This window comes from Agreia sp. VKM Ac-1783 (genome assembly GCF_900177765.1).
Classification (GTDB): Bacteria; Actinomycetota; Actinomycetes; order Actinomycetales; family Microbacteriaceae; genus Agreia.
This window is the reverse complement of the sequence record NZ_FXWI01000004.1, coordinates 169,757-282,245: the sequence shown is the minus strand read 5'-3', so window position 1 is coordinate 282,245 and position 112,489 is coordinate 169,757. Positions and strand designations below refer to the sequence as shown.

Below are 112,489 nucleotides of genomic sequence, written 5' to 3'. Positions count from 1 at the left end.
GACGGCGTGGTCGCCGAGGCTCTCGGAGCGGCGGTCGCGGCGCAGCTACTCGAAGACGGAGCCGCCGAGCTGGCTCCGCTCGGAGGGGCTGCATGATGACGCCCTGGAGCAATCGTCCGCTCGGCGGATGGCGCGTGCTGGTTCCGCGAGGCGGCCCATGGGGCCACGGCGTCGCATCCGACCTTCGCGCGGCAGGGGCAACACCCGTCGTCGCGCCCATGATCAACTTCGCCCCCGCTGCCGACGACACGGCCCTCAACGTGGCTCTTGCCTCGCTTGCCTCCGGGGCTTTCGACTGGCTCACGGTCACGAGTGCCACCACCGTCGACGTGCTTTCTGCGCACCAGGCCACTGTGCCGTCGTCGACGCACATCGCGGCCGTCGGAGAGACGACCGCCGCCGCCCTCACCGCGGCCGGCTACCAGGTCGACCTCGTTCCGCCGGAGGACAACTCGGCCAAGGGTCTGCTGCGTGAGCTCGCACAGTTCGAGCAGTACGGCGCCGAGCTTCGAATTCTCACGCTGCGCAGCGATATCGCCAAGCCCGTTCTCACCGAGGGGCTCACCGCCCGCGGTCACACCGTCGAATCGGTCGTCGCGTACAGGACCATCGGCGTTCCGGTCGACGAAGCGATCGTTCGCGACATCCAGGCCGGCGCGTTCAAGGCCATCTTCGTGACGTCAGGAAGTGTCGCCGAGCAGATTCAGCTGCAGTTCGGACCCCTGCCCGAGAACATGATCGTCGCAGCGATCGGGCCGCAGACCGCGCGCGATGCCGCGTCCTACGGCGTGCGCGTCGACCTCGTGGCGAAGGAGCGCAGTGCCGTATCGTTGATCGACGCGATCGTCGACGTGGCGAAGGCCGACAAGTCTGAGGACTGAATAGCGCGCTCCGAAGTCGCGTTCAACAGGTGATTGTCGATTTCACTCGGCGTGTCAAGCGCAAAACTACGGCGTGCCGCCCTTTCATCCTGTTGAACGGTAGTGGCCACACCGCTCTCCGGCTCCCGCCCAGCACACGCGGATAAGCTGGAACCCATGACTTCCGGCTTTCCCGTCGTGCGCGCGCGCCGTCTTCGCGCCACCCCCGCCCTTCGTCGACAGGTGGCCGAGACCCGGCTGCACCCCGCCGACCTCGTGCTGCCCCTCTTCGTGCGCGAAGGCTCGGAGCCGCGCCCACTGAACTCCATGCCCGGCGTCGTGCAGCACACCCTCGACTCGGTCAAAAGCGTCGTGGCCGAGGCTGCGGCCGCGGGCATCGGGGGAGTGATGCTCTTCGGCGTGCCCGAGCACCGTGACGCCACCGGCACCGGCGCGACCGACCCCGAGGGCATCCTGAACCAGGCGACCCGCGTGATCGCATCCGAGGTCGGCGACACGCTCGTCGTGCAGACCGACCTCTGCCTCGACGAGTTCACCGACCACGGCCACTGCGGGGTTCTGGATGCCGATGGCCGGGTCGACAACGACGCCACGCTCCTGAGATACCGCGACATGGCACTGGCGCAGGCCGACGCGGGATCGGCTCTGCTCGGCCTCTCCGGCATGATGGACGGCCAGGTCGCAGCCGTGCGCGATGCCCTCGACGGCGCCGGCCGCAGCGACGTGGCCGTGCTCGCCTACTCGGCCAAGTACGCCAGCGCCTACTACGGGCCGTTCCGCGAGGCCGTCGAGTCGACCCTCACCGGCAACCGCCGCAGCTATCAGCTCGACCCTGCCAACCGACGCGAGGGGCTGCGCGAGGCGCAGCTCGACGTCGAGGAGGGCGCCGACATCGTGATGGTGAAGCCCGCCGGCAGCTACCTCGACGTGCTCGCCGATGTCTCGGACTGGTCGCCCGTTCCGGTCTGGGCATACCAGGTGTCGGGGGAGTACGCCATGATCGAGGCCGCCGCCGCGAATGGCTGGATCGACCGCGACCGCGCCGTCCTCGAATCGGTTCTCAGCATCAAGCGGGCCGGCGCTGATGCCGTGCTCACCTACTGGGCGACCGAGCTCGCCAAAACCCTCTAACCCCCAAAAACCCCGCTTCCGCCTTCGCGGATGAGGAAATTCTCGCGACACCCCGTCCTCCGACGACGAACTGCCGGGGTGTCGCAGATTCTTCCTCATCCGCGAAAGGGAAGTCAGACATTGGAGTACCTCATGACTCGCAACGACGAACTCTTCGACCGGGCACGCCTCAGCATTCCGGGCGGCGTCAACTCGCCCGTGCGCGCATACCGCTCCGTGGGCGGAACCCCGCGCTTCCTCGTCGAGGCGAAGGGCCCGTACGTCACCGACTCCGACGGCACGCAGTACGTCGACCTCGTCTCGAGCTGGGGCCCTGCGATTCTCGGCCACGCGCATCCCGAGGTCGTCGCGGCCGTTCAGGATGCCGCCTCCCGCGGCCTCTCGTTCGGCGCCTCGACCCCGGGCGAGACCGAGCTCGCCGAACTCGTGCGCGCCCGCGTCACCAGCGGTGCACGCTCGCCGATCGAGAAGATCCGCCTCGTGTCGACCGGAACCGAAGCCACGATGACGGCCATCCGGCTCGCCCGCGGATTCACGGGTCGCGACGTGCTGATCAAGTTCGCCGGCCACTACCACGGCCACTCCGACTCGCTGCTGGCCGAGGCCGGCTCGGGTCTTGCCACGCTGGGACTGCCCGCATCCGCCGGCGTGCCCGCCGCAACCGCGGCACTCACTCTCGTGCTGCCGTACAACGACCTCGACGCGGTTCGCGAGGCCTTCGCCCTGCACCCGGGCCGTATCGCCGCGATCATCACCGAGGCCGCTGCCGCCAACATGGGCGTCGTTGCGCCGGATGCCGGATTCAACGCCGCCCTGTCGGCCATCGCCCACGAGAACGGTGCCCTGCTCATCGTCGACGAGGTCCTCACCGGTTTCCGAGTTCACCCCGCCGGGTACTGGGCGCTCGAGTCCGAGGCGCAGGCCGCCGAGGGGTCGGATGCGTACAGTCCCGACCTCGTGACCTACGGCAAGGTCATCGGCGGCGGCATGCCCCTGGCGGCACTCGGCGGCCGAGCCGACGTCATGGACTTCCTCGCGCCCCTCGGCCCGGTCTATCAGGCTGGAACTCTCTCGGGGAACCCCGTGGCCGTCGCCGCCGGAATCGCCACACTGACGCTGGCCGACGCATCCGTCTACGCGCGCCTCGACGCCACGGCAGACCTGCTGTCGTCTTCGGTGTCTGAGGCGCTCGCCGACGTCGGCGTAGCTCACTCGGTGCAGCGCGCCGGCAACCTGTTCAGTTTCGTCTTCGGTGACTACACGCCCGCGGCGGGCGGTGCGCCGCGCACGTACGCCGACGTGCAGCGACAGGATGCGTTCCGCTATCCCGCGTTCTTCCACTCGATGCTCGACTCGGGAGTATCCCTTCCGCCGTCGGTGTTCGAGGCGTGGTTCGTGTCGGCGGCTCACGACGATGAGGCGATCGGCCGCATCCTCGACGCGCTCCCGGCGGCGGCCCGCGCAGCGGCATCCGCGTCGTCGACCCTGGCCGTCTAGGCGATGAGACGCTTCGACATCACCCGAGACGAGCCGGCTGTCTCGATCAACGATTCCTTTCTGCTCGGCAACGGACGCCTCGGCGCGTCGGTGCGTGGCGGGGCCGGTCGCGAGCACGTGGATCTCAACCTCGACACCTTCTGGTCGGGTGGGCCGCTCGACGCCGACGACTCCGACGGCGAGCAGTCCCGGCGCTTCCTCGGCTCGCTCCGTGACGCCGTGCGCGAGGGCGAGTGGGCGCGCGCCGAAGAACTCGCGATGCGCATGCAGTCCGACGGATACACCCAGTCGTACGAGCCGCTCGGGTTCATCGACTGGGCATACGGCGATGCCGCCTCCGGCGGCTACTCCCGGTCGCTCGACCTGGCACGGGCTGCCGCGACGGTCGCCTACGACACCGCTGGCGGCCGCATCGAGGTCGAGACCTTCGTGAGCGCGACGGAGCAGGTCATGGTGATGGAGGTCTCGCAGCCGACACGCTCCGACTCCGCGCCAGCATTCCACTCGCCCCATTCCGTGCGACACGAGCGGGTGCCGTTGGGCGGTGGCGAGTACGTCGACATCGCGACGGGTCGCGCCCCGGCGCGCGTCCTCCCTCAGTACCTCGGCGACGTTCCGGATGCGGTCGTCTACGACGCGGGCGAGCCCGACGCCGATGGTCTTGTCGACGCCGGCATGGGGTTCGCCGTGGGAATCCTCGTGCAGACCAGGGAAACGCCTGGGGCGACGGGCTCCACCACACGCATCCTCGTGGCGGCCGCCGACGGGTTCCGCGGCCGGTCTGAGCGCCCGAGTGCCGACGGCGCCGCACTCTCCGAGCAGGTTCTCGCGACGCTCCGCGGTGTCGCGGCCACGACGACAGACGAGCTCCGCGCTCGTCATCGCGAGGCGCACTCGGAGCTATTCGATCGGAGCGATCTGCGACTGGTTGCCGCGCCGGGCGATGATTCGTCGAAGACCGAGACCGACGAGCTGTACCACCACCTCGGTCGATACCTGCTCATCTCGAGCTCCCGGCCCGGTACTCAGGCCGCCACGCTTCAGGGCATCTGGAACGACAGCGTGCGCCCGGGGTGGAGCTCGAACTACACCACGAACATCAACGTCGAGATGAACTACTGGCCTGCCGACCCCAGCGGGCTCGGCGAGCTCACCGAGCCCTTCAACGAGCTCGTCTTCGGACTCGAGGTCACCGGCTCGCGCACGGCGGCGAGCACCTACGGGGCCGAAGGGTGGTGCGTGCACCACAACACCGATATCTGGGGTTTCTCGAACCTCGTTCGTGGCCTCGAGCCGGGCGACGCGACCTGGTCGAACTGGCCGACCGGCGGGCTCTGGCTCACCCTGCAGCTCTGGGATCACCTCGACTTCGCCCCTGGCCACGACCCAGCCCTTCGCGCGCGGGCCTGGGAAGCGCTCGCAGGGTCGGCCCGCTTCGCCCTGTCTCTGCTGCAGCCGTATACAGACGGAACTCTCGTCGTATCGCCGTCGACCTCACCGGAACACAGCTTCAGGCCAGGCGGCGACGAGGCGGCTTTCGCCGTGAGCGCGGGGGTCACGATGGATCAGACGCTCGTGCTCGAGCTGTTCCAGCGGCTGCTTGTCGAGGCTGACGCGGTTGACGGCGATGAGGAGCTCGTCGCCGCCGTACGGGCGGCGCTGCCGCTCGTGCGCAGGCCGCGGATCGGCCAGGACGGGCTGCTCCAGGAGTGGGCCGAGGACTGGGAGCCGCGCGCGCGGGGCCACCGGCACACCTCGCACCTCTTGGGCCTCTTCCCCGGCTCCTCGTTCGACGAGTACGCGTCTCCCGAGATGTTCGAAGCCGCACGCAGAGCCCTCGAGGATCGCGTTTCCCATGGCAGCGGGTACACCGGGTGGAGTCAGGCTTGGATCCTGTGCCTGGCGGCCCGCGCACGAGATGCCGCTCTCGTCGAGCACTCGCTCGACGTGCTCACTGACGGCCTCAGCTCCTCGTCACTCCTCGACCTCCACCCCGTCGACGTCAAGACTCACCCCGACGGGCACCTGTTCCAGATCGACGGCAACCTCGGCGGAGCCGCCGGCATCGTCGAGGCCCTCGTGCAGAGCCAGAACGACTCGATCCGGTTGCTCAACGCGGTGCCGCCCCGCTGGTATGCCGGCGAGGCCCAGAACATCCGAGCCCGCGGCGGGGCGCGAGTCGCACTCGAATGGAACGGGCGCCGACTCGTTCGTGCCGAGATCGAAGCCTCGGTGGCACGAACGTTCACCATCACGGTGCCCGTCGGCGACTGGGTGGCGACCATCAGTGGGCGTGTCGACGTCGACTCGATTCACTTCGCGTCGGTCGGCGCCGAGAGTGACCGGATGGCGACGACATGGCAGGCCGCGGCGGGCGAGACGCTCGTCATCCGGCCTGCCTGAGCCTCTTCACGCATTCTTTCGGCGTAAGGACGCCGGTACCCTCTTGCGCTGCGGTCGCGCTTCGCTACGCTGAAGTTCGATAGTAGCAACGCGTATTCGATAATCGAACACCGTTGCCCTCGCCGTACAAGGGAGTACATATGAGTTCGGGTTCGTTGACGCCTACGGGGTCTTTCGCGGCGGTGGCCGATCGCCGCAGAGTGGTGTTCGCCACCATCATCGGCACGACCGTGGAGTGGTACGACTTCTTCATCTACGCCTCGGCGGCGGGGCTGGTCTTCGGGCAGCTCTTCTTTCAGCCCGCGGGTGAGCAAGCCGCCATCTTGCTCTCTTTCGCCACGGTCGGCGTCAGCTTCCTGTTCCGCCCGCTCGGTGCGTTCCTCGCCGGACACTTCGGCGACAAATACGGTCGACGGGTCGTGCTCGTGCTCACCCTCATTCTGATGGGGGCGGCGACGGCCCTCATCGGACTGTTGCCGACGTTCGCGCAGATAGGCATCGCGGCGCCGATCCTGCTCATCCTGCTGCGCATCATCCAGGGCATCTCGGCCGGCGGTGAGTGGGGCGGCGCCGTGCTGATGGCCGTCGAGCACGCACCCACCAAGAAGCGCGGGTTGTTCGGTGCGTCACCGCAGATGGGCGTGCCGCTCGGGCTCTTGCTCGCCTCGGGAATGATGGCGATCATGGCTGTGATCGCCCCGGGCGACGCCTTCCTCGAATGGGGATGGCGAGTGCCTTTCCTGCTCAGCATCGTGCTGATCGCCATCGGATACTGGGTTCGCCGCAGCGTCGAAGAGAGCCCGGTCTTCGCCGAGCTCGCGCAGCGCAAGGTCAAGGCCCGCATGCCGATCGCGCAGCTGTTCAAGAAGCACACGCTCCTCGTCGTCATCGCTGCCCTCGTCTTCGCTGGCAACAACGCCGTCGGTTACATGACCACCGGTGGCTACATCCAGAACTACGCGACGAACCCGGAAGGCCCGATCGGTCTGGAGCGAGGCCCGGTGCTCTGGGCGGTCGCGGGCAGCGCGGTCACCTGGCTGCTCTCGACCTTCGTCGCCGGATGGATCTCCGACAAGATCGGTCGCCGCACCACCTACCTGGTCGGCTGGGTGCTCCAACTCGTCGGTGTGTTCGCCCTCTTCCCGCTGGTCAACACGGGCTCGATCGGCGGGCTGTTCGCGGGCATCGCCATTCTGACCATCGGTCTCGGCCTCACCTACGGTCCTCAGGCCGCCCTGTATGCCGAACTGTTCCCCGCCTCGATCAGGTTCTCGGGTGTCTCGATCTCGTACGCGATCGGTGCCATTCTGGGCGGCGCGTTCGCCCCGACGATCGCGACCGCGCTGGTGCAGGCCACGGGCACGACGATGTCGGTCACCTGGTACCTCGCGGGCATGACGGCGCTGGGCCTCATCGCGACGCTTCTTCTGCGTGACAGAAGCGGCATTCCGCTCGGCCCCGACCACGAAGACGAGCAGGCGAAGTCACCGCTCTACGGCGCCAAGCGCGCCTGATCGAACTCCGCGCCGCCAGGTGACGTGACTCAGCCGGCGGCGCGGATGATCTCCTCCTGGTGCGGAGACAGCACGGCAGACGAGATGCGCAGGTCGAGCAGCAGAAATGGTCGCTCGTCGATCGGCGACGCAGCCCAATCGGCCAGCACGTCGAGTTGCTCGACCGTCTGGATGGCCACACCTCGGGCGCCCATCGCGGAGGCGAGGGCGGCGAAGTCGACCTCGGGGATGCGCATAGGCCCCTCGGCCAGCCCCTTCAGTCCATAGAGATTCACCTCGGCGCCATACGCCGCATCGTTCCAGACCACGGCGAGACCGTGGCCGCCGGCCACCCGCACGGCGGTCTCGAGATCGGCGAGGGCCATCAACCCGCCGCCGTCGCCCGTGGTCAGAACCACGGTCGATCCCGGCTTCGCACGAACCGCTCCCGGCACGCTCGCGAAGCCGAGACCGATCGACTGGAACGCCGTGCCGACCATGAGCATCCGGTCGGGAGTCGCCACCGGCCAGTATGCGTTGGCCCAGCCGATGAAGTGGCCGCCGTCGGAGACGACCACGCGATCGTCGGGCAGCAGCTCGCCGATGCGCTGCGCCGCCGAGCGGGGGTCGAGGCGGCCGTCAGGGGCCAGCCCGTCGCCTGGATGCCGCGCCTGGATGCCGTTCAGATCGACCGAGTCGCGCCATCCGGGTCTCGACGAAGCGGTCTCATCGACCGGCCACGCACCGAGCTCGTGGAGCAGCCGCTCGGCGACGATCCGAGCGTCGCCGCGGATGAAGGACCCGACGTGAGGGTGCGTCGCGGTTGCCGCGACATCGATCTGCACCACGCGCGTACCGGGGGAGAAGAGTCCGCCGAAGCGCATGGTGAACTGGTTGAGAGAGGCGCCGAAGACCATGGCGACATCGGCCTGACCGACGAGCTGCATCGCGGCTTCGGCGCCGAAGCCGCCGGTCACGCCCAGGTCGTAGCGGCTGTCGGGAAACACGCCGCGTCCGAGGGCCGTGGATGCGGTGAGTGCTCCGGTCGCCTCGGCGAGCGCGCCGAGTGCCGGCCCCGCGCCGGAGAGCCATGCGCCGCGCCCTGCGAGGAGGAAGGGGCGCTCGGCTGTCGCAAGCAGGGCGGCTGCCTCGAGCACGGCAGCCTCGACGAACGCCCCCGACGGGGTCAGAGGATCGGGCAGTCTCGGTTCCGGGGCGTCAGGAACGGGCCCCGCGTCGAGCGTCGCGACGTCGTACGGGATGGCGAGAACCGTGGGCACGCGATAGGTGAGAGCGTGCTCGACGGCGATCACCGTGGTGGCCGCGGCATCCGTTCGCCCGACCGTATAGGTGCGAGCACCGACGGCCGAGGCGAGGGCGATCTGGTCAACGTCCCACGAACGCGGGCCCGACGTCGGCTCGTCGCCCACCACGAGCACAAGCGGCACCTTGGCCTGCACGGCCTCGGCCAGCGCCGTCAACGTGTTCGTGAAGCCGGCGCCATAGGTGGCGGTGGCTGCGGCCAGCCCGCCGCCGGCCCGGTAGTAGGCGTCGGCAGCAACAACAGCCCCAGCCTCGTGCCGTGCCGCCGTGTAGAGCACGGCGGTATCGCGCTCGAGGGAGTCGAGGAAGTAGGCGTTGCCGTTGCCCATCACGCCGAACACGTGATCGACGAAACGAGAGAGAGTGAGCGCGACGTGCGCAGAGACAGAGGGCACAGGTGAGCCTTTCGAGACGCAACGGATGGATTCCGTATATGTCTCGCTCGGTGCGACATCGCGACCGACTTCGTGCCCCTTTTCCGGACACTGGCTCCCGTGCGGGTGCCTGACGCGTTCGATACTACGCGCCCGCACCCGCAGGGGGAACCACGGCCTCGGCGCTGGGCCTAGAGGACTCGCGCTTCGGCTTCGGCCTCGTCGTCATCGCTCGCGATGTGCACATCGACGATGTTCACGTTGACCTCGGTGACCTGCATGCCCACGAGGGTCTCGACCGCAGAGATGATGGATGCGCGGACGCCGTCGGCCACCTGCTGCAGCGGCGCGGGGTACTCGGCGACGATGGTCGCGTCGACGGCTACCTGGGTCTCGCCGACCTCGACGCTGATTCCCTGTGACAGGTCGGTGCTGTTCATCGCGCCCCGGATGGCGCCGAGCGCGCGGGCGGCTCCGCCTCCGAGAGCGAAGACTCCGGCGACCTCGCGGGCGGCGATTCCGGCCACCTTGGCGACGACGCCATCGTTGATCACCGTCTTGCCGAGGGCGGTCTGCACGTTGGTCGGGGTGCTGATGCTAGCGGGGGTAGCGGCGTTCGAGGTGCTCGTGCTGGCCATGGGTTTTCTCCTTGTGGGTGTGGAATAGTTCACTTGTAGGTCGCATTCAGTCGGCAGATCGTCACAGATCACGTAAAAGTTTTTTCGAAGACGTGGGAACGGGAGAGTTCGGTGAGCGCGGCTCCCTATCGGTTCTCTCTCGAGGACGCCGACGATCGCATCCTCGCAGGACGCGCAGCCGACGGAGACACTCGCGCGTTCGAGGTGCTGGCCCGGCGATACGGGCCGTTGCTGCGTGCCTACGCCCGCCGCATCCTGGGCTCGAACGACGAGGTCGACGATGTCGTGCAAGAGACCCTGATAACGGCGTGGCGCGACCTGCCCTCGCTCAACGACGGCTCGGTGGTCAAGAGCTGGCTGATGCGCATCGTCAGCCACAAGAGCATCGACCGCATCCGCGCACGAAAAGACCACCTCGACGTCGACGACGTCGATGCGGCCCAGCCCGACAGGCTCTCGCCCCACGCCGTCAGCGAGGCGACCTCGCTGCACGAGGCGGTGTCGCAGGCGCTGACCACCCTGCCGCTCGATCAGCAGCGCTGCTGGGTGCTGCGCGAGGTCGGCGAACACAGCTACGACGAGATCGCCGAGCAGATGGGCATTCCCGCCAGCACCGTGCGTGGGCTGCTCTCGCGCGCTCGACGCAATCTCATGACCGAAATGGAGGCCTGGCGATGACCGATCTCGACAACGACGCACATGATGCTCGCGATGAGAATGACGATCTCGACGGCCACACGATCGACGAGCTCAGCGACTATCTCGACCGCGGACGCACACCGCTCGATCCCTCGATCGAGGGATCTCCCGGATGTCGCATCGCCCTCAGCTCGCTGGAGCGACTGCGACAGATCTCGAAGTCGCTCGTCGAGGTGGATGCCGCGGCGGAGGCCCCGCGCAACGACGATTGGCTGGGAGGAATTCTCGAGAGCATCGGGCGCGAGGCACGAGCCGGGCGCGACATCCCGCTGTTGCCGCCCTCGCCGCGCGCGACCCTCTCGGTGACGGAGGGCGCTGTGCGTGGACTGATCCGGGCCGCGGGAGATCGCTCCGGTGGACTCATCATCGGCCGCTGCCGTCTCGATGGCGACGTCACGGCGCCGGGTACCCCGATCACCGTGTCGATCGACGCATCCGTCTTCTGGGGTGAGCGCATCGTCGAGACAGTCGACCGTGCTCGCGAGGCCATCTATTCAGCGTTGCTCAAGCACACCGAGCTCACGATCGCGAGCATCGACATCACCGTGCACGACGTGTACTTCGCGCAGGTGAGCGATCAGGAACCCGATGATGCCGGCGACGGTTCGGCTTCGAACGAGGGAGGCGCGCTGTGATCGACGAGACGAGCGCTTCGGCCGCGAGTATCGACGACGTCGTGCGGGCGGTTCCCGGAGTCACCAGCGTCTACCCGCAGCTGCCCGAGGTCCTCGGTCTGCCGACGGTCGTCGCGGGGCTGGCCCGGGATGTCGCGGCGCACCTCGTCGAGCCGACCGTGCGCATCCGAATCGGCATAGCCGACGCCGATGCGTCGCGTGCCGTCTGCGAGCGGGTGCATGCAGCCGTGCTCGAGTATCTGCTGCAGACGGCGCCCGTGGGCACGCCCGCAGATGAGATGCCCAAGATCGCGGTGAGCGTGGTCGCGATCGGTTGAAGCCGGGCGCGATCGCCGGTCGTAGTCAGATCGTGACGAGCATCGGCCGGTGAATTGCGCATATCGCCAGCTATCGCGGGCAGGATAGACGTATGGCTGTTCTGTTCGTGCACACCGATCGACTCGAGATCCGCCTGACCGGGGCAGAGAAGATTCTGTCGCTGCGCCGCACGAATATCGATATCCCGCTCGAGCTCATCCGCTCGGCCGTCATCACCGAAGACCCGTGGGTGTGGGTGCGTGGAATCCGGGCGCCGGGCTCGGCGGTTCCGCTGACCTTGGCCATCGGCACCTGGAAGGTCCACGACGGCAAGGACTTCCTGCTCATCAAGGGCACACGCACGTCGGTGGTCATCGACATCGACGGCGACGGCTCGGAGTTCATGCGCGTGATCATCACCACGACGCACGCACTCGAGCTCCTGCGGGCGCTCCGCCTGCCGCCGGCGAGCGAAGACCCGGCGAAAGAGATCGCCACCGACTGATCACGACGTCGCTGGTCGAGTAGGCCGCTCGCGGCCGTATCGAGACCCTCGAAGGTGGTCTCGATACGACGGCTCCTTCGTCGCGCGGCTACTCGACCAGCGTAGGAACTCCGCTACAGGGTCGGGTAGTCGGTGTAGCCCGCTGCTCCCGACGCGTAGAACGTCTTCGCGTCGGGCTCGTTCAGCTCGGTGTCTTCTCTCCAGCGGCGCACCAGGTCGGGGTTCGCCAGCAGCGCGCGGCCCACCACCACGGCATCGGCGAGCCCCTCGTTCACGAGGCTGCGCGCCTCCTCGCGGGTGGTCGGCGTGGTGAAGCCGTTGTTCAGAATGAGGGAACCGCCGAAGCGGTGGCGCAGATCCTGCACCAACGCGGAGCCCGGCTCGGGGTGCAGCACGCTGAGGTACGCCAGGCCGAGCGGTGCGATCGCGTCGACCAGCGTCTCGTAGGTGAGGCGCGTCTCGTCGGCGTCTTTCTCGAACACGTCTTGGATGTTGCGCTCGGGTGAGATGCGCACGCCGACTCGGTCGGCGCCGATCTCGCGGGCGACGGCGGTGATGACCTCAGCGCCGAAACGGGCGCGATTCTCGGGGGAGCCGCCGTAGGCATCCGATCTGGTGTTGCTCGTGGGCGACAGGAACTGGTGCAGCAGGTACCCGTTGGCCGAGTGCACCTCGACACCGTCGAATCCGGCCTCGACGGCGCGGCGGGCCGCAGCGACGTGCTCGTCGATGATGCGCGCGATGTCGTCCTCGGTGGCGGCCGTCGGAACGGGGTAGGGGAACGCGCCGTCGGGCGTGCGCACCTCTCCCTCGATGGCGGTCGCGCTGGGTGCGTAGATCGTGAGTCCGCTGTTGATGAGCGGATGCGTGACGCGCCCCGCGTGCATCAGCTGCATCACGATCAGGCCGTCTTCATCGTGCACGGCGGCGGCGACGCGGCCCCATCCTTCGGCCTGCTCGTCGGTCTCGATGCCGGGCTGGCCCGCGTAGGCCTGCGCGCCCGCCGAGGTGAACGTTCCCTCGGTGATCACGAGTCCCGCCGTGGCGCGCTGCGCGTAATGCAGAGCGATGAGTTCGCCCGGAACTCCGCCCTCTTCAGCCCTGAGGCGAGTGAGCGGCGCCATCACCACGCGGTTATCGAGGTTGAGGGAGCCGAGCGAGACGGGGGAGAAAAGCTGCACGACGATGCTTCTTTCGTTCGATGAGGTGTCTGTCGAGGCTAGAGCGACTCTCTGGCAAACGCGTCAGTGTGACGAAATCATTCCTCGCGCGAGACATCTCGCCGTTCGGATCGGGCGACGGGCCCGTCGATCAGAGACGGGGTCCGTCGCCCTCGATCGCTTCGGGGTCGTCGTCGTCGAGTTCGACGCGTTCGTCGGGGTCTATCGTTGTGGGCACGTCGAGCTCATCGACCTCGAGATCGACCTCGCGCTCGGCGTCGGGATCGGGCTCCAACAGGGGATCGGGCAGGCTGCTCATGAAGAACTCCTTTCGTCGTCCGTCCATCTTGCGCGTGCTCGGCGACGGTCGCAAGCCGCCCCGTCGAGTATGAAAAGGGTCAGGTGACGTCGCGACGCCAGCTCGTGAACCAGCCCAGAACGCTCACGAGCACGGTGATACCGAGCAGCACCAGGCCGCCCTGCCACCACTCCAGGCTCGGCCCTCCGGCACCTCCGGCGAGGGAGAAGAAGCTCGCCCCGACCAGCGCGTCGCTCGCCGCGCCAGGAAGGAACTGGCCGATCTGCGCGGTCCACTCAGCGAACGACGACGCGAGTCGCAGCAGGGGCTCGACGAACTGGGTGAACGCCAGCACGATCACGATCGCGGCCACCTGGCTCGGAACGAGAACTCCGAGACCGACGCCGATGGCCGACCACAGCGCCATGGCGAGAATGGAGCGGCCCACCAGCGCCCACGTTGCAGGATCGCCGAACTGCGGGTCGACGCCGAACGCGAGAAGCAGTCCTCCTCCAGCGCCCACCGCCGCGACCATGGCCAGCACGCCGTAGAGGGCGCCCGCGCCGGTGAGCGCGACCAGCTTCGCCACGAGCACCCGACCACGTCGCGGCGTGGCCAGGAACGTGGGGGTCAGCGTCTGGTGACGGAACTCGTTCGTGGTCGCCAGCGCCCCGAGGAGCACCGCGAAGACGTACCCGAGCGTCGGCCCGAAACTGTAGATCAGCGGGGCCAGGCGGTCACCCGGGATGGAGGGGCCGTTGGTCGACTCGCCGAGAGCGCCGAAGAGACCTGCTGCTCCGGCAGCGCACACGGCGACGTAGGCGATCATGATGATCGCGAGGATCCACCACATGCGGGTGGACGTGATCTTGGTGACCTCCGAACGGAGGGCTCCGCCGAAACGACTCACAGTGCCCCCTCCTCTCCGACGAGGTGCAAGAAGCTCTCTTCGAGACCCACTCGCTTCTGAGACAGTGCAGTCACGGCGATGCCCGCGGCGAAGGCGATGCGCCCGACGTCTGCAGCCTCGGCGTTCTCGACCAGCACGCCGCCGCGCAGGGCACTCACGGTGTAGCCGGCAGCCTCGAGCGCTGCGGCCAGACCCGCGCGATCCGTCGCATCCACGATGACCTGCTTCTGCTCCGACTGGTCGAGACTGGCCAGCGAACCGCGGTGGATGAGCTTGCCGTGCGACACGATGACGACCTCGTCGACGCTCTGCTGCACCTCGCTCAGCAGGTGCGACGAGATGAGCACGGTGCGCCCCTCGTCGGCGAGCTCGCGCAGCAACAACCTGATCCACTTGATGCCCTCGGGGTCGAGGCCGTTGATGGGCTCGTCGAGCACCAGCACGCGCGGGTCTCCGAGCAGCGCGTACGCGAGGCCGAGGCGCTGGCGCATGCCCAGCGAGTATCCGCCGACGCGTCGATCGCCGTAGGCGCCGAGGCCCACTCGATGCAGAACGAGCTGCACGCGCTCGCGGTCGAGCCCTGCGGCTTGGGTGTACGTGAGCAGATGGTTTGCCGCGCTGCGGCCCGGATGGAAGCTGGCCGCCTCGAGCGCGGAGCCCACGGTCGCGAGCGGCGTGGGCAGATCGCGATAGGCGGTTCCGCCGAAGGTCGCGGTGCCGGAGGTCGGCCGCACGAGCCCCAGCAGCATGCGCAGAGTCGTGGTCTTGCCCGCCCCATTGGGCCCGAGGAAACCGGTGACGCGCCCCGGCTCGACGGTGAATGAGAGATCGGACACCGCCTTCACCGCTCCGAAGGTCTTGGTGAGGCCCGAGAACTCGATCGTCACGCCCGCGGTCATGGTCGCACGTCGCGGCGGCTGGCAGGGCGGAGTAGTCGAGGCATCCACACCACCCTATTCGGGTGCGCGTGGGAAGTCACCAGTAATAGAGTGTGCATCCTGAGGCTGGTCGAACGTGAGGGTGCGTAATGGTAGAGGCGACGGGTTCCGTTGTGGTGATCGGCGACGCACTCATAGACGAGTTCCGCACTCCGGAGGGCTCTGAGGATTTCGTGGGTGGAGCCGCGCTCAATGTGGCCGTCGGGCTCACCCGCTTGGGCGTGCAGACCACCCTCGTGGCGATGGTGGGCGACGACTCAGACGGAGACAAGATCCGGGCGTTTCTCGCGGAGTACGGGGTCGAACTCATCGCGACGCCGAGCCCCCGTGGCACGGCTCGAGCGATCTCCGACAGAACAGACGGGGAACCCCGGTACAGCTTCAACGAGGCCTCGGTCGAGCGCTTCATCGAGTTCGACGATCGGGTGCGGCGGGCGATCGACGCGGCCCCCTTCGTCGTCGTCAGCTGCCTGCGCTTCGACTCGGCCGATCAGGTCGCGCTGCTCGAGGACACCGTGTCGGAGCCGCAGACCAGACTGCTGATCGACCCGAACCCGCGCGAGGGAATGCTGCATTCGGTGCACGACTTCGTGACCAACTTCGAGCGCGTCGCGGCCACGGCGCTGCTCGTGAAGGTCGGCGACGAAGACGCCGCGTTGCTCTACAACGCGTCGCTGCTCATGCTCACCGAAGGGCTCACGTCGACCGGCTCGCAGACCGTGCTGTCGACGGCGGGGCGTGACGGCGCATCCATCGCCACGGAGTCTGGCATTCTCGTGCACCAGCCGATCACCCTCATGTCGGAGCCCGTCGTCGACACGATGGGAGCGGGCGACGCCACGCTGGCGAGTGTCGCGGCGAGCCTTGTCGAGGCGCGCGCGACGGGGGAGTTGCCGCAGACCGGAGACGAGTGGCAGGCGGTTCTCGAGCGGGCGATGGCGGTGGCCGCCGCGACCTGCCGCACCCGCGGGGCACTGTTGCAACTCCCACCGGCGGCCGTTCCCGTCGCGGCTGCGTCGGTCTAGTCATGTCGACATCGCTCGGCGAACTCGAAGCCGACGAGCGCGACGCGCATCCGGATGCCGCGCGCCAGCGCCTCGGGATCGTGCGGCTTTTCGACCGGGCCTTCTTCGTGTTCGGCACCGTAGCCACGGCGTGGCTCGGTTACCTGCTCGTCACCGAATCGTTCACGCGCGGGTGGCAGAACCTCTGGTTCATTCTCATCTTCTGGGTGGTGCTGGCCTACCTTCTGTTGCCACGCATCCACACGCTGCTCACCGTGATCTATGTGCCCGACTACTTCATCGGTCGCGCCCGCACGCGCGAGGGGTTGCTCGGCGACCCGGTGAATCTGTCGCTGTTCGGCAGCGTAGAGCAGGTGCACGCCTCGATGGTGGCCGCGGGCTGGACCCGCGCCGACGAGGTGAGCCTCACCTCGGCAGGGCGCATCGTGATGTCGACGATCATGCGGCGCAGCTACTCCGATGCGCCCGTGAGTCCGCTCTATCTCTTCGGCAACATCCAGGACTTCACCTATCAGCAGGAGGTCGCCGGAAACCCGGCACAGAGGCATCACGTGCGTTTCTGGCGGGCGCCCGAGGGGTGGCTCCTTCCCGGCGGAATTCCGACCCAGTGGCTCGCGGCCGGAACCTACGACCGCAGTGTCGGGCTGTCGTTGTTCACCCTGCAGGTCACGCACAAGATCGATGCCGACACCGACGTGGAACGCGACCACATCGTGGCGACGGTCACGGCGGCCAATCCTGACGCGACCGTGTCCGTCATCCGGAACTTCTCGACCGGCTATCACGCCGTCAACGGCGGCGGCGATGCCATCGCGACGGATGGCGACCTTCCGCAGATCGATCTGAGGCAGGTGCCCGTGACGTCGGGCGCGGGGCCGGAGGTGGAGTCGTGAGGCGGCCCATCTCGATCTACCTCGGGGTGCTGCTGATTCTGCTGCGCACCGTGACGACGATCGTGACCGCGGTGAACATCGCCTTCGACTGGAAGGACGTCGACGTCTCGCTCGATCTGGGCACCAGTGCCGACGATCAGGCGTTGTCGAGCGCCGTGTTCGTCGTGATCATGGTCTTGTTGGGCATCGCCGTGATCATCGACCTGGCGGTGGCGCGGTTCATCTTCACGGGCAGCAACCGGGCGCGATTCGTGGCGATGATCCTCGCCACGGTTCTGGTGCTGGGCTCGGCCGCCGACTTCTTCGCCGACGGCACCTCGTTCACACTCGAGAACGGCGGGCTGCTCGGCCTCTCGCTCGACATCCTCGTGCTGGTCGCCCTCTCCGACTCGGATGCGCGCGACTTCACGACGAGCAACTCGAACGGGCGGCGCGACGCGCGTCGCAGCAGACGCCTTCTGCGCCGGGCCGGCCGAGCGGCATAAAGCGCTACCCGTTGTTCGCGGCGGCCGCTTCCCGTGCCAGTAGGGAGCGTTTCACGGGAATGCCCCAGGCGAATCCGGCGAGGCCGCCGGCCGTGTTGATCACGCGGTGGCACGGCACGAAGAGTGCGGGAGCGTTGCGGGCGCACGCGCTCGCTGCCGCGCGCACGGCGCGCGCATTGCCGCTTCGGGCGGCGAGTTCGGTGTATGTGATGGGTGATCCCGGGGCGATGCGCCGTAGCTCCGCCCACGAGACGGTCTGCAGGGGAGTGCCGAATTGGCGCACGGGCACGTCATCGATGGCGTAGACGTCGCCCGAATAGAACGCCTCGACCGCCCGGGTGTTGGCAGATCGCCCCGCCACCGCGTTCGGACGGTTGCGCGGAGCCAGGCGGGCGAGCACGGCCTCGTCTGATTCCGTCCAGCCCGACGAGAGCACCCGCCCCTCGTCGTCTTCGAGAATCGTGAACGGCCCGTCGGGCGTATCGATGGTGTGGAGGAGGGCTGTCGCGGTCATGGGTGTTCCTTCGGATGAGAAGCCGGGTGAGACGTCGGTGGGGGAGTTGAAGCGGGCGTCGGCGCAGCGGCCGCACGCCAGAGGTGCATAGAGAGGTAGCTGCGCCAGGGTGCGAAGGCGGTGGCCTCGGCGGCGAGTGCCGCGTCGCCGTCAGCGAAGCCGAGGGTGCGCGCGCCCGACCGGATCGCGACATCGCGACGCACGAACACGTCGGGGTGCCCGAGAGCGCGCATGACCACGTAGTCGGCCGTCCAAGGGCCGATGCCACGAATCGCAGTGAGACGGGCGGTCACATCGTCTCGCGTGTCTGAGATATCGATCGAGAGCGAACCGTCGGCGAGCGCCTCGGCAACGCGGCGCACCGTGTCGGTACGGGCGACGGGACCGCGGAGGATCTCGTGCGCGTGTTCCGCAATCGCAGCCGGGGTGGGAAAGAGGCGAGGGTGAACATGCGCGGCATCGTCGTCATGGATCGAGAGGGGCAGCTTGTCGCCGAGTGCGTCGACCAGTCGCGCCAACTGCGTGCGCGCGGCAGCCACGGTGACCTGCTGGCCGAGGAGCGCCCGGATGAGCATCTCGCCGGCATCGAGGGCACCGGGCACCCGGATGCCGGGCACGCGAGCGACCTCGGATGCGAGGCGCTCGTCGCGGGAGAGGACGGTATCGACGGCCTGTGGATCGGCATCGAGGTCGAGCAGCCGCCGCACGCGGCTGAGCAGCGCCGGAAGATCGGCGATGTTCTCGAAACGGGCCACGGCGTCGATACGGGGATGGCCTTTGGAGCGCTCGGGCGCGCTCAGCTCGACGTGGGCCGCGCCGTGCGGAAGTCGCACAGTGCGCGCATATCGGCGAGGCCCGGCCGTCTCCACCCCTGCGATCGCTCGCGGCGGGAACCAGGCGAAGAGTCCGTCGACGTCGAGTGGCTCGCGATAGGGCAGCGCGAGACGGATCGAGCCGGCGGCATCCGGTGCCCCCGAGGCCGGAGTCGCGCGCGATCGTGACCGCAGGACCGACGGAGTGAGATCGAACACCTCGGAGACGGTGTCGTTGAACTGGCGGATGCTGGTGAAACCGGCCGCGAAGGCCACGTCGGCCATCGGCATGGCCGTACCCGTGATCAGGGTTCGGGCGTTCTGCGCACGATGGGCCCGGGCGAGCGCGATCGGGCCGGCTCCGAGTTCTCCCACGAGGATGCGGTTCAGCTGCCGAGCCGAGTACCCGATTCGGCGAGACAGCCCGTCGACGCCGTCGCGCTCGACCACACCGTCCGCGATGAGTCGCATCGCCCGTGCGGCGACGTCCTCACGCAGGTTCCATTCGGGGCTGCCGGGCGTCGCCTCTGGCAGACAGCGCTTGCACGCGCGGTACCCGGCCAGATGGGCCGCCGCGCTCGTGGGGTAGAAGGTGACGTTCGTGGGCTTGGGCGTGCGGGCCGGGCAGCTCGGTCGGCAGTAGATGCCGGTCGAACTGACGGCGGTGACGAAGCGACCGTCGAACCGCGCGTCGCGCGACTCGATCACGCGGTACCGCTCGCCGAAATCCATGCCTCAACCCTGCCGCATCCACTGACGGGTGGCTAGCGGAAATCGGACACGGCCGTGGGGTGGAGCTCTTCGACACATTCGGCCTCGATGACGACCTGTCAATGTCTTCGACCGATCCTTCGGTCGCGCCTAGCGTGGGCCCATGACAGAACTCAGGGGAAAGCGCATTCTTGTGGTCGGGGCGACGGGTGGACTCGGATCGCGTATCGCGAGGCGACTCTCGGAGGCGGGTGCCGTGCTCGCACTCAGCGCCCGTGATGTCGATCGGCTCGACGCGCTCGACCTCGCCGCCGAGACGATCCCAGCCGATCTGCACCGCGAATCGGCGGCCGTCGTGGCCGAGGCCGAGCGTCGCCTCGGCGGACTCGACGCTGTGGTCATCGCGAGCGGCGTCGTGGCCTTCGGGCCGGCGTCGGAACTCGAACCAGAGACGGTCGCCGACTTGTTCGCCGTCAATGCGGCGTCGCCGATCGAGTTGATCACCGCCGCCCTCCCCGCGCTGTCTCGCAGCGCGGAGGAGGGGCGGGAGCCCGTGGTCGTCACGATAAGCGGAATAGTGGCAGAGGCTCCGACCGCTGGGCTCGCGGCCTACTCTGCGTCGAAGGCCGCGCTCGCGGCGTTCATGGTGGCTGCCGGTCGCGAGAACCGTCGGGCAGGCATCCGGCTGCTCGACGCTCGACCCGGCCACACAGAGACCGGGCTGGTGACGCGCGCGATCGCCGGAACCGCGCCTGCCTTTCCCGCGGGTCACGACGCCGATCACGTGGCCGGCGTGATCGTCGACGCCATCGCATCCGGCGCCCGAGACCTGCCGAGCAGCGCGTTCTGACCGTCGGTTAGTTGAGCGGCTGCGTGCCCTCGGGCAGGTGGCCGCCGGTCAGCAGCTCACGGGCGGATGCCTGCAGCGCGGTGAGTGCGACGCGCTGCGTCCAGGGTCCATACGAGATGCGCGCAACGCCCAGCTGCTCGAGCCTCGCCGGCGTGAGTGACCCCGGCACGTTGATCACGCTGACGCGGTGCTCGCCGATTCCTTCGACGAGGCGGATCATCGTCTGCTCGCTCAGCAGCCCCGGAACGAAGATACACGCGGCGCCGGCGTCGAGATAGGCGCGACCGCGCTCGATGGCGTCGGAGATCACGTCATCGAGCGGGCGGTCTCCGGCTCTGATGAACGCGTCGGTGCGGGCATTGAGAACGAAGCCCACCTCTTCTTTCTCCGCTGCTTTCGTCACCTCGGCGACGTTCTCGACCGACTCGATCAGCGGCCTCATCTGGTCTTCGAGGTTCGCGCCCACGATTCCCACCCCGATCGCCCGGCGCACGGTCTCACCCGGATCGCCGTATCCGGCTTCGAGGTCGGCCGACACGGGTAGGTCCGTGGCGGCCGCGATGCGCCCGCACATGTCGAGCATCAGCTCGAGCGGGATGTTCTCGCCATCGTCGTAGCCGAAGGTCGCGGCGATGCTGTGGCTGGCCGTCGCCAGGGCTGTGGTTCCCGGAAGATCGGCGACCACACGGGCGCTTGCGACGTCCCACACGTTGATGACCTGGAGGATCGCGCGCTGCTCGTGGAGATGAAGAAGCTGATGAGCCTTGTCTTTGGTGTTCATGAGCTGAGCCTAGGCCGATCGGACTGTGGATAACTCTGTGGAAACTATCCGGCTACGATGCTCTCGTGCTCGGAGCACGCGGGCGGCCGCGACTGGGCGCAGGCGTCGCAGATCACGAGCTGGGTGCGGCAGGACACCTCGGCGCAGTTCTGCATGCGCTTCGTGGATGCGCCGCAGCGATGGCACTCACCGATCACTGCCGCGTCGGGGCTGAAGTCGATGGAGACTCGGTTGTCGAAGACGTAGAGCGAGCCGTTCCACAGCCCGGAATCGCCGAAAGTCTCGCCGTAGCGCACGATCCCGCCGTCGAGTTGGTACACCTCGCCGAACCCTCTCGAGGTCATCAGGCTCGAGAGGACTTCGCAGCGAATACCGCCTGTGCAGTAGGTAACTACTGGCTTTCCCTTGAGATGGTCGTACGCGCCGGAGTCGAGAACGGCAGCAAACTCGCGTGTGTTCGACACATCCGGCACGATCGCGCCGTCGAATCTGCCGATCTCGGCCTCGAACGAGTTGCGACCATCGAAGAACACCACGTCGTCGCCCGTTTTCGCTTTCTCCTCGACGAGTTCGTGCAGCTCGGCGGGAGTCAGCTTCGTTCCTCCGCCGCGAACTCCGGTCTCATCGACGTGCAATTCTTCGGGAGCGCCGAAACTCACGATCTCATCGCGCACCTTCACGACCAGCTTCGGAAAGTCGAGACTCACACCGTGAGGAGCCTGTGGATAACTCTGTGAAGAATCGAGCCCCGATCCCTCGCTCCACTTGACGTCGAGATGCTTGAATGCCGGGTAGTCGCGGGTTTTGCGCAGGTACTTCTTGACCGCACCGAGCTCTCCGCCGACGGTTCCATTGATGCCGTCTTGTGAAATCAGGATGCGGCCGCGCAGTCCGAGCGACTCACAGAGATCGCGCTGCCATAGACGAATGGCGTCGGGGTCCGCTAGCGGAGTGAACGCGTAATAGAGGAGGACCTTCGAGACTGCCACTCACCGATTTTACGCGCGCGATCGTCTCCTCCTCCCCAGGGCACCGCTGCGGTAGGTTTTCCACAGGTCTAATCCCTGATCATTGGCCTGTTTGACTGCTCGGGCCAGTGTCGGTGGTCACTGATTGACTTCAGCTATGACATCCCCAGATATCAGCTTCGAGCAGTCGCCATACGTGGCGGCGCTCGAGCGAATAGCCGCCCGCGACAGGGAGATAGCCGAGCTGTCTGCGTTGCGGGCCACCGAGGTGTACGACGCCTGGCAATTGCTGTTGGCCGAAGCCCCGAGCGACCAGTCCACGGCGGGCCCGCGTTGGTCTCCTGACCGTGTCGCCGAGGTGGAGTTCTTCACCGAGATCGCGATGCTCACACACCGCACCGAATACCGCGCTCGCAGCCTTGCCGATACTGCGATCGCGCTCGTGTCGAAACTACCCGCGTCGTTCGCCGTGCTGGCTGCGGGCGACATATCCGAAGAGCACGCGGCCGTGATCGCGACATACTCCGATGGTCTGGAGGGTGGGGCGCTCGAGAAATACGACGCTCGCATGGCGCGGCTTGCCCCGGGTCTGACGTACAAGCAGCTCGAGTACCGGGCCCGCTCGCAGGCGCAAACGGCAAACCCGAAGACCGTTGTCGAGCAGGTCGAGAAGGCGGTGAAGACCCGAAGGGTGACGGTTGATCCAGCCAGAGACGGCATGGCCTACCTCACCCTGTACGCCCCGGCTCCCGAGATCTATTCGATCGCACACAGGGCAATGTCGCTGGCAAAGAGTCTCAAGGTCGGTGGTGATCCGCGCAGCGTCACCCAGCTGCGGGTCGACGTGCTCTCCGACCTCCTCCTGAACGGCGAAACGTCGATTCCTGGTGCAACAAAGGGAATCCGCGGCCGGGTGCACGTCATGGTTCCTGCGATGACGCTTCTCGGAGTGGGACATGAACCGGCGATACTCCGCGGCTACGGGCCCATCGATCCGGTCACCGCGGCACGACTCACAGCGGACGCGACGTCGTGGCGGCGCATCCTGACCGATCCCATAACTGGCCGCATCCTGCGATTGAGCCCAACCGACTACCGGCCCACTCAGGAGATGCGCGATCACGCCACACTCGTGCATCCGTACTGCGTCTTTGGCGGCTGCGCCGACGACTCGGTGCACGCCGACATCGACCACACACTCGACTTCGCCGCCGACGGACTGACCGAAGACGACAACCTCGCCCCTTTGGCGCCCAGCCATCACAGAGTCAAACATCACACGAGGTGGCAGATCGAGCAGGTTGAAGACAACACCCTCATCTGGACTTCGCCGGCCGGACTTCGGTACTTCTTCGAACCTCAGGGCACAATGCGAGCGGCCCCGAAAGGCCTCTTCGAAGCGGTCAGAAACGACAATCCAAAGCAGGTGAAAGCAGAAGAGCCCTGCCCCTTCTGACTCTGACATGGTGTTACGACAGTGCGCCACACTGGTTGCATGCCCGTTCACTTGGTTCCGATGAGTCCAGAACGCTTTCCCGCGTGGCTCGAGCGAAGCCGCGACGAGTACGAGAGAGATCTCATCGTCACGGGCGAGTCGCACGAGGAGGCGCGGCGGCACTCGGCCGAGTCGATGGATGGCGTCTTCGCCTCGGGAGCGCCGACGGCGCTGAACGCGGTCTTCGACCTCGTCGATGAGCTCGAGCGCTACGTCGGATACCTGTGGCTGGGACGCAGCGATTCGGGCGACGACACGTCGTGGTGGATCTGGGACGTTCTGGTCGACGAACACCACCGAGGCCGGGGCATCGGGCGCGAGGCGATGAACCTGGCCGAAGACTATGCGCGTTCGCACGGCGCGCAGACCTTGGGCCTGAGCGTCTTCGCCTTCAACGCCGCAGCCCGCACGCTCTACGACTCCGTGGGATACGAGCCGGTGAGCGTGAAGATGCGCAAGACGCTCTAGATCGACAGGCCGCTGCCAGCTCGAGCGGAGTCGTCAGTTGCTTCGCTGCGCAAAATCAGCCGGCAGATCGGCAGGCGCCACCGAGATGACCTGGTCGTCGTCCTCTCCCACGAATTCGAACAGAGTGATCTTGGCGAACTCGGGAACAGTGAAGATCGGATAGGTCGGACCCTCATCGCGGTATGCGCGCATCTGCTCGAGGTGATCGTTCTGAAAGAGAACGGTCTTGCTGCCGTCGAGTTCGACCCAGTGCGGAAAGAAGATCGTGCCGTGCAGCACACGTTCGTCCGGAACGATGTTGACGACCACGGAGGTTCCCGTGGGCTCGTTCCAAGAGACCTTGAAGACGCCCTCCGTGAGCATCACGAGGTCGATGGTCTGATCCTTCACCCAGCGACCCCCCACCATTCCGCTGTGGATCCGGTAGTCCATCGTGGTGGCATTCTTCACGTACATCTCGTACTGCCAGCCATTGGCGTAGGTGTAGATCAGTCGATGGCCGACGATACCCTTCAGATTCTGCGTGGGCTCGGGCTGCTCGATGGTGGTGGCTGGATTCGTCATGAGCTGATCTTGAGACAAAACGAGTTGTGTCACCAGCGCCTGTCGGCAAGATCACAGCCCCCAGCGGGCACAACCACAGCAACGACTTTCTGCCATAACCAGCACGAATTGCTGATAGTTGTCGTAACAATAGGTTCGCGCTCTTCCGGACTCCCTAGGCTGAGAGAGTTGTCCCCTTCTCGTCGTCGAGCTCGCATGAGTTCAGTTAAGGATTTGCCGCCATGTCCAGCATCTACAACGACATCACCGAGGTCTTCGGAAACACTCCGCTGGTTCGCCTGAACCGCGTGACCGAAGGCCTGGGCGCCACCGTTCTCGCGAAGCTCGAGTTCTACAACCCCTCGGCCAGCGTCAAAGACCGCCTGGGTGTCGCGATCGTGGATGCGGCAGAGGCGTCCGGCGAGCTGCCGCCGGGCGGAACCATCGTCGAGGGCACCTCGGGCAACACGGGTATCGCCCTCGCCATGGTCGGAGCGGCCCGAGGTTACAAGGTCATCCTCACGATGCCCGAGTCCATGTCGAAAGAGCGCCGCACGCTGCTTCGCGCCTACGGTGCCGAGCTCGTTCTGACCCCCGGCCCCGAGGGCATGCGGGGAGCCGTCGAGAAGGCGGAGGAGATCGTCGCCAACACCCCCGGAGCCGTGCTGGCCAAGCAGTTCGCCAACGCCGCGAACCCGGCCATCCACCGCGCGACCACGGGGCCCGAGATCTGGAACGCCACCGACGGCGCCGTCGACATCTTCGTCGCGGGCATCGGAACCGGTGGAACCATCACCGGCGCCGGCAACTACCTCAAGGAGCAGAAGCCCGGTCTGCAGGTCGTGGCCGTCGAGCCCGCCGAGTCGCCGATCCTCAACGGAGGAGCTCCCGGCCCGCACAAGATCCAGGGCATCGGTGCCAACTTCGTGCCCGAGGTGCTCGACCGCGAGGTCTACGACGAGGTCATCGACGTGAACATCACGCAGTCGGTCTCGATGGCTCGCCGCCTGGCCGCCGAAGAGGGAATCCTCGCCGGCATCTCGTCGGGCGCCACGGTGACCGCAGCTCTCGAGCTCGCGGGCCGCCCCGAGAACGCGGGCAAGACCATCGTCGTGGTCGTCGCGAGCTACGGCGAGCGCTACCTGTCGACGGTGCTGTACGAAGACCTTCAGGACTAACCGGATGCCGCTGGCCGCGTCCGGGGCATTCGCTCGCGTTCGCGAAGACATCAGCACGGCCAGACTCCGTGATCCCGCCTCCCGCTCGCGGCTCGAGGTGCTGCTCAGCTATTCGGGGTTGCACGCCGTGTGGGGGTATCGCGTCGCTCACAGGCTCTGGATGCGCCGGCTGCGTCTGCCCGCGCGGCTCGTCTCGCAGTACGTGCGTTTTCTGACCGGCGTCGAGATCCACCCCGGTGCGGTGATCGGGCGTCGCTTCTTCATCGACCACGGCATGGGAGTCGTGATCGGCGAGACGGCCGAGATCGGCGACGATGTGATGCTCTATCACGGGGTCACGCTCGGCGGTCGGAGCACGGCGCGCGAGAAGCGGCATCCGACTCTCGGAAACGACGTGACCGTGGGAGCCGGAGCCGTGCTGCTCGGCCCGCTGGTGATCGGCGCGCACTCCGTCGTGGGAGCCCAGGCCGTGGTGGTGCACGACGCGCCGCCCTACTCGGTGATCACGGGCATCCCCGCCGTGGCACGCCCGAGGGCACACTCGGCGGAGCCGACGGCAGAGGCCTTCTACACAGACCCCGCGATCTACATCTGACGGCCCTCGTTGGTCTCGATACGCCGACTCGTTCCTCGCGCGGCTACTCGACCGGCGCACCCCCCGCGCTGGTCGAGTAGGCCGCGAAGCTGCCGTATCGAGACCCGCTAGCTCTTGTTGCCGGTGAGGGCGAGCCCGCCGCCGAGCCCGATCATGAGGACTCCGCCGGTGGAGCCGAGCCTCGACAGACGACGAGGGTTTGTGGCGAACCACGCGCGAGCCTGCCCGGCGGTCAGCGCCCAGATGCTGTCGAACGCCACGGCGAAGAGCAGGAAGACGACACCGAGTTCGGCGAGCTGAAGCGGCACCGAGCCGCTGCCGCGCGACACGAACTGGGGCAGGATCGCCACGAAGAAGACGATCGACTTCGGGTTCGAGACGCCCACGATCACGGCCTCGCCATAGACCCGCCGCAGCGTGCGCGGAGTCGCGCGGGAGTCGGCATCCGTCACCCGGTTGCGATGCCGGATGGCCTGCACGCCGAGGTAGATCAGATAGGCGGCACCCACGAACTTGATGATCGTGAACGCCACGATGCTCGAGGCAACGAGTGCGCCGATTCCGGCGGCCACCGCGGCCACCTGCAGGGCCATGCCGCTGGCGTTGCCGACGACGCTGAGCAGCCCGGCGGCACGGCCGAGCGACAGGGAGCGGCCGATGATGAAGAGCACGCTCGGTCCGGGAAGCGCGGCGAGGGCAAGCGCGGCCAGCGCGAAGGCGGCGAGATTCTCGAGGGGCACCATGAGCCGATGCTAGCGGCGTCTCGACAGCCTCGACGAACGGATTCCCGTTCCCTGAGCCCGTCGAAGAGAAGCTACAGCAGGTGCTTCTTCAGGAACGCGATCGCCTGCGTCTCGTCTTCGATTCCGCCGCCCTCGTGGCCGTTGAACGCCCACTCGGTGATCTCCTTCTCTCCGGCGTACGCGTTGAACGCGGCGTAGACCGTGGAAGCCGGGCAGGTCGCATCCATCAACGCGACCGAGAAGTGCGCCGGAGCCGTGGCGCGACGCGCGTGGTTCACGGCATCGAAGCTGCCGAGCACGTCATAGACGGATGCCGCCTGGTCGCGATGGATTCGCAGGTAGTCGACGATCTCGTGGTACGGGTACGCATCGGTGATCAGGGTGGCTCGAGCGAAGTCGCAGAGAAAGGGAACGAACGCCACGACCGCGGCGAGGTCGTCACGCAGCCCAGCCACGGCGAGCGCGAGGCCGCCGCCCTGGCTGCCGCCGGCCACAGCGATGCGGCTGCCATCGACCTGCGGCAGCTGCTTCGCCGCGTCGACGGCGCGCACCGCATCGACGAACAGTCGCCGGTAGTAGTAGTCGTCGCGGTTCTGGATGCCCTTGGTCATCACCCCGGGAATCTGCGGGCCGCCGGGGCCGGCATCCGGTGTGTCGCCGACGCTCCACCCCGCTCCTTGGCCGCGCGTATCCATGTGCAGATGCGCGAAGCCTGCCGCGACCCAGGTGAGAGACTCCTCTGGCTTACCCCGCCCGCCACCGTAGCCGACATAGGTGACGACCGTGGGCAGGGCGGTCGTGGCGCCGGCGGGCACACGCAGCCACGCCTTCACATCGGTGCCGTCGGCACCGCGGAAGGTCACGTCGAACACGTCGATGAGGCTGAGCACGCTCTCGACCCGCTCGATACGCACGTCGAGTGGAACGTCGTTCGCGGCCGCCACCGTTTTGCGCCAAAAGGCGTCGAAGTCGGCGGGCTCTCGGCTCGCGATCTCGTGGCGGCGAACGGCGTCGAGGTCGGCTTCGATCAGCATGGGACTCCTTTGTGCGGGTGACGACTGCATCGAACCTTACCGAGCAACGGCCTCCCGCCACAGCGTATGAAGCTGCTCTGCGGCCTGACGGTTCGCCGCCGCGAGCACTCCGCCGCTCGACGGAAACAGCGTGTCATCGCCGTTCTCGTCGAGGACCACGCCTCCGGCCTCGCGCACGATCAGCACGGCGGCCAGATGGTCGACGGGCCCGAAGCGGCCGATCACGGCGCCGATTCCGTGCCCGAGGGCGATGCCGGCGACGGTCAGCGTGCCCGATCCCATGATGCGCATCGTGCAATAGCGCTGCGACAGAGCCTCGAGCATCGGCAGCATGCCCGACCACGCCGCGTGCGCCGCGAGCTCGGTGCTGACCATCGCGCCGCGCAGGGGATCGGGGCCCGGGCCGATCGCGGGCGCCGACACAGCCTCGGCATCCGCCTTGTCGAGGCACAGGCGGATGCCGTTGGACCAGGCGCCGCCGCCGGCCTCGGCTTCGACGATCACACCGCGCCAGGGATCGGCGACGACGCCGACGACCGGTGCGCCGTTGATGACCAGGGCGAGCGAGAAGCTCGTCCACGGCATGCCGTTGGCGAGGTTGGCTGTGCCGTCGACGGGGTCGAGGTACCAGCACGGCCTGTCCGCTTGTGCCTCGCCGCCGAACTCCTCGCCGACGAAGCAGTGATCGGCGAACTGGGCGCCGATGACTGCGCGCACGACGCGCTCGATGGCGAGGTCGATCTCGGTGACGTGGTCGGCGGGGTTGGCCTTGGTCGACACGGAAGTGACGTGGTGCTTGCGAACGTACTCGACGGCCCAGGCAGCCAACTCGCGGGCGATGAGCCGAGCGCGAGGAATCATCTGAACGGTCGCCGCCGCGTCGTTGTCGCGAAGGCACATGAGAAGGGCGAGCCGGTTGCTCGTGATCGAGTCCACTCCGATAGACAGGAGCCACGCCATCTGCTCGGCGTCGTCCACTGTCCAGCACGAGACCCGCACGCCGAGCGAATGGATGGCCGCGACGAGTTCGCGTCCGACGAAGACGTGGGGCAGGTTCACGACGGCGGGCCGCAGCTCGGCGACGTCGAGCGCGTTGGGCGCACTCGCCTCGGCCCACGGCATCCAGATCTCGGCTGCCGCGTCGCGGCGACGGATCATTCTCATCGCCTCGATGTGGCCGCACCAGGCGACTCTGACCGTCGATCCGGATGCCGCGACGACGCGGTGTGCGGCGGCCGCGGGTTCCGGGGAGTCCATGTCGATGAGCAGGAGGGGTGCCGCGTCGTGCATCAGGTGCAGCACGTCGCTCAGCAAGGGGATGCGCAGCTCGCCCCCGCCCAGCTTCTCGACCTCGGCCAGGGTGAGGTTGGCGAGATGCTCGTCGACGCCCCACAGGCGCTGCAAGGTGGCGTCGTGCAGCAGCACGACCTCGCCGTCGCCCGTGAGCCGCACGTCGATCTCGATCGTGTCGGCTCCGGCCGCGATCGCAGAGCGGATCGCTGCGAGGGTGTTCTCGCGGTGAACCGAGGAGTCGCCGCGGTGGGCGACGACCGCCGTCACGCCTTCGCCCCTGCCAGCACGCGCGCCGTGCGGCTGCGGCCGTCGACGAGAGTGCCGTCGACGTAGTGCCGCACGTTGTTCAGCGTCACCGTTCCGTGGTCGCCCACCGCGGGAGGTGCTCCGCCGACGATCGAGCGAACCTCGGCCCCGCCCGCGTTGAGAACGAGCTCTGAGAAGTGTCCGTGGGGAAGCACCCGACGCACCTCGACGGGCGTCGCGCCGGCGCGACGCACGCCTGAAGCGGGTTCGAAGAGCACGTCTTCGGGGCGTACCGCCCAGGCCTCCGCGGGCGGTACGTCGGCCGAGGTGCCCGTCGTCGAGGTGCCGGCCACGGCATCCGGAACCGTATTCGGCACGTGGCTCAGGCTCGCGCTCTCGAACAGGGTCGGAGCGGGCAGCACGTTCATGCTGCCGATGAACGACGCCACGAACAGGGTGCGCGGATTCGCGTAGAGCTCGGTCGGGGTCGACACCTGCTCGATGCGGCCCGCGTTCATCACCGCGACGCGGTCGGAGATGGCCATCGCCTCGTCTTGGTCGTGGGTGACCATCACCGTGGTGATGCCGAGGCGCTGCTGGATGTCGCGGATCTCCTCGCGCACCTTGACCCGGAGCTTCGCGTCGAGGTTCGACAGGGGCTCGTCGAGCAGCAGCAGATCGGGGCGCTGCACGATCGCCCGGGCGAGGGCAGCGCGCTGCTGCTCACCTCCGGAGATGTGCGCCGGGCGGGAGTGGGCGTGGTGGGCGAGGTTCACGGTCTCGAGGGCCGCCATCACGCGCTGGGTGATCTCGGCACGGGGCACGCGCTTGATGCTCAGGGGAAAGGCCACGTTCTTGAAGACCGTGAGGTGCGGCCAGAGCGCGTAGTTCTGGAAGACCATGGCGCTCGGCCTCTTGTCCGGGCCCTTGTCGGTGACATCGACCCCGCCGATGCTGACCGAGCCGGTGTCGGGCTGAAGGAAGCCGGCCATCATGCGCAGCGTCGTGGTCTTGCCGCATCCGGAGGGGCCGAGCAGCGCGACGAGCTCGCCCGCGGCCACATCGAGTTCGAAGTTCTCGACGATAGTGCGGTTGCTCAGCACCTTGGTCAGGGCGGTGACTCTGAGTCCCGACGTCGCGTCGGTCTTGGTGAGTGGTGTCATGGTCGTGCCTAACGAATCTGGAAGCCCTCGGCCAGACGTCCGCCCATGATGAAGCGGCGGGCGAAGAGCAGAAGGGCGACGGAGGGAACGGAGAGCAGGATCGCGAAGACCGCGGCGACCTGCTTGGGGTAGTTCAGAACGAGCGAGTACATCTCGGTGGGCATGGTCATGTAGACGGGCGCTCCCACGAGGTAGGTGCCCTGGGCCTCGTCGAAGGCCGCGAGAAACGACATGAGGATGGCGACGAGGATGCCCGGCAGGGCGAGCGGCAGGGTCACACGCACGAAGGTGCGGATGCGCCCGGCCCCGGCATCGCGGGCCGCCTCTTCGAGCGCGCGCGGCACCGAGCTGAAGGCCGCCGCCGGAATCCACGTCATGAACACCACGGTGCCCACGAGCTGCACGATGACGACGCCGGCGATGGTGTTCATGAGGTGCAGTCCGTAGAACAGCGACGCCATCGAGACGAAGAGCCCCATCTTCGGAAACGCGTTCGTGGCGAACAAGCCGACCAGGAAGATGCGGCGGCCCGGGAACTCGAAGCGCGAGAAGGCATACGCCGCCGGCAGGCACACCACCGCCGAGACGAGCACGGTCAGCGGCGCGAAGTACAGCGAGTTGCGCACGGCGGCACCGAGCTCGGCGTCGTTGAAGACCACCGACCACCAGTCCAGGGTGAGCCCGGCGGGAAGCAGGCTCGGGTAGTCCCACGAGGTGGCGAAGGCGTGCGCCGCGAGCCACAGCAGCGGACCCAGGATGAACACGGCCACGACGACGAACAGGGCGCCCGTGACGACGCCGCGAGAGAGCATGCGTGCGCGCATCAGACCCGACCTTCTTTCTTTGCCGATCGAAAGTTCGCCCACACGTAGAAGAACGCGATTCCGGATGCGAGGACGAAGACGACGACGGCCATCACGATCGCCTGCTGCGGGTGGTTGAACGCCTGGAAGTACTTGGAGATGTCGACGCCCAGCATGCTGGGCGCGTTCGGCCCGGTGAAGTACGGGACGGTGAACGAGCCGAGCACTCCGATGGCCGTGAAGGTCGCGGCGATCACGAGCGGGATCGCGCTCAGGGGAACGAGGATCCGGGTGACGATCGCGAACGACGAGGCACCGGCATCCTTCGCGGCCTCGATCATCGCGTCGGGAATGGACTGCACCCCCGAGATGGCCATGAGCGTGGCGAACGGCAGACTCGTCCACACCGAGCCGATGACCACGGCCACGGTCGTATAGCCCCAGGTCGGCCCGGTCAGGCCGACGAGGGCGAAGACGGTGCGCACGAATCCGTCGCCCGAGTAGAAGGTCAGGATGGCCCACGACGCGATCACCACGGGGATGAAGAGAGGCACCACGGCCAGGCCGGCGAAGACGCTCGCGAGCCGTCCGCCGCGCAGCCGCAGGTTGAGGGCGATGCCGAGGGCCAAGGCCAGCACGATGACGGTCGAGACCACGGTCACGCCGACGGTCACCCCGAGGTCGCGGGTGAAGCGAGGGTCGGTGAAGACGTCGACGTAGGCCTGTGCCGTTCCCCACCAGCTGGTCGCCTCACGGGTGTTCAGTCCGATCGAGGCGATCGTGCTGTTGAGCCCGCCGGTGTGGCCGAGGCTGAAGCCGATGGCGAGAACCACGGGAACGCCCACGAAGAGTGCGAGCAGTACCACGGGCGGCAGTGCCATGGCGAGGCCGATGCCCGAGCGGCGGGCCTCAGGGGAGACCCGCCGCCGGGCACCGACCGGGGCGCGACGCCCCGATCGGATGTCGGTCACTGTCCGGGAACCTTCGCGTCCCAGAGGTTGTTCATGTCAGACGCCATCTGGCTGTAGTAGGTGGGTCGCAGCGCCGACGGGTCGGCCGAGGCGAACTTGTCTTTCAGATCGGCAGGAACGTTGTCGAGGGAGATCACCGGATAGCCCGCGATGGTCGAGGCGATGAGCGCCTGACCCTCAGAAGAGAGCACGTAGTCGGCGAGCTTCTGCGCGACGTCCTTGTGTGCGGCCGTCTTGGGAATGCCGAGGTATGAGGCGCTTCCCGTGAACGACGGGTTCGAGATCTGCGCGTACTTGATGTTCGCGGGCAGGGTGCCGGTCTTCTGGGCCGTGATGACCTGGTCGCTCCAGACAGGCGCCATCTGGATCGCGCCTGTGCCGAGCAACTCGAGCACCTGGTTGTTGCCGTTGGGGTAGACGCCCTGCTGGTACATCGACGAGCCGAGGCTCTTGAGCTCGTCGAAGCCCTTGTCCCACTCGCCCTCGAGCGACTGGTCGTAGCCCGTGGTCATGGCGGTGCGTGACGCGTCGGAGACGTACTTGTCGAGCACGGTGGTCACGAAGGCCGCACCGGAGCCGCCGGTGGAGGGCGAGTTGTAGGTGAACTGGCCGGGGTTGGCCGTGATCCACTTCAGCAGCTCGTCGAGAGTGGTCGGCGGCGTCTTCACCTTGGTGGAGTCGTAGGCGAGCAGCACGGAGGAGGCACGGTACGGGATTCCGAATCCGGCGCCGGCCTTCACCGTGGTGTCGGGCACCGTGGCGAGGTTGGGGATGTTGTCGGCCGACACGTCTTCGAGCAGACCGGCCTTGCCGGCGGCCTGGATGAAGCCCGAGTCGATGAGGTCGAATCCGGGGTCTTCCTTGGCCTGCACCGAGCTGGTGAGCTTCGCCATGGTCTGCGCGTCGTGCTCGCCGTGCAGGTCGAGGGTCGTCGTGACGGATGCGCCGGGGTTCGCCTTCTCGAAGGCGGGAATGATGGCGTCGGTCCAGAGGCTCTGCACATTGGTGTCGCCGGAGATGAAGACGGTCGCGGTGCCCGAAGCGTCGGTCACGGCGTGGTTGGTGGCGGCCACATCTGTGCTGGCGGTCGGAGCGCAGCCGGCCAGCGCGAGCGCGACCGCTGCGGCGGCGGAGAGGGTAAGAAGACAACGACGGGGCATCACGGGTGTTGGGTCCTTCGGGTCGGGTGTCGATGCGAATCGCATCGTTTCGATAGTGGGCTGCGATGGTGAACGCAACGTTGCGATTGGGGGACATCGTGCCTAACTCGCCCTGGGAGGAAGCTGCGCGTAGCTATGGTGAAAGTCATGAGATCGAGTCCGGCGCGCACCTCTGTGACCCTTGCCGACGTCGCCGCGCTCGCGAAGGTCTCGACCTCCACCGCGTCGCTGGCGTACCGTCGCACCGGCTCGATCACCGAGCGCACGAGGGCGCGCATCCTGGCCGCCGCAGCCGAGATCGGCTACGCGGGACCGAACCCGACGGCCCGCTCGTTGAAGAGCGGTCGCTCGGGCATCGTGGGCATCATCGTGGCGGGAACCGTGCGCCGGGCCTTCCAGAATCCGGTGGCGATGGCCACGATGTCGGGGCTGAGCGAGGCGCTCGATGAGCTCGACGTGGGCCAGCTGCTGCTGTCGCACCGGTCGGAGTCGGGCGATCGCTCGGCGCGACTCCTCGACGGCATGCCCGTCGACGCCGTCGTGTTCCTCACCCGAGGCGAGGAGTTCGACGGCCTCCTGCCGAGCATGCGTGCCCGCCACATCCCCATGGTCGGGGTCGAGGGTCCGCACGAAGAGGGCGTCACGCTCGTCGACATCGACGATGCGAGTGGGATGGCCGTGTTGGCCCGCCACGTGCGAGATCTCGGCCACACGCGAATCGGGGTGGTGATGCGCTCGACGCGCATCGACGCCAATGGGCCTCCCGGCCCGATCGAGCCGATCGACGCGAATCTCGAGACGATCAGCAACCGCACGATTCGCGAACGGCTGCGCGCTGTGGCATCCGTGTTCCCCGACGCCGTGCGCGTCGAGGCCGGAGGCCGAGAGCTCGACTCGGGAGAGATCGCGGCGGGGCGCCTGCTCGATCAGGCGTCGCCTCCCACGGCGATCCTGGCGCAGAACGACATGCTCGCCGTGGGGACGCTGCGGGCGGCTGCCGTGCGAGGACTCGAGGTTCCGCGTGACCTCACGGTGACGGGATTCGACGGGGCACACATTCCCCTGCTGGGTCGTCGCCTTACGACGGTGGAGCAGCCGCTGCACGAACGTGGCCTGCAGGCGGGTCGCATGGTGGGAGAGCTGTTGGCCGGGGGAGCTCCTTCGGGCATCGTGCTTCCGGTCGTGTTCCGCGAGGGCGACACGTCGGGCCCGCCGCCGCGCGCTTAGCCGGTGCGCTGATCGAGTAGGTCGCCCAGCGACCATATCGAGATCACTGAAGTGCGGAAAATGGCCGCTTGGATTCGTTCCGATGCGGCCCTTCCCCGAACCTCAGTGCATGTGGGCCAGAGCACCTGAGATGACGTCGATCGGGTCAGGCAGGGCTCTGATCTCGTCGCGGAGCGCCTCGCTCGCCGCACGGTAGCCCGGCTCGCGCAGCACCCGACGCACGGCGTCGCGCACACGATCGGGTCGGGGAGATCCGGTGCGCAGGTTGATGCCGCAGCCCGCCCACTGAATACGCGCCGCCACCTCGGGCTTCTCTTCGGTCGATCCGGCCACGACGAGGGGAACCCCGACCGCGAGTGCCCGTTGCACGCCGCCGAATCCTCCATTGGTCACGAACACATCGCAGAGTGGCAGAAGCTCGTCATAGGGCACGAACTCCGCTATCCGGGCATTGGATGGGATGTCGCCTCCCATCGCTACCGCCACATCGGCGATCGGCCGCCCACCGGTTGTCGCCACGACGAGTACGTCGTCGTTCGCCAGCGCGCGAAGTGTCGGCACGATCAGACGCCCGAGGTCGACGTTGTCGATGGTGCCTTGCGACACGTGCACGACGGGCCGCCCGGCATCCAGATCGCCCCACCACGCAGGCAGATCGGATGCGTGTGGCAGACCAGGGCGCGGCCGCAGTGGCCCGACGAAACGCACCGTGCTGGGCAGCTCGCGCCGCGGGTACTCCATGCCCTCGACGCTGAGCTGGAATAGGAGGTCGAAGGACCGGTAGGCGAAGTCGAAGAAGCTGACGCCGGTCGGCGAGACGCCGACCTCGGCGAGTGCTCCGTTCACGGCGAGCTCCACGGGGCGGAACGGACCGCGGAGCAGGAAGGCATTCAGCGCCCTGTTCCGCGCACGAGCGAGGCCGGATGCCCCTGGTTGAAGCGCGGTGCCGAACGGTGCGGCGTCGACACTGCCGAGAATGACCGGCACGGCCGAGACGCCCACGACGGGTAGCCGGTCCTTCCGCGCCCTCGCGAGGTAGGGGGCGAGCCCGGTGAACGAGGCCTCGCCGACGATCGCGTCGAATGGCTGAGAGGCGAGCAGTGACTCCACCGCACGCCACTGCGCTGGGATGACGCGAGCAAACATGCCGATCATGCCGAAGCGTACCGCCGCCAAGCCGTGAAGCTTGTCGCGGCCGGGAAGCCAGGCATCCAGATCGTCGTCGTCGTAATCGACCTCGGCGGGCAGCGGGGCAAACGAGAGGCCCGACCGTATGACGAGATCTTCATACTTGCGGCCGGTGAGAACGGTGACGTCGGCGCCCCGCTCCCCGAGTCCTCGACCCACATCCACCAGGGGCGAAAGATGACCGTAGATCGGGGGACAGCACAGAAGGTAGGCAGGCACGAGCTGATGGTAGAGACGTAACACCGGCAACAAAGCTGGGAACGCTGCCAACTCTCAGCTATCTTGCACAGCGTCCTTTCGCCGGTCCCCCGACGAGGGGCTCGTAACTGAGGACATCCGTGATCGACGGCCTGAACTCACCCGGAAGGACGCGGGGCCCGGATGAGTGCTGAGACGATTGTCCTCAGTTACGGAGCCGCCTCGACCGCGCTGCGTGGCGAACTGACCTGACGGTTGCGGCGCACTGCCGTTCGGGGTTGTCCGTCTTACGGGCGATCGGAGATCTGATATGCCATCGCTGCGAACTCGGGACGCTCGGGATCCACGATTTCTTCGAACCCAGCTCGTCGGTAGGCCCTCACTGCCGGTTCGTTGTCTGCCACGACCGCCAGGCGGACTTCGCTCAGTTCGAGAACACGAGCCCTCTCTAATGCCGCCAGGGTGAGACTGAGTCCGAGGCCTCGTCCGCGGTATCGCGGATCGATAATCACTCTTCCCAGGCGGGCGGAACGGCCTTGCGTCGTCAGGTCGAAATGTCCCCAGGCGGCTTCGTGCTCGTCGTCGTCTACCATCCAGGCGCTCAGACCCGGCCGCACGGCGAGCTGCTCGAGTTGTGCGACTGTGGGCGGCCAAACGAGGCTCGGACCGGCGAATAGGTACAGAGCGGCGGCATCGGGCACCCATTCCACGACACGCGCGTAATCGTCGGCAATCGCAGGACGGGTCACAACCATGTGAAACACATTAGTTGTGCCTCTTGCCAGTGCGCGCTGAGGGTTGGCCCTCCGGGCATTCGCGCGGCCTAAAGTCGAACAATGACGACTGAGGTTTTTCGCGCTGCCCGTGACCAGCTCGTGGCTCTGCGCGACGACTACGACACCGCCCGCCGAGAGTTCGAATGGCCGGATGTCGGCCCCCGCTTCAATTGGGCGATCGACTGGTTCGATCAGATCGCCAGGGGCAACGACACCGAAGCCCTCGTGATCGTGGAGGAAGACGGGCGCCGCACCACGCGCACCTTCGACGAGCTCGCCACCCGCTCCGACCTCCTCGGTCACTGGCTCAGCGCTTGCGGCGTCGTGAAGGGCGACACCGTGATGCTGATGCTCGGCAACCAGGTGGAACTCTGGGAGGCGATGCTCGCCATCATGAAGCTGGGCGCGGTGATCCTGCCGACGACCACGGCCATGGGTCCGGCCGACCTCATCGACCGCGTCGAGCGCGGGCGGGTGCGTCACGTGATTGTGGATGCCGCCGACGCCGCGAAGTTCGACGCCGTGCCGGGCGGGTACACGCGCATCCGGGTGGGCGAAGCGGCGGCCGCGCCAGCGGCATCCGGTTGGCTGACCTTCGCCGACGCGTTCGCCAGCGACCCGACCGACGGGCCCGCCGCGCGTGGCCCCCTGCCGCACCCCGGCAACGCATCGAGCGACGCGCTGCTTCTCTACTTCACCTCGGGCACGACGAGCAGGCCGAAGCTCGTGGAGCACAGCCACGTGTCGTACCCGGTGGGGCACCTGTCGACGATGTACTGGCTCGGGCTGCGCCCCGGCGACGTGCACCTGGCGATCAGCTCGCCGGGGTGGGCGAAGCACGCGTGGAGCTGCTTCTTCGCGCCGTGGATCGCCGAGGCCACGATCTTCGTCTACAACTACGCGCGCTTCGATGCCGTGGCTCTTCTCGATCGCATCCGCGAAGAGAAGGTGACGTCGTTCTGCGCGCCGCCCACGGTGTGGCGCATGATCATTCAGACCGATCTGAGCGTCGGCGCCGGCGACCTGCGCGAGGCGATCTCGGCGGGCGAGCCGCTGAACCCCGAGGTGATCTCGCGCGTGCGAAAGCACTGGGGGCTCACCATTCGCGATGGCTACGGCCAGACCGAGATGACCGCGGTCGTGGCCAACACCCCAGGTGCCTCGATCAAGGACGGCTCGATGGGCCGGCCGCTTCCCGGCTGCCCGATCGTGCTGGTCGACCCGATGACGGGCCTCGAGGCGAACGAGGGCGAGATCTGCGTCGACGTGCGCTCGCGGCCCGTCAACCTCATGACCGGCTACGTGGGTGACCCTACGAGGAACGCCGAAAGCGAGCATGACGGCTACTTCCATACCGGAGACGTTGCCACGCGCGACGCAGCCGGGTATCTCACCTACGTGGGCCGGACCGACGACGTGTTCAAGGCATCCGATTACAAGATCAGCCCGTTCGAGCTCGAGAGCGTGCTCATCGAGCATCCGGCCGTGGTCGAGGCCGCCATCGTGCCGGCCCCGGATGCTGTGCGGCTGGCCGTTCCGAAGGCCTACGTCGTGCTTGCGGCCGGCTTCGAGCCGACGGATGCGACGGCGAAAGAGATTCTGCGATTCGCGCGTGAGCGGCTGGCCCCGTTTCAGCGGGTGCGCCGCATCGAGTTCTTCGAGTTGCCGAAGACGATCTCGGGCAAGATCCGCCGGGTCGAGCTGCGCGAACGCGAGGAGCGGGTCGCCGAGGGGATCATCGTCGCGGTGGAGTGGCGTGACGATCAGTTTCCCGAGCTGAAGGCCGTGGGCAACGCGGGAGGGGCGGCCTCGTGAGCGACGTTCTCTTCGAGGTTCGGGGCCGGCTCGCCCACATCACGTTGAACCGCCCGCGCGCCATCAACGCACTCACCCACGACATGGTCACGGCCATCGGCGAGAACCTCACAGCGTGGGCGCTCGACGACGCGATCGCGACCGTTCTGCTCACGGGAAACGGCACTCGTGGACTCTGCGCGGGTGGCGATGTGACCCAGCTGCACAGCCGCGTTGTGGCCGACGACGTAGCGAGCGCGGTCGCCTTTCTGCGCGACGAGTACCTGGTGAACGACCAGATTGCCCGCTACCCCAAGCCGTTCATCGCGGTCATGAACGGCTTCGTGCTGGGCGGTGGCATCGGCCTCTCGGGTCACGCCTCGCATCGCGTGGTCAGCGACGACTCCGCGCTCGGCATGCCCGAGGTCAGCATCGGCCTCACCCCGGATGTCGGCGGCAGCTGGCTGCTGAGCCGTGCGCCCAGAGAGCTGGGCACCTATCTGGCCCTCACCGCGCGCACCGCGTCGGCGGCCGACGCGATCGAGCTCGGACTCGCGGATACGTTCGTGCCGGCGGATCGACTGCCCACCCTCGTCGCGTCGCTGGAGGAGCTGCCCGCCGACGAGGCCGTGGCCGCCGTGTCTGCCGAGCCGCCGATCGGCGCTCGCGCATCCGATCGGCTGACGGCCGACGCGTCGTGGATCGAGCCGGCGTTCGCGCACGACTCTGTCGACGAGATTCTGGATGCCCTGGCGGCGTCGGGTGCCTCCGCGGCGGCCGAGACTGCCGCGCTCATCAGAACCAAGTCGCCCACGGCGGTGGCCGTCACCCTGGAATCGCTTCGCCGCGCTCGCGAGCTGCCCAGCCTCGAGGCCTGCTTCAACCAGGAGCTGCGGATCATGGCGCACGCCTTGGCGCACCACGACTTCCGCGAGGGAGTGCGCGCGCAGGTCATCGACAAAGACCGCACTCCTCACTGGGCGCCGGCGAGTCTCGACGAGGTGTCGCCCTCGACCGTCGCCTCGTTCCTCGAGGCGTCGGATGCCGCGAACGACCCGTTCCCGCAGGCCGCGGTTGCCGGGTGAACGGGTATGAGCGGCCCGCGCTGCCGTTGAAGGTGTACCTCGATGAGGCGGGGACGCCGATCCCGTATGGATCGCGATGGCGTGGCATGTCACCGCCCGAGGATGCCTACTCGCGCACAGAGAATCTCGATCGATTCGAGCCGCTTCATACAGTTGCGCGTGCTCTGATCGATTGGCTGATCGTGACGTTCGACGTCACCGTGGAACGAAACGAGAGCGTCGCCGCTGATTTTGGGCGGCAGCTCCACAGTCTGGAGACAGCTGTTCGGATTACACCCCGTGACCCCCTAGCGGCTCCGCTGACCTTCGCGTTCACGTCGTTCCCCGGTGTGGTTCTTCATATGGGTGCGCTCGTCGACTCGACATTTCCCATGTGCGGCTGTGACGCGTGCGACGACGACATCGTGTGGCTTGTCGACCAACTCGAGTGGACGGTCTGGGCCGTAGTGGCGGGGGGAGCCTCCGAGCGAATCGATGCCCGCCCGGATGGCTGGTTCGAATACCGGATCGAGAACGACACTGGAATGGAGTCCGCTCGCCGCAGGCTGGCTGAGGTGCCGGGCGAGCGGGTGGAGACCGGGCGCGGCATGCTGCCCGCATCCGGCCAGTGGAGCGCGTGGCCCATTCGCGAGGTCTAGTCAGCGTCGGGGGCGGTGTCTACACTTCGGGATATGAGAGCCGATACCTTCTTTCTTCTGTCAGATGCCGCTCTTCGCAGCGTCATCGATCGAGTGCAGCCGGGCGACTTCGACAAGCCGGTTCCCGCGACGTGGTCGTCTTTCGAGAACCCCACCGTGCGCCATCTCCTCATTTCTCACGCCTACGACGAGGCCTGGGTTCCCGGGGTGTTGGCCGGAAAGTCGATCGCCGATGGCGACGAGCTGCGAGACAAAGACCTGCTCGGCGATGACCCTATCGCCTCATATGACGCCCTGAACGACGCGGCTACGGCAGCCGTTGAGGCTGGCGTCGACTTCGGCTCGACGTTCCACTTTCAGTACGGCGACTACCCGGCCGACGAAGGGCTCTCCCACCTCGCCATGTATCGCGCTACCCAGGCGTGGATGATCGCGAAGCATCTCAACATCCCATTCCACCTCTCGCCCGAACTCATCGAGGGGCTGAACGAATGGGTCCTTCCGCATGCCGACGAGTGGCGCAGCTTCGGGGTCTTCCCTCCCGCAATCGAGCCGCCGGCCGATGCCGATGACGAGGCGCGGGTGCTCTGCGCGATGGGGTTCTGGGTTCCGTAGCGCTAGTCGGGTGCTCACACCCGGCTTTCGGAGGGATCCAACCTGGAGCCGATTTTGTCTGAGGCCCCGTCGACGTTGTCAATCAGTTTTGGTTGACAACAGCATCTTTCCCCTCCACACTCATACTTATGAAGCGCTTCACCGGCGCTTTCCGCTCAAAATATGAAGCGCTTCAGGCGCATGTTTCAAGGAGGAAACAATGATCACAGCACGCGGGCATCGCCGGCGAAACCTATCCATCGTTGCTGCCGTGGGCGTGGGTGTCATCGCCCTGACTGGCTGTGCGGGCGGTGGCGGCGGCGGATCGAGCACGAAGGAATTCACGTACCTGGGGCAGACCCAGAACACGGCTATCTCGGGCACCCTCGACGTCCTGGCCAAAGACAAGTGCGCCGCAGCGGAGAAGGCAGCGCCGCTGAAGGCCGACGCGATCGATGGCACGACGTGGGATCAGCAGCTTCAGTTGCTCGCCGGCCAGGACGCCCTCTCCGACATGAGCATGGCGGGCGGAACACCCTCCCTCATGCAGGAGTTCATCGACTCCGGAAAGGTGCTCAACCTCTCGGAAACTTTCAAGAAAGAAGGTCTCGAGGGCCGCGTACTCCCGGCTGCCGAGTCGACGATCAAGGCCCTCTACGGTGGTGGCGATCTGTACGCGCTGCCGACCGAGTTCAACATCGAGGGATTCTGGTACAACAAGCAGATCCTGGCTGACAACGGCATCGAGGCTCCAGCCACGTGGGACGAGCTCGTCGATGCGGCGGCCACTCTCCAGGCGAATGACGTGCAGCCTTTCATCGCTGCAGGAAAAGACGGATGGCCCATCACGCGTCTGGTCGGTGACTACATCGCGCGCGACCTCGGCCCAGACGCGCTCAAGAAAGTGGCCGACGGAGACGCGTCCCTCACCGATCCCGAGTACGTCGCGGCCGCGGATGCCGTAGCAGAGCTGGGAACCGCTGGGTACTTCGGGGCAGCCGCGGGATCGATCGACTACAACACGGCTCTCAACCAGTTCCTCACCGGTGGAGGAGCCTTCTTCTACATGGGCAGCTGGGCGCTCGCCGCGTTTAACGATCAAGAGCAGAACAAGATCGGAGTCGACAACATCGGCTTCACTCCCTTCCCGACTGTCGAAGGCGGCAAGGGCACCATCGACCAGGTGCCAGCGAACGTCGGAATCCCGGTCATGTTCACAGAGAAGGGCTACGACGACGATGTCGCCCAGTGGCTCGATTGCGTGACAGCCAATTACGGCGATGTCGCACTGAACGAGTTCGGTCAGGTCACGGGTTTCGTGGTGAACAACCCGCCAGCCGATCAGCCCGCCCTCACCCAGGAAGTGCAGAACATCATCGCTGAGGCCCCCAGCAGCGTTCTCTGGTTCGAGGCCGCTTTCAGCCCGGAGGCGACGGCGGTCAGTCAGAAGAACGGTGGTGGGCTCGCGGCCGGCACGCTCACGGGAGAAGCGTTCATGAAGCTCGTGCAGGACGCGAACAAGTAACCCTCTCTCATTCACCCGCTGCGAGGGCGGAGTCGTCTGTGGCTCCGCTCTTGCAGCGACGAAATAAAGGCACACCCATGGAAAGACTCCTCGGCAACCCACGTGCCGTTCTCGTGCTTCTCGGTCCCGCCCTGCTCGTGTACTCCCTTGTCATGCTCGTCCCGATCGTGTGGTCTCTTGTCTACACCGTCTACGAGGGCAATGCGGTCAGCGGGTTCGAGTTCGTCGGCATCGATAACTTCGTTCGCTTCTTCAACGACCCCACGGCCCTCGAGGCGGTCGGGTTCACTCTCCGCTACGCACTCATCCTCACCGTTCTGCAGGTGGTCGTCGGCTACGCCCTCGCCCTGTTGTACGTCTTCTTCCTGAAAAAGGCTTCGTCGCTCGTGCGAACGCTGGTCTTCTTCCCTGTGATCCTCCCCACGGTCGCTGTGGCGCTGCTGTTCCGTCGGTTCTTCGAAGCGGCTCCGACAGAGGGGCCGATCAACTCGATCATGGAATTCATCGGGCTCAACACGTTCGACTGGTTCGGGCAGCCGGATGCATCGTTCTGGGTGATCCTCATGATGGACCTCTGGCGGTCTATGGGCTTCTATGCAGTCCTTCTCTACGCCGGTGTTGTCGAGATCCCCGAAGACATCATCGAGTCCGCACGCATCGACGGGGCAGCCGGCTGGCGCCTCGTCCGGCACATCATTCTTCCGCTGTCATTGCCGGTTCTTCTGTCAGCGACGATCTTCAGCATCAACGGCACTCTCAAGGTCTTCGACTCAGTGGTAGCTCTGACGAACGGAGGCCCCGGCACCTCGACGACACCGCTGACCGTCTACATGTTCCAGACCTCGTTCAGCTTCGGCCAATACGGCTACGGCAGCACAGTGGCGCTGATGCTCACGGTGATGTGCCTGCTGGTGACGATCTTCATCTTTCGCGCGTCGCGCCGTGACCTCACGAGGAACGAAAAATGACCACTCTCGCCGTAACGCCGTTCCACCGTCGTGTCCGCACTTTCGTACGACGCCTGCCGGTCTTCATCGGCGTCGCCATTCTGCTCGCCATCGTCGCCTACCCGCTGATCTGGCTACTGCTCGGCTCGTTCAAACAGCAGGATGAATTCCTCAGCGAGCCGTTCTGGTCACTGCCTCGAAGTTGGAGCCTCGATAACTACGTCGAAGCCTTCGTGGGAGGTGGCCTCGGCAAGTACATCCTCAACAGCGTGATCGCGGTCTTCCCTTCGATGTTTCTCATCTTGTTGCTGGGAACAGCTGCGGGTTTCGCCCTCGAAGTCATGGTGTGGAAAGGCCGCGGAGCCGTTCTCCTCGTCTTCCTCGCTGGTGTCATGATCCCGTTGCAGATGATCCTGTTGCCTCTGTTCACGATCTACTTCAAGCTTCATCTCACAGGGACGCTCTGGCCGCTGATCATCACCTACACGGCCACGGGTCTGCCTCTCACCGTGTTCATGATGGCGACCTTCTTCCGAGCTGTTCCGCGAGAGATCTTCGAGGCTGCCACGCTGGACGGCGCGAACATCTATCGAATTTTCTGGTCGGTCGGTATGCCGCTCGTGCGCAATGCGCTTTTCACGGTCGCGCTCGTGCAGTTCTTTTTCATCTGGAACGACCTGTTGATCGCACTCACCTTCACGAACAGCCAGGATCTGCGCACGATTCAGGCGGGCCTCCTCAACTTCACGGGTCAGTACGGAGCCGTCGACTATGGTCCGATGTTCGCGGGAATTGCGGTCAATGTCGTCGGCACGCTCGTGCTCTACCTCTTCCTCAATCAGAAGGTCATGAAGGGCCTGACAGCTGGATCGGTGAAAGGATGAGCGCCCTGGTAACCCGACTGCGGGCGGAACACCGCCGAGAGGCCCACGGCCTGGGCACGTCGACACCTCGTCTGTCGTGGTGGGTGGATTCCCCTTCGGACAGCCAACTCCTCTGGACCGAGTTCGAGAAGACCACGCTCGACGGTCGCACTCAGATGGCGCGGGTAGAAGGAGCGGAGCAGGTTCTGGTCGACTGGCCATTCGACCCCCTCGCCTCGCGGGAGATCGTCGACGTTCGAGCACGGGTTGGTCTTGCTGACGGAACGACGGGTGACTGGGGTGAAGCACTCCGCCTCGAAACCGGACTGCTGCGGCGCGAGGACTGGGCTGTCCACCTCGTCGTACCGTCGGCATCGGCCCCGCACTCCGGCCCCCGGCCGGCATGGATGCTCCGTGCCGAATTCGAGGTCGAGGTCGCGCCGGTGCGCGCCCGGCTCTACATGACGGCGCAAGGAATCTATCGGTCCGAGATCAACGGTCTCCGCGTCGGGGATGATGAGCTCGCGCCCGGATGGACAAGCTACGACCACCGTCTGCGAGCCCAGGCCTACGATGTCACCCCGCTACTGATCACCGGAGCGAATGCCATCGGCATTGAGCTTGCAGACGGGTGGTTCCGCGGAAACATCGGCTTCGACGGAGGGGTCTGGGACCTATACGGCTCTCACATCGGCATCGTTGCACAGCTCGAACTGACCGGCGACGATGGCGTGCCGCAGCTCGTCGATCTAGCCGACGCCTGGCGCGCCTCCAGAGGCCCCACTACGTCGGCAGGGCTCTACGAGGGCGAGGAGTTCGACGCGAGGTTGCACGAAGCCGGTTGGGCGCGTGCTGAATATGACGACTCGCTGTGGGTGCGTCCGGAACTGCGGGAGCTGACCAGCGTCTCCGCGCGAATCGAACATGCCGTGGCAGAACCCGTGCGGCAGGTCGACACGCTATCTCCCGTCACTGTCGAATACAGGCCGAATGGACGCATCCGGCTTGATTTCGGTCAGAACATCTCCGGACGACTATCGTTCCGGGCGGCGGGCGACGCGGGCCATGTGCTTCGCCTGCACCACGCGGAGGTCCTCGAAAACGACGAACTCGCGGTACGCACGCTTCGTCGGGCCACCTCTATCGACCGTTACACCTTCCGAGGTGAGGGTGAAGAGGTGTGGCAGCCCCGCTTCACGATCCACGGTTTCCGCTACGCGGAGCTCGACGGCTGGCCTGCCGTCACTCTCGCGCCGGAATCTGTGAAGGCGGTAGTACTGCACACGGATATGGAGCGCACCGGTTGGTTCACGGTCGACGATCCGATGCTGCAGAAACTCCACGACAACACGGTCTGGAGCATGCGCGACAACTTCGTCGATCTCCCCACGGACTGTCCGCAACGGGACGAGCGCATGGGCTGGACCGGCGACATCCAGGTGTTCGCACCTGCCGCGTCATATCTCTATCGCAGCGCGGGGGTGCTCGACAGCTGGCTTCGTGACGTCGCCGACGAACAGCACGCGGGCGGCGCGGTGCCCAACTTCGTTCCGTGGGTTCCCTGCGGATTCCCTGAGGCCTCCTCGGCTGTCTGGGGCGACGCGTCTGCCATAGTGCCCTGGGTCATGTGGGAGCAGTTGGGCGACGCCGGGATACTGTCGCAGCAATACGCGAGCATGCGGGGCTGGGTCGAGCATCTCGCGGCACGTGCCGATGAGGACGGCGTGATTCGGTCGGGCTTCGCATTGGGCGACTGGCTCGATCCGATCGCTCCGCCAGAGGACCCGGGCGCTGCGCGCACGGATAAATATCTCGTGACCACGGCGTACCTTGTGCGATCGGCCCGCATCGTCGCCGATGTTGCAGGACTCCTGGGAGACAACGAGGCCAAGAGCGCCTACACAGACCTGGCCGACCGCACCCTCTCAGCCTTCCGCCGAGAATGGGTTCTGTCTTCGGGCCCCATGACGGGTGAGTCTCCCACCTCGCTCGCTCTCAGCCTTGCCTTCGATCTCTTCGAACGTGGTGATCAGCGAGCGGAAGCCGGAACGCGCCTGGCCGACCTTGTCGCCGAGGGTGGCCATCGCATCCAGACTGGCTTCGTCGGAACACCGATCATCTGCGGTGCTCTCGCTGAGACGGGCCATGTCGAGTCCGCCTACGCGCTGCTTCAGCAGACCGAGTGCCCGTCGTGGCTGTACCCGATCACCATGGGAGCGACGACCATCTGGGAGCGCTGGGACAGCATGCTGCCTGATGGTCGCGTCAATCCGGGCGACATGACGTCGTTCAACCACTATGCGTTGGGAGCGGTCGTCGATTTCATGCATCGCACGGTCGCCGGCTTGGCTCCGATCGGACCCGGCTATCGACGCGTGCGCATCGCCCCCAAGCCGGGAGGAACCGTGCGCGCCGCCGCCACTCGATTCGACAGCCCTTACGGGCGTATCGAAGTCTCCTGGCGACTCGATGACGACCGGTTTCACCTCACCGCGACGGTTCCCTTTGGCGTGACCGCCGAGGTGGTGCTGCCCGGTGAGGCCGACGGGCGGCAGCTCGGCGCAGGCACCCACGAGCTTTCTTCACGTATCCGAATCCCCGAACTCAGAAAGATCACATGAGCGAACAGCAGAACCTCATCTACCCCGGCCGCGTATGGAACGACACTGAGGGCAACCGTATTCAGGCGCACGGGGGCTCGATCATCGTCGTCGACGGCATCTTCTACTGGTACGGCGAGAACAAGGAACGATCGACGCCGGGTAGTGGAATCTGGCACTGGGGCGTGCGCTGCTACTCCTCGACCGACCTGGTCAACTGGACCGACCGTGGGCTGATCATTCCACCGGCGCCAGATGACGATGAATCGCCGCTCTACCCGGGGGCGGGCATGGATCGGCCGCACATCATCTACAACCCGCACACTCGCAAGTACGTGTGCTGGCTCAAAGTGATGAGCAAGGGGTCTGTGCAACGATCCACCGTGCTCGTGGCAGACGATGTACTCGGTCCCTACTCGACGGTCACCCAGTGGCTCCGGCCGCTCGGCATGAGTGCCGGCGACTTCGACCTGGTCGTCGATCCTCACGACGGCAAGGCTTACTACTACTTCGAGCGAGTGCACTCGGAGATGATCGTCGCAGATCTGACCGACGACTACACGAACGTGACCGGCTACTATTCCACGCACTTCCCGCAGCCGCAGCCTCCCTACGTTCGAGAGGCCCCCGCCTACTTCGCCCGCAATCGCAAGCACTATCTGATCACCTCAGGCACCACGGGGTACTACCCGAACCCCTCGGAATCGGCGGTCGCGGCCAGCTATCACGGGCCCTATACAACTCTGGGCGATCCGCATCCCACCGACGCCTCACGCACGTCGTTCCACTCGCAGATCTCATCGATCTTCAAACATCCGGGCAAGCGAGACCTGTACATCGCGCTCGGCGACCGGTGGCTTCCTGGATACCTCGACGACGGATCCAGAGCATTCCAGGAATTCGAAAAGCACTTTGCTCCGGGCCGAGACGGCGACGAGCCCATGGAGGAGTTCGCGCATGTCGACTCGTCGATCGCCGACTATGTGTGGCTTCCGATCCGATTCGACGGAGACATTCCCGTCATCGAGTGGCACGACTCATGGAGTCCTGACGATTACGAGGATGGTTAGGCGTCGACAGGGTGCGGGATCGGTGACTGCTCGTCTTCGCGGGCGGGGGTACGGCTGCGGCCGAGGGTGCTTTCGCGAGCCGTGAGTGTGGGGTCCAGAGTGACATGCTCATGCTCGTGCGCGTCACCGTCGGTCAGTTCTTCGAGAAGCAGGCGCATTCCGACTGACCCCATCTCGCGTCCCGGCAGATCGACGGTGGAGATGGGAACGATGCTGTCGTAGGCCGAGCGGTTGTCGTCACACGCGACCAGCGCGACATCGTCGGGGAAGCGATAGGGCGAAGACGACGTCAGGACTTGCACGATGCCCAGGGCGAGCAGATCGGCAGCGGCAACGATTCCGTCTGGCAGCGTATCGGCACCGCGCTCGATGAGCAGAGAGCCGACCTGGCGACCGCCTTCTATCTGAACTTCGTCGGTTGGAATGTGCTCGAGCGTTGCCCCGGCGACCTCGGCTACGGCGTCCTTCGCCCCTTGTAGGCGATCGGCCAGGGCTCGAGACCGGGTTATCGGCCCGCCCGCGAAGATCAATCGTCGCCGACCGAGACCGAGCAGATGCTCCGCAGCCATCCGTCCCGCCGCGACGTTGTTAGTGCTCACCGCGCAGTGAGCATGTTGCTGACGGGCAGCGTCGAGAATGACCACGGGGCGCCTTATGGCGAGGTGTCGATCCGTCGGAGGGATCACACCACCCAGGGGAGCAACGAGAATTCCCGACACCTGCTCTTCATCGAAGTAGTTCAGGTAGGAGCGCTGTTTCGACATGTCGATGTCGGAGTTGCCGACGACCACGAACTTGCCGGCCTTCGATGCCGCCCCCTCGGCGCCCCTGACCATGTCTGTGAAGTAGGAGTTGTCGAGATCGGCAAGGACCACGCCTACCGTGTTGCTGACGCCGGCTGCGAGCTTGCTGGCGGTGCGGTTGCGCACGAAGCCGAGCTCGTCGATGGAAGCGATGACGCGGTCTCGGATCGACGGTGTCACTCCGTCGGGGTGGTTGAGCACATTCGAAACGGTTCCGATTGCCACGCCGGCATGGTGGGCGACATCGAGCATCGTCACGGAGCCGTTCTTGCCGCTGGCCGTCGGGGCCGATGCTGCGTTCACCACTGTATTACTCCTGCCGGGCGGGGATCTTTCTCCACACTAGCGCCGGGGCCGCCGCATCGATCAGAGTGCGATGCGACGGCCCCGGAGTCAGGCGGATCTGCTAGCTCCGGCGCGTTTGTGAAGCGCGCGACAGCCGACGCTGAACTGCCAGGCCAGCGCCCAACATCAGGAGCAGACCGGCGAGCAAGCCCGAACTGGCTACCGTGCTGCTTCCCGTTGCGGCGAGCTTGTCCGAACCGGATGCTCCGAGCTGGTTGCCGGCCGGATCGGTGCCCGGTGCGCCGTCCCCCGGCGTTCCGTCGGGGCCCGTCGACGTCGGTGCGACAGAGACCGCAACCGACGAGGACAGTTGATCATCGGCAGCGGATCGCGCCGCAACCAGCGGAACGCTACCAGTCGGTGTCGCCCAACGATCGGCCGCGGTGTCCCAATATGACAGCACGCGGTTATCGAGTTTGACGGTGACGCGCTGAGATTCGCCCGGTTCCAGATCGACCTTCGCGAATCCGGCGAGCGCCCGATCGACCGTGTCGACAGCATCCGTCGGCAGTGCTCCAGCGTAGAACTGCACCACGTCGGACCCGGCACGCTCGCCCGTGTTGGTGATCGTCACAGATGCTGTTGCGGGAGTGGCCGCGATCGAAGCCGCCGTTGACGGGCCATCGACCGGTGACGCCGGAATCAGCATCGGCGTCGTCGTCAGGTCGGAGTAGGCAAAGTTGGTGTACGACTCGCCGTATCCGAACGGGAAGAGCGGCGTCTCGTCGTTCTGCTCGTACCACTTGTACCCGACGTAGATGCCTTCGTCGTAGCTCACCTCGCTGCTGTCGCGCACAAGAGCTGGGCCCTGCTCGCTCGAGGCCGGGAAGGTCATCGGGAGACGGCCCCCTGGATCCGCATCGCCGTAGAGCACATTCGCGATGCTCTCGCCGACTGCCGCTCCCTGGTACCAGGCCTGGGTGACCGCGGCCACATCGTCGAGCCATGGCATGAGCACGGGGCCCGGAGTGTGGAGGACAACAATCGTGTTCGGATTCACCGCCGCGACCGCCTCGATCAGTGCGTTCTGGTCGCCGGGCAAAGAGAGACCAACTCGATCGACTGCTTCGCCCGTGAACTCATTTGCGAACACGACCGCCACATCCGAGTTGCGCGCGGCTTCGACAGCCGCGGGGATGAGACTGTCGGGCTGCCAGCCGAGTGTCATGCGCGGTCCGAAGAAGCCACCGCCTGCGGTCGAGTACTCCACGACGATGTCTGCGGGCACGCCCGCCTCCAGTTCGACGACCCCACCCAGCGTGTACTCCTGGGGTGCGAAGAAGAAGTCCCAGATGAAACGGGTTCCGTCGAAGACTGTCTCGCCGTTCACCGTGACCTTCGCGCTTCCGGAAAGCAGAGACGACAGCCGGAGGAGCCCGGTGGATGTCGGGGTGATCGTGCCGGAGTAGCGAGCGGACCAGGTCGAGGGAAGCCCCTCGACCGGAGCCCCGGAGAAGTCGATGTTCGACGCGGTTCCGCTTGAAATCGCAGGGCCGGAGAGGTCGGCACTGCCGAAGTACTCGGCATTGAGTCCCGCTCCGAATGCCGATGCGGGTGCCGTGGGCAGCACCACATCGCCGACGGATCCCTGAGACACCGTGACGTCATCGGCTTTGGCGGAGATCGCCTCGGCAGGAGTGACGAAATCGCCAGGGTTTACGTATGAAGACCCTTCGATGCCGGTAATCGCATCCCCTCCAGCTGGGCCGATGACAGCCACTGACGGCTCATTGCTGAGCGGGAGGACTCCGGAGTTCTTCAGGAGCACGGTCGCTTCTTCGCCGGTCTTGACGGCAGTCCCGAGATGCTCGTCGTTGGTCACGACGGAGGCCGCCTCGGCGGGCAGTGGCGTATCGAACGCGCCGGAATCGAAGAGCGCCAAGAGGATGCGGTAGACAGCATCGTCGACACGCTCGGCTGAGATGCGCCCGTCTGTGAACGGCGTGCGATCTGTCTTCGCGAACAGTGACTGGGAGTCGACGCCCGCGTTGATTCCGGAAATCCAGTCGGACCGAGGATCGAAGTCCGTAGCGACATATCCGTCGAGACCAAGATCGGTCTTCAGCGCCGTCAACATGTCGGGGTTCTCGCACGCGTAGGTACCGTTGACGCGGGGATACGCGCACATCACCGAGTCCGCGCCTCCCTCGACCACAGTCGTCTCGAACGGCGGGTAGTAGAGCTCACGAAGTGCTCGCTCTGAGACCTCGACTCCCAGGGTCTCGCGCGGTCCACTTTCCTGGGCATAGGCGGCGAAGTGCTTGATCATCGTGCTCACCCCCTCGCTCTCGACACCCGCGGCGACGGCGGCCCCCATCTTGCCGTTGACGAGAGTGTCTTCGCCGTATCCTTCGGCTGCGCGGCCGGACAGTCCGTTTCGGTCGATGTCCACAGTCGGACCGAGCACGACGTTCCAGCGCTTACCGTGCGCCTCGGCGCCGATGACGGACCCGTACTCGCCTGCGAGCTCGGTATCGAACGTGGCGCCCAGGGCGTTCGGCGCTGGGAAGGCTGTGACGCCCGTGTCGCCTCGAAGGCCTCCCGACGCATCAACTCGTCTCATCTCGGGTATGCCGAGGTAGGCCAGCGGTGCGAAGTCGGCATCGTTCGTCGCGAGGATGAGTGTCACCTTCTGGTCGGATGTCATGGCCGACAGCAGCGCGCTCGCGCGCCACTCCGGCGTCTGCGACGTGTCCCGCCATGGCTGGTCTGGGGCGGCGGCCGCCCCGGTCAACGCCGATAAGGCAAGCAGGCCGGCCCCCGAGGCGGCCACGACTCGTGCGAATCTTCGTTTTGTCATCATTCAGTTCCTCCTTGAGCTGCAATGAAGCGCTTCATAATGCGCTTCACCACCAAACCACATAGAGAGGTGACCTGGCAAGGTCGTGTTCGCTGAGCTGTTGAAGCGCTACATTTCTGCCCGGCTTGACCGCGACAGCCTCGGCAGGCTCGATTCGGGCTACGGACAGCGTTTTGGCATCGTCATGTCGATTACGCGAAGCAGCGCCACACGATCGACGACAGTGGACGCCGGTATGAGTAGCCCTTCCGATCGGTCCGGAAAGCACGCCGGGACTGAACTCAGTCGGCACTCCGGCTTCCTGCGCGCAGTCGAGTCACTGTCAGGTGCGTTGTGTGCTCGCCCGCACCACGAGCGTGGGCTCAAGCACCGAATGCGCGTGCTCGTGGCCTTCGGGATCGCGGATCTCCTCGAGAAGCAGTGCCATTGCCACGGCGCCGATCTGCTCGCCGGGCTGGGCGATGGTGGTGATAGGAACGAGACTCTCCCACGCGGCGCGGTTGTTGTCGTACCCCGTGATCGCAATGTCCTCCGGTATGCGGATGGACGGGTCGGATCCCAAGATCTGCACCAGACCCAGCGCGAGCAGGTCAGCCGCGGCGATGATTCCATCGGGACGCTCTGATGTGGGACGGGATGCGATGTCGAACCCCAGAGTGCGCCCATTCTCGGCCTGTACCTCGGGTGTGCGGATGACCTCGAGGCTTGCGTCGACCACTTCGCGCACCGCACGTTCGACACCTCGAAGACGGTCGGCGATCGGCACGGCCTGAGCAGGGTCTCCGGCAAACAGGAGTCGCCGACGGCCGATGGCGAGCAGGTGGGTCGCAGCGAGGTAACCCCCATGCTCATTGTCGACGCTCACCGTGCAGGCGCCTTCGATGGCGGCGTCATTCAGGAAGACCAGAGGCGTTCCGTTTCGACCGGTCAGCAGTGAGCTATCTGCCCCCGGCAGGGGCGCGAGAAGAATGCCCGCCATGCGCTCCTGCCGGAACAGGTCGAGGTTCGATGCCTGTTTCGACCGGCGCATGTCGGTATTGGCGAGCACCACGTTGATCGACGATTCCGCCGCAACACTTTCAGCCCCGCGGGCCATGTCGACGAAGAATGAGTTGCTGAGGTCGGCGATGACGACGCCGATGGTATTGCTCGTGCCTGCCGCGAGGGCGCGGGCAGCACGGTTAGGAACGAAGCCGAGCTCAGATATCGCGCGTTGCACTTTCTCGATAGTGGAGCGCGAGACCTTTTGAGGTCGGTTGATGACATTCGAGACCGTGCCGAGAGCGACACCGGCCCTTTTGGCGACGTCCTCCATTCGCGCTGCGGACGGCGCTGGGGGAGTTCTCTCTGAAACAGACATGATGTCGAACCATTATGCGGGAGCAGCGATATCGCGAGTTGACGTTCTGACAAAGTCGTCGGTATATTGTGAAGCGCTTCAATTACATTCCAGGTTCAAGGAGGAACCCATGTTCCACAGCACATCTCGCGCTCGTCGCACCGTATTGACGGCGGCTGCGGCTGCCGTCGTCGCCATAGGCCTCGCGGCCTGTTCGTCGGGTGGATCGGGTGCAGGCAGCTCGGCGAAAGAGTTCACCTTTCTCGCCATCAACGAAAACAGCACCATCCCCACGGTCCTGACCTCGCTCAGCGAGAACGAGTGCGCCGCCGAGAACAAGGCGCTTCCGTTGAAGATCAACAAGCAGGCGCAGGCCTCGCTCGACCAGCAGCTTCAGCTGCTGGGTGGCCAGAATGCGCTTCCGTCGGCCTTCGTGTCGCCGAACTCGCCCGACCTGCTCAAAGAGCTCGACAGTGCCGGCAAGGTGACCGACTTCACGGGCACGGACGTCGAGAAGTCGATCGTGCCGGTGGCTCTGTCCGGAGTTCACACACTGTATGACGACAAGACTCTTGTGCTGCCCACCGAGTTGAATATCGAGGGCATCTGGTACAACAAGGCGCTGCTCGAAAAAGCCGGCGTCTCCGAGCCGACCTCCTGGGAATCTCTTAAGGACTCCTTCGCCACGTTGGATTCCGCCGGTGTTCAGCCCATCTCCGCCGCAGGCAAGGGCGGCGACGGATGGGGTGTCACTCGCTGGGTGGGCGCCTACATCTACCGCACCCTCGGCCCCGACGCGCTGAAGAAGATCTCTGACGGATCTGCCAAGCTGACCGACCCGGAGTACGCCGACGCCGCGAACGTCGTTGCTGAGCTCGGTTCATCCGGTTACTTCGGTCCTTCGCCGAGTTCCATCGACTACGCCACGGCGCTGAACCAGTTCCTCACCGGCCAGGCGGCCTATTACTACATGGGCTCATGGGCAGTCTCTGCATTCAATGACCCGGAGCAGAACAAGATCGGAGCCGACAACATCGGCTTCTTGCCTTTCCCCGCAGTCAGTGGCGGCAAGGGCTCGGCAGACCAGACCCCGGCCAACGTGGGTACCGACATCGCCTTCTCGAAGTCGGCTTACGACGGCGACGAGAAGGTCAAGTCGTGGGCAAGCTGTATCGCCGCGAACTACGGTGCTGCGGCACTTCGTGAGGGTCAGATCACTGGTTTCGCAGTCAACGGTGACGTCGAGGTGCCACCTCTGACTCAGCTGGTCCAGACCGAGATCGCCGATTCCGGTGAGACGGTCCAGTGGTTCGAGGCCCTCTTCGGTCCGGCTGCCACCACGGCAAGCCAGACCAACGGCGGCCCGCTGGGGTCCGGCCAGCTTTCGGGCTCCGACTTCATGAACACCGTTCAGTCGTCGATCACTAACTGATCTCCACCTTCATCCGATCGAGCCGTGGGCGGGTCGACCCCGCCCACGGCTTTTCACATTTCTCGAGGCTGACATGAAATCCGTACTCAGCGACAAGCGCGCAATCGGGGTCCTGCTCGGGCCGGCGCTGCTCGTCTACACCCTGGTCATGCTGCTGCCAATGCTGTGGTCGCTGGGCTACACCTTCTTCACGGGAAGCGTTCTCGGCGGATTCGAGTTCGCGGGGTTCGCGAACTTCGCACGGTTCTGGAACGACCCGAATTCCGGCCCAGCCGTGCTCTTCACCATCAAATATGCGCTGGTAGTGACCGTCGGCCAGATCGTCTTCGGCTATCTCTTGGCGTTGCTCTACACCTTCTTTCTCAAACGGGCGTCGAACGTCGTGCGCACCCTGGTGTTTTTCCCGGTGGTACTGCCCACCGTGGCTGTCTCGCTGCTCTTCCAGAAGATGTTCGAGTTCGCGCCCCAGACGGGACTCGTCAACTCAGTTCTGAACGGACTCGGCATGGAGTCCGTCGACTGGCTGGGCAATCCAGGAACCGCATTCGTGGTGATCGCGATCATGGACATCTGGCGCGCCATGGGCTTCTACGGCGTGCTCCTCTATACCGGGGTGATCGACATCCCCGACGACGTCATGGAGGCGGCACGGCTAGACGGCGCCGGCACCTTCAGCCTCATACGCCGCATAGTGATCCCGCTCTCTTGGCCCGTGATCATCGCGGCCGGCATCTTCAGTATCAACGGCACGCTCAAGGTCTTCGACTCCATCTACGCACTGACAGGTGGCGGCCCGGGCTCCGCTACGACACCGCTGACTCTCTACATGTACCGCACCGCGTTCGCCGGGGGTGACTACGGGTACGGCTCAACAATCGCCCTCATGCTCACGATCATGTGCCTGCTCGTCACGGTCGCCATCTTCCGCTCCACCGCGCGCAACTCTAAGGAGTTCTCATGACGAACACCGCAACCGCGTCCCCCCGGCCGTTGCAGACCGTGCGGCGTCGGCGCAGCACAAGGTCTGTGCTCGGCAAGATCCCAGGCTGGATCGTCGTGGCAGTTCTGCTGATCGTCTTCGTGTACCCGCTCGTCTGGCTGGTGCTTGGCTCGCTGAAAACGCAAGATGAATTCCTGAACAACCCGACATGGGCTTTGCCGGAGAACTGGTTCAACTTCTCCAATTACTCCATCGCGTGGGAGTCCACGGCGCACTATCTGCTCAATTCAGTGATCGCCGTCTTCCCCTCTCTTGCGATCTGCCTCCTCATCGGAACCGCCGCCGGATTCGCGCTCGAGATCATGGTCTTCAAAGGCCGCAACACCCTGCTGCTCGTGTTCCTCGTGGGCATCATGATCCCGGGTCAGATGATCCTGCTGCCACTGTTTTCCGTGTACTTCAACCTCGGCCTCAGCTCCACGCTCTGGCCGCTCATCATCACCTATACGGCCACGGCGCTGCCCTTGACCGTGTTCATGATGGCGACGTATTTCCGCAACATCCCGCGGGAGATCTTCGAGGCCTCGACGATCGACGGTGCGAGCACGCTGAAGTCGTTCTTCTTCATCGCTTTGCCGATGATGCGAAACGCGATCTTCACCATCGCGCTGGTGCAGTTCTTCTTTCTCTGGAACGACCTGCTGATCGCGCTCACGTTCACCACTGACGACAGTCTGCGGACCGTGCAGGTGGGCTTGCTCAACTTCACGGGACAGTTCGGGGTCGTCGATTACGGGCCGACTTTCGCGGCGATCTGTATCAACGTCTTCATCATTCTGGCTCTGTACCTCGTGCTCAACCAACGCGTCATGCGCGGGCTCGCAGCCGGTGCGGTGAAGGGATGAGCCCGGCCGATATCCTTGCCCCTCGCCCCGTCAGTGTCCGGTTTGAGCATCACGCCAACGGTCGACTCGGAATCGGCGAGCCTAGACCGCGCCTGTCGTGGAACTACGCCACAGCCCCCGAGGGATTTCGGCAGTCCGGCGCGGTGATCGAAGTCACAGTCGATATCCCCGGCCGCGATTCGGAATTAACCGCGTACACGATCGACGGCGACGGGCAGATCCTCGTCGATTGGCCTGGCCGCACTCTCTCGTCTCGCGAGCGAGTGCACGTACGGGTGGCCGGTATTTCCGAGTTCGGCACGAGCGAGTGGAGTGAACGCGCGACTGTCGAGTTGGGACTGCTCGACGACGACGACTGGTCTGGTCGCTTCGTGGGTCCCGGATGGCCAGAAGACCGCGAGACCGATCGCCGCCCGGGGCGGGTTCGTGCCGAATTCACCGCACCCGATGATGTCGTGCGAGCCCGTCTCTACTTGACCGCCCACGGACTTGCTCAGGCTGAGGTCAACGGGCGCCGAGTCGGCGACGAGGAACTCACGCCCGGCTGGACCAGCTATCAGCACCGTTTGCGCTACGCGACGTTCGATCTCGATCAGCACATCACGCCTGGGCTCAACGCCATCGGAATCTGGCTGTCAGACGGATGGTGGCGCGATCGCATCGGCTTCGAAGGTGGATCACGAAACGTCTACGGGGACGATCAGTCTGTGCTTGCCCAGATCGAGCTGACCCGGGCGGACGGGCGACGTACCGTCATCGCCAGTGATGGCACGTGGACAGCCGGTTTCGGCCCGATAGTGTTTTCGAGCATCTACGACGGGGAGCACGTCGATCTTCGCGATGACGATCAGAGTTGGTCTGCGCCAGGCTGGGCCGATCCGTCATGGAGCGACGTAGTCTTGCGCGACCGTGGCTCGGCCAGGCTGGTCGCGCCCACCGGTCCGCCCGTCCGCTGCACCAGCGAACTTGCGCCCGTGAGTATCGAGACCAAGGGTTCGGGGCGCTGGATCATCGACTTCGGGCAGAATCACTCGGGTCGTTTGCGTATCACCGGCCACTCTGCCAACGGCAGCACCATCGTGCTGCGGCATGCCGAGCTTCTCGAGGACGGAGAGCTCTATACGCGCACGCTGCGTCAGGCGAAGGCGACCGACACAGTCGAGCTTCCGCCGGGCGACTTCTCATGGGAACCGCGGTTTGCCATCCACGGTTATCGATATGCCGAGATCAGCGGATGGGAAGGTGAGCTCTCGGGTGACGGCGTAGTCTCCCGGGTTCTCCACACCGACATGGAGCGGGCAGGCTGGTTCGAGAGCTCGAACACCGAGGTCAACCGACTGCACGAGAACATCCTCTGGAGCATGCGGTCGAACTTCGTGGACATACCGATGGACTGCCCACAACGTGACGAGCGGCTCGGCTGGACGGGCGACATCCAGGTGTTCGCGCCCACGGCATCCTTTCTCTACTCGGTCACCGGAATGCTCTCATCGTGGCTGGAGGACGTCGCGGTCGAGCAGACCGATCGCGGTACTGTGCCGTTCTACGTGCCGTACCTTCCGCTGGGCAGCTGGCAGGACGCGCCCGTCGACCCGGTGGCCGTGTGGGGCGATGTCGCGGTACTCACTCCCGGCGTTCTGCATGAGCGCACCGCCGACACGGAGTTGCTCCGCCGGCAGTACCCGAGCGCTAAGGCGTGGGTCGACGAGGTGCACGCTCGCGCCGGTGACGACCTGATCTGCGCGGGCACGATGCAGCTCGGAGACTGGCTCGACCCGGCGGCCCCAGCGGACGAGCCGGAACTCGCCACGACGGACCCGTACCTGGTCGCGACGGCATATTTCGCTCAGTCCGCCCGGCGGTTGGCGCTGACCGCCGAGATCATCGGTGAGTCCGAGGATGCGCAGTTCTACGGCGACCTCGCCTCTGCGGTCGCTTCGGCTTACGCAGACCGTTTCCTCAGCGCCGACGGCAGGGTGCAGGGAGACTCTCAGGCTGCCTACGCACTCACAACGGCGTTCCACCTATGGCCGACCCAGGAGTTGCAACGAGTCGGCACCGCCCGCCTCGCAGCGCTGGTCAACGAGGCGGGGGGTCGGGTGGAGACCGGATTCGCGGGCACGCCCGTCATCTCTGACGCGCTCACGCTCGGAGGGCAAGACGAGGCGGCGTACCGGCTTCTGCTCTCTGACGAATGCCCGTCGTGGCTGTACATGGTCAGGATGGGCGCCACCACTATCTGGGAACGCTGGGACAGCATGCTTCCGGACGGCACCGTCAATCCGGGCGACATGACCTCGTTCAACCATTACGCCCTCGGCTCGGTCGGCGACTGGTTACACCGTGTCGTGGGAGGGCTGTCGCCCGAATCGTCCGGCTATCGCCGCATCCGATTCGCCCCGCGACCCGGCGGTGGGCTCACCTCGGCGAGCGCGCGGCATGTGACGCCGTATGGCGAGGCGTCGATCGAATGGCGCGTGGTGGGCACCCAGCTGCACGTCGCCTGTCTCGTACCGGTAGGCACGTCGGCGGTTCTGGATATCGTGGGCCACGACACGGTGGAGCTTGCCCACGGGCAGCACGCGATCGCGTTCGCCCTGCCGGATGTCGCCTGACGCGCCATCCGATGGCAGGGTGTCCGTCGGCCCTACGGCTGCATGGTTTCTGTCACTTCGAACGCTGGGCTCTGATGGCCAGAAGAGGTCGGGAGCCCCTCGATGGCCGTCATGACCTCCCCGACGGTCGGCAGTGAACTCAGCTGCCCTCCGATTGCCCGAGCGGCCGAGCGGTATCCCGGTGTCGACAGGATGTGCCGCGCGGTGGTTCGGATCTCAGTCGGCGTTGCGGTTTCCGCGATCAACACGGCCCCCGCCCCGGCGGCCTCGATGAAATCGCCGTTGGGCACCTGATCCGCGTCGAGCGGGAGAACGACCATCGGAACGCCGGCGTGCAGCGCCCCGACGACAGAGCCGGACCCGCCATGATTCACGACGAGGTCGGCATGCTGCATGAGTTCGGCCTGGGGAACGTACTGCTCGACACGTATCCTGCTCGGCCCATGCCGCTCGCCGGGTTCGATCGTGCCCGGGTCGACCCAGGGGCCCGTGGTGACCAGAATTCGAGCGGGCAGCTCGGCGACCGCCTGGAGAAGGCGACTGAACAGGTCGCCGGAACTCGTGTTGAACTCGGTGCCGAGGGTGACGTAGATGCGAAGGGTCTCGTCGCCGTCACGAAACCACTCGGCCGCGGGATGCGGTGTCGTGGTCTCGAGGGGCGTGGGTCGCAGTCGCATGACGGGGCCTTGGAAGTCGGTGTCGGGGCGCATCGAGGCGGTGGCAGGCACCACGGTCAGCGCTCCATCCAGCATGGCCAGATGCGGGTCGGGTGCGAGCCCCGCCGCGAAGCGAAGCTGCTGGATCGGTACTCGGATGGAGTCTTTCCACGAGTTGCTCGCGGTGGCGAAAGCAGTCACCACGACGCACGGCACCCCGGCCTCCTCTGCGGCCGTCATCGCTCCGAAGTCGAATTCGCTGCACACGAGGATGTCGGCGGCCCAGTCGGTCAGGAGCTGGTGCACGTCGATCAGAGCGCCGTACGCGGCCGTACCCAGAAACACCTCTTCCACTTTCTGCAGCACGCGCTTCGAATCGAACGACCGCATCGCGCCGGTGCCGTCGGTGCTCGATGGCAGCTGGATGTCTCGGGGGCAGAGTCGGGTGAACCCCGTCTGCTCGAGAACGGGTTCTCGAGCGCCGATCAGGGCGGTGCGATGTCCGGCCGCTTCGGCCTGTCGCGCGATCGGCAGCAGGGGAGCGAGGTGACCCCTGCCGCGGGGAAACGAGAAAACGATGTGCAGGGGCCGACCCGGGGATGTCGTCATCGCCTGCGCTCCAATCTGGCCGCGGATGTCGAAAGCGCGCGCATTCGATTTTCATCAGACGATCGTCTGTCTAATCGCCTAGCACCATCATGTCGTGTCCCGCGGAATCTGTCGATTCGACAGCTGACGACCTCACGGAGACACGGTGACGTGCTGGTTCCCTACTCCGAACGGCGAACGGCGCGGTTGAGAGCGCTCAGAAGATATGAGGCTCGAATGGCGATCGCGTACTTCTTCTCATCCGGGATAGATCGCGGGTCTGTGAGCGCCGCGGCCACGTCACGTGCGTCGAGGCCGGCAAGTGCGGCGATGTTCTGAGGCGTGAGTCGGAGTTCGATCGTGAGGGCCTCGAGAATCCCCGTGAGTCGATCGTCGTCGGGGATCGTCATCCCCTCGGTCAGTTGTGCCGCGAGAATCGACAGTCGCGCGCTCTCTTCGTCGGAGAACGCCAGCGGAGTCGTCGTGAGCCCGATCTCCGACTGGCCGACCGAGAGGAAAGCTCGAAGCGCATCCAGGGTCATTCCGGTGAGGGAGTGAAGAGAGCGGTCGGTAATGGCCCCTTCTGCGAGGAGTCGCCTCAACCCTGCTGGCGCATCAAAAGCCTCGGCTGCCATGGTGGTCCTCCCGGGTCGCTAGGAGTGTACGTCGCCAGATCGAGAAGTTATGCGAACGCGTTCACGCCCGTGAGCTCGGCCGACAACGCCCACAGCTTGGCAGCGGCGTCGGGATCGATCGCATGCGCATCCACCCCGGCGAAGCGGGCCGTCGGGCTGCCCGCGACGGTGGGCTCCGCGATATCGCAGTCCTCGCAGTACACGCCGCCCATTCCCACAAGCTGCGGTGACGTGGCCGCCCACGTCGAGGTGGCCGCGCCCTGCGCCGGCGTCTTGAAGCGCTCGTTCACGGTGCCGTCCTCCGTGATCCACCCCGAGGCGATCATCTCCTCGCGAGGCAGGTGGCGCTGCAGCTCAGTCATGATGCCGCCCGGGTGCGCCGCGAACGCTCGGACGCCGTGCGACTGACCCAGCGCATCCAGCTGAACGGCGAACAGGCTGTCGGCCGTCTTCGCTTGGCCGTAGGCCTGCCACTTGTCGTAGCCCGAGGTGAACTGCGGGTCGTCGAAACGCATGGAGCTGAGCTTGTGCCCGGTCGACGACAGGGCCACCACGCGGGCGCCTCCGTCAGCGACGAGCGCGGGCCACAGCAGGTTCGTGAGCACATAGTGGCCGAGGTGGTTGGTCGCGAACTGCGACTCCCAGCCGTCGCCGACGCGCGCCTCGGGCGACGCCATGATCGCCGCGTTGTTGATAAGGATGTCGAGGCTTCGCCCCGATGCCACGAAGCGCTCCGCGAAGGCGCGCACGCTCGCAAGATCCGAGAGATCGAGCGTGTCGACCTCGACCTCGGAGAGGCCGCGCGCATCCAGGGCCTGCCGCGCCACATCGGGGCGGCGAGCCGGCACGACGACGTGTGCACCGGCATCCGACAGCGCAGCGACCGTCTCGATGCCGAGCCCGGAGTACCCGCCCGTGACGATGGCCGTCTTGCCCGCCAGATCGATGCCCTCCAGCACGTCGCTCGCCGTGGAATGGTCGGTGAATCCGGAGGGAAGCGCGTGCTGGGGTGTGGTTGTCATTGATCAAGCGTACGTCTGGATCACATATGCGCGCCCTCAGAGGGCGGCCGCGGATCGAACATCGCGAGGGCGGCTCCGACCGAGTCGTGAGTGAAGCGGAACCCGCTCTTCATGAGCTGATCGGGGAGCATTCGTTGGCTGCTCAACAGCAGTTCGTCTGCTGCGTCGCGCAGGGGGAGACGCAGTAGCCACGTGGGCAAGGCGAAGAGATGTGGGCGGCGCAGCACGCGAGCGAGCCCACGGGTTATCTGCTCACTCGTGGCGGGTGTCGGGCCGACGAGGTTCACGGCGCCATGGACGTCTTCCGAAGCCAGATGCTGGATAGCGCGCACCTCGTCGACGAGCGAGATCCACGGCCACCACTGCTGGCCCGAGCCGAGTCTCGAGCCGAGGCCTGCGAGGGTGAGAGGAACGAGGGGTGCCGCGGCTCCGCCTCCCTTGGCGAGAACGATTCCCGTGCGCAGGAGCACAGTGCGAGTGAACGCGGCCGCTCGCTGGGCTTCGGCCTCCCATCGAGCCGTGACATCTGCGAGGAATCCCGTTCCTCGCACAGCGTTTTCACTGAGCGCGTCGTCGCCACGGTCACCGTAGAAGCCCGATGCGGAGGCGTTCAGGAAAGCCGACGGCGGTGTGGGTGAGGCCGTGATCGCGTCCACGAGCGTGGCTGTCGCATCCAGACGTGATTCGAGGATCCGAGTCCTCCTCCCTGCCGTCCAGGGCAGTTGAGAGATGCTGGAGCCTGCCAGGTTGATCACCACATCGATACCGTCGAGAGCGCCGGGAGCCAGCTGACGGCGCTCCGGCTGCCACTGCGTCTCCACCGGTGAGATCGGTTCGCGGCGAACGAGCCGGCGCACGTCGTGCCCGTCGGACGCGAGCGCCGCAGTGAGCGCCGTGCCGATGAAGCCCGAGGCTCCCGCGAGCAGAATGGTTCTCGATTCATTCATGACAGTTCTCGTCTCTCTAGTCCAATATTGGACTACTTGCCGATACGCTACTCTTTTGTTCAGGATTGGACAAGATGGGGAGAAATGACTGAGAACTGGCTGACCCCTGCTGAGGCCGGGCTGTGGCGCCAGTGGGTCGATGTGCAGTGGAAGCTCGAGCGGCGTCTTGGCGAGCAGTTGCGTCCGTTCGGGTTGACGCACGGTGAGTACGCCATCCTGAGCATTCTCGAGGCGAACGGACCAACCGGTTGCCGCATGACCCGGCTCGGCGAACTCACGCAGAATCCCAAGACGAGGCTCACGCAACAGGTGCGCAGACTCGAGCAAGCGCATCTGGTCTCGCGCGCAGCCGTCGAAGAGGACGCGCGGGGCGTTCGTGTCGTGCTCACAGATGAGGGCCGACGTGTGCTGGCCGCCGCAGCGCCGGGTCACTCTCACGTCGTGAGAGAACTCGTCGTCGGGCACATCGGTGAGGAGGATGCTCGTGTGTTTGCGCGTGTGCTGCGCGACATCGAAAATCGACTCGATGCACAAGGACAGGCGGCCGGTAGCTAGATTCGGGGGATGCACCTCTTCTTCCGAACGGTCTGGTACCAGTGGCGCGCCCGGTCGAGGCGTCGCGTGGGAACGTTCGACGTGGCATCCACGCCCTTCCGCGTACTGCCCTCCGACCTCGACGTCTTCAGGCACATGAACAACGGGGTCTACCTGTCGATCCTCGACCTCGGACGGCTCGACATGCTCGTGCGCAGCGGCATCTGGTCGATCGTCAACAAGCGTGGCTGGTACCCCGTCGTCGTCGCCGAGACGATCAGCTTTCGCAAGTCGCTCACTCTCTGGCAGCGCTTCGACGTGGAGTCTCGCGTGCTCGGCTTCGACGAGAAGGCCGTCTACGTCGAGCAGCGCTTCACGGTCGACGGCGAGATCTACGCGCACGCGTTCATCCGCGGGCGCTTTCTGAAGCGCAGTGGCGGCATCGTGCCGATGCCCGAGCTTCTGGATGCCGTGGGCCCGATTCCCGAGACCGTCACGGTTCCCGAGTGGCTGCATGAGTGGGGCCAGACCACGGCGCTGCCCGCGACGAAGGCTCCCGCGCCCTCCGAGTGGTGACGCTTGCACCAGCAGGTACCGCTGCGGACAAGAGGTAGTGGCACACCTGTACCGACTGTCCGCAAGGGGGACAGCCGCGAGGAAGCGTCTCGCCACTATTCTGGGTGGCACATCGCATGAGCTTCGCCAGGGAGAACGGGGAGAACTATGAGCACGATTCCAGGAATCGATCCGTTTGTGCCGCCGAGCGGCACCGGCTGCGTCGAGTGTCTCGAGACCGACGATCAGTGGTGGTTCCATCTGCGCCGCTGCGCCCAGTGCGGGCACGTCGGCTGCTGCGACAGCTCGCCGAACCAGCACGCGTCGAAGCACGGAGCCTCGACGGGGCATCCGATCATCCAGAGCTTCGAGCCCGGTGAGGACTGGGTGTGGAGCTTCGAGACCGAGCAGTACTACGACGGAGCGCCGCAGCTTGCAGCACCCGACAGCCACCCGGCCAATCAGCCCGTTCCTGGGCCCGCGGGGCGCGTGCCCGCCAACTGGCAGGAATTGTTGAACCAGTAGAACGGTTCATGATCTCGATACGGCCGCGGGCGGCCTACTCGATCAACGCGTAGGGGGGGCACATGCAGGACTCGGTTGTCGCGATCATCTGGATCGTGTCCTTCGTTGTCGTCACCGTCGCGGTCAGCGGGCTGACGAGGCGCATCGGCTGGTCGGCTCCCGTGTCGCTCGTGCTGGTCGGGGCGGTGGCCTCGTTCATCCCCGGCGTGCCGCATCTCGAGATCGAACCCGATCTGATCCTCTACGGACTGCTGCCCCCGCTGCTCTTCGCGGCGGCCATCCGCACGTCGTTCGTCGACGTGCGCGCCCGGCGCGACGGCATCCTGCTTCTGTCGGTCGGCCTCGTGGCCTTCACCGTGGTGGTCGTGGGCTTCGCCGCGTGGCTCGTCATTCCGGCGATCACGCTGGCCGCCGCATTCGCGTTCGGCGCGGTCGTCGCTCCGACGGATGCCGTGGCCGTGACGGCCGTGGCCGGTCGCCTCGGTCTGCCCCGACGACTCGTGACCGTGCTCGAGGGCGAGAGTCTGCTGAACGACGCCACCGCCCTGGTCGCCCTCAACGCGGCCATCCTCGCGATGGTCAGCATCATCAATCCGTGGATGGTCGCGGCCGATTTCGTGATCGCCGTGGTCGTCGGGGTTGCGGTGGGCCTGGGCGTCGGGTGGGTGCTCTCGAAGATCCGGCAGCAGCTGCGTGCCCCCGTGCTCGACACCAGCCTGTCGCTGGTCACGCCCTATCTCGCGTTCATTCCCGCGCAGCTGTTCCACGGCTCGGGCGTTCTGGCGGTCGTCGTCGCGGGCCTCTTCCTCGGGTACCGATCCCCGATCATCCAGACCGCCGAAGCCCGCATCGCCGAGTCGATCAACTGGCGCACGATCCAGTTCCTGCTCGAGAACGCCGTCTTCCTTCTTATGGGCCTCGCACTCGCCGAGATCTTCGACGGCGTCGTCGACTCGGGCCCGGGCCTCTGGACGACCGTCGGCATCTCAGCGGTTATTCTGCTCGCGCTCGTCGTCTCGCGGGTGGTCTGGATGCTCATCACCACGTCGGTCTATCGCTTCGGCCCCCAATGGTTGCGGGGCCGCGGATGGAGCTGGCGCACCGGGATCGCGGTCTCGTTCGCCGGCATCCGGGGAGTGGTGACGTTGGCGGCCGCGTTCCTGCTGCCCGAGGAGACGCCGAACAGGGAGTTCTTGCAGTTCTTGGCGTTCGTCGTGGTCGCGGGAACGCTGGTCGAGGGGCTGGCGCTGCCCTGGATTATTCGAAAGCTCCGTCTGCCCCCGCCCGATGTGGATCAGGAGCGCGGTGAGACGCAGCGGCTGATGGCCGAGGCGCAGACCGCGGGCCTCGATCTGCTCGAGCAGCAGGAACTCGACGGGGTCGAGCCCGGCGTGGTCGAGCGGCTGCGCACGAACGCTCGATTCCTCGCCGAAGCTCTCGAGAATCCTCCCGAGGCCGACCACGAGACCCGCCCCGCGTCGTACAACAGACTGCGCCGCATGATGGTGCAGGCCGAGCGGCAGGCTGTGCTCGACGCCCGATCCGAGGGCCGCTATCAGGAGCGCGCGGTCAAGACGACTCTCGCGTTCATCGACGCGGAGGAGTCCGCGCTCGACATGCACAAGCCGCCGAAGCCGGGCGAAAACCTCACCTGATGTCCGCTGGCTCAGCCGCGCAACAGCTCGGAGCGGGCGGCAGCGGCGCCGTGCACCTCGAGAGCCCAGTCTGGGCGCGCGAACTGTTCGCGGTCGAGGCGCAGCTTCTGCATCGTGTTGGGCTCGCCGGGCCGGGGTTCAACGACGGTCTGCCCGTCTTCTCTATAGCCCAGCCGACGCGAGACGCCGAGAGACGCTTCGTTCCAGGTGGCCGCGCTCGACTCGGCGACCTCGACGTCGAGATGCTCGAATGCGAAGAGCAGGATGGCAGCGCGCATCTCTTTGCCGAACCCCTGGCCCTGCGCCGGCCTGGTCAGCCACGACCCCGACGAGACGGTCTGCGTGCGCGCGAGGTTCTCAGCGCGCAGATCCTGCATTCCGATCACGCGGCCCTCGTGCAGAACCACGAAGTCGAGGGTCCAGGTGCCGGGCTGCACGGTGGTGCGCAGGTGCCAGTGGTACTTCGCGAAGTCGCGGGTGAGCTGCTCGGGCTCTGCGTCAGTCCACGGCGCATCGAACGGCATGCGCTCGGGCGGGTGGATGCCGGCGAGTACGGCCTCGATGGTCGCGGGCAGATCGTCGTCGCGCATCAGACGCAGCTCGAGCCGAGGCGACCTCAGGCGCAGCGCGAAGAGGGGCCACACATCGTCGAGGGTTTCCATGCTGCCCCAGAGTACCCGGGGATTCTCAGGCGTCGGCGCGGTGGCGGCGGACGCGCCGGATGACGAGCCAGGCGACGACTCCGGCGATTGCGGCGTAGACGGCGTAGTTGAGGTAGTCGCTGTACTTCTCGATGATCTCGTACTGGGTTCCGAGTGCCGCTCCGAGTCCGATCAGCAGCCCGTTCCAGATGGCGCTTCCCGCGATGGTGAAGATGCTGAAGGTCACGAGGTGCATGCGCTCTGCGCCCGCCGGCAGCGAGATGAGGCTACGGACGCCGGGAATGAACCTGCCGAAGAACACCGCTGACTTGCCGTGCCGCGAGAACCACGAGGCGGCTTTCTCGAAGTCGCGCTTGTCGACCAGGGGCAGCTTCGACAGCCACTCGATCGCCCGATCCATTCCGAGCTTGGCGCCGAGCCAGTAGAGGATGAGCGATCCCGCGTAGGCGCCGAGGGTGCTTGTGATGACCACGAGCACGAGGTTGAGCTCGCCTCGCTCCGACAGAAATCCCGCGAGCGGCAGGATGACCTCGCTCGGAATCGGGGGGAAGACCGTCTCGAGGAGGGTGAAAAGCCCCACTCCCCACTCGCCGATAGCCTCCATGAGGGTGAGTGCGAAGCCGGCGAGCCCGCCGAGCTCGGTGGGGTTGCCTGCTGTACGAATCATCTCTTCAAGGGTGGCATGCCGCCGAAAGTCCTTCCTCCCAAGGGCCTGGGAACCCTCGACACTGTCAGCTCGAGATCATCGCGATGCGCACGGTGACGTGCGCGGCCGACAGCCTGCCCTCGAGCACGTCGACGATGCGATCGTGGGCGGCACGCCCTGTCTCGTGCGCCGGGCCGCTCTCGTCCACACCGATCACGGCGACGACGCTGGTGCCTTCTTTCCCTGTCTCGACGGTGACGAGCGGCGCGACGGCGACAGGCAGCACGGCCGCACCGACCTCGCTCACGACGACCGAGCTGAGTGGCGCGCTCGCGTAGACCTCGGTGACGCCGTCGACGGCGCGGAGAGCCTTCTCAATCTCGTCTGCGATCGAACTCGCGGGGAAATCGGTCATGCGGATCCTCTGCAGCAGTCACGGGGCAGAAGCCCTCGGCCGTTCGGCATGCAGCTTTTTCTCAGCATTTCGGCACGATCGGGCGTGACGAATCACCATCGGCATGCGTCTTAGAGGTAAGAGTCCCACACGGGGATTTCTTCACCGAAGTCTTGACATCGGCGGACGGCCTCGTTTCGAGACCGCTCTCGATGATCGAGCGAAGACAGAAAGACAGGAACGAACAATGAGCGCAGCCGACAAGATCCAGAACGCCGCCGAAGACCTCAAGGGCAAGGCCAAAGAGGCGCTCGGAAACATCACCAACGACGACAACATGGTCGCCGAGGGCAAGGCCGAGCAGGTCAAGGCCGACGCCAAGAAGGCCGGCGAGAACGTGAAAGACGCGTTCAAGCACTAAGCGCCCTCTGTCGACCCCGGCCCACGAGACCGGGGTCGGCCCGCGTCGCGGCATCCGTCGCACTCGACACAACATGTGAAAGGCCACAGACACAGAACGTGAATACATCCATCCACTCGCAGGGTCAGCTCTGATGGGCAAGCTCATCTACGGCAACACGGGCGCAGAAATGGTGCTCGACGATCGACCGCTCAACCACGTTCGCGTGGTCGTGCTCGCGAAGCTCCGCCGCGGCGAGAGCTTCGCTCTCTCGTGGGAGAACGATCGAGGCCACCACATGATGTGGCTGCACCCCTCGATTCCCCTCTACTTCACTTTTTCCGGCAAGCGGCATCCCTCGCTCAACCGAGCGTGGATCGATGCGCTGATGCGCACCGCGAACTCGGCCAACGGGCTCGAGATCGTGGCAGAGCCCGCCGAATCCGAACGATGAGACACCGCCCGCGCAGCGTCTGGTTCGCCCTCGGCACGGGCGTGATCGTCACGGTCATCGTCGCGACTGTCGTGCTCGTACCCGTCATCGGGCTCGTTGCCTCCGCCGCGGCGGCAGCTCCGTTCGTCGACTTTCCGGTCGGCGGCATGATCGCGACCGTCGTCGGCGGCTACGCGCTGGCAGCCGGATTCCTGGCGCTGATTCTGCGCATCCGTCGTGGTGCGCTCGCCTGGATCTGCTCCGTCGCCGCTGTCATCGCGGCCCTGATCGTCTCGATCTATCCCTTGGGCGCCAGCGCCGTCGCCGCGGCAGACCAAGCTGGCGAGGCCATCCCGACCGTTGTCGAATGGGTCGGCCAGCTGCAGCAGTTGCTGCCCTGAGAACAGCCGCACGAAAAAAGTTTCACGATCCGCGTGACGAATCCCTCGCTAGCAACGACCTATCCATGAAGCACGACAAAAGCCCGGAAGATCCGGGCATCAGAACCCGAAGGAGATCATCATGGCCAGCACCACTCCCGCCACCCCCGCCTCTGTCGCTCCCGCTGGAGTCACGACCGAGTCGAGCACTCTCGGTAAGACGGTCATCAACGACTCCGTCATCGCCAAGGTCGCGGGCATCGCCGCTCGCGAGTCACGCGGTGTCTTCGCCCTCGGCGGTGGAGCGGCTCGCGCGTTCGGCGCCATCCGCGAGGCCGTTGCCGGTGAGGACAAGAGCCAGGGAATCAACGTCGAGGTCGGCGAGACCCAGGTCGCCGTCGATGTGACCATCGTGGCCGAGTACCCGGCGCCCCTGCAGGATGTGTCAGACGGTGTTCGCGCCAACGTCATTCAGGCCGTCGAGTCGATCGTGGGCATGGAGGTCACCGAGGTCAACGTGACCGTCAACGACGTGCACCTTCCTTCGGAGGACAACTCCGACGAGGCTGAGGCGCGAGTCCAGTGACCCCCTCGACAACCCGCACGGGTATTCTGATCGGCGCGGTCCTCGCGCTCACCGGCGTCGCCTTCGGCTTCTGGGCATTCCTCTTCGTCGCGGTGGCCATGGCCATCGGAGCACTCGTCGGCCGCGTCGTCGACGGCAAGCTCGACGTGTCGGGCCTGGTCGACGCCTTCCGCGGAAAGCGATCCTCGTCATGACCTCCGCCGCGACGACTCCGGCCGGCGCGGCACAGCGCGGTCGCACCCGCATCACGTCGAAAGCTCTGAATCGTGTCGTGTCCGCCGTCACAGCGGACGCGCTCGGAGTCGACGCGAATCGCGTCGGCGTCGACCTCGCCGACCGCGACGGTCTTCTCGCCCTCACAGTGACGACGCCCATCCGAGTTGTATCGCTCGACCGGATCCAGTCCGACAGCTCGGTCGTGAACCGCTCCGGCGGCTCGATCCTCGACCGCGCCGCACGCGCCCAGGGTGACATCCGAGAGCGGGTGACGACCCTCACCGGCTCGCAGATCGCGCAGGTGATCGTGAAGGTCTCCGGCGTCTGGATCCAGCCAGAAGAGAGAGTGAAATGAGTTCCAGCACCAAGGCTCTCTATGCCCGCATCGGGCGGCGCGAGACCCACTCCTCGCGTTCGATGCTCGCCATCGTTCTCGCGATCATCCTCATCGTGGTCTTCGCCTGGGTGGGAACCGAGGTCGTGATCGCGTTGCTCGGGCTGCCCGCGCTGCTCGTCGCGCCATCCGACATGTTCGCCTCGGCCGTCGGCCTTGCCGAACAGCCCGCGGCGCTCGTGGCCATCGCCGGAATCGTGACGGCCGTGATCGGGCTCGTCCTGATCGTCCTGTCGCTCTCGCCGGGGCGCCGCGCTCGCCACCTCATCGACACCGAGCGGGCGGTGACCGTCGTCGACAACGAGGTGATCGCATCCGCCCTGGCCCGCCACGCGTCGTACGCCGGCAACGTCGACCCCGACAACGCAACCGTGTCTGTCTCGCACCGACTGGGTGTCGTCGACCTCACCCCGACCTCCGGTATTCCCGCAGATCGCGACGCCGTCACTCGCGCGGTGAGCGATCAGCTCGACTCCTACGGGCTCCGGCCCACCGTACGTGCCCGCGTGCGCATCGCTGAGAAAGGCAAGGTCGGAGCATGACCAGCAGCAATCGTTTCGCTAACAGGCTCCTCGTCTTCGTATGCGGCCTCGTGCTGCTCGTCGTGGGCGGCGCGGCTGCTGCCGCTGTGCTCGTGCCGGGCATCCGGGATGGCTGGAAAGACGCCGGTACGCAGGTCACTGACCAGGTCGATTCGGCGCTGGAACAGACACGGCTCGTGGGCCTCGAGGTCAGCTGGATACTCATCGCCGTCGTCGCGCTGCTCGTCATCGCGATCGTCATCCTCATCGTGTTCATCGCCCGCCACGGGCACGGGCACACGTCGAGGGCCGTCACCGATTCGAGTGGCGAACACGGCACCACGGTCGTCGAGTCCTCGGTGGCCGAGCAGGCCCTGCAGGATGCGCTCGACGACCACTCCGAGTTCGTCGCGTCGCACGTCTCGACCTACGCGGTCCGCCGCACTCCCGTGCTGAAGGTGTCGGTCACCTGCCGCCGTGGAGTGTCCCCGAAAGACGCCGCAGCCATCGTCGAGTCGAAACTGCTCGCACTCGACGGGCTGCTGGGGCGCGAACTGCCCGCGCTGATCCAGGTCAGTGGCGGATTCCGAGCCCGGGTCGGCAAGACGACCCGCCTTCAGTAGAAACCTCTAGAAAGAAGAAGCACATGCCGAAACCCATCGTGTGGCTCGTCGTCATCGCCGTCGGAACGACCGCGTATGTCGTCGGAGCCAAAGCCGGACACGGACGCTACGCCGAGATCAGCGATACGGCGAAAGCCTTCTGGAACGATCCCGCCGTGAAGAAGGCCCGTGCACGCGCACAGAAGAAGACGCAGAAAGCGGCCAAGAAGGCCGTGAAGAAGATCGCCAACTAGAGGCCGCAGCGCGTCAGGCCTCGCCGTCGACGTAGACCCACTCGCCCGCCACTCGCGAGAAGCGGCTGACCTCGTGCTGCACGCCCGATGATCGGCCTTCCGGCGCATCCACCCGGTACTTCGCGCGGAACTCGACGACCCCCTCGCCGTCTCGCTCCGAGCCGCGCTCCGTGCGCACGATCTCGAGCCAGAGCCAACGCGTGTCGGGGTCGATCTCGATCGACGCGGGCCGGGTATCCGGATGCCACGACCGCAGCAGGTAGGCCGGGTCGCCCACCGCGAAGGCCGAGAAGCGCGACCGCATCAGTCGCTCGGCCGTCGGGGCGCTCGCGGCTCCGCTATGCAGAGGGCCGCAGCACTCGCCATAGCTCAGGCCGGAGCCGCAGGGGCAGCGCGTGACGGGATCCACGCATCCAGTATGAGTGAGGCCGAACGCGTCAGTGGAACTGCGGGATGATCAGGTACAGGCCGTACAGCACCGCAGCCACGCACACCGCGAGGCAGGCGAACGCGCCGACCGTCGCGCCGAGGGGTCGTGTGCCCCGGGCCGTCGACACGATCGAGCCGTCGGCTCCGGTGTCGTCGTCTGATCCGACCGCGAGCAGGCGCAGCCCGAGAGCGTAGAACGAGACGATCACGACGGCTGCGGCGAACGCCACGGCGAACACGATGCCGAAGGCGGCCCAGTCGACTCCGAGGAACTTGTCCGATGTCATGGGTCAGGCCTTTCCGGTCGTTACGGGTGCTGATTCGCGCGAGGCTGAGTAGTCTTCGTCGACGTCGTTCACGTTGTCGTGGGTCACGGGGTGGCGGCGGGCGAGGAACACGAACCCCAGGCCTCCGGCAAGTGCGAGGACCGCGACGATGATGAGGCCGACCGTGCTGGTGCTCGCGATCCAGGCGGCGAGGCCGCCGACGAGCGCCGCCGCCGGAAGGGTGAAGAGCCAGGCCATGGCGATGCGGCCGACGACTCCCCAGTGCACGGTGGCGAGCTTCTTGCCGAGCCCCGAGCCGACGACAGCGCCCGAGGTGACCTGCGTGGTCGAGAGGGCGAAGCCGAGGTGTGACGAGATGAGGATGGTCGCGGCCGAGCTGGTCTCCGCAGCGAAACCCTGGGCGGGCTGCACATCGGTGATGCGCTTGCCGACCGTGCGCATGATGCGCCATCCGCCGAGGTAGGTGCCCAGCGCGATGGCCAGGCCGCAGGATGCGACGACCCAGAACTGCGGGCCCGTTCCGGCCCCCTGGTAGCCGGCCGCGATGAGCGTGAGCGTGATGACGCCCATCGTCTTCTGCGCGTCATTCGTGCCGTGGGCGAGGGAGACGAGCGAGGCCGAGATGGTCTGGCCGTGGCGGAAGCCGGCATCCGCCCCGCGAGAGCGGGCCTGCTTCGTGATCATGTACGCCGCGTAGGTGGCGACCAGCGCGACGAGGCCCGCCACGAGCGGTGAGAAGAGGGCGGGCAGAACGACCTTCGACAGAACGACGCCGAAGTCGACCGAGCCGAAGCCGGCTCCGATGATCGCCGCGCCGATGAGGCCGCCGAAGAGCGCGTGGGTCGAACTGGAGGGCAGACCGAGATACCAGGTGCCGAGGTTCCACAGCACCGCGCCGACGAGTCCGGCGAAGATCATCGTGGGCGTGATCTGCACCCCGCCATCGCCCTCCTTGATGATGCCCTGAGAGATGGTCTTCGCGACCTCCGTCGAGAGGAAGGCGCCGACCAGGTTGAGCACCGCAGAGATGGTGACCGCGACCTTGGGCTTCAGAGCGCCCGTGGCCACGGAAGTCGCCATGGCGTTGGCCGTGTCGTGGAACCCGTTCGTGAAGTCGAACACGAGGGCGATGGTCACGACGAGCAGAACGGTGATGAGCGCATCCACGTTTTTCGTCCTTTCGGATCGGGTACTGCGCGGTGATGAGAAGTGGTTCGATGGGCGATCGCGGGCGACGGTACGCCGCGGCGGTTAAATCGGAGTGAACGGCCGGAGGCAGAAATCACACCCGCTGTTAACCTCTGCGGAGCACGCTTGCAGGCATGTCGATGTCAGAGCCATTCGAACCGCAGATCGAACGCCACCCCGCAGCCCGAGACGAGGATCTCGACCTGCACGACGGTCCGGTGGACGGCCCGGACACGTTGCCGGGAAACGGTGCCGTCGACGACGAGGGCACTCTCGAGGAACACGAGTCCACCGGGAGCATTCCGTTCCGGCGGCCGACGCCGGGCGACCACCTCACTGTCGAGCAGCTCGAAGACGAACTCGACGGCTGAATCGGCGTAAAACCGATCAGCGCAGCGCCACGGGCACCAGGTCGCGACGCTGCCAGCGGATGGAGATGCTGCGCCTGAAGTCGGAGCGACCGAAGCCCTGCTCGAGCTCGCTCACGACCGCCGCCATCGATGCGGCGAGCGTGCGCTCGTCGGGGGCCACCACGTTCACGGTCAGCGACCGACCCTCCTGCCGAACCAGCACGCGCCCCGCGTCGGGAATCGACACGATGAAGCCGTGGGCATCCACAGGCATGCGCCGATACCGAGCCAGCCGATCGGTGAAGACCGACAAGGCGTAGGGGGAGTGGAGGGCGGTGAGGGTCGCCGTCGACGTCTGCATGGCGTCACTGTCTCAGGCGCCGGTGACGCCGCAGTGAACGGCTTGTGACGAGCGGTGTTCACCTGTCGATGCGGCAAATGTCTGAGCCTCGGGTTAGCCTGCCGTCACCATGACTCTTGAAGCGGCGCCCGCGGCATCCGATGTCGTCGCCACCGTCTACACACCGGCGCACGAGGTCGACGTCGCGCGCACCATGGGCGTGCACAGCAGGGGAACGGGCGACCCGACCTGCCGCGCGACGCCCGAGGGGTTCTGGCGCACGGTGCGCACGCCCATCGGAGCCGCGACACTGCTGCTGCGTCAACGGCGACACGGCATCGAGGCATACGCATGGGGCGACGGCGCGCACTGGCTGATCGAGCGGGTTCCCATGCTTCTGGGCCACGACGACGACTGGTCAGAGCTGTCGCTGCACACGCATCCCGCGCTGGCTGAGGTGCGGCGACGCAACCCGGGTATGCGGCTCAGCCGATCGGGGCTCATGATGGAGGCCCTCGTACCCGCCATCATCGAGCAGAAGGTCACCACGCTCGAGGCGCACAGGGCCTGGTACAAGCTCATCCGCATCCACGGCGATGTCGCCCCGGGTCCCGCTCCCGCCGGCATGCACGTCACTCCACACGCCGACGTCTGGCGCGGGGTGCCCTCGTGGCAGTGGCATCGCGCCGGCGTCGATCCGCGTCGCAGCCGCACGGTGGTGTCGGCCTGCCAGATCGCTACCGCTCTCGAGCGGGCGGCGGGTGTGGATGCGGAGACGGCCGCGAAACGGCTGCAGACGCTGCCGGGCATCGGTCGGTGGACCGCAGCGGAGACCACGCAGCGCACACACGGCGACCCCGACGCGGTCAGTGTGGGCGACTACCATCTCGCGGCCCACGTCGGCTATGCGCTGACCGGCTCGCCCGTCGACGACGACGGCATGCTCGAGCTGCTCGAGCCGTGGCGCGGCCACCGACAGCGCGTCGTGCGCCTCATTCTGGCCAGCGGCTTCGCCAAGCCCAGGCACGGGGCCCGAATGACGATTCAAGACCACCGAGCGCACTGATTCGAGCGCACTGATTCGAGCAGGCCGAACGGTTCAGGCCAGCACGGCCTTCGAATGGTCGGCCGGATCTACCAGAACGTCGAACTCGCCGCCGGGCAGCCATTCCGACTGCGTCTTCTCGGGAACGAGCTGTCGTTGCCGCACGGGGTAGCGGCCGACCCCATCGAGCTCGATCTCGAGAGTCACGTCGAAGAACTCGTTGCGATCGACCCACTCGCCGGTGCGTTCGACGGTGACGATCGTCGCTGTCGCGGGAAGCCAGTGGCGCATCATCGCGGCATCGGCGTCGAACGGGTTCTCGATCTCTTCGTCGATGCCCTGCACGACTGCGGCGCGCAGGGGCTCTTCGCTGGGGCCGAACCACCTCTTCGCTCGAAAACCGAGATCCATGGACGCAATCTGCTCGAGCATCCGAATCGTGAACGCGCCACTACGCGGCGATCGGATGCGAAAGATTCATCGTAGCCATAGCGACTCACGTCGAGTCAAGACTCCTGAGAAATCGTCAGGCTTCGCAAGGGAGCGTCAGGCCAGCGACTCGAGTACCGCCATCGCCGCATTGTGGCCTCCCAGGCCACTCACCGCACCGCCCCGGCGAGCTCCCGAGCCGCAGACCAGGATGCGTTCGTGTGCGGTCGCGACGCCCCAGCGTTCGGCGGGGCTGTCGAGAGGGGTGTCGTCGTCGACGAACGGCCACGACAGCGGTCCATGGAAGATGTTGCCGCCCGGCATGCCGAGCGCGCGCTCGATGTCGAGCGTCGTCTTGGTTTCGATGCAGGGACGTCCTTGGTCGTCTCGCAGCAGGCATGCCTCGATCGGCTCGGCCAGCACACTGTTGAGCGAGTCGAGCACCGCCGCCTGCAGGCGCTCGCGCATGGCATCGTTGTTCTCCTCGGTGATCAGTCGTGCGGGCACATGAAGACCGAAGACGGTCAGGGTCTGGGCGCCGGATGCCTGCAGCTCGGGCGACAGGATCGACGGGTCGGTGAGCGAATGGCAATAGATCTCGGCGGGCAGCGGGGAGGGGATATCGCCCGACTCTGCGAGGTCGACGGCCCGATCGAGTTCGGCGTAGCCCTCGTGGATGTGGAAGGTACCTCCGAACGCGGCTTCGGGAGCGACGGTTTCGTCGAGCAGCCTAGGCAGACGCGACAGCAGCAGGTTGACCTTCACCTGAGCGCCCTCGGGCTTCGCGCGGGAGCTGTCGGCGCGGTCACCTCCGAGAAGACGCTCGAGAACGAAGGGCGCGACATTCGAGAGCACGCGCTGCGCTCGAACGACCTGCTCTCTGCCGCCGATCGTGAACCCGACGGTGCCGTCGGGGTCGACCGACGTGACCTCGGCGCCGGTCGCGATCGTGGCGCCGGCCTCCGTGGCCGCGTGCCACAGCGCACCGCTGACCGCGCCCATGCCGCCGACCGGAACGTCCCAGTCGCCGGTTCCGCCGCCGATCACGTGATACAGAAAGCAGCGGTTCTGCGCGAGATCGTCGTCGGATGCTCGGGCGAAGGTTCCGATGAGCGCGTCGGTGAGCAGAACGCCGCGCACCAGATCGTTGGCGACATCGGCCTCGATCGCTCCCGCGAGGGGATTCTCGATGAAGGCGTTCCAGCTCGCATCGTCGGCCACCAGCGCCTTCGCCTCCGAGCGGGTCATGAGCGGCTCGGTCAGGCTCGGCCAGAGCGTCTCGGCGAGCCTCGCCGTGCGTTGCTGGAAATCTGCGAAACCCCGCGCATCCGGTTCGGCGCCGATCGCGGCGAACGACGCTGCCGTCGCCTCGGCGTCGCCGTTGTCGATGAGCAGCCCGGTCGAGGTGCCGGGCGACGGAGTGTATGAGGAGTAGCGGCGGCGCAGGAGGGTGATGTCGAGGCCGAGGTCGTCGATGATGCGCTGCGGCAGAAGGCTGACGAGGTAGGAGTAGCGCGAGAGCCGCGCGTCATGGCCCGAGAAGGCCTGTGCCGACACGGCTGCTCCGCCCGTGTGGTCGAGTCGTTCGAGCAGCAGAACAGAGCGGCCGGCCTTCGCGAGGTATGCAGCGGCGACGAGGCCGTTGTGACCCCCGCCCACAATGACGACATCGACTTCGGAGGGCAGGGCCGCGGTGCTCATGCGTCGAGCATAGTTGCGGGCTGCGCTCCGCCTCCGGCTGTTGGAGGCACCCACGTCTTATCCTCGAAGAGTGACCTCTGCGAACCCGAACTCGCCCGACTTCGAGGCCGATCCGAGCCTCGCGCCCGCCGACCTCGCGCCGCAGGCCGTGTCGCTCGTGCGCCGCTGGCTCGACGAGTCGAAAGACGTAGCCCCCGACCCGTCGGCCGAGCGTCTGGCCGGGGTGCTCGAAGACCCCGACGGACTCGCCTTCACCGTGGGCTTCGTCGACGGTGTCGCTCGGCCCGAAGACACGGCGGTGGCCGCCAAGAATCTGCAGAACCTCGGTCGTCGGGTTCCCGCCTTTCTTCCCTGGTATCTGCGCGGAGCCGTGGCAGCGGGCGGGGTCTTCGGAGAGGTCGTCCCGGGCGTCGTGGTGCCCGTGGCGCGCAAGGTCCTGCGGCAGATGGTCGGTCACCTTGTGGTCGATGCGACCCCGTCGAAGCTCGGCTCCGCCATCGAGAAGCTGCGCGGTGACGGGTCGCGGCTCAACCTCAACCTGCTTGGCGAGGCCGTGCTGGGCTCGTCGGAGGCGCGACGCCGACTCGAGGGAACCGAGAAGCTGCTCGCCAGGCCCGACGTCGACTACGTGTCGGTCAAGGTGTCGGCTGTCGCCAGCGATCTCTCGATGTGGGCATTCGACGAGACGGTCGAGCGTGTCGCCGAGACCCTGATGCCGCTGTACCGCATCGCTCTTCCCGAGAACAAGTTCATCAACCTCGATATGGAGGAGTACCGCGACCTCGACCTGACTCTCGCGGTGTTCATGCGGATTCTCGATCGCGAGGAGCTGCTCGGCTACACCGGCGGCATCGTGCTGCAGGCTTATCTGCCGGATGCGCTGGGCGCGATGCAGCGCCTGCAGAGATGGGCGGCCGCGCGTCGCGAACGTGGGGGAGCGCCGATCAAGGTGCGCGTGGTGAAGGGCGCCAACCTCGCCATGGAACACGTCGATGCGGCCGTCCACGGCTGGCCGCTCGCCACCTACGACACCAAGCAGGAGACCGATTCCAACTACAAGCGCGTGCTCGAGTGGGCGCTCACTCCCGAGCGCACCGATGCCGTGCGTGTCGGAGTCGCCGGGCACAACCTGTTCGACATCGCGTTCGCGTGGCTGCTCGCGAAGAATCGCGGTGTGACCGAGAGCATCGACTTCGAGATGCTGCTCGGCATGGCGACGGCGCAGGCCGACGCGGTTCGCCGTGAGGTCGGTCAGCTCTTGCTCTACACGCCCGTCGTGCATCCCAAAGAGTTCGATGTGGCGATCAGCTACCTCGTGCGTCGGCTCGAAGAGAACGCGAGCGACGAGAACTTCATGTCGAGCGTGTTCGACATCGCGACCAGCGATGCGGCGTTCGAGCGCGAGAAGAACCGATTTTTGGCCTCGGTCGACGAGCTGGCTGCGGGCCCCGGCCCGCTGACGAGCTCAGGCGGCGTGCCGATGCGCAACCGCACCCAGGATCGCGGCGACCTCTCCGAGCTCGCCCGCGCCTCCGAGTTCGAGAACACGCCCGACACCGACCCCTCGCTGGCCGCGAATCGCAACTGGGGCCGACGCATCCTGAGTCTCGTCGGGCCGAGCAACCGCATCGGCGTCGACACCATCGACGCAGCCCGAGTGACCGAACCTGCAGTTCTGGAAGGCATCATCCACTCGGCGCGCGACGCGGGAACGCGCTGGGGCAGGGAGACGGGCGCCGAGCGCGCCGCGGTCCTGCGCCGCGCCGCGCTGGCGCTCGAGGCAAACCGAGACCGGCTCATCGAGGTCATGGCCACGGAGACGGGCAAGACCATCGCCGAGGGAGACCCCGAGGTGAGCGAAGCGATCGACTTCGCCAACTACTACGCCTCGCGCGCCGAGGAGCTCGACCGCGTCGATGGCGCCGTGTTCGTACCGTCGGCACTCACTGTCGTGACGCCCCCATGGAACTTCCCCGTCGCCATTCCGGCGGGCTCCGTGCTCTCCGCCCTTGCTGCGGGCAGCGGTGTGATCATCAAGCCCGCACCTCAGGCGCGACGCTCGGCCGCTGTGCTGCTCGAGGCCCTGTGGGAGTCCGGCATCCCTCGCGATCTTCTCGCGCTCGTCGACATCGAGGAGGGTGACCTGTCTCGGCAGCTCGTTGCTCACGAGAGCGTCGACCGCGTCATCCTCACCGGCGCATACGAGACGGCGAAGCTGTTCCGCTCGTGGCGGCGCGACCTGCCCCTTCTCGCCGAGACGAGCGGCAAGAACGCCATCGTCGTGACCCCCGCAGCAGACCTCGACCTCGCCGTGGCCGACATCGTGAAGAGCGCTTTCGGCCATGCAGGCCAGAAGTGCTCGGCGGCATCGCTCGTGATTCTCGTCGGTTCGGTCGCGCGGTCCGAGCGTTTTCATCGCCAGCTCGTGGATGCGGTGTCGTCACTGCGGGTCGGCTACGCATCCGACCCGCTCACCGAGATGGGCCCGCTGATCGAGCCCGCCCAGGGAAAGCTGCTCGACGCGCTGACCACACTTGGCCCGGGCGAGAAATGGCTGGTCGAGCCGCTGCGGCGCAGTTCAGACGGGCGACTCTGGACCCCGGGAGTGCGCGAGGGCGTGCTGCCGAGCTCGCCGTTCCACACCACCGAGTACTTCGGACCGGTTCTCGGCATCATGCACGCGTCGACGCTCGAGCAGGCCGTCGAGTTCCAGAACGGCACAGACTACGGGCTGACGGCGGGGCTGCACTCGCTCGACGCGGCCGAAATCGAGCAGTGGCTCGCCACCATCGAGGCGGGCAACCTCTACGTGAACCGCGGCATCACGGGTGCCATCGTGCAGCGCCAGCCGTTCGGAGGCTGGAAGCGGTCCGCCGTGGGTGCGGGCGCGAAGGCCGGAGGCCCGAACTACCTGGTGCATCTGGGTTCGTGGACGACGGAGCAGGGCGAGCCGAGTCAGGGCCTCAGTAACGCGGGACTCGACGGTCGTGTCGGGGCGCTTCTCGACTCGGCACAGGCCGGCCTCGACTGGAACCATTTCGACATCGCCCGACGCGGAGCCAAGAGCGACGCGGTCGCCTGGTCGGACTCGTTCGCGCCCGTCGACCGGTCGGGGCTCGGGGTCGAACGCAATGTGCTGCGCTACCGCCCGGTTCCCGTCACGGTACGGCTCTCCGAAGACGCAGAGCGGCACGAACTGCTCCGCGTGCTCTCGGCGGCGACGCTCGCCCGGTCGAAGGTCACGCTGTCGTCGGCGCACAAGCTCCCGCGCCCGATGCGTGCCCTGCTCAAGGAGTGGGCCGTGCGCGTGGTCATCGAGACCGATGAGGCGTGGCTCGCGCGCGTCGCCGCGGAAGGGGTCGAGACCCCGCGCATCCGGCTCATCGGTGGCTCGGCCACGCAGCTCGCCGACGCCCTGGGCGACGAACCGGATGTCGCGGTGTACGCGGGCGAGGTCACGCGCGCCGGCCGCATCGAACTGCTGCCGTTCCTGCGGGAGCAGGCGGTGTCGATCACGAACCACCGCTTCGGCAACCCGAGCGCGCTCACCGACGGACTGCTCTAGCTGCGCGCAGCGCGTCCGCGCCGGCCAGCGTCGGACTGAGGTGACGGTTCGGGTGCTCCGGCGCCGCTGAGGTGACGATTGCGTTCGCCCGAAGTGGCATCACGCTGCCGCGATACCCGGTGTTCACCTCGGTGCCCTAGCGTTCCAGGGTGACTTCATCTCGTCTCGAGCGCCGGCTCAGCCTCGGCGACGCTGTCTTCATCGGGCTCGGGTCGATGATCGGCGCCGGAGTCTTCGCTGCCTTCCAGCCCGCCGCCCACATCGCCGGCGCCGGCCTGCTCGTGGGTCTCGTCGTCGCGGCCATCGTCGCGTTCTGCAATGCGTCGTCGTCGGCGCAGCTGGCCGCGCAGTATCCGTCGGCCGGGGGTACCTATGTGTATGGCCGCGAGAAGCTCGGACCGCGGTGGGGCTTCGCCGCCGGCTGGAGCTTTCTCATCGGCAAGACCGCCAGCTCGGCGGCCATGGCGATGGTCTTCGCGGCTTACGCCGTGCCCTCGCAGTGGGCCCGCCCCGTGGCGATCGCCGTGGTGGTCGTTCTCGTCACGGTGAACCTGTTCGGCATCACCCGTACCGCGCTGCTCACGAAGGTGATCGTGATTCCGGTGCTGGCTCTGCTCGTGGTGGTCGTCGCATCCGGCCTGCTGAACGGGAGCTGGGCGGTTGTGCCCGAGTACCTCCGCTCGTGGTTCAGCGGGGGCGGGGAATGGAGGCTTTCGGGCACAGTCCCTGCGCAAGCCGAGGCAGGAAGCGGGCTCGGCGGGCCACTCGCCGTGTTGCAGTCGGCGGGTCTGCTGTTCTTCGCCTTCGCGGGGTACGCGCGCATCGCCACCCTCGGCGAAGAGGTGCGCGATCCGGCAAAGAACATCCCACGCGCCATCGGCATCGCCTTCGCGGTCGTGGTGGTGATCTATGCCGCGATCGGTGTGACCGCGCTCGGGGCGCTCGGCGCATCCGGTCTGGCGGCGACCGACAACCCGCTCGTCGATGTCGTGACGACCAATGGATGGGCATGGGCCGCGCCGTTGGTGCGTATCGGGGCCGCTCTCGCTTCGCTCGGCGCGATGCTGGCGCTGATCGCCGGCATCGGCCGAACAGCCTTCGCCATGGCGCGCGAGGGCGATCTGCCGCGCTGGTTCAGCGCAGTGCATCCGCGCTACAACACGCCCTACCGAGCGGAGCTCGTGGTGGGTGCGGTGGTCGTCGTGCTCGTGCTTGTCGCCGATCTTCGCGGAGTGATCGGGTTCTCGTCGTTCGGCGTGCTGCTGTACTACTTCGTCGCGAACCTGGCGGCGCTTCGGCAGGCCAGAGCATATCGGCGTTATCCGCGTGCGGTGAGCGTGCTGGGCGCCCTCGGCTGCGCGGTGCTCGTGGTCACACTGCCGCTCCCCGCCGTGGTGACGGGCGTCCTCGTGGTCGTGGCGGGGTTCGTGCTGCGCGAGGTGCGCTCACGCGGCGCGCGACTTGGCGCAGAATGACGCCCGCGAAGCAGGCGCTAGTGCGGGCGAACGAGCCTCGTGCCCTCGCGCCCCACTCGGTTCTCTGAGAGGGCGAGAGCGAGGCCGCGCTCGATCCAGGTGCGCGTCTGCTCGGTGAGCCTCGAGTAGCCCAGCACCGATGCTGTCTCACGCAGCAGCTCGTCTGAGTCGATTGAGAGCGACTCGGCGAGCAGCAGTTCGATCGCGTTCGCGATCTCCTGCGGGCTCACGTCGGTGACCGGCCGAACGGCACTAGATGAGGTGCGCCGCACCCCGCGCCAGCTCGACGCGTCGAGGCTCGCTGGCCACACGAAGTCGTCGGATGCCACCGTGAACGCCTCACGCACGATGTTCTGCAGCAGGGCCCGTTTGGCATCGCCGACCCGGCTGTAGTCGAAGCGGCGGGCGATCGTGCCGACCAGGCGGTCGAGAGGGATCGGCCCCTCGGCCTCGAGGATGTCCGCCGCCATCGACCGGATGACGGGCACGGACTCCAGGTTGTCGAGGGCGGACTGGGGGTGAGTCGCGCTGTCGTCTGCCGGCTCGAACACGGGCAGTTCGCGGGCGAGCGTCGAGGTCGAGACCGCGGTGGGGAACGCCTTCTCGGCCGCCGCGTCTGCAGCCGCCCGATCGGCCGCCTTGCCGGCGTCGCGCACGGCCTGTGCCGCATCCGCATCGGGCAGTCGCGCACTCGCCGGGTGATCGACCGCGACGACGATGCGGGCGATGAGGGCGCTGCGGTCCCTGATCCACGCGGGCAGCCAGGCGCGGATCACGGCCGGCCACGACATCACGTCGACGAGCAGATTCGGCGCGCCATCGCGGTCGCTGACCGTGGCCCGCGAGGCCCAGCCGGGTCCGTCGACCATCACCGCAACGGCCCACGATGCCTGGCCTGGTCGACGCACCGCGAGGTCGACGGTGAATGTCGAGAGGCCGAGCCCGGTCTCTACCTCGAGACCGCGGTCGCGCAGGGCAGCGGCGATCTCGTCGACGAACCGTCCACGATTGCCCGTGACCGCATCCTGCGCACCGCGGCGGCGACCGCCGGGAAGCGCGTTCACGCTGCGGGTCGCGGCGAAGTTCAGATACGCCTTGAGATCGGCGATGCCCTGAGCGCGCGAGCGGGTGAGCTGGATGTCTTCGGCGTCGAACGAGCTGAACAGCACGACCTGGCGCTTGGCGCGCGTGACGGCCACGTTGAGTCGGCGCTCGCCGCCCGGCAGATTGAGCGGCCCGAAGTTCAGTGGCAGCGTGCCCGTGTCGGGGTCTTTGGAGAAGGCCAACGAGAACAGGATCGTGTCGCGCTCGTCGCCCTGCACGTTCTCGAGGTTCTTCACGAAGAGCTCGGAGCCGGGGGCCGCGAGCAGAGCCTTCTGAATGACCGGATCGGTGCTGTCTTCGAGCTTGTCGAGGATCAGGTCGCGCTGCTGAACGTTGAAGCAGACCACTCCGATCGACTCGCGCATCGTGGCGGGAGCGCGCAGTCGCGACACGATCTCGTCGACGATGGCCTGCGCCTCGACCTCGTTCGTGCGAGTGCGTCCACGGTCGAAGGTGCCGTCGACACGGCGCCAGCTGAGGCCGGTGCTGGCCGAGCCGCTGCTCGAACCGGTCGCGGCGCCCGCTGCCGCGGCGCCCTTTCCAGCGCTGCTCGGCGACGGGAGGCTCACGAGTTTGTTGCCGTAGTAGGCGGCGTTCGAGAACGCGATAAGGCTCTCGTCTTGACTGCGATAGTGCCAGTTGAGCCAGAGCTGCGGCAGCCCGGACTCCACCGATTCGGTGAGGATCGACTCGAGGTCTTCGACGACGAGCGGCGCATCGCGGTCGGGCGCGGGCGTGTCGGGACCCGTCGCATCCACCTGCATGATGCTCGTGGGCGGCATCTGCTTCGAGTCGCCGACCACGATCACGGCCTTGCCCCGGCCCATCGCGCCGATGGCCTGCGGCACCCTGATCTGCGACGCCTCGTCGAAGATCACGAGGTCGAATTCGATGCTGTCGGGGTCGAGGAAGTGCGCTACCGATCCGGGGCTCATGAGGAACACGGGCACGATCGATGTGAGCGCTCGCGGGTAGCGTCGGGCCACCTCGCGGAAGGCGAGCCCACCGCGCTTGCGCTCGATCTGGCGAGCGAGTTCCGCCACTTCGCCGCGCAGCTCGTCAGCGTCGAAAGGGCGCGCGGCGAGCAGTTCGGAGGCGAGTTCGCTGCGCAGCTGCTCTCGCACCAGTGCACCCTGGTCTCGGTAGGCGGAGACGTGCCGGTCTTGAGCATCGCCGTCGAAGCTGTCGAGCTGTGTCGCCGCCAGTCGCTCGGCGAGCGACGCGGAGGCGAGTCCCCGCAAAAGGGCCTCGGATGCGTCGGCCGCTTCGATCTGGCCCGTCGCCAACTGCGTGCTGAAACCCGCGAGGCCCAGTTCGCGCAGATGCTCGAGCTGGCGCCGCGTCTCGGTGAAGCGCTGCAGCTGAAGCAGCCCTGTCGCGCGCACATCGATCAACCAGGCGACCTCGTCTGTCGCCCACGCAGAGACCCAATCGCGGCCGTGGGCCCACTGCCGAACCGTGAGTCCCGTGGCTCCGATAGCGGCGAGCCAGCGGTTCCAGCTGGCGTCGATGTCGCGCACGATGGCGCCGTCGCGCACCGCGGTGTCGGCCTCGCCGGCGTCGCGTGCGTTCGAGATCCAGCCCCAGGCGCGCGGGGTGCGCTTGGCCAGCCAGACCGATCCGAGTGAGGTGCGCACGGCCGTGTCGAGCACGTTCTTCGCGTCGGGTGCGTAGGGCTGCCAGCCGGCGGGAAGGACGAGACCCGCCAGAGCGGCGGCCTGACGCTGTAGCTCCTGCGCATCCGATCGCGCGGCCTGGAGCCCGACGAGCAGCGGCGTGACCGCCTTGCCGCTCGGCTCGAATCCGGCGCGAAGCAGCGGCCGCAGACCTGCGCGGATCGAGCGGCGACGCAGCTCGGGCATGAACCAGGCGGCGTCGAGGGCGGCCGATCGCTCGGCCCACTCGTCGAGCTTGGGGGTCTCGATCGCCGCCGGCGACGCGTTCGCGAGCACGGCGGCGTGACGCTCGAGGTAGTCGACGAGACCGGTCCGTAGGGCATCGGATGCCTCGCGCCAGCTCGATCGGTCGATGGTCGCGAGCGCATCGGTCGCGGGCAGAAGGCCGCGTGACCGGGCCTCGAGCAGGCGGGATGCGACGGGCAGCTCGGTCGCCGGACGCAGGTCGCCGAGGGCGAGGCGCGCCTCGGGCGAGAGCTCGTCGAGGCGGGGGCGCACGGCGGCGAGATCGCGCAGGGACTCGGTGACCGGTGCCACCTGCAACTGCGCCGGATCGGTGGCGCCGGCAATGAGCCACGGGTGGCCCGCGCGCAGCCCGAAGCGCTGCGCGGCATCGCGGAAGTCGCGGGTGAGAATCGTGGGGCTCTCGGCGGGGGTCGTCGTGAGCCAGCTGGCGGGAACGGCCGCGGTCGACCCCTCGCCGAGCGTCGCCAGCGCGTCGTAGGCAGACCAGACGGTGTAGCCCAGAGCGTTGGGCGAGTGCACCCGCGCCGGATGCCGGTCGAGCTCGGCGATCGCCGAACGCAATCGGGTGTCGGCCAGTGCCCAGGCGTGCGGATCTGTCGGCACACGCAGGCGCAATGACTCGCGCAGCTGCTCGCGGATGGTGTTCATCGACTGCTTCGCGCCGTGCAGTTCGAGGCTGAACGTGCCGAGGCCGATGGCGTCGAGCCGCCTCTTCACGACCTCGAGGGCGGCCTGCTTCTCGGCCACGAAGAGCACGGTCTTGCCCTCGGTGAGCGCGTGGGCGATGAGGTTCGTGATGGTCTGCGACTTGCCCGTGCCCGGAGGGCCTTCGAGAACGAAGGACTCGCCGCTCGTGGCGCGCACGACGGCGGCCATCTGCGAGCCGTCGGCCGCGATCGGCAGTCTCAGAGCGGCCTCGTCGATCTGTGGGCGGGCATTGCCGGCGGGCTCGACGAAGGTCTCTCCTGGCCGCTCGACCAGGTGCCTGACCACGGGGTTAGAGAGAAGAGAGCGCCAGTTGAGCTCGAGGTCCTTCCAGATTTGAAAGGTCGAGAAGCGCAGGATGGCCAGGCTCACCGACTCCTCGAGTCGGTAGGGCAGCTCGGCTTCGGCGAGCTGGCGGCGGATGCCGTCGAACACCGCCTCGATCGCGATCCCTGAGTCGTCGATCGCCGGCTCGCGCAGCTCGGAGAGGTCGAGCCCCTGCGTGGTCTCGAACCACTGCAGCAGACACAGGTTCGGCGTCGCCAGGTCGTCGCCTTCAGCGGCGAGGAAGTACGGGGTGAACGAGAGCCCGCCGGTGAGCCGCACCGGCATCAGGAACAGGGGAGCGCGGGCCTCGCGCCCATCCGGTCGTGTGTGAATCAGCGTGCCGAGCGTGAGGTACAGGTAATTGCTGCCTGTCTCCTGCTCGAGCGACTCGGCCTCGCGTTTCATGGCCCGCAACCGCTTGCGGTGCTTGTCGTCGTCGAGTTGCGAAAAGAGGGTGCGCGAGGTGCGGAAGACGGCGCTCAGTTCGTCGTGCGCGAGCGGCGTGTGCGAGTCGATTCCGTCGACCCGCTTGCGGCCGGATGCGTCGAGCCCGCTCGAGAGGCGCAGCTTGCGGCCCGCGTGCACGGCGTCGTCGATCGATGGAAGCAGGCCCGGCGGCACGACGAGGTCGAGCACCTTCTGCGAGTGCGGCATGTTGAGCAGCGGATTGCGCAGGGTGAGGTCGAGCAGGTCGCGCTTCCAGTTGCGCACCCGTGCGGGGGAGTCGTCGTTGCGCTCGAGGCGGCTGAGCACGACGGCGTCTTCGGGGTCGACGAGGTCGACGGGGGCGTCGGGGTCGACGGGGGCGTCGGGGTCGACGGGGGCGTCGGCTGGGGGAGTGTCTTGGGCTGGAGCGTCTTCGAGGGGGGCGTCTTCGATGGGGGCGTCGCGCACGGGTTCAGTGCCGTCGACGATCGGTGCCGCGTGTCTCGCGCGCCTGACTGGCTCGCCGGTGTTGTTGGTCATGGTGCCTATCTCCCCTTGTAACCAGTGTCGCTGCTGGTCTGCGTGGGGCGCATGTGCCGAGCCGTGCTCGGTCAAATCGAGCGGCGGCCTCGTGCGACCTCGGACTCGCTCATCGGCGTCGTCTACTCCTCCACAGGGCGCCCCATTTAGGGAGTTATCCACAGCGATATTCCCTGATCAAGTATCGAATGCCCTCCTGGACCCAGTGTCGGTGGCTGCTGTTTGACTTCAGGTATGACATCCTCGATCCCGCTCCTCGAGCCCGACCCATACGTGGTCGCGCTTGAAGAGGTCGCCGCCCTCGATCAGCAGATAGCCCGACTGTCAGCGGTCAGGGCCAGACGCGTCACCGACGCGAGAAACCACCTGCATCGGCAGGCGCCATCAGACACCTCGACTGGTGGTCCCGTGTGGTCGACCGCTCGGGTCGAGAGGGTCGAGTTGTTCACCGAACTCGCCCAGCTCACCCGTCGCACCGAGTACCGGGCCGCGACTCTGATCGACACCAGCACTGCTCTTGTGGATCGTCTTCCCGCCACGCTCGCTGCAGTGGCTGCCGGAGTCGTGTCGTGGGAGCATGCCGAGGTCATCGCGAAGCACGCCGACGGCCTCGACGGCGACGCCTTGGTGTTGTACGACACGAGGCTCTCAGCGCTGGCTACAGAGGTGAATCCAAAGCAACTCGATCGAAAGGCACGCCACGAGGTCGAACTCGCCCAACCCACCACCGCGGTCGAACGGGCAGAGAAGGCCGCGGGCACACGTCGTATCTACGTCGATCCCGCAGCGGATGGCATGGCGTACCTGACACTGTTCGCTCCGGCGCCCGAGATTCACGCGATCACAGACAGGGCGACTCGATTGGCGGCAGGTCTCAGGGCGGGAGGTGACCCGCGGAGTATGACGCATCTGAAACTCGATGTCCTCACCGACCTGATGCTCAACGGTGAAACCTCGATCCCGGGTGCGACCCGGGGCGTCCGGGGCAGGGTTCATGTGATGGTTCCCGCGATGACTCTCCTCGGTATCGGTGAGGAGGCGGCCATCCTCCGCGGCTACGGACCGATCGACCCGGCCACCGCCGCGCAGTTGACGGCGGAGGCGACCTCCTGGCGGCGGATCCTCACCGACCCGATCACCGGACGCATCCTGACCACAGACCCAAGGGACTATCGGCCCACGGCGCGCATGATCGACCACGCGAGACTCGTGCACCCGAGCTGTGTGTTCCCCGGCTGCACCGTCCCGTCGGAGCAGGCCGATGTCGACCACACCGAAGATCACGCCTACGGAGGAAACACGGTTCCGGAGAACCTGGCACCGCTGAGCCAGGCGCATCACAGGGTAAAACACCACACGAGGTGGCAGATCGTGCAGAACGGAGACGACACCCTCACCGCCACCTCACCCGCCGGCTACCGCTATGTGATCCAGCCAGAAGGCAAGATGCAACCCGCACCGAAACAACTCGAAGACGCCATCACTACCGCCGCCAGATCGACAGGACCGGAGGAGGGTCTCGCGGACTGCCCCTTTTAGAGGACAAACAACGATTACGGCTTCGAGGACAAACAGCGCTTACGGCGCGCTCGAACACGGCGCGCTCGAACACGGCGCGCTCGAACACGGCGCGCTTGAACATAATGCGCTCGAACACGAACCCACCGAACGACCCACGAACGCACCGAACGGCCCACGAATGCATCGAACGACCCAAGATCTTCGAGCCTGCCGCCTTCGAGCCTGCCGCGTTCGGGCCTGCCGCTGAAGAGCTGGGCGTCGGCTAGGCGATCATGAACTCGCTCGGGTCGAGTGCCCGTTCGACGACTCTGACGTCGCCGATACTGCCGACGAAGACCTGATCGAGCTTGCCTCCGTAGTTGTAGCCACCGAGCAGCCAGGGCTGGCCGACCACCGCCAGCCCCTTATTCGAAGTCGATGGATTGCGTGCCACGGGGCATCCATCGACGTACATCGTGGTGTGCTTGCCATCGTTGACGACCGCGACGTGCCACCACGTGGCGAGGGGCAGCTCATGGCCCCAGTTCGTGAGCGAGCCGTCCTGGCTGACGGGGTAGACACACCACTGCAGCTCGCGATCGCTGGAGAGACTCAAGGTGACCGAGGGCTCCTGCGGGTCGCCACTGCTCGAGTGCGCCTTGCCTGCTTCGCCCGCAGACGATGACTGAGAAAGAAGGGCGCTGAAGCCGTTCGCGCTGCCATCGAAGGTGGAGGGCAGAAACAGAAAAGCCTCGACCGTGTAGCCATGGAGGAACTGGTTGATGTTCATTGGCGCCTGATCGACGGTCTTGAGGTAGTCGCCGCCGGGGCGACCCCCGGTCAGCGCCAGGCTGCCCACGCTCGGTTGATCGGGGTGATGAGCATCCGACCAGAGAAGGGCGCCGGCAACTGCACCGGGTCGGCCGGCGACGACGAGATCGTTGCCGTTTCCGGTCTGATCGGCCACGCGAGTAGAGCCGCTGACGCTCGCGCCGTTCGGCTGACCCTCGAAGCGCCAATAGGCGGTCGTACCCGAGACGATCATGCTCTGCGCCGAGCGCGCCGGGCGAGTGGCCACGGGTGCGAATCCGGAGAACCGCTGGGCGAAGTCGATCTGCACGGTGAAGCGGTCGATGTCGCCGCTCAGCCGAGTCTCCTGCTCTGCCAGCTCGTTCGGTGTCTTCAGTCCGCCATCGATCAAGAACGGTGCGAGCGTCTCGACATCGATCACGTTTCGCTCGGTGTCGAAGTGGTAGAGCCGGATCATTGCTGCGCCGCCGTAGTAGCGGTTCTGGTAGTTCGTCAGGTGGAGATCGACGGTGTTCCCGGCCGAGTTGACGGCGGTCGTGCGGCCCGGCCCCCAGTAGTGACCGTTGAGGGTCAAGAAGATCTGGTCGTGGCCCGAGACGAACGAGTCCCACAGGCCCTGCCCATACTCATCGAAGGTCGCGGAGCCGTCCGCTCCGGAGTCGACGAGAGTGTGCGACGTCATGATGACGGGCGATTGTGGATGAGCGGCCAACACGGAGTGTGCCCAGGTGAGCCCTCCGGCGCTGGTTCGCCAGTCGAGCGCGAGAACCAGCCACTCCCTCCCCGCGGCCGTGAACTTGTGCGCCGTGTTGTAGCCGTCGGGTGACGCGTCGACGAAGCTGTCGGAGCCGCTGAATCGCGAAGGCCCGAACGTGTCGAGGTAGGCCGTCTTTCCTCGCTGGTCGTCGGTCGACGAGTCGACATCGTGATTGCCGGCCAGCACGCTGTAAGCCGCCCCGGCCTTGTCCAAGACAGCGAACTCCGCGCCGACGGCCGCCATCTCGGCATCAGCGCCATTCTGAGTCAGATCGCCGAGGTGTGCGAGAAAGACGATGTTCTGGTGCTTCTGCTCAGAGAGCAGATAGTGCAGAGAGGCGCGAAGCGGCTTGGGATCGATCGACGCGCCGTCGAACATGTACTGGGTATCCGGCATCACCGCGACGGTGAAGCGCGGCGACGGAAGGTCGGGTGCCCACTTCTTCGTGGGGATAGGGGGTGATGCGACAGACGGAGCCGACGCTGCCGCAGCGAGGATCGAGTCGGCAGCGGAGGGCGAGGCGGCAGCTGGTGTGGGGGATCCCATGCCTGCTGCGGCGAGGGCTCCTACGGCTCCGCCGGCGGCGAGGAACCCGCGGCGCGAGAGGCCGGGACGATTGTCATCTTCGATGTGTTCGGGCACGGCGTCGAGTTTTCTCCGCGTTTCGCCTGATCGATCGACGGCTCCATGAACGGGCGTTGAACAGCGAATGGCGACCGTGAAAAAGTCAGGATGACCAGAGCGAGTTCGAAGCTGGCTCTCAGCCGAGACCGGTGCGGGAGGGATGTGATCGTGCTGTGATGGAAATACGGGCGGTGGGATTCGATCTCGACGGCACCCTGTTCGACCATCGTGGTTCGGCGATCGTCGGGGTAGACAGCTTTCTCGAATCGCTGGGAATCGAGCCATCGGAGCATGCCCGCGCGCTGTGGTTCACAGCCGAGGAAGAGCAGATCGAACGCTGGCGTTCGCGTCGCATCGATTTTCAGGAGCAGCGTCGCGAACGGCTGCGAACGGTGCTCCCCGCCCTCGGGCTGACAGCCCCCGCTGATGCGGCGGAACTCGATGCTCTGTTCGAGCGCTATCTGTCGGGCTACCGGGCCGCATGGCGTGTCTTCTCGGACAGCGTCGAACTGGTGCGGCGAGTGAAGGCCAACGGGCGTCGAGTCGGACTGTTGACGAACGGCTCAGAGCAGCAGCAGCTCGACAAGCTGCGCGTCACTGGACTGCTCGAGGTCTTCGATCACATCTGCATCTCAGAGAGCATGGGCGTGCAGAAACCTAATCCGGAAGCTTTCCGCCTGCTTGCGACCGGCCTCGGTGTAGAGCCGGAGGAGTGCCTGTTCGTCGGAGACAACCCTCTGCACGACATCGAGGGAGCGCGCGCGGTGGGTATGGAGGCGCTGCTGGTGGATCGCTATGGCCCACACCGGGAGGGCATCGAAGACGCCGTTATGGCCTGGCTGACATGAGTGCGGGCAGCACCACCTCGTCGACGACGGAGACGAAGAAGTCGCGAGACGGGGACTCGGAGCCGGAACCGAGTCGATGGGTGCTCATGGCGGGGATCACCTCGGCGAGCACCCGGATGCGAGAGGCGCGGTCGGCGGCATCCTGCCCGTTAGCTGCGCGAGACAGAATGCGTCTGTAGATGTCGACGTATGGCTCGGTCACCTCTGCACGCACTGCCCGGGCGATTCGTTCGGAGTTGCGGGTCGCGAAGATCAGGGAGGCGAAGATCGAGGTTCGCCGGGAGGCGCCGCCGAGCCAGGGCGAGTCGATCACCGCGAGCAGGTCGGAACGCAGAGAACCGGTTTCGGGCAGAGCGTCGAGTTCGGGAGGGCGCCCGATGGCGCTGATGGCGGCCAGCACCAGATCTTCCTTCGTAGGCCACCTCCTGTAGAGGGTCGTCTTGGCCTTTCCTGTTCTCGCGGCGACTTCGTCGACGGTAAAGCGCTCGTAATCCCGCTCGGCGAGGAGCTCGAGAGCGCTCGACAGAACCAGAGCGTCGCTCGATCGGTCGATCGGGCGTCCCGTGCGTCGGGTGGGGGAGTCTGAGCGTGATGCGTTCACGAGTTCACATTAACCCACCGGGTCGACTTACGCTACTTAGTAGTAGCGTAAGTCGACGGCCCGAACGCGGGGCTGCGAACGAAGGAGAGCGATATGGACATCGACAATGCTGTGGTCATCGTCACCGGTGCCTCGTCGGGCATCGGCGCGGCGACGGCACGGGCAGCTTCTCAAGCGGGTGCTCGTGTGGTGCTCGCTGCCCGTCGCGAAGATCGAATCGCGAGTCTTGCCAGAGAACTTGAGGGATCGATCGCGGTGCCCTGCGACGTCACCGATCAGAGGCAGATCGACGCTCTGGTGCGCACTGCTCTCACAGAATTCGGTCGCATCGACGCGCTGGTCAACAACGCTGGTCAAGGATTCCAGGCGACTCTCGAGCAGATCGACCTCGACGACTTTCGTGCTGTGCTCGAGCTGAATCTCGTGGCTCCGCTCGCGCTGATGCAGGCGGTGTTGCCGACGATGCGACGTCAGCGCGCCGGACGTATCGTCAACGTCAGTTCGGGTACGACCTTCGGAGATGTGCCGGGCACGGGCGGCTACGTCGCGTCGAAGATCGCCCTCGAGCGCCTGGGGGCGATCGCTCGAAACGAGCTCGAGGGAACGGGAATCACCGTCTCGACGATGATTCCCTTTGCAACAGAGACCGAGTTCATGAGCTCCATCAAGGCGGGCCGCGCCGAGGCCGAGGAGATGACGGCCGGGGCCACGTTCGATACTCCTGAGCTGGTGGCGGATGCCATTGTGCGGCTCATCGGGACCGGTGAGCCGCGACTCGATCTCGTACCGAAGGAGTACGGCGGCAGTCGATGACGACACCACCTCCGTCGATGCGCCCGCTAGCGTAGGAACGTGCGCGAGCTGACCCCCGAAGACCACGAGCCGGTGGGCCGCACACCCGGCGAGCGCCAGAGCGGTCCCGTGCCCACCATCCACGATGTGGCTGCAGCCGCGGGCGTCTCGAAGTCGGTGGTCTCGAGGGCTCTGTCAGGAGCGCCCGGTGTGGCCGCGCGCACGGTGACCAAGGTCAAGGCGGCGGCCGACGCACTCGGTTATGTGGCCAACGCGAACGCGCGTGGCATGTCGGCTCATCGCACCCATACGCTGGGCGTCTTCGTTCGGGATGCCGCGACGCCGTTCTACGGTCACCTCCTCACGGCGTTTCAGGAACAGGCATCGGCCAGGGGATACCGCGCGGTCACCGCCACCGGATCTGGCACCTTTCCGATCGAGGAGGAGCGGCGGGCTCTCGAGACGCTCGTCTCGCTGCGTGTCGAGGGGCTCATCGTCTGCAGCGGCGCTCTGCCCGTCGAAGACATCATTCCCTTCGCTCGCCGGATTCCGACCGTGATCGCGGGTCGACCGGAGGCGGACCCCTCGGTGAGCAGCGTCTACTGCGACGAGGTCGGCGGCGGTCGAGGATTGGCGGAGCGCGTGGCGATGCTCGGTCACCGTCGCGTGGCCGTGATGACCCACACCGCGGAATCGTCGATCACTCAGTCGGCGCGCACGATGGCGATGGTGGAGCGCCTGCGTGAAGCGGAGGTCGAGGTTCTCGCCTTTCGTTGCGAGGACTTCGGCGGAGACGTCGAGCGTGCTGATTCGATCGTGCAGGCGATAGTGGCTGCCGGTGGCGTGACCGCGGTGATGGCTCCGAGCGATTCGTGGGCGATCTCGGTTCTCGAATCCCTGCGCCGCATGGGCCTCAGCGCCCCCACTGACATCTCGGTGACGGGGTACGACGGCGTGCGCCCCTTTACGACCAGCCTCCTCGGCATCACCTCGTGGCGGCAGCCGCTGAGTCATATAGGACGACTCTCCGTCGATGATGTCGTCGATCAGATCGAGGGTCTTGCCGAGGGTGCGCGTCATCGCTCGATCGCGGGCGAGTTGATCGAGGGGCGAACCGCGGCGGCGATCTAGCCCGCGTCATCGTTCGTTCACCCAGTGGACGCCTTCTCGTTGACTCGTGCCGAGCCGTTCGTGTCTCAGAATAGGGAACGTTCCCTATCCCGAACGATACCCACCAGAAAGCGAGATCGTGTGAACGACCACATCGCCCATAAACTGCCCCGCGACGACAGCGACCCCTACCGCTACGGAATCTACCTGCGCCCCGACGCGAAGACGTGCCGTGCCGTCACCGTCGTCACCGACCAGCTGCGCGCTCAATACGGCCTTCTCTCGGCGGGCGCGTTTCCCCCGCATGCGACCCTCGTCGGTAGCCAGCCCTTCGGCTTCAACGAGAACGAGGTGGTCGCGGCCGTGACCGCGCTGCTCGCGAATCGCGAGGCGTTCGAGGTGCACAATGCGGGCATCCGAGCCCCTGGAATCGGTTATGTCTACGACGTGAGCCAGAACGCCGACGGCACCGAGAACGAGGCGCTGGTGAGCCTCGCTCGTGACATCGAGGCCGCGGTGGAGCCGTTCCGGCGCCCCATGAACAACCCGTTGCCCAATGACTTCGTGCCCGAGCTGTTTCGTGGGCACCTGTCGCTGGCCTCGCATGACCTCTACGAGAGGCCCGACTTGCGCGACGAGGTCGGCGAGTTCATCAGAGAACTCGAGGTGCCGGTGCCGAGCGGATTCGCCGGGCGCTCGGTTGTGATGTACCGCACGGCGAGCCCTGATTGGTCGGGCCGTTGGTGGAAGACGATGACGTGGGAGCACGTGCACAGCTGGGAGCTGACCAGCGCGTGACCGTGTGACCGCCTGACCCAGGGGCCGGATGCCGTGGGCCGGGCCGCTCTGGCGGCGGCCCGCGGCATCCGGTCTCGTGTTAGGCGGCCGGAAACCAGCGCGCCGACAGCTCGCGCACCCGCGCGATGAGCGCGCTGTGGTCACCGCCGGCCCCCATCGCAACGTAGTCGAGGCTCTCTTGCGGTCGGTCGACGGCCACGCCTTCGCGGAAGCCGGCGTAGCTGCCGCCCGTCCGGCGCAAGATATGGGCGCCGGCCGCGACGTCCCAGGGGCTCGTGTCGAAGCCCATCGTCGCGTCTGACCAGCCGGCCGCGACGTGCACGAGGTTCAGCGCACCGCTGCCGGTGCTGTGGTGGTGCTGATAGTCGGCGGTGATCTGGGCGAGCAGCTCGAATGCTGCGTCGCCGAGCAGATCGACGTCGTGCTGGTTGGGAAAGCTGGTGAGCAGCGTCGAGCGGTCATCCGGGGCCGAGGCCGAGCGCATGGGCGTGCCGTCGATCGTGGCATCGTCGGCACCCGCAGAGAAGAGGTGGTCGGCCATGGGGTCGAACACGACTCCCGCGACCACGTCGCCGTCGACCTCTGCGGCGATCGAGATGCACCAGTAGGCCAGCCCTCGGGCGAAGTTGGCGGTGCCGTCGATGGGGTCGATGATCCAGCGCAGGGGGGCCTCGCCGGAGCTGCCTGTCTCCTCGCCGAGGATCTGCGAACCGGGGGCTCCGTTCTGCAACACCTCGCTGATGACGCGCTCTGCCTCGCGGTCGTACTTGGTGACGACGTCGTGCGCATCGCGCTTGAACGAGATGTCCATCTCAGAGCGGAACCCCGCGATGAGTGCGGGCGCGGCAGTTCGAGCTGCGGTCTCGGCGAGGGCTGCCAGCTCATTCGGGTTGTCGATAATGTCGGGGGTCATGGTGCTCCTATTCGGGTTGATAGGGATTGATTCAGGCCTTCCTTAACGCCGAGTGAACGCTCGGCGACCGGATGCTCGCGCCGCTTGACCGTGCATCCAAGGGTGTCGGAGAGTTGACCCGTCCCGAAAAGGGAACGTTCCCTATTATCCGAGAGGATGCTGAATGTCAGCCTCGATCACCGCCGAACGGCGCGTCGCCGTGGCCAGCCGCCGCGTCTCGTCGACGCAGTCCTGGCTCCGCTCCGACCGACGCGTGGGTGTCGCGCTCCTCGTGCCCGCTTTCGCTGTGTTCGCGGTCTTCGTGTTCTACCCGCTCGGCAAGGTCATCTGGCTCAGCATGCAGGGAACCGACATCTTCGGCCAAGCGGCGGGCTTCGTGGGCGCGAAGAACTTCGTCACGATCTTCACCGATCCGCAGTTCGGCGCGACGATGCTCCGCACCGGGGCGTTCTGCCTGGCCGTGGTGGCCGGACGCATCGTGCTCGGGCTGCTCATCACCATCCCACTCACCACCAAGCTGCGCGGCATCCCGGTGTTCCGGGCGCTGCTCACCTCGCCCATGGTCGTCAGCGTCTCGGCGGCATCCGTCGCCTTCGCGGCAATGCTCGCCCCCGGAAACGGTCTCGTCAACTCGGTGATCACGCGTTTCGGCGGCTCCGACATCCCCTTCCTCACCAGTACGCAGTGGGCCTTCGCCAGCGTGATCGTCGTCACGGTGTGGGGCTCGATCGGATTCACCGTGCTGCTCCTCCTCGGCGCTTTCGGCGCCATAGACAACGACGTTATCGAGGCGGCGCACCTCGACGGGGCTGGGCCTCTTCGAACCCTCTGGTCTATCTCGCTGCCCCTCGTGACCCCCACTCTGTTCTTCGTCGTGGTGACCGGAGCGGTCGAGGCGCTGACCACCTTCGGCCAGATCCAGATCCTCACCGGTGGCGGTCCCGCGAACTCCACCACGACGCTCGTCTACAACATCTATCAGTCGGCGTTCGGAGCGGGCAGCGCCAACTTCGGCCTGGCCGCCGCGCTCGGTGTGGTGCTCTTTCTGCTGGTGCTCGCGCTGTCGCTCGTGCAGTTCGGCGTTCTCGAGAAGCGGGTGAACTACTGATGCGATCGCCCAGAAGACGCTCGTCGACGCGAGCCCGGATGCGCAGCGCGCTGCTCTACGTCTGGCTCGTCGCGGCGGTGATCGTCGTGTGCTTCCCGCTCTACTACATCCTCGAGGGCGCACTGACGCCGACAGCCTGGCTCGACCAGGGGCTGGAGGGACTCGTGCCCATCCACCTCACCCTCGACAACGTGATCCGCGCCACCCAGGTCATTCCGCTTGGAAGGCAGTTCGGCAACAGCCTGGCGGTGACGGTCTGCCAGACGGTGCTGCAGGTGGCGATCGGAATCGCCGCCGCCTACGCCCTCGTCTTCTGTCGACTGCGCGGTACCCGAGCGCTCTTCCTGGTGCTGCTGTCGAGCATGATGATCCCCGCTGAGACGACCCTCATCGCCAACTACCTCACGATCTCCTCCTGGCACCTCATCGACACCGTGCCCGCCGTCTTCCTGCCCTTCGTCGCCTCAGCCCTCAGCATCTTCTTGTTCCGGCAGGCATTCCTGAGCTTTCCAGGCGAACTGCGCGACGCGGCGCTGCTCGACGGAGCCGGACACTTTCGCTTCATCCGGTCGATGCTGCTGCCGGTCGTTCGGCCCACCCTGATCTCGGTGACGCTGGTCAGCGCGACCGCCGCCTGGAACGGCTTCTTCTGGCCGCTTCTCGTGACCAACTCGCCCGATAACAGAACCGTGCAGGTGGGCATCGCGCAGCTGTCGAACGCCGAGGCCACTGACATCGGCGTCGTGCTCGCGGGAGCCGCCATGGTCACCCTGCCCGTGCTCATCGTCGTGCTCCTCGCACAGCGATTTCTCGCCGGCGGCATCACCGCCGGCGCCCTCAAATAGAACCCGAACAACGAACAGAACCCGAACAGAAGGAACCCGAACTATGTCCTTTCGTAAACGCTCACTCATCGCCGCGGCCACCGGCGGCGCGCTCATTTTCGCCCTGTCCGGATGCGCCGCGTCTGGATCCGATGCCGACTCGGCCACCGCATCCGGCCCGGTGACCCTCACGTTCTGGCATGCCATGACGGGGCCGGCGGCCACAGAGCTCGACTCGCTCGTGTCGAAGTTCAACGCCCAGGAGGCCGGCAAGATCACGGTCGACGCGTCGTTCCAGGGCTCCTACGCCGATGTGCAGACGAAGTACACGGCGGCGGTGCAGTCGGGAACGACGCCCGACGTGCTGATGATGAACGACATCTCGACAGGCTTCATGGTCGACTCCAAGAAGACCACGCCCCTGTCGACGTTCACCGAGAAGGACTCGTCGTTCGACGCCGACAGTTTTCCCCCGATCGTCAGCTCGTACTACGCGGCAGCATCCGGAGGGCTTGCGGCCATGCCCTTTTCTGTATCGCAGCCGGTGCTGTACCTGAACCGATCACTGGTGACCCAGGCCGGCCTCGACCCGGACTCGCCCCCGACGACGGTGGCCGAGGTCGCGGACTGGGCCGAGAAGATCCACGCGTCGACGGGCGCGTACGGCATGACCATGAACATGAGCGACTCGTGGATGCTCGAAGAGATGTCGGCGTCGGGCGGCGAGAACTTCTGCACCCCGGAGAACGGCCGGGGCTCCGACAAGGTCACGGGTCTCGACCTGACCTCACCCACCCAGGTGACGTTCATGCGTCAGCTCCAGAAGGTGTTCTCCGACGGAACCGCGTTGAACCCCGGAACCGACAACAGCGCCATGACGTCGGCATTCGCCAGCGACAAGGTGGGCATGATGATCACGTCCACGGGGGCGTACACGACCGCCGATCCGAGCAAGACGGCCTCGAAGGTCGCGGCCTTCCCGAAGACCTCCGAATCGAAAGACGCCGGCGTGGTGATCGGTGGAAATGCTCTCTGGATCTCTGGCGACGGACACTCCGAAGCGCAGCAGAAGGCCGCGTACGAGTTCCTCACCTATCTCCACTCCGCCGACGTGCAGGCCGAATGGGCCAGCGCCACCGGCTATCTCGCATCGAATACTTCCGCCGCCGACACGGCGGTCGGCAAGCAATCGCTGTCTGACCCGAACGTGGCCGCGATGGCCGATCAGCTGGCGAACACGCCGGCGAGCCAGGCCGCAGCCGGATGCCGCACGGGCGCCTTTCCGACAGTGCGCGCGACCGTCATCGGGGCGTTCAACCAGGTCGTCGAGGGAGCCGATGTGACCTCGACGATGAAGGACGCCGAGTCGAAGGCGGCAGATCAGATCGCCGCGTACAACACGGCCGCTGGCTGAGTTCTCGGCGGGCACCGCTCACGGTCGTCCGACGATGTCAAGGCGGGGCATCGTCGGCGGCTCGCTTCGTACCCTCGAAGGATGAAGCACATCATGTACGCGGAGAAGACACTTATGATCGGCGACGAAGCGGCCGACCTGGCGATCGAATACGCGGCGGTGCTCGCCAATCACAGCAAGGCCGACACGGTCAAGCTCAACGCGTTCGACGCCGACGGCGATACCGTCGTCGCCACGCTGTTGCTGAACTCGGGAACCAACATCATCGCCGCCACGTCGCACAACAGCCTCGAGGCCCCCGACAACTCCGAGGCGATCGCCTACATTCGAGAGAAGATGCTCGCGCTGAACTCGCCGCGATTCGCGATGCCCACGGGCACCGTCGGCGATGACGCGGTCGATCTCGACATCGATCTGGACGACCTCGAAAGGTAGAACGCGCGCAGATCAGGGCAGGGTGAGGGCCGTCTTCACCAGTTCTAGCGCATCGTCTGCCGCGAGGCCTAGGGAGCGGATCTTCGCGGCGTACTCCGCTGCGGCGTGTTGGGCGGCACGGTGGGCCGCGTCGCCCTGGGCCGACACGAGTGTGCCACCGCGCCCGTGGGTCTCGACGATGCCGTCGGCCTCGAGCTCTTTGTAAGCTCGGGCCACGGTGTTCGCCGCGAGCCCCAGCTGCTCGGCGAGGGCGCGCACCGGCGGCAACCGGAAGCCCGCGGGCAGCTCGCCCGAGGTGACCAGCTCGAGAACCCGCGCCCGCAACTGCTCGAACGGGGGCGCGGAGCCCTCGGCATCCACCGACCAGCGACCGGGGAAGCTCGCGTCAGGCATCGGATGCCTCGGCCGACGTCGGCTGCGGGGGTTGCGCGGCCAGTGAATCGAGCAGGGCTTTGGGCACGATGAGTCGCTCGAGATCGCCGAAGGGAACGATGCCCTCGTCGGAGGTCGCCGTGGTCTCGGCGTTCGCATCCAACTCTCGAACCTGCTTGTGCAGGCTCTGCATCGTGAGGTCGAGGCGGTTCGCCGTGTCTGCCGCTTGTTTCAACTCGTCGAGCAGAGTGGCCGGAACCTCACGGTTGTACTTGTAGTAGATCTTGTGCTCGAGACTCGCCCAGAAATCCATGGCGATGGTGCGGATCTGGATCTCGACGGGCACCTGCTCGACCCTGTCCGACATGAACACCGGAATCGAGACGATGAGGTGCAGGCTCGTGTAGCCGTTGGCCTTGGGTGAGGCCACGTAGTCGCGCTCGGCGATCACCGTGAGATCGACCTGGCGCGCGAGCATCTCGCGGATCTTGTAGATGTCGCTCAGAAAACTGCACGTGATGCGGATTCCGGCGATGTCGTGGATGCGATCGCGGATCACCGCGGTGTCGATCGTGAGCCCCTTGCGCTGGGCCTTCTCGAGGATCGACTCGGGCGACTTCAGCCTGGAATTGACGTGCTCGATCGGGTTGTAGTCGTGCACGTGGTTGAACTCTTCGCGCAGGATGTTGATCTTCGTCATGACCTCGTCGATGGCGAACTTGTACGACATCATGAAGCGCGTGAACTCGGCCCGGAGATCGGTCTCGGGCGGATTGTTGGGGGCGTGCACGAATCGAAGTCTGCCAGTGCTACCTGCGGATCAGGTTCGAGAGCACGATAGCGCTGCGCGTGTGGTCGACGTTGGGCGCAATGCGCACCTTTTCGAGGGCGAGCTCGAGGCTCGGGATGTCGCGCGAGCGCATGTGCACGATGGCGTCGGCGCTGCCCGTGACGGTTCCCGCATCGACCACCTCGGGCACAGACGAGAGGATGCGCTTGAGCTCGGCAGGCGCGACGGTTCCGCGGCAGAAGAGCTCGACGTAGGCCTCGGTCACCGTGCCATCGAGGGTGGGGTCGAGCTGAATGGTGAAACCGCGGATGATGCCGCTGCCCACGAGCCGGTCGATGCGCCGCTTGACCGCCGAGGCCGACAGCCCGATGACCTGGCCGATGTCGCCGTAGCCCGAGCGGGAATTGAGCTTCAGCAGGTCGAGAATCTTGTAATCCAGCGCGTCCATACAGCGAGGATACGCGGAATTGTTGCAACCGCTGGCACTTCGCGCACGAGTTCGGCGTCGAACGATCGTCACGCGCGGATTGCCGCATGCAAGACTGGACACAGGCGTGCCCGGCTGTGTAACAGGCCTGGGCCACTGGACTCAGTCCGCCTCCCGTGACAATCCTCGGAGGAACTCCCTATGACGTCCACTCTCGAAACCTCAGGCCAGTCCGCGGCTCCCGCCCGCGTCGCCACCAAGCGGCACTACCTCATGTGCCGCCCCGACTACTTCACCGTGGCCTACCGAATCAATCCATGGATGGATCCCGCGATCCCGACCGACACCTCGCTGGCGGTCACCCAGTGGAACACCCTCTACGAGACCTACCTCTCGCTCGGCCACACGGTCGAACTCATCGACCAGATCCCCGGGCTGCCCGACATGGTCTACACGGCCAACGGCGGATTCATCATCGACAACGTTGCCTACGGCGCGCTGTTCACCCACCCCGAGCGCCAGCCCGAGGGCCCCGCGTTCATGGAGTGGTTCCGCGAGCACGGCTACGAGGTCGCCGAGCCGCAGAACACCAACGAGGGCGAGGGCGACTTCCTGCTCGTCGGCGACGTCATCCTCGCGGGCACCGGATTCCGCAGCGCCTCGAACAGCCACGAGGAACTCGGCGAGATCTACGGTCGCGAGGTCGTCACGCTCACCCTCGTCGACCCGCGTTTCTACCACCTCGACACCGCAATCTCGGTGCTCGACCCGCTCACGGGCGACACGTCGGCGAACATCGCCTACCTGCCCAGTGCTTTCGACACGGCGAGCCGCCTCGAGCTCGAGAAGCGCTTTCCCGACGCCATTCTCGTCAGCGAAGAAGACGGTGCGATCCTCGGTCTCAACTCCATCTCCGACGGCTACAACGTGGTCATCGCGAACCGCGCGCTCGGCTTCGAGAAGCAGCTGCGCGAGCGCGGCTACAACCCGATCAAGGTCGACCTGTCTGAGCTGCTGCTCGGCGGCGGCGGAGTCAAGTGCTGCACGTTGGAACTCCGATGAGTGCCGTGGCCCTCGAGCTCTCAGCCAGCCAGGCGGCAGCCATCCGGCTCGTCGAGGAGCACGCCGCGCATAACTACCACCCGCTTCAGGTGGTCGTCGAGTCGGGCGACGGAGCCTGGGTCACCGACATCGACGGGCGTCGCTATCTCGACTGCCTCGCCGCGTATTCGGCGGTCAACTTCGGACACTCGAACCCGGTGCTCATCGACGCGGCGAAGGCGCAGCTCGACCGCATCACGCTCACGTCGCGCGCGTTCCACTCCGACCGACTCGGACCGTTCGTCGCCGCACTGGCCGAGCTCGCGGGCAAAGACATGGTGCTGCCGATGAACACGGGCGCCGAGGCTGTGGAATCGGGCATCAAGGTCGCTCGCGCCTGGGGATACCGGGTGAAGGGCGTCGCGCCCGAACAGGCGAACATCGTGGTCATGGACGGCAACTTCCACGGTCGCACCATTTCGATCATCAGCTTCTCCGACGACTCCACGGCTCGTGACGGGTTCGGCCCGTTCACCCCCGGTTTCCGCAGCGTCGCCTACGGCGATGTGGATGCCGTGGCCAACGTCATCGACGAGAACACGGTCGCCGTGCTGGTCGAGCCGATCCAGGGCGAGGCGGGGATCGTGGCGCCGCCCGCGTCGTATCTGCCGGCTCTGCGCGAGCTGTGCACGGCGCAGAACGTGCTCATGATCGCCGATGAGATCCAGTCCGGCCTCGGCCGCACCGGGGCCACGTTCGCGTGCGACCTCGTGGGCGTCGTTCCCGACCTCTACCTGCTGGGCAAGGCGCTCGGCGGCGGAATCGTTCCGGTGTCGGCCGTGGTCGGCAACGCCGACATCCTGGGCGTGCTGAACCCCGGCGAGCACGGATCGACGTTCGGCGGCAACCCGTTGGCGGCCGCCGTCGGACACGCCGTCGTCGACCTGCTGGCCACCGGCGAGTACCAGGCCCGCGCGGCCGAGCTCGGAGCGCATCTGCACTCGCGTCTGCTCTCGCTCGTGGGTCGCGGCGTCGTCGAAGTGCGCGGCGCTGGCCTCTGGGCGGGCGTCGATATCGATCCCGCGCTGGCGTCGGGCCGTGAGTTCTGCGAGGCACTGCTCGCCCGCGGCATTCTGGCGAAAGACACGCACGGGTCGACGATTCGCCTGGCTCCGCCGATCGTCATCTCGAAAGACGACCTCGACTGGCTGGTCGACGAACTCGCCGCAACACTGGAGTCGTTCGGCCTGCGCTGATCGAGTAGGCCGCCCGCGGCCGTAGCGAGATCCGTCGGGCGGTCTCGATACGCCGCGCCCGTTCCTTGTGCGGCTACTCCACCGGCGCAGGGGCGTAGACGCTCTTCGCGAACGATTCGAAGGCGCTCGCGTCGTCGAGCGCCCCGGTGTAGGCCTTGCCGTTCACCAGCACGAGCGGCGCGGTCGTGAGCGTGGGCACGTCGGAATTCGGAACCGATGCGCGGGCCCGGCCCGTGGCATCCGCGACCCAGTCGCCGAAGGTGCCCGACGTGATGCAGTCTGCGACCGACTTGTCGTTCTCGCCCGCCTTCTGCACGAGAGCGACGAGCTGCGCATCGGTCAGTCCTGACGCGCCAGCGGTCGACTGGGCGGCGGCGAGCGCGGAATTCACGGCCGGAACGCTGTCGGGCGCCGCGTCGGCGACGCATGCGACGGCGTTCGCCGCGCGCTTCGAGTAGTTCTGATTCACCGAGTCGTCGAGTGCCACGGGGTGCACCTCGAGGGTCGCGTTCCCCGACGTCACCCACGACAACAGGGTGCTGCCGTTCGTGGTCTCGAACGTGGCTGAATCGGCGTTGCCGTAGTCGGTGTACACGACCAGGTGCAGCATGCCGTCGCTCGTGTCGAGTGGGCTCGTCTCGGGCGCCGTTCCCGACTCGAGAGCCACTGTCGTAGCGGCGGTGACCGTCTTGCCGTTGCCCGAGAACAGGATGCCGTCGCTGGCCATGTTCGCCGGCCCGAGCACGGGTGTCGGTTGCAGCGCGGAGACGATGGTGACGGTGCCGACCGACAGCACGGCGACGCCGGCGACTCCGAGGCCCGCCCGCCACGCGATCCGTCGGCGTCGGCGGCGGCGGGCCGCCTCTTCGCGCTCCAGCCGGGCGAGTTCGCGCACGAGATCACGACGCTCCTTCTTGCTGAGTCCGCTGAACGCGGTCTTGTCGGCTCTCATCGGTGGGTCTCTCCTCGGCGGTGCGCAGAACGAACGCACCGACACTAGTGAGCGCAGCTTCGGCGCCGCTTCGACGTTGCCCCGAAAAGACTGAAGAAGAGCCGAGCGCGGCAGAATGGGCCCATGGCCTTCGAGAGCTTCCCTCTGCGCCGTGCCCACGAGCATCCACTCGAGCCGATGCCGCGCGGCGCCTGGCCCGCGACCCTCGCGCCGGTCGCCCAGCTGCTCGACGAGGGACTCGACTTCGCCCCGGTCACCGTGTTCGTCGGGGAGAACGGATCGGGAAAGTCCACCCTCGTCGAGGCGATCGCCCAGGCCTACGGGCTATCGGCCGAGGGGGGATCGGCGGGAGCCATGCACTCGACCCGCACGAGCGAGTCGTCACTCTGGCAGCACCTGCAGTTGGTGCGCAATACGGGGGCGACCAAGCGCGGCTACTTTCTGCGCGCCGAGACCATGCACAGCTTCTACACGTACCTGGAGCAGAATCCGGGAGGTCGCCCCGAGCCACGGTTTCACGAGCTCTCACACGGAGAGTCTTTTCTCGAACTCGTCGAGGCGCGGTTCCGCGGCCCAGGGCTCTGGGTGCTCGACGAGCCGGAATCCGCTCTCTCGTTCTCGGGCTGCCTCGCGCTCATCGGCATCCTCAAAGACCTCGTGGCCACGGGAAAGTCCCAGGTGATCCTCTCGACGCACTCGCCGGTGCTGGCCGCCTTCCCGGGTGCGGTCATCCAGGAGGTGGGGGAGTGGGGCCTGCGCCGAGCAGAGTGGGCAGAGCTCGATCTGGTGCGCAACCTGTCACTCTTTCTGGATGCCCCGGGTCGGTTCCTGAGGCACGTGTAGGCGCGGCGGCTAACGGCGGCGGTCGGCGGATCAGAGCGGAACGGTCAGGAGCGAGCGCAGGTAGCGGCGGGTCTCCTCGGCCATGTCGACGGAGTTCCTGTCGAGGAGCCACTGCACCTGCAGGCCGTCCATGAGCGCGACAAGCGAGCGCGCGGCACTGCCCGGATCGACGCCCGCAACCAGCTGGCCGGCTGCGCGGGCGCTCTCGAACGACTCCGTCGTGATTCCGACGACCGAGCGGTAGCGGTTGACGAAGTAGCTATGTGCCGGATGGTCGGGCGAGGTCGCCTCGGACGAGAGCATGCAGTGCAGTTCGACGAGCCCGGGCACACCCGCGTTGTACTCGACGACCTTGACCAGCCCACGAAGGTGTTCCACACCGTCGGCGCTGTCGAGATTCGAGATGTCGCGGCTCTTGGTGTCGCGCAGCTCGAGCACACCCGCGAGAAGCTCGTTCTTGTTCGAGAAGTGGTGCAGGAGGCCGGCCTGGCTCATGCCGACCCGTTCGGCGATGTCGCGGATCGAGCCGCTGCGGAAACCGTTCGCCGAGAAGACCTCGATGCCGGCCTCGAGAATCTCGCGTCGTCGTGCAGCGGTCTTGGCGTACGAGCCGCGGGGCTTTCCGCTCACTGTCATGGGGGCGACTCTACCGGCGACATCGATCCCGTGATCGAAAACCTAGCAACCGTTCGTTTTTCGTGTTAGCGTCGCTCCAGGCGTAGTCCGACGATGGTCTACACACACCCGAAAGTGAACCCATGACCCGCTCGCTCGAACTCGACGAGGCCGGAGAGGCTCGCCTCGAACAGATCCTCTCGTCGCTGACGCTCGGCGAGAAGGCCGGCCAGATGTTCCACGCCATGGCCTTCGTCGATGCTTCTGTCATCCCGGGCGAAGACGGGCAGCCGATGCTCCCCGGCCCCGTGCACGACTACGTGGTGAAGCACCACGTGACCCACATGAATCTCGTCAACGTGCTGCCGCCCGCCGAGCAGGCTCGCTGGTACAACGCGCTGCAGGTACTCGCCCAGCAGACCGGCTCCGGTGTTCCGGTCACCGTGTCGAGCGATCCGCGCTCCGCCGCCACCGAGCGCGCCGGCGCCTCTCACTCCGCGGGAGACTTCTCTGCCTGGCCCGAGCCCACCGGCCTCGCGGCCACCCGTGACCCTGCCCTCGCCCACCGTTTCGGCGACGCGGTGCGGCAGGAATTCGGGGCTGTCGGCATCCGGCTTCTGCTCGGCCCGCAGGTCGACATCGCCACCGAGCCGCGTTGGTCGCGCATCAGCGGAACCTGGGGCGGTGACCCGACCCTGACGGGCGAGCTCGCCTCGGCGTTCATCGAGGCCGTGCAGACCACGGAGCTCGGACCGGAATCGGTGGCCACGATGGTCAAACACTTTCCCGGTGGAGGCCCCCAGAAAGACGGTGAAGACCCGCACTTCGCCCACGGCAGAGAGCAGGTGTACCCCGGTGGTCACCTCGCCGAGCACGCGGCCCCGTTCCCGCCCGCGCTCGCGGCCGGCGCCAACCAGGTCATGGCCTATTACGGCATGCCTGTCGGCACCGAGCTCGAAGAGGTGGCGTTCGCCTTCAACCACCAGGTCATCACCGGAATGCTTCGTGAGGGCCTGCAATTCGACGGCATCATCTCGACGGACTGGGGCGTGTTGAACGATCACGAGATCTTCGGACAGCCTTTCCCCGCGCGTGCGTGGGGTGTCGAGCAGCTCGACCCGCTTGCCCGCACCCAGCGTGCCCTCGAGGCTGGCGTCGATCAGTTCGGCGGCGACTACGACAGCTCACTCGTGGCGCAGCTCGTGCGCGACAGCCGCGTCAGCGAGGCCCGAATCGACGATTCGGTGCGGCGCATCCTGCGAGAGAAGCTGCGCCTCGGCCTGTTCGACGCCGAGCCGCTCGACCCGGCGAAGGCGTCGGATGTCGTGGGTCGGGCCGATCTCGTAGCCGCCGGTCTCGAGGCCCAGCGTCGCTCGCTGACGCTGCTCACGAACGGCAGCCCGGCGCATCCGACCCTGCCCCTCGCCGCGGGCATGAGGGTGTTCGCGCCCGACATCGACGACGCGGTGCTGTTCTCCTACGCCGACGTCGCGTCGTCCGTCGACGACGCCGATGTCGTGATCCTGCGACTCGCGACTCCGCACGATCACCGGCAGACGACCATCTTCGAGAGCAACTTCCATTCGGGGTCGCTTGACTTCGCGGATGCAGAACTGGCGCAGATCCGTGAGACGCTCACGTCGAAGCCGACCGTCGTCGTGCTGAACCTCGAGCGCCCTGCGGTCGTCCCCGAGATCGCAGCAGAAGCGGCCGCGTTGGTCGGCGACTTCGGCTCGAGCGATCGAGCGGTGCTCGACGTTCTCTTCGGACGAGCCAAGCCAGAAGGCAAGCTCCCCTTCCAACTGCCGCGCTCGATGGCTGATGTGCTCGAGGGTGACCTCGACCAGCCGCATCGCTTCGCCGACCCGCTCTTCGACTTCGGCCACGGACTCACGTACCCCACCACCGCACGTTCAACAGAAAGCAACTGAGAGATGACCGACCAGACCCAGGCCACGACCGACCCGCGACTGCTCGAGCTGCTCGCACAGCTGACTCTCGAAGAGAAGGTGCTCGTTCTCACTGGGCACGACTTCTGGGCCACCTGGCCACTCGAGAAGATCGGCCTGCGCCGAATCCTCGTCTCCGACGGCCCCTCGGGTGTTCGTGGCGAGGTGTGGGACGAACGCAGTCCGTCACTGAACCTGCCCTCGGCTACGGCGCTCGGCTCGTCATGGGATGCGGCCATCGCCCGCCGCTACGGCAACGTCGCCGCCGTCGAGGCGCGTCGCAAGGGCGTCGACGTGGTGCTCGGCCCGACCATCAACCTGCACCGCTCACCTCTCGGCGGTCGCCACTTCGAGGCGTTCAGCGAAGACCCGATTCTCACAGCCGACCTGGCCTCGGCCTATGTCGAGGGTCTGCAGGAGAACGGCGTCGGCGCGACGCCCAAGCACTACATCGCGAACGACTTCGAGACCGACCGCTTCACCGTCGACGTGAAGGTGGCCGATCGACCCCTGCGCGAGCTCTATCTGCTGGCCTTCGAGAAGGCGATCACCGAGGCGCATGCCTGGCTGGTCATGTCGTCGTACAACTCGGTCAACGGCGCCACCGTCACTGAGAACGAGCTGCTCGAGACGCCCCTCAACTCCGAGTGGGGCTTCGACGGCGTCGTCATCAGCGACTGGACCGCGGTGCGCGACGTGAACAGCGCCCGCTACTCGCAGGACCTCGTGATGCCCGGTCCCGCCGGTCCATGGGGTGATGTTCTCGTCGCCGCCGTTCGTGCCGGCGAGGTAGAAGAGTCGGCCGTGGACCGCAAGGTGCTGCGGCTGCTCGCGTTGGCCGCCCGGGTCGGAGCGCTCGAGGGATTCGACGCCGTCGCGCCCGAACCCGTGGTGGTCGAAGACGGAGTCGCCTTCGCCCGCACAGCCGAGGTCGAGGGCGCGGTGCTCGTGCGCAACGAGAACGCAGAGCTGCCGTGGACCGCCTCGTCGCTGAAGTCGGTCGCCGTGATCGGGCACAATGCTCGCTTCGCCCGAACCCAGGGCGGCGGAAGCGCCACTGTTCTTCCCGAGAAGGTCGTCACCCCGCTCGACGGACTCCGCTCCGCGCTGCCCGATACCGCGGTCAGCTACTCGGTGGGCGCCGTCGTGCAGGAGGGCATCGCCGAGCTTCCTCTCGATCGCATGACCAACCCGGTCACGGGCGAACCGGGCGCACACGTTCGCTTCCTCGACGCATCCGGTGCCTCGATCTTCGATGAGGAACGCCGTGCGTCGGCTCTCGTCTGGTTCGGCGGCGACGCCCCCATCGCTCAGGCCTCGATGCTCGAGTTCGCCACGCGGTACACACCGGATGCGACGGGCGAGATCCTGCTCGGCTTCGCGGGCGCCGGAAACGGTCGCGTGATCGTGAACGGCGAGCTGTTGCACGAAGAGAACGTGATCACGGAGGGCACTGACCTGGGCGCGGCATTCCTCTCGCCGCCCTCGAGCTCGGTCGCAGTGCCTGTCGTCGAGGGTGAGCCGATCGACGTCACCATCGAATACGACATTCAGCAGGGCGGCCCGCTGGCCGGTGCGCTCAGCATCACGATCGGCATCGAGCCAGACCTCTCCAATCCCGAAGAGTTGATCGCCAAGGCCGTCGAGGCCGCACGCGTGGCCGACGTGGCCGTGGTCGTGGTCGGAACGAACTCGCGGGTCGAGTCGGAGGGCTACGACCGTGACTCGCTCGCGCTTCCCGGTCGCCAAGACGAGCTGGTGCGCGCGGTCGCCGCGGCGAACCCACGCACCGTCGTCGTCGTCAATTCGGGGTCGCCCGTGCTTCTGCCGTGGCGCAACGAGGTCTCGGCGGTGCTGCTGAGCTGGTTCGGCGGGCAGCAGTATGGCGACGCGGTCGCAGACATCCTGCTCGGAGTCGCGGAGCCCGGCGGTCGCCTGCCCACAACCTGGCCGATCGAGCAGGCCGACGTGCCCGTAATCGACGTGACTCCCGAGAACGGCGTGGTGTCGTACGACGAGGGCATCCACATCGGGTACCGCGCCTGGCTGAAGGCCGGCACCGAGCCTGCCTACGAGTTCGGCCACGGACTCGGATACACGAGCTGGTCTCTCGACGATCTCGCGCTCGACAGCTCGACGGTCTCAGAGGGCGGCACCGTCGCAGCTGCGGTTCGGGTCACCAACACGGGCTCGCGCTCGGGCAAGCAGGTCGTGCAGGTCTACGCGTCGCGCGCGGACTCGTCGATCGATCGCCCCGTTCGCTGGCTCGTCGGCTTCGCCGCCGTGCGCGTCGAGCCGGGCGAAAGCACGTGGGTCACCATCCCGGTGTCGGCTCGAGCCTTCGCCGACTGGGGTGTGGATGCGCAGGGCGACCCGGGGTGGCACTACGAGCAGGGCGCGTTCCAGTTGCACGCCGGAACCAGCGTCTCCGACCTGCCGCTCACGAAGACGATCGAGGTCACCGAGACAACGCTGCTCGAGTAGCCCTGCGCCGCTCGCGGGAGTTGCGCTGGTCGAGTAGCCCGAGGCCGCTCACGGGGGTTGCGCTGGTCGAGTAGCCCGAGGCCGCTCACGGCCGAAGCGTATCGAGACCACCTGTGGATAACTGCCTCGCCATCCATAGATCACCGGCCATAATCCTCGGCATGCCATACGTCTACATCCTCCGCTGTTCAGACGGGACCTACTACGTCGGAAGCACCTGGCACCTCGAGGCTCGTGTTGAACAGCACTCGTCCGGACACGGTGCTGAGTTCACCAAACGTCGCCTTCCAGTTGAGCTCGTCTTTTCGCAGGAGTACGACCGGGTCGACGAAGCTTTCGCTATGGAGAAGCGCATCCAAGGCTGGAGCCGTGCCAAGCGAGAGGCGCTCATCAGCGGGGAACTTCACAGACTGCCGGGTTTGAGCAAGAAGGTCTGGAAGCGGCGGGAGTGATCTCGATACGACGGCTCCTTCGTCGCGGGTCTACTCGATCAGCGCGACCGGTCAGCTCCAGGGGCGAGCGGCGCGGGCCGCCCAGTACTGCTCGGCGGGCTGGGCGAGCTCGGCGAGGCGTTCCTCGTCGAGTGACGGCGGACGCGCATCCAGGTTCTGCTTCAGCTGCTTGCGCGTCACGGCTCCCGTCAGCACGATGTCGGCCCAGGGATGCGACACGGCCGCGCCGATGGCGAGGCCGTCGAGGCGCTGACCGTCTTCGGCGGCGAGCGCGGCGACGGCCGTCTCTTCTCCGCGCGAGGTGAGGCGGCCGTTGGCCAGCACCTCTTTGACGACGACGAGCCACTTCGCGTCGTTCGCGGCCGCGAGGGCGTCGCCGACGGAGGGCTCGAGGAGGTTCCAGGTCGACTGCACTGCCGAGAAGGGGGAGTCGGTCAGTCCCAGGGCGCGCTCGATCACGGCGGCCTGATCGGCCCCGCTCGTCGAGAAGCCCACGCGCACACCGCTGTCGCGAAGCGCGCGCAAGCGATCGAGCAGGGCGGAGTCGTCGAGGGCGGGGCTGTCTGACGTCAGAGAGTGCACGAGATAGACGTCGGGTTCGGTGCCGAGCGCCTCGAGGGTTTCGGCCCACTGCCGCTCGAACATGGCGAGCGAGTGCTCCTTGCGCTCCTGTTGCGGGGCATCGAGGCGCCAGTCGCCGATGTACTCGTAGCCCCACTTCGAGCCGATCGTCAGCTCG

At 66.5% G+C, this 112,489-nt stretch carries 110 protein-coding genes (2 of these 110 cut by a window edge); 64 read left to right on the top strand and 46 right to left on the bottom strand.

The window, feature by feature from the left end; genetic code table 11:
- The 6 genes from hemC to CCK87_RS15440 all read left to right on the top strand — a co-directional run.
- Positions 1–96: the 3' portion of a hydroxymethylbilane synthase gene (hemC, locus tag CCK87_RS15465; protein WP_086462306.1), read on the top strand. It extends 837 nt beyond the left edge of the window; only the last 96 of its 933 coding nucleotides appear in the window; the start codon falls outside the window, past its left edge; it ends in the stop codon at positions 94–96.
- Positions 93–881, top strand: coding sequence for a uroporphyrinogen-III synthase (locus tag CCK87_RS15460; protein WP_249273930.1), 789 nt, complete (start codon positions 93–95; stop codon positions 879–881). Before hemC ends, CCK87_RS15460 begins: the two co-directional genes overlap by 4 nt.
- A gap of 156 nt (positions 882–1,037) precedes the next feature.
- The gene (gene hemB / locus CCK87_RS15455) at positions 1,038–2,012 is read left to right on the top strand and encodes a porphobilinogen synthase (protein WP_086462304.1); all 975 of its coding nucleotides are present in this window, start codon (positions 1,038–1,040) and stop codon (positions 2,010–2,012) included.
- Positions 2,013–2,144: 132 nt separating this feature from the next.
- A complete protein-coding gene (locus CCK87_RS15450; protein WP_086462303.1) occupies positions 2,145–3,509 on the top strand; it encodes a glutamate-1-semialdehyde 2,1-aminomutase in 1,365 nt (454 codons plus the stop codon).
- 3 nt (positions 3,510–3,512) lie between these two features.
- Entirely contained in the window at positions 3,513–5,912 is a 2,400-nt protein-coding gene (locus CCK87_RS15445) for a glycoside hydrolase N-terminal domain-containing protein (protein ID WP_086462302.1), read from the top strand.
- A 140-nt stretch (positions 5,913–6,052) separates the two neighbouring features.
- Positions 6,053–7,426, top strand: coding sequence for an MFS transporter (locus CCK87_RS15440; protein WP_086462301.1), 1,374 nt, complete (start codon positions 6,053–6,055; stop codon positions 7,424–7,426).
- Between the two features lie 29 nt (positions 7,427–7,455).
- On the opposite strand, the gene CCK87_RS15435 is transcribed toward CCK87_RS15440, so the two are convergent.
- Positions 7,456–9,123, bottom strand: coding sequence for a thiamine pyrophosphate-binding protein (locus CCK87_RS15435; RefSeq protein WP_086462300.1), 1,668 nt, complete (start codon positions 9,121–9,123; stop codon positions 7,456–7,458).
- 170 nt (positions 9,124–9,293) lie between these two features.
- Positions 9,294–9,740: an Asp23/Gls24 family envelope stress response protein gene (locus tag CCK87_RS15430; protein ID WP_086462299.1), complete on the bottom strand. Its 447-nt coding sequence runs from the start codon at positions 9,738–9,740 to the stop codon at positions 9,294–9,296.
- A gap of 111 nt (positions 9,741–9,851) precedes the next feature.
- On the opposite strand from CCK87_RS15430, the gene CCK87_RS15425 reads away from it, so the two are divergent.
- The 4 genes from CCK87_RS15425 (at position 9,852) to CCK87_RS15410 (ending at position 11,876) form a co-directional block, all read left to right on the top strand.
- Positions 9,852–10,418 (top strand): RNA polymerase sigma factor, encoded by a 567-nt coding sequence (locus tag CCK87_RS15425; protein ID WP_086462298.1) that lies wholly within the window; start codon positions 9,852–9,854, stop codon positions 10,416–10,418.
- A complete protein-coding gene (locus CCK87_RS15420; protein WP_086462297.1) occupies positions 10,415–11,074 on the top strand; it encodes a hypothetical protein in 660 nt (219 codons plus the stop codon). The genes CCK87_RS15425 and CCK87_RS15420 overlap by 4 nt, the downstream gene beginning before the upstream one ends.
- A complete protein-coding gene (locus CCK87_RS15415) occupies positions 11,071–11,391 on the top strand; it encodes a hypothetical protein (RefSeq protein ID WP_086462296.1) in 321 nt (106 codons plus the stop codon). The genes CCK87_RS15420 and CCK87_RS15415 overlap by 4 nt, the downstream gene beginning before the upstream one ends.
- Before the next feature lie 92 nt (positions 11,392–11,483).
- Positions 11,484–11,876 (top strand): hypothetical protein, encoded by a 393-nt coding sequence (locus CCK87_RS15410; protein WP_086462295.1) that lies wholly within the window; start codon positions 11,484–11,486, stop codon positions 11,874–11,876.
- A 113-nt stretch (positions 11,877–11,989) separates the two neighbouring features.
- Here CCK87_RS15410 and CCK87_RS15405 read toward each other — a convergent pair whose 3' ends face one another.
- The 4 genes from CCK87_RS15405 to CCK87_RS15390 form a co-directional block, all read right to left on the bottom strand.
- Positions 11,990–13,057: an alkene reductase gene (locus CCK87_RS15405; protein ID WP_086462294.1), complete on the bottom strand. Its 1,068-nt coding sequence runs from the start codon at positions 13,055–13,057 to the stop codon at positions 11,990–11,992.
- Positions 13,058–13,187: 130 nt separating this feature from the next.
- Positions 13,188–13,355 (bottom strand): hypothetical protein, encoded by a 168-nt coding sequence (locus CCK87_RS18365; RefSeq protein ID WP_170927315.1) that lies wholly within the window; start codon positions 13,353–13,355, stop codon positions 13,188–13,190.
- Positions 13,356–13,434: 79 nt separating this feature from the next.
- Positions 13,435–14,244, bottom strand: a complete 810-nt coding sequence (locus CCK87_RS15395; protein WP_249273929.1) for an ABC transporter permease — start codon at positions 14,242–14,244, stop codon at positions 13,435–13,437.
- A complete protein-coding gene (locus CCK87_RS15390; RefSeq protein WP_086462292.1) occupies positions 14,241–15,143 on the bottom strand; it encodes an ATP-binding cassette domain-containing protein in 903 nt (300 codons plus the stop codon). Before CCK87_RS15390 ends, CCK87_RS15395 begins: the two co-directional genes overlap by 4 nt.
- Positions 15,144–15,271: 128 nt before the next feature.
- Here CCK87_RS15390 and CCK87_RS15385 point away from each other — a divergent pair, with 128 nt between their 5' ends.
- The 3 genes from CCK87_RS15385 to CCK87_RS15375 are packed head-to-tail and all read left to right on the top strand — an operon-like array spanning position 15,272 to position 17,585.
- Complete coding sequence (locus CCK87_RS15385) at positions 15,272–16,207, top strand: PfkB family carbohydrate kinase (protein ID WP_086462291.1); 936 nt, start codon at positions 15,272–15,274, stop codon at positions 16,205–16,207.
- A gap of 2 nt (positions 16,208–16,209) precedes the next feature.
- A complete protein-coding gene (locus CCK87_RS15380) occupies positions 16,210–17,100 on the top strand; it encodes an LssY C-terminal domain-containing protein (RefSeq protein WP_086462290.1) in 891 nt (296 codons plus the stop codon).
- Positions 17,097–17,585, top strand: a complete 489-nt coding sequence (locus CCK87_RS15375) for a hypothetical protein (RefSeq protein WP_086462289.1) — start codon at positions 17,097–17,099, stop codon at positions 17,583–17,585. The genes CCK87_RS15380 and CCK87_RS15375 overlap by 4 nt, the downstream gene beginning before the upstream one ends.
- Positions 17,586–17,589: 4 nt before the next feature.
- Here CCK87_RS15375 and CCK87_RS15370 read toward each other — a convergent pair whose 3' ends face one another.
- A complete protein-coding gene (locus tag CCK87_RS15370) occupies positions 17,590–18,099 on the bottom strand; it encodes a methylated-DNA--[protein]-cysteine S-methyltransferase (protein ID WP_086462288.1) in 510 nt (169 codons plus the stop codon).
- Positions 18,096–19,643 carry an AlkA N-terminal domain-containing protein gene (locus tag CCK87_RS15365; protein ID WP_086462287.1) on the bottom strand — a complete coding sequence of 516 codons (1,548 nt, stop codon included), beginning with the start codon at positions 19,641–19,643 and terminating at the stop codon, positions 18,096–18,098. The genes CCK87_RS15370 and CCK87_RS15365 overlap by 4 nt, the downstream gene beginning before the upstream one ends.
- Before the next feature lie 142 nt (positions 19,644–19,785).
- On the opposite strand from CCK87_RS15365, the gene CCK87_RS15360 reads away from it, so the two are divergent.
- Positions 19,786–20,472 carry an SDR family NAD(P)-dependent oxidoreductase gene (locus CCK87_RS15360; protein WP_086462286.1) on the top strand — a complete coding sequence of 229 codons (687 nt, stop codon included), beginning with the start codon at positions 19,786–19,788 and terminating at the stop codon, positions 20,470–20,472.
- Between the two features lie 7 nt (positions 20,473–20,479).
- On the opposite strand, the gene CCK87_RS15355 is transcribed toward CCK87_RS15360, so the two are convergent.
- A complete protein-coding gene (locus CCK87_RS15355; protein ID WP_086462285.1) occupies positions 20,480–21,253 on the bottom strand; it encodes an isocitrate lyase/phosphoenolpyruvate mutase family protein in 774 nt (257 codons plus the stop codon).
- A gap of 44 nt (positions 21,254–21,297) precedes the next feature.
- Positions 21,298–22,242, bottom strand: coding sequence for a rhodanese-related sulfurtransferase (locus tag CCK87_RS15350; RefSeq protein ID WP_086462284.1), 945 nt, complete (start codon positions 22,240–22,242; stop codon positions 21,298–21,300).
- Positions 22,243–22,378: 136 nt separating this feature from the next.
- On the opposite strand from CCK87_RS15350, the gene CCK87_RS15345 reads away from it, so the two are divergent.
- Both CCK87_RS15345 and CCK87_RS15340 read left to right on the top strand, forming a co-directional pair.
- The gene (locus CCK87_RS15345; protein WP_086462283.1) at positions 22,379–23,677 is read left to right on the top strand and encodes an HNH endonuclease signature motif containing protein; all 1,299 of its coding nucleotides are present in this window, start codon (positions 22,379–22,381) and stop codon (positions 23,675–23,677) included.
- A 39-nt stretch (positions 23,678–23,716) separates the two neighbouring features.
- Positions 23,717–24,184 (top strand): GNAT family N-acetyltransferase, encoded by a 468-nt coding sequence (locus CCK87_RS15340; RefSeq protein ID WP_086462282.1) that lies wholly within the window; start codon positions 23,717–23,719, stop codon positions 24,182–24,184.
- Between the two features lie 33 nt (positions 24,185–24,217).
- On the opposite strand, the gene CCK87_RS15335 is transcribed toward CCK87_RS15340, so the two are convergent.
- Complete coding sequence (locus tag CCK87_RS15335) at positions 24,218–24,748, bottom strand: phenolic acid decarboxylase (protein ID WP_086462281.1); 531 nt, start codon at positions 24,746–24,748, stop codon at positions 24,218–24,220.
- A gap of 221 nt (positions 24,749–24,969) precedes the next feature.
- On the opposite strand from CCK87_RS15335, the gene cysK reads away from it, so the two are divergent.
- The gene (cysK, locus tag CCK87_RS15330) at positions 24,970–25,905 is read left to right on the top strand and encodes a cysteine synthase A (RefSeq protein ID WP_086462280.1); all 936 of its coding nucleotides are present in this window, start codon (positions 24,970–24,972) and stop codon (positions 25,903–25,905) included.
- A 4-nt stretch (positions 25,906–25,909) separates the two neighbouring features.
- Positions 25,910–26,500 carry a serine O-acetyltransferase EpsC gene (gene epsC / locus CCK87_RS15325; RefSeq protein ID WP_086462279.1) on the top strand — a complete coding sequence of 197 codons (591 nt, stop codon included), beginning with the start codon at positions 25,910–25,912 and terminating at the stop codon, positions 26,498–26,500.
- A gap of 107 nt (positions 26,501–26,607) precedes the next feature.
- Here epsC and CCK87_RS15320 read toward each other — a convergent pair whose 3' ends face one another.
- From CCK87_RS15320 to CCK87_RS15290, 7 genes are all read right to left on the bottom strand, one after another.
- Positions 26,608–27,243, bottom strand: a complete 636-nt coding sequence (locus CCK87_RS15320) for a LysE family translocator (RefSeq protein WP_086462278.1) — start codon at positions 27,241–27,243, stop codon at positions 26,608–26,610.
- Positions 27,244–27,314: 71 nt separating this feature from the next.
- A complete protein-coding gene (locus tag CCK87_RS15315; RefSeq protein WP_086462277.1) occupies positions 27,315–28,277 on the bottom strand; it encodes an acetylxylan esterase in 963 nt (320 codons plus the stop codon).
- Between the two features lie 36 nt (positions 28,278–28,313).
- Positions 28,314–29,837 carry an inositol monophosphatase family protein gene (locus tag CCK87_RS15310; protein WP_086462276.1) on the bottom strand — a complete coding sequence of 508 codons (1,524 nt, stop codon included), beginning with the start codon at positions 29,835–29,837 and terminating at the stop codon, positions 28,314–28,316.
- Positions 29,834–30,979 carry an ABC transporter ATP-binding protein gene (locus CCK87_RS15305; RefSeq protein ID WP_086462275.1) on the bottom strand — a complete coding sequence of 382 codons (1,146 nt, stop codon included), beginning with the start codon at positions 30,977–30,979 and terminating at the stop codon, positions 29,834–29,836. The genes CCK87_RS15310 and CCK87_RS15305 overlap by 4 nt, the downstream gene beginning before the upstream one ends.
- Positions 30,980–30,987: 8 nt before the next feature.
- Positions 30,988–31,803: an ABC transporter permease subunit gene (locus CCK87_RS15300; protein WP_055850613.1), complete on the bottom strand. Its 816-nt coding sequence runs from the start codon at positions 31,801–31,803 to the stop codon at positions 30,988–30,990.
- Positions 31,803–32,753 (bottom strand): sugar ABC transporter permease, encoded by a 951-nt coding sequence (locus tag CCK87_RS15295; protein ID WP_249273928.1) that lies wholly within the window; start codon positions 32,751–32,753, stop codon positions 31,803–31,805. Before CCK87_RS15295 ends, CCK87_RS15300 begins: the two co-directional genes overlap by 1 nt.
- On the bottom strand, positions 32,750–33,913 hold the full coding sequence (locus CCK87_RS15290; protein WP_249273940.1) for an extracellular solute-binding protein: 1,164 nt from the start codon (positions 33,911–33,913) through the stop codon (positions 32,750–32,752). Before CCK87_RS15290 ends, CCK87_RS15295 begins: the two co-directional genes overlap by 4 nt.
- A gap of 147 nt (positions 33,914–34,060) precedes the next feature.
- Between CCK87_RS15290 and CCK87_RS15285 the strand changes: the two genes are divergently transcribed.
- On the top strand, positions 34,061–35,140 hold the full coding sequence (locus CCK87_RS15285; RefSeq protein WP_086462361.1) for a LacI family DNA-binding transcriptional regulator: 1,080 nt from the start codon (positions 34,061–34,063) through the stop codon (positions 35,138–35,140).
- A gap of 102 nt (positions 35,141–35,242) precedes the next feature.
- On the opposite strand, the gene CCK87_RS15280 is transcribed toward CCK87_RS15285, so the two are convergent.
- Positions 35,243–36,547 (bottom strand): nucleotide disphospho-sugar-binding domain-containing protein, encoded by a 1,305-nt coding sequence (locus tag CCK87_RS15280; protein ID WP_086462360.1) that lies wholly within the window; start codon positions 36,545–36,547, stop codon positions 35,243–35,245.
- Between the two features lie 266 nt (positions 36,548–36,813).
- Positions 36,814–37,281 (bottom strand): GNAT family N-acetyltransferase, encoded by a 468-nt coding sequence (locus CCK87_RS15275; RefSeq protein WP_086462274.1) that lies wholly within the window; start codon positions 37,279–37,281, stop codon positions 36,814–36,816.
- A gap of 81 nt (positions 37,282–37,362) precedes the next feature.
- Here CCK87_RS15275 and CCK87_RS15270 point away from each other — a divergent pair, with 81 nt between their 5' ends.
- From CCK87_RS15270 to CCK87_RS15230, 9 genes are all read left to right on the top strand, one after another.
- Positions 37,363–39,117 carry an AMP-binding protein gene (locus tag CCK87_RS15270; protein ID WP_086462273.1) on the top strand — a complete coding sequence of 585 codons (1,755 nt, stop codon included), beginning with the start codon at positions 37,363–37,365 and terminating at the stop codon, positions 39,115–39,117.
- A complete protein-coding gene (locus CCK87_RS15265; protein ID WP_086462272.1) occupies positions 39,114–40,181 on the top strand; it encodes an enoyl-CoA hydratase/isomerase family protein in 1,068 nt (355 codons plus the stop codon). The genes CCK87_RS15270 and CCK87_RS15265 overlap by 4 nt, the downstream gene beginning before the upstream one ends.
- The gene (locus CCK87_RS15260) at positions 40,178–40,819 is read left to right on the top strand and encodes a DUF6226 family protein (RefSeq protein ID WP_086462271.1); all 642 of its coding nucleotides are present in this window, start codon (positions 40,178–40,180) and stop codon (positions 40,817–40,819) included. Before CCK87_RS15265 ends, CCK87_RS15260 begins: the two co-directional genes overlap by 4 nt.
- 33 nt (positions 40,820–40,852) lie before the next feature.
- Positions 40,853–41,434 carry a hypothetical protein gene (locus tag CCK87_RS15255; protein ID WP_086462270.1) on the top strand — a complete coding sequence of 194 codons (582 nt, stop codon included), beginning with the start codon at positions 40,853–40,855 and terminating at the stop codon, positions 41,432–41,434.
- 199 nt (positions 41,435–41,633) lie between these two features.
- Entirely contained in the window at positions 41,634–42,938 is a 1,305-nt protein-coding gene (locus CCK87_RS15250; RefSeq protein WP_086462269.1) for an extracellular solute-binding protein, read from the top strand.
- Between the two features lie 77 nt (positions 42,939–43,015).
- Positions 43,016–43,906 carry a sugar ABC transporter permease gene (locus CCK87_RS15245; RefSeq protein WP_086462268.1) on the top strand — a complete coding sequence of 297 codons (891 nt, stop codon included), beginning with the start codon at positions 43,016–43,018 and terminating at the stop codon, positions 43,904–43,906.
- Entirely contained in the window at positions 43,903–44,769 is an 867-nt protein-coding gene (locus tag CCK87_RS15240) for a carbohydrate ABC transporter permease (RefSeq protein ID WP_086462267.1), read from the top strand. Before CCK87_RS15245 ends, CCK87_RS15240 begins: the two co-directional genes overlap by 4 nt.
- Positions 44,766–47,369, top strand: coding sequence for a family 78 glycoside hydrolase catalytic domain (locus CCK87_RS15235; protein ID WP_086462266.1), 2,604 nt, complete (start codon positions 44,766–44,768; stop codon positions 47,367–47,369). Before CCK87_RS15240 ends, CCK87_RS15235 begins: the two co-directional genes overlap by 4 nt.
- Complete coding sequence (locus CCK87_RS15230; RefSeq protein ID WP_086462265.1) at positions 47,366–48,418, top strand: family 43 glycosylhydrolase; 1,053 nt, start codon at positions 47,366–47,368, stop codon at positions 48,416–48,418. Before CCK87_RS15235 ends, CCK87_RS15230 begins: the two co-directional genes overlap by 4 nt.
- Here the strand turns inward: CCK87_RS15230 and CCK87_RS15225 are convergent.
- From CCK87_RS15225 to CCK87_RS15215, 3 genes are all read right to left on the bottom strand, one after another.
- Positions 48,415–49,527 carry a LacI family DNA-binding transcriptional regulator gene (locus tag CCK87_RS15225; RefSeq protein ID WP_086462264.1) on the bottom strand — a complete coding sequence of 371 codons (1,113 nt, stop codon included), beginning with the start codon at positions 49,525–49,527 and terminating at the stop codon, positions 48,415–48,417. The two genes, CCK87_RS15230 and CCK87_RS15225, sit on opposite strands and share 4 nt — an antisense overlap.
- A gap of 100 nt (positions 49,528–49,627) precedes the next feature.
- A complete protein-coding gene (locus tag CCK87_RS15220) occupies positions 49,628–52,369 on the bottom strand; it encodes a glycoside hydrolase family 3 C-terminal domain-containing protein (RefSeq protein WP_086462263.1) in 2,742 nt (913 codons plus the stop codon).
- Positions 52,370–52,688: 319 nt separating this feature from the next.
- Entirely contained in the window at positions 52,689–53,681 is a 993-nt protein-coding gene (locus CCK87_RS15215) for a LacI family DNA-binding transcriptional regulator (RefSeq protein WP_283160439.1), read from the bottom strand.
- A 154-nt stretch (positions 53,682–53,835) separates the two neighbouring features.
- On the opposite strand from CCK87_RS15215, the gene CCK87_RS15210 reads away from it, so the two are divergent.
- From CCK87_RS15210 to CCK87_RS15195, 4 genes are all read left to right on the top strand, one after another.
- The gene (locus CCK87_RS15210; protein WP_086462261.1) at positions 53,836–55,137 is read left to right on the top strand and encodes an extracellular solute-binding protein; all 1,302 of its coding nucleotides are present in this window, start codon (positions 53,836–53,838) and stop codon (positions 55,135–55,137) included.
- 73 nt (positions 55,138–55,210) lie between these two features.
- Entirely contained in the window at positions 55,211–56,098 is an 888-nt protein-coding gene (locus tag CCK87_RS15205; RefSeq protein WP_086462260.1) for a sugar ABC transporter permease, read from the top strand.
- Positions 56,095–56,982, top strand: a complete 888-nt coding sequence (locus CCK87_RS15200) for a carbohydrate ABC transporter permease (protein WP_086462259.1) — start codon at positions 56,095–56,097, stop codon at positions 56,980–56,982. The genes CCK87_RS15205 and CCK87_RS15200 overlap by 4 nt, the downstream gene beginning before the upstream one ends.
- A 143-nt stretch (positions 56,983–57,125) precedes the next feature.
- Positions 57,126–59,597, top strand: a complete 2,472-nt coding sequence (locus tag CCK87_RS15195; protein WP_249273926.1) for an alpha-L-rhamnosidase — start codon at positions 57,126–57,128, stop codon at positions 59,595–59,597.
- A 32-nt stretch (positions 59,598–59,629) separates the two neighbouring features.
- On the opposite strand, the gene CCK87_RS15190 is transcribed toward CCK87_RS15195, so the two are convergent.
- The 4 genes from CCK87_RS15190 to CCK87_RS15175 form a co-directional block, all read right to left on the bottom strand.
- Positions 59,630–60,862 carry a glycosyltransferase gene (locus CCK87_RS15190; RefSeq protein ID WP_086462257.1) on the bottom strand — a complete coding sequence of 411 codons (1,233 nt, stop codon included), beginning with the start codon at positions 60,860–60,862 and terminating at the stop codon, positions 59,630–59,632.
- A gap of 161 nt (positions 60,863–61,023) precedes the next feature.
- Positions 61,024–61,476, bottom strand: coding sequence for an HTH domain-containing protein (locus CCK87_RS15185; RefSeq protein ID WP_140162887.1), 453 nt, complete (start codon positions 61,474–61,476; stop codon positions 61,024–61,026).
- Positions 61,477–61,523: 47 nt separating this feature from the next.
- Entirely contained in the window at positions 61,524–62,498 is a 975-nt protein-coding gene (locus CCK87_RS15180; protein WP_086462255.1) for an SDR family NAD(P)-dependent oxidoreductase, read from the bottom strand.
- A 20-nt stretch (positions 62,499–62,518) separates the two neighbouring features.
- Positions 62,519–63,445, bottom strand: coding sequence for a TIGR01777 family oxidoreductase (locus tag CCK87_RS15175; RefSeq protein ID WP_086462254.1), 927 nt, complete (start codon positions 63,443–63,445; stop codon positions 62,519–62,521).
- An 84-nt stretch (positions 63,446–63,529) separates the two neighbouring features.
- On the opposite strand from CCK87_RS15175, the gene CCK87_RS15170 reads away from it, so the two are divergent.
- The 4 genes from CCK87_RS15170 to CCK87_RS15155 all read left to right on the top strand — a co-directional run bounded on the left by CCK87_RS15170 (position 63,530) and on the right by CCK87_RS15155 (position 66,714).
- The gene (locus tag CCK87_RS15170; RefSeq protein WP_085483407.1) at positions 63,530–64,000 is read left to right on the top strand and encodes a MarR family winged helix-turn-helix transcriptional regulator; all 471 of its coding nucleotides are present in this window, start codon (positions 63,530–63,532) and stop codon (positions 63,998–64,000) included.
- 9 nt (positions 64,001–64,009) lie between these two features.
- Positions 64,010–64,555, top strand: a complete 546-nt coding sequence (locus CCK87_RS15165; protein WP_170927314.1) for a thioesterase family protein — start codon at positions 64,010–64,012, stop codon at positions 64,553–64,555.
- 147 nt (positions 64,556–64,702) lie between these two features.
- Positions 64,703–65,059, top strand: coding sequence for a UBP-type zinc finger domain-containing protein (locus CCK87_RS15160; RefSeq protein ID WP_086462252.1), 357 nt, complete (start codon positions 64,703–64,705; stop codon positions 65,057–65,059).
- 62 nt (positions 65,060–65,121) lie between these two features.
- A complete protein-coding gene (locus tag CCK87_RS15155) occupies positions 65,122–66,714 on the top strand; it encodes a Na+/H+ antiporter (RefSeq protein ID WP_086462251.1) in 1,593 nt (530 codons plus the stop codon).
- Between the two features lie 11 nt (positions 66,715–66,725).
- Here CCK87_RS15155 and CCK87_RS15150 read toward each other — a convergent pair whose 3' ends face one another.
- The 3 genes from CCK87_RS15150 to CCK87_RS15140 all read right to left on the bottom strand — a co-directional run bounded on the left by CCK87_RS15150 (position 66,726) and on the right by CCK87_RS15140 (position 68,437).
- A complete protein-coding gene (locus tag CCK87_RS15150) occupies positions 66,726–67,376 on the bottom strand; it encodes a GNAT family N-acetyltransferase (RefSeq protein WP_086462250.1) in 651 nt (216 codons plus the stop codon).
- Positions 67,377–67,401: 25 nt separating this feature from the next.
- The gene (locus CCK87_RS15145; RefSeq protein ID WP_086462249.1) at positions 67,402–68,043 is read right to left on the bottom strand and encodes a DedA family protein; all 642 of its coding nucleotides are present in this window, start codon (positions 68,041–68,043) and stop codon (positions 67,402–67,404) included.
- 64 nt (positions 68,044–68,107) lie between these two features.
- Positions 68,108–68,437 (bottom strand): hypothetical protein, encoded by a 330-nt coding sequence (locus CCK87_RS15140; RefSeq protein ID WP_086462248.1) that lies wholly within the window; start codon positions 68,435–68,437, stop codon positions 68,108–68,110.
- Positions 68,438–68,663: 226 nt separating this feature from the next.
- On the opposite strand from CCK87_RS15140, the gene CCK87_RS15135 reads away from it, so the two are divergent.
- From CCK87_RS15135 to CCK87_RS15095, 9 genes are all read left to right on the top strand, one after another.
- The gene (locus tag CCK87_RS15135; protein WP_086462247.1) at positions 68,664–68,837 is read left to right on the top strand and encodes a CsbD family protein; all 174 of its coding nucleotides are present in this window, start codon (positions 68,664–68,666) and stop codon (positions 68,835–68,837) included.
- A gap of 133 nt (positions 68,838–68,970) precedes the next feature.
- Positions 68,971–69,270, top strand: coding sequence for a hypothetical protein (locus CCK87_RS15130; protein WP_086462246.1), 300 nt, complete (start codon positions 68,971–68,973; stop codon positions 69,268–69,270).
- The gene (locus CCK87_RS15125) at positions 69,267–69,650 is read left to right on the top strand and encodes a hypothetical protein (protein ID WP_086462245.1); all 384 of its coding nucleotides are present in this window, start codon (positions 69,267–69,269) and stop codon (positions 69,648–69,650) included. Before CCK87_RS15130 ends, CCK87_RS15125 begins: the two co-directional genes overlap by 4 nt.
- A gap of 121 nt (positions 69,651–69,771) precedes the next feature.
- Positions 69,772–70,215 carry an Asp23/Gls24 family envelope stress response protein gene (locus tag CCK87_RS15120; protein WP_086462244.1) on the top strand — a complete coding sequence of 148 codons (444 nt, stop codon included), beginning with the start codon at positions 69,772–69,774 and terminating at the stop codon, positions 70,213–70,215.
- On the top strand, positions 70,212–70,409 hold the full coding sequence (locus CCK87_RS15115; RefSeq protein ID WP_086462243.1) for a DUF2273 domain-containing protein: 198 nt from the start codon (positions 70,212–70,214) through the stop codon (positions 70,407–70,409). The genes CCK87_RS15120 and CCK87_RS15115 overlap by 4 nt, the downstream gene beginning before the upstream one ends.
- A complete protein-coding gene (locus CCK87_RS15110) occupies positions 70,406–70,786 on the top strand; it encodes a hypothetical protein (protein WP_086462242.1) in 381 nt (126 codons plus the stop codon). Before CCK87_RS15115 ends, CCK87_RS15110 begins: the two co-directional genes overlap by 4 nt.
- Complete coding sequence (locus CCK87_RS15105; protein ID WP_086462241.1) at positions 70,783–71,367, top strand: DUF6286 domain-containing protein; 585 nt, start codon at positions 70,783–70,785, stop codon at positions 71,365–71,367. The genes CCK87_RS15110 and CCK87_RS15105 overlap by 4 nt, the downstream gene beginning before the upstream one ends.
- A complete protein-coding gene (locus CCK87_RS15100; protein ID WP_086462240.1) occupies positions 71,364–71,969 on the top strand; it encodes a hypothetical protein in 606 nt (201 codons plus the stop codon). The genes CCK87_RS15105 and CCK87_RS15100 overlap by 4 nt, the downstream gene beginning before the upstream one ends.
- A gap of 23 nt (positions 71,970–71,992) precedes the next feature.
- Positions 71,993–72,202, top strand: a complete 210-nt coding sequence (locus CCK87_RS15095; RefSeq protein WP_086462239.1) for a hypothetical protein — start codon at positions 71,993–71,995, stop codon at positions 72,200–72,202.
- Positions 72,203–72,215: 13 nt separating this feature from the next.
- Here the strand turns inward: CCK87_RS15095 and CCK87_RS15090 are convergent, their stop codons facing one another.
- From CCK87_RS15090 to CCK87_RS15080, 3 genes are read right to left on the bottom strand one after another with little or no spacing between them, the layout of a single operon-like run.
- Positions 72,216–72,611, bottom strand: coding sequence for a YchJ family protein (locus CCK87_RS15090; protein ID WP_086462238.1), 396 nt, complete (start codon positions 72,609–72,611; stop codon positions 72,216–72,218).
- Positions 72,612–72,639: 28 nt separating this feature from the next.
- Positions 72,640–72,918 (bottom strand): hypothetical protein, encoded by a 279-nt coding sequence (locus CCK87_RS15085; RefSeq protein ID WP_086462237.1) that lies wholly within the window; start codon positions 72,916–72,918, stop codon positions 72,640–72,642.
- Positions 72,919–72,921: 3 nt separating this feature from the next.
- Positions 72,922–74,085, bottom strand: a complete 1,164-nt coding sequence (locus tag CCK87_RS15080; RefSeq protein WP_086462236.1) for an inorganic phosphate transporter — start codon at positions 74,083–74,085, stop codon at positions 72,922–72,924.
- Positions 74,086–74,246: 161 nt separating this feature from the next.
- On the opposite strand from CCK87_RS15080, the gene CCK87_RS15075 reads away from it, so the two are divergent.
- Positions 74,247–74,477, top strand: a complete 231-nt coding sequence (locus CCK87_RS15075; RefSeq protein ID WP_140162886.1) for a hypothetical protein — start codon at positions 74,247–74,249, stop codon at positions 74,475–74,477.
- Between the two features lie 16 nt (positions 74,478–74,493).
- Here CCK87_RS15075 and CCK87_RS15070 read toward each other — a convergent pair whose 3' ends face one another.
- Positions 74,494–74,817 carry a hypothetical protein gene (locus CCK87_RS15070; RefSeq protein WP_086462234.1) on the bottom strand — a complete coding sequence of 108 codons (324 nt, stop codon included), beginning with the start codon at positions 74,815–74,817 and terminating at the stop codon, positions 74,494–74,496.
- Between the two features lie 109 nt (positions 74,818–74,926).
- On the opposite strand from CCK87_RS15070, the gene CCK87_RS15065 reads away from it, so the two are divergent.
- Positions 74,927–75,862 carry a DNA-3-methyladenine glycosylase gene (locus CCK87_RS15065; RefSeq protein ID WP_086462233.1) on the top strand — a complete coding sequence of 312 codons (936 nt, stop codon included), beginning with the start codon at positions 74,927–74,929 and terminating at the stop codon, positions 75,860–75,862.
- 33 nt (positions 75,863–75,895) lie between these two features.
- On the opposite strand, the gene CCK87_RS15060 is transcribed toward CCK87_RS15065, so the two are convergent.
- Both CCK87_RS15060 and CCK87_RS15055 read right to left on the bottom strand, forming a co-directional pair.
- Complete coding sequence (locus tag CCK87_RS15060) at positions 75,896–76,252, bottom strand: hypothetical protein (RefSeq protein WP_140162885.1); 357 nt, start codon at positions 76,250–76,252, stop codon at positions 75,896–75,898.
- Between the two features lie 135 nt (positions 76,253–76,387).
- Positions 76,388–77,971 (bottom strand): NAD(P)/FAD-dependent oxidoreductase, encoded by a 1,584-nt coding sequence (locus CCK87_RS15055; protein WP_086462231.1) that lies wholly within the window; start codon positions 77,969–77,971, stop codon positions 76,388–76,390.
- A gap of 148 nt (positions 77,972–78,119) precedes the next feature.
- Here CCK87_RS15055 and CCK87_RS15050 point away from each other — a divergent pair, with 148 nt between their 5' ends.
- Both CCK87_RS15050 and CCK87_RS15045 read left to right on the top strand, forming a co-directional pair.
- Entirely contained in the window at positions 78,120–81,536 is a 3,417-nt protein-coding gene (locus tag CCK87_RS15050; RefSeq protein ID WP_249273939.1) for a bifunctional proline dehydrogenase/L-glutamate gamma-semialdehyde dehydrogenase, read from the top strand.
- Between the two features lie 149 nt (positions 81,537–81,685).
- Positions 81,686–83,011: an amino acid permease gene (locus CCK87_RS15045; RefSeq protein ID WP_086462229.1), complete on the top strand. Its 1,326-nt coding sequence runs from the start codon at positions 81,686–81,688 to the stop codon at positions 83,009–83,011.
- A 17-nt stretch (positions 83,012–83,028) separates the two neighbouring features.
- Here the strand turns inward: CCK87_RS15045 and CCK87_RS15040 are convergent, their stop codons facing one another.
- Positions 83,029–88,035 (bottom strand): DUF3320 domain-containing protein, encoded by a 5,007-nt coding sequence (locus CCK87_RS15040; protein ID WP_086462228.1) that lies wholly within the window; start codon positions 88,033–88,035, stop codon positions 83,029–83,031.
- Positions 88,036–88,269: 234 nt separating this feature from the next.
- Here CCK87_RS15040 and CCK87_RS15035 point away from each other — a divergent pair, with 234 nt between their 5' ends.
- The gene (locus CCK87_RS15035; protein WP_086462227.1) at positions 88,270–89,574 is read left to right on the top strand and encodes an HNH endonuclease signature motif containing protein; all 1,305 of its coding nucleotides are present in this window, start codon (positions 88,270–88,272) and stop codon (positions 89,572–89,574) included.
- Positions 89,575–89,818: 244 nt separating this feature from the next.
- On the opposite strand, the gene CCK87_RS15030 is transcribed toward CCK87_RS15035, so the two are convergent.
- Positions 89,819–91,744, bottom strand: a complete 1,926-nt coding sequence (locus tag CCK87_RS15030; RefSeq protein ID WP_249273925.1) for a LamG-like jellyroll fold domain-containing protein — start codon at positions 91,742–91,744, stop codon at positions 89,819–89,821.
- Positions 91,745–91,902: 158 nt separating this feature from the next.
- Between CCK87_RS15030 and CCK87_RS15025 the strand changes: the two genes are divergently transcribed.
- The gene (locus CCK87_RS15025) at positions 91,903–92,574 is read left to right on the top strand and encodes an HAD family hydrolase (protein ID WP_086462226.1); all 672 of its coding nucleotides are present in this window, start codon (positions 91,903–91,905) and stop codon (positions 92,572–92,574) included.
- Here CCK87_RS15025 and CCK87_RS15020 read toward each other — a convergent pair.
- Positions 92,555–93,175 carry a TetR/AcrR family transcriptional regulator gene (locus tag CCK87_RS15020; RefSeq protein WP_086462225.1) on the bottom strand — a complete coding sequence of 207 codons (621 nt, stop codon included), beginning with the start codon at positions 93,173–93,175 and terminating at the stop codon, positions 92,555–92,557. The genes CCK87_RS15025 and CCK87_RS15020 overlap by 20 nt on opposite strands.
- A gap of 93 nt (positions 93,176–93,268) precedes the next feature.
- Between CCK87_RS15020 and CCK87_RS15015 the strand changes: the two genes are divergently transcribed.
- The 3 genes from CCK87_RS15015 to CCK87_RS15005 all read left to right on the top strand — a co-directional run bounded on the left by CCK87_RS15015 (position 93,269) and on the right by CCK87_RS15005 (position 95,875).
- On the top strand, positions 93,269–93,988 hold the full coding sequence (locus CCK87_RS15015) for an SDR family NAD(P)-dependent oxidoreductase (protein ID WP_086462224.1): 720 nt from the start codon (positions 93,269–93,271) through the stop codon (positions 93,986–93,988).
- A 39-nt stretch (positions 93,989–94,027) separates the two neighbouring features.
- On the top strand, positions 94,028–95,098 hold the full coding sequence (locus CCK87_RS15010; RefSeq protein ID WP_086462223.1) for a LacI family DNA-binding transcriptional regulator: 1,071 nt from the start codon (positions 94,028–94,030) through the stop codon (positions 95,096–95,098).
- A gap of 120 nt (positions 95,099–95,218) precedes the next feature.
- Positions 95,219–95,875, top strand: a complete 657-nt coding sequence (locus tag CCK87_RS15005) for a 2'-5' RNA ligase family protein (protein WP_140162882.1) — start codon at positions 95,219–95,221, stop codon at positions 95,873–95,875.
- Positions 95,876–95,954: 79 nt separating this feature from the next.
- Here CCK87_RS15005 and CCK87_RS15000 read toward each other — a convergent pair whose 3' ends face one another.
- Positions 95,955–96,788 (bottom strand): inositol monophosphatase family protein, encoded by an 834-nt coding sequence (locus tag CCK87_RS15000; RefSeq protein ID WP_086462222.1) that lies wholly within the window; start codon positions 96,786–96,788, stop codon positions 95,955–95,957.
- 163 nt (positions 96,789–96,951) lie between these two features.
- Between CCK87_RS15000 and CCK87_RS14995 the strand changes: the two genes are divergently transcribed.
- From CCK87_RS14995 to CCK87_RS14980, 4 genes are all read left to right on the top strand, one after another.
- Entirely contained in the window at positions 96,952–97,896 is a 945-nt protein-coding gene (locus tag CCK87_RS14995; protein WP_086462221.1) for a sugar ABC transporter permease, read from the top strand.
- Positions 97,896–98,741, top strand: coding sequence for a carbohydrate ABC transporter permease (locus CCK87_RS14990; RefSeq protein WP_086462220.1), 846 nt, complete (start codon positions 97,896–97,898; stop codon positions 98,739–98,741). The genes CCK87_RS14995 and CCK87_RS14990 overlap by 1 nt, the downstream gene beginning before the upstream one ends.
- Before the next feature lie 43 nt (positions 98,742–98,784).
- Positions 98,785–100,134 (top strand): ABC transporter substrate-binding protein, encoded by a 1,350-nt coding sequence (locus CCK87_RS14985; protein ID WP_086462219.1) that lies wholly within the window; start codon positions 98,785–98,787, stop codon positions 100,132–100,134.
- Between the two features lie 81 nt (positions 100,135–100,215).
- Positions 100,216–100,569 (top strand): hypothetical protein, encoded by a 354-nt coding sequence (locus CCK87_RS14980; protein ID WP_086462218.1) that lies wholly within the window; start codon positions 100,216–100,218, stop codon positions 100,567–100,569.
- Positions 100,570–100,581: 12 nt separating this feature from the next.
- On the opposite strand, the gene CCK87_RS14975 is transcribed toward CCK87_RS14980, so the two are convergent.
- The 3 genes from CCK87_RS14975 to CCK87_RS14965 are packed head-to-tail and all read right to left on the bottom strand — an operon-like array spanning position 100,582 to position 102,179.
- On the bottom strand, positions 100,582–100,962 hold the full coding sequence (locus CCK87_RS14975) for a GntR family transcriptional regulator (protein ID WP_086462217.1): 381 nt from the start codon (positions 100,960–100,962) through the stop codon (positions 100,582–100,584).
- Positions 100,955–101,731 (bottom strand): GTP pyrophosphokinase family protein, encoded by a 777-nt coding sequence (locus CCK87_RS14970; RefSeq protein ID WP_349289998.1) that lies wholly within the window; start codon positions 101,729–101,731, stop codon positions 100,955–100,957. Before CCK87_RS14970 ends, CCK87_RS14975 begins: the two co-directional genes overlap by 8 nt.
- 19 nt (positions 101,732–101,750) lie before the next feature.
- On the bottom strand, positions 101,751–102,179 hold the full coding sequence (locus CCK87_RS14965; RefSeq protein WP_044440623.1) for an Lrp/AsnC family transcriptional regulator: 429 nt from the start codon (positions 102,177–102,179) through the stop codon (positions 101,751–101,753).
- A gap of 180 nt (positions 102,180–102,359) precedes the next feature.
- Here CCK87_RS14965 and ddaH point away from each other — a divergent pair, with 180 nt between their 5' ends.
- Together ddaH and rocD are read left to right on the top strand one after the other, a co-directional pair.
- Entirely contained in the window at positions 102,360–103,220 is an 861-nt protein-coding gene (ddaH, locus tag CCK87_RS14960; protein WP_086462216.1) for a dimethylargininase, read from the top strand.
- Positions 103,217–104,455: an ornithine--oxo-acid transaminase gene (rocD, locus tag CCK87_RS14955; protein WP_086462215.1), complete on the top strand. Its 1,239-nt coding sequence runs from the start codon at positions 103,217–103,219 to the stop codon at positions 104,453–104,455. Before ddaH ends, rocD begins: the two co-directional genes overlap by 4 nt.
- A gap of 73 nt (positions 104,456–104,528) precedes the next feature.
- Here rocD and CCK87_RS14950 read toward each other — a convergent pair whose 3' ends face one another.
- Positions 104,529–105,407, bottom strand: coding sequence for a thioredoxin domain-containing protein (locus CCK87_RS14950; protein ID WP_170927313.1), 879 nt, complete (start codon positions 105,405–105,407; stop codon positions 104,529–104,531).
- Between the two features lie 123 nt (positions 105,408–105,530).
- Between CCK87_RS14950 and CCK87_RS14945 the strand changes: the two genes are divergently transcribed.
- Entirely contained in the window at positions 105,531–106,250 is a 720-nt protein-coding gene (locus CCK87_RS14945) for an ATP-binding cassette domain-containing protein (protein ID WP_086462356.1), read from the top strand.
- A 30-nt stretch (positions 106,251–106,280) separates the two neighbouring features.
- On the opposite strand, the gene CCK87_RS14940 is transcribed toward CCK87_RS14945, so the two are convergent.
- Positions 106,281–106,886, bottom strand: a complete 606-nt coding sequence (locus CCK87_RS14940) for a TetR/AcrR family transcriptional regulator (protein WP_086462213.1) — start codon at positions 106,884–106,886, stop codon at positions 106,281–106,283.
- Between the two features lie 122 nt (positions 106,887–107,008).
- Here CCK87_RS14940 and CCK87_RS14935 point away from each other — a divergent pair, with 122 nt between their 5' ends.
- From CCK87_RS14935 to CCK87_RS14925, 3 genes are all read left to right on the top strand, one after another.
- Positions 107,009–108,796: a glycoside hydrolase family 3 N-terminal domain-containing protein gene (locus CCK87_RS14935; RefSeq protein WP_086462212.1), complete on the top strand. Its 1,788-nt coding sequence runs from the start codon at positions 107,009–107,011 to the stop codon at positions 108,794–108,796.
- A 3-nt stretch (positions 108,797–108,799) separates the two neighbouring features.
- Entirely contained in the window at positions 108,800–111,298 is a 2,499-nt protein-coding gene (locus CCK87_RS14930) for a glycoside hydrolase family 3 C-terminal domain-containing protein (protein ID WP_086462211.1), read from the top strand.
- Positions 111,299–111,459: 161 nt separating this feature from the next.
- Positions 111,460–111,750 (top strand): GIY-YIG nuclease family protein, encoded by a 291-nt coding sequence (locus CCK87_RS14925; RefSeq protein ID WP_086462355.1) that lies wholly within the window; start codon positions 111,460–111,462, stop codon positions 111,748–111,750.
- Positions 111,751–111,801: 51 nt separating this feature from the next.
- Here the strand turns inward: CCK87_RS14925 and CCK87_RS14920 are convergent, their stop codons facing one another.
- Positions 111,802–112,489, bottom strand: the 3' portion of a protein-coding gene (locus tag CCK87_RS14920) for an aldo/keto reductase (protein ID WP_249273924.1). The gene runs 269 nt beyond the window's last position; 688 of the gene's 957 nt are visible here — the last part of the coding sequence; its start codon lies beyond the right edge, outside the window — the gene reads right to left on this strand; its stop codon occupies positions 111,802–111,804.

What these genes read in the sequence shown, in the direction of transcription:
- CCK87_RS15460 (WP_249273930.1), top strand. Translation starts at nt 93, where the DNA reads ATGATGACGCCCTGGAGCAATCGTCCGCTCGGCGGATGGCGCGTGCTG.
- hemB (WP_086462304.1), top strand. Translation starts at nt 1,038, where the DNA reads ATGACTTCCGGCTTTCCCGTCGTGCGCGCGCGCCGTCTTCGCGCCACC.
- CCK87_RS15450 (WP_086462303.1), top strand. Translation starts at nt 2,145, where the DNA reads ATGACTCGCAACGACGAACTCTTCGACCGGGCACGCCTCAGCATTCCG.
- CCK87_RS15445 (WP_086462302.1), top strand. Translation starts at nt 3,513, where the DNA reads ATGAGACGCTTCGACATCACCCGAGACGAGCCGGCTGTCTCGATCAAC.
- CCK87_RS15440 (WP_086462301.1), top strand. Translation starts at nt 6,053, where the DNA reads ATGAGTTCGGGTTCGTTGACGCCTACGGGGTCTTTCGCGGCGGTGGCC.
- CCK87_RS15430 (WP_086462299.1), bottom strand. Translation starts at nt 9,740, where the DNA reads ATGGCCAGCACGAGCACCTCGAACGCCGCTACCCCCGCTAGCATCAGC.
- CCK87_RS15420 (WP_086462297.1), top strand. Translation starts at nt 10,415, where the DNA reads ATGACCGATCTCGACAACGACGCACATGATGCTCGCGATGAGAATGAC.
- CCK87_RS15410 (WP_086462295.1), top strand. Translation starts at nt 11,484, where the DNA reads ATGGCTGTTCTGTTCGTGCACACCGATCGACTCGAGATCCGCCTGACC.
- CCK87_RS18365 (WP_170927315.1), bottom strand. Translation starts at nt 13,355, where the DNA reads ATGAGCAGCCTGCCCGATCCCCTGTTGGAGCCCGATCCCGACGCCGAG.
- CCK87_RS15390 (WP_086462292.1), bottom strand. Translation starts at nt 15,143, where the DNA reads ATGACCGCGGGCGTGACGATCGAGTTCTCGGGCCTCACCAAGACCTTC.
- CCK87_RS15385 (WP_086462291.1), top strand. Translation starts at nt 15,272, where the DNA reads ATGGTAGAGGCGACGGGTTCCGTTGTGGTGATCGGCGACGCACTCATA.
- CCK87_RS15380 (WP_086462290.1), top strand. Translation starts at nt 16,210, where the DNA reads ATGTCGACATCGCTCGGCGAACTCGAAGCCGACGAGCGCGACGCGCAT.
- CCK87_RS15370 (WP_086462288.1), bottom strand. Translation starts at nt 18,099, where the DNA reads ATGACCGCGACAGCCCTCCTCCACACCATCGATACGCCCGACGGGCCG.
- CCK87_RS15365 (WP_086462287.1), bottom strand. Translation starts at nt 19,643, where the DNA reads ATGGATTTCGGCGAGCGGTACCGCGTGATCGAGTCGCGCGACGCGCGG.
- CCK87_RS15360 (WP_086462286.1), top strand. Translation starts at nt 19,786, where the DNA reads ATGACAGAACTCAGGGGAAAGCGCATTCTTGTGGTCGGGGCGACGGGT.
- CCK87_RS15355 (WP_086462285.1), bottom strand. Translation starts at nt 21,253, where the DNA reads ATGAACACCAAAGACAAGGCTCATCAGCTTCTTCATCTCCACGAGCAG.
- CCK87_RS15345 (WP_086462283.1), top strand. Translation starts at nt 22,379, where the DNA reads ATGACATCCCCAGATATCAGCTTCGAGCAGTCGCCATACGTGGCGGCG.
- CCK87_RS15340 (WP_086462282.1), top strand. Translation starts at nt 23,717, where the DNA reads ATGCCCGTTCACTTGGTTCCGATGAGTCCAGAACGCTTTCCCGCGTGG.
- CCK87_RS15335 (WP_086462281.1), bottom strand. Translation starts at nt 24,748, where the DNA reads ATGACGAATCCAGCCACCACCATCGAGCAGCCCGAGCCCACGCAGAAT.
- cysK (WP_086462280.1), top strand. Translation starts at nt 24,970, where the DNA reads ATGTCCAGCATCTACAACGACATCACCGAGGTCTTCGGAAACACTCCG.
- epsC (WP_086462279.1), top strand. Translation starts at nt 25,910, where the DNA reads ATGCCGCTGGCCGCGTCCGGGGCATTCGCTCGCGTTCGCGAAGACATC.
- CCK87_RS15320 (WP_086462278.1), bottom strand. Translation starts at nt 27,243, where the DNA reads ATGGTGCCCCTCGAGAATCTCGCCGCCTTCGCGCTGGCCGCGCTTGCC.
- CCK87_RS15315 (WP_086462277.1), bottom strand. Translation starts at nt 28,277, where the DNA reads ATGCTGATCGAAGCCGACCTCGACGCCGTTCGCCGCCACGAGATCGCG.
- CCK87_RS15305 (WP_086462275.1), bottom strand. Translation starts at nt 30,979, where the DNA reads ATGACACCACTCACCAAGACCGACGCGACGTCGGGACTCAGAGTCACC.
- CCK87_RS15300 (WP_055850613.1), bottom strand. Translation starts at nt 31,803, where the DNA reads ATGCGCGCACGCATGCTCTCTCGCGGCGTCGTCACGGGCGCCCTGTTC.
- CCK87_RS15290 (WP_249273940.1), bottom strand. Translation starts at nt 33,913, where the DNA reads ATGCCCCGTCGTTGTCTTCTTACCCTCTCCGCCGCCGCAGCGGTCGCG.
- CCK87_RS15285 (WP_086462361.1), top strand. Translation starts at nt 34,061, where the DNA reads ATGAGATCGAGTCCGGCGCGCACCTCTGTGACCCTTGCCGACGTCGCC.
- CCK87_RS15275 (WP_086462274.1), bottom strand. Translation starts at nt 37,281, where the DNA reads ATGGTTGTGACCCGTCCTGCGATTGCCGACGATTACGCGCGTGTCGTG.
- CCK87_RS15270 (WP_086462273.1), top strand. Translation starts at nt 37,363, where the DNA reads ATGACGACTGAGGTTTTTCGCGCTGCCCGTGACCAGCTCGTGGCTCTG.
- CCK87_RS15255 (WP_086462270.1), top strand. Translation starts at nt 40,853, where the DNA reads ATGAGAGCCGATACCTTCTTTCTTCTGTCAGATGCCGCTCTTCGCAGC.
- CCK87_RS15250 (WP_086462269.1), top strand. Translation starts at nt 41,634, where the DNA reads ATGATCACAGCACGCGGGCATCGCCGGCGAAACCTATCCATCGTTGCT.
- CCK87_RS15245 (WP_086462268.1), top strand. Translation starts at nt 43,016, where the DNA reads ATGGAAAGACTCCTCGGCAACCCACGTGCCGTTCTCGTGCTTCTCGGT.
- CCK87_RS15240 (WP_086462267.1), top strand. Translation starts at nt 43,903, where the DNA reads ATGACCACTCTCGCCGTAACGCCGTTCCACCGTCGTGTCCGCACTTTC.
- CCK87_RS15235 (WP_086462266.1), top strand. Translation starts at nt 44,766, where the DNA reads ATGAGCGCCCTGGTAACCCGACTGCGGGCGGAACACCGCCGAGAGGCC.
- CCK87_RS15230 (WP_086462265.1), top strand. Translation starts at nt 47,366, where the DNA reads ATGAGCGAACAGCAGAACCTCATCTACCCCGGCCGCGTATGGAACGAC.
- CCK87_RS15220 (WP_086462263.1), bottom strand. Translation starts at nt 52,369, where the DNA reads ATGATGACAAAACGAAGATTCGCACGAGTCGTGGCCGCCTCGGGGGCC.
- CCK87_RS15215 (WP_283160439.1), bottom strand. Translation starts at nt 53,681, where the DNA reads ATGGAGGACGTCGCCAAAAGGGCCGGTGTCGCTCTCGGCACGGTCTCG.
- CCK87_RS15210 (WP_086462261.1), top strand. Translation starts at nt 53,836, where the DNA reads ATGTTCCACAGCACATCTCGCGCTCGTCGCACCGTATTGACGGCGGCT.
- CCK87_RS15205 (WP_086462260.1), top strand. Translation starts at nt 55,211, where the DNA reads ATGAAATCCGTACTCAGCGACAAGCGCGCAATCGGGGTCCTGCTCGGG.
- CCK87_RS15200 (WP_086462259.1), top strand. Translation starts at nt 56,095, where the DNA reads ATGACGAACACCGCAACCGCGTCCCCCCGGCCGTTGCAGACCGTGCGG.
- CCK87_RS15190 (WP_086462257.1), bottom strand. Translation starts at nt 60,862, where the DNA reads ATGACGACATCCCCGGGTCGGCCCCTGCACATCGTTTTCTCGTTTCCC.
- CCK87_RS15185 (WP_140162887.1), bottom strand. Translation starts at nt 61,476, where the DNA reads ATGGCAGCCGAGGCTTTTGATGCGCCAGCAGGGTTGAGGCGACTCCTC.
- CCK87_RS15180 (WP_086462255.1), bottom strand. Translation starts at nt 62,498, where the DNA reads ATGACAACCACACCCCAGCACGCGCTTCCCTCCGGATTCACCGACCAT.
- CCK87_RS15175 (WP_086462254.1), bottom strand. Translation starts at nt 63,445, where the DNA reads ATGAATGAATCGAGAACCATTCTGCTCGCGGGAGCCTCGGGCTTCATC.
- CCK87_RS15170 (WP_085483407.1), top strand. Translation starts at nt 63,530, where the DNA reads ATGACTGAGAACTGGCTGACCCCTGCTGAGGCCGGGCTGTGGCGCCAG.
- CCK87_RS15165 (WP_170927314.1), top strand. Translation starts at nt 64,010, where the DNA reads ATGCACCTCTTCTTCCGAACGGTCTGGTACCAGTGGCGCGCCCGGTCG.
- CCK87_RS15160 (WP_086462252.1), top strand. Translation starts at nt 64,703, where the DNA reads ATGAGCACGATTCCAGGAATCGATCCGTTTGTGCCGCCGAGCGGCACC.
- CCK87_RS15155 (WP_086462251.1), top strand. Translation starts at nt 65,122, where the DNA reads ATGCAGGACTCGGTTGTCGCGATCATCTGGATCGTGTCCTTCGTTGTC.
- CCK87_RS15150 (WP_086462250.1), bottom strand. Translation starts at nt 67,376, where the DNA reads ATGGAAACCCTCGACGATGTGTGGCCCCTCTTCGCGCTGCGCCTGAGG.
- CCK87_RS15145 (WP_086462249.1), bottom strand. Translation starts at nt 68,043, where the DNA reads ATGATTCGTACAGCAGGCAACCCCACCGAGCTCGGCGGGCTCGCCGGC.
- CCK87_RS15140 (WP_086462248.1), bottom strand. Translation starts at nt 68,437, where the DNA reads ATGACCGATTTCCCCGCGAGTTCGATCGCAGACGAGATTGAGAAGGCT.
- CCK87_RS15135 (WP_086462247.1), top strand. Translation starts at nt 68,664, where the DNA reads ATGAGCGCAGCCGACAAGATCCAGAACGCCGCCGAAGACCTCAAGGGC.
- CCK87_RS15130 (WP_086462246.1), top strand. Translation starts at nt 68,971, where the DNA reads ATGGGCAAGCTCATCTACGGCAACACGGGCGCAGAAATGGTGCTCGAC.
- CCK87_RS15125 (WP_086462245.1), top strand. Translation starts at nt 69,267, where the DNA reads ATGAGACACCGCCCGCGCAGCGTCTGGTTCGCCCTCGGCACGGGCGTG.
- CCK87_RS15120 (WP_086462244.1), top strand. Translation starts at nt 69,772, where the DNA reads ATGGCCAGCACCACTCCCGCCACCCCCGCCTCTGTCGCTCCCGCTGGA.
- CCK87_RS15110 (WP_086462242.1), top strand. Translation starts at nt 70,406, where the DNA reads ATGACCTCCGCCGCGACGACTCCGGCCGGCGCGGCACAGCGCGGTCGC.
- CCK87_RS15105 (WP_086462241.1), top strand. Translation starts at nt 70,783, where the DNA reads ATGAGTTCCAGCACCAAGGCTCTCTATGCCCGCATCGGGCGGCGCGAG.
- CCK87_RS15100 (WP_086462240.1), top strand. Translation starts at nt 71,364, where the DNA reads ATGACCAGCAGCAATCGTTTCGCTAACAGGCTCCTCGTCTTCGTATGC.
- CCK87_RS15095 (WP_086462239.1), top strand. Translation starts at nt 71,993, where the DNA reads ATGCCGAAACCCATCGTGTGGCTCGTCGTCATCGCCGTCGGAACGACC.
- CCK87_RS15085 (WP_086462237.1), bottom strand. Translation starts at nt 72,918, where the DNA reads ATGACATCGGACAAGTTCCTCGGAGTCGACTGGGCCGCCTTCGGCATC.
- CCK87_RS15075 (WP_140162886.1), top strand. Translation starts at nt 74,247, where the DNA reads ATGTCAGAGCCATTCGAACCGCAGATCGAACGCCACCCCGCAGCCCGA.
- CCK87_RS15070 (WP_086462234.1), bottom strand. Translation starts at nt 74,817, where the DNA reads ATGCAGACGTCGACGGCGACCCTCACCGCCCTCCACTCCCCCTACGCC.
- CCK87_RS15065 (WP_086462233.1), top strand. Translation starts at nt 74,927, where the DNA reads ATGACTCTTGAAGCGGCGCCCGCGGCATCCGATGTCGTCGCCACCGTC.
- CCK87_RS15060 (WP_140162885.1), bottom strand. Translation starts at nt 76,252, where the DNA reads ATGGATCTCGGTTTTCGAGCGAAGAGGTGGTTCGGCCCCAGCGAAGAG.
- CCK87_RS15055 (WP_086462231.1), bottom strand. Translation starts at nt 77,971, where the DNA reads ATGAGCACCGCGGCCCTGCCCTCCGAAGTCGATGTCGTCATTGTGGGC.
- CCK87_RS15040 (WP_086462228.1), bottom strand. Translation starts at nt 88,035, where the DNA reads ATGACCAACAACACCGGCGAGCCAGTCAGGCGCGCGAGACACGCGGCA.
- CCK87_RS15035 (WP_086462227.1), top strand. Translation starts at nt 88,270, where the DNA reads ATGACATCCTCGATCCCGCTCCTCGAGCCCGACCCATACGTGGTCGCG.
- CCK87_RS15025 (WP_086462226.1), top strand. Translation starts at nt 91,903, where the DNA reads ATGGAAATACGGGCGGTGGGATTCGATCTCGACGGCACCCTGTTCGAC.
- CCK87_RS15015 (WP_086462224.1), top strand. Translation starts at nt 93,269, where the DNA reads ATGGACATCGACAATGCTGTGGTCATCGTCACCGGTGCCTCGTCGGGC.
- CCK87_RS15000 (WP_086462222.1), bottom strand. Translation starts at nt 96,788, where the DNA reads ATGACCCCCGACATTATCGACAACCCGAATGAGCTGGCAGCCCTCGCC.
- CCK87_RS14995 (WP_086462221.1), top strand. Translation starts at nt 96,952, where the DNA reads ATGTCAGCCTCGATCACCGCCGAACGGCGCGTCGCCGTGGCCAGCCGC.
- CCK87_RS14990 (WP_086462220.1), top strand. Translation starts at nt 97,896, where the DNA reads ATGCGATCGCCCAGAAGACGCTCGTCGACGCGAGCCCGGATGCGCAGC.
- CCK87_RS14985 (WP_086462219.1), top strand. Translation starts at nt 98,785, where the DNA reads ATGTCCTTTCGTAAACGCTCACTCATCGCCGCGGCCACCGGCGGCGCG.
- CCK87_RS14980 (WP_086462218.1), top strand. Translation starts at nt 100,216, where the DNA reads ATGAAGCACATCATGTACGCGGAGAAGACACTTATGATCGGCGACGAA.
- CCK87_RS14975 (WP_086462217.1), bottom strand. Translation starts at nt 100,962, where the DNA reads ATGCCTGACGCGAGCTTCCCCGGTCGCTGGTCGGTGGATGCCGAGGGC.
- CCK87_RS14965 (WP_044440623.1), bottom strand. Translation starts at nt 102,179, where the DNA reads ATGGACGCGCTGGATTACAAGATTCTCGACCTGCTGAAGCTCAATTCC.
- ddaH (WP_086462216.1), top strand. Translation starts at nt 102,360, where the DNA reads ATGACGTCCACTCTCGAAACCTCAGGCCAGTCCGCGGCTCCCGCCCGC.
- rocD (WP_086462215.1), top strand. Translation starts at nt 103,217, where the DNA reads ATGAGTGCCGTGGCCCTCGAGCTCTCAGCCAGCCAGGCGGCAGCCATC.
- CCK87_RS14950 (WP_170927313.1), bottom strand. Translation starts at nt 105,407, where the DNA reads ATGAGAGCCGACAAGACCGCGTTCAGCGGACTCAGCAAGAAGGAGCGT.
- CCK87_RS14945 (WP_086462356.1), top strand. Translation starts at nt 105,531, where the DNA reads ATGGCCTTCGAGAGCTTCCCTCTGCGCCGTGCCCACGAGCATCCACTC.
- CCK87_RS14940 (WP_086462213.1), bottom strand. Translation starts at nt 106,886, where the DNA reads ATGACAGTGAGCGGAAAGCCCCGCGGCTCGTACGCCAAGACCGCTGCA.
- CCK87_RS14935 (WP_086462212.1), top strand. Translation starts at nt 107,009, where the DNA reads ATGACCCGCTCGCTCGAACTCGACGAGGCCGGAGAGGCTCGCCTCGAA.
- CCK87_RS14930 (WP_086462211.1), top strand. Translation starts at nt 108,800, where the DNA reads ATGACCGACCAGACCCAGGCCACGACCGACCCGCGACTGCTCGAGCTG.
- CCK87_RS14925 (WP_086462355.1), top strand. Translation starts at nt 111,460, where the DNA reads ATGCCATACGTCTACATCCTCCGCTGTTCAGACGGGACCTACTACGTC.